The 115343-nt window shown below is 40.2% G+C and carries 106 protein-coding genes and 2 tRNA genes (2 of these 108 cut by a window edge); 51 read left to right on the top strand and 57 right to left on the bottom strand.

Features of this window, described 5'->3' with window-relative positions; translation table 11 throughout:
• The 4 genes from AB6T38_RS02130 to AB6T38_RS02115 all read right to left on the bottom strand — a co-directional run.
• Position 1: a 1-nt sliver of an EAL domain-containing protein gene (locus tag AB6T38_RS02130; protein WP_372545668.1), read on the bottom strand. 2084 nt of this gene lie to the left of the window's left edge; only 1 of the gene's 2085 nt is visible here; only part of the start codon is in view: it crosses the left edge, with 1 base visible at position 1; its stop codon lies off the left edge, out of view.
• Between the two features lie 181 nt (positions 2 to 182).
• Entirely contained in the window at positions 183 to 1955 is a 1773-nt protein-coding gene (locus AB6T38_RS02125; protein WP_372545667.1) for a glycoside hydrolase family 9 protein, read from the bottom strand.
• 227 nt (positions 1956 to 2182) lie between these two features.
• Positions 2183 to 2854, bottom strand: a complete 672-nt coding sequence (locus AB6T38_RS02120; protein WP_372545665.1) for an LrgB family protein — start codon at positions 2852 to 2854, stop codon at positions 2183 to 2185.
• Positions 2854 to 3219: a CidA/LrgA family protein gene (locus tag AB6T38_RS02115; protein WP_372545664.1), complete on the bottom strand. Its 366-nt coding sequence runs from the start codon at positions 3217 to 3219 to the stop codon at positions 2854 to 2856. Before AB6T38_RS02115 ends, AB6T38_RS02120 begins: the two co-directional genes overlap by 1 nt.
• 332 nt (positions 3220 to 3551) lie before the next feature.
• Between AB6T38_RS02115 and AB6T38_RS02110 the strand changes: the two genes are divergently transcribed.
• Entirely contained in the window at positions 3552 to 4454 is a 903-nt protein-coding gene (locus tag AB6T38_RS02110; protein WP_372545663.1) for a LysR family transcriptional regulator, read from the top strand.
• A gap of 305 nt (positions 4455 to 4759) precedes the next feature.
• Entirely contained in the window at positions 4760 to 5359 is a 600-nt protein-coding gene (locus AB6T38_RS02105) for a Yip1 family protein (RefSeq protein ID WP_372545662.1), read from the top strand.
• An 86-nt stretch (positions 5360 to 5445) separates the two neighbouring features.
• Here AB6T38_RS02105 and AB6T38_RS02100 read toward each other — a convergent pair whose 3' ends face one another.
• The gene (locus AB6T38_RS02100) at positions 5446 to 6051 is read right to left on the bottom strand and encodes a peroxiredoxin C (RefSeq protein ID WP_348493700.1); all 606 of its coding nucleotides are present in this window, start codon (positions 6049 to 6051) and stop codon (positions 5446 to 5448) included.
• A 278-nt stretch (positions 6052 to 6329) separates the two neighbouring features.
• Here AB6T38_RS02100 and AB6T38_RS02095 point away from each other — a divergent pair, with 278 nt between their 5' ends.
• Positions 6330 to 6524 carry a bacterioferritin-associated ferredoxin gene (locus AB6T38_RS02095; protein WP_348493698.1) on the top strand — a complete coding sequence of 65 codons (195 nt, stop codon included), beginning with the start codon at positions 6330 to 6332 and terminating at the stop codon, positions 6522 to 6524.
• 67 nt (positions 6525 to 6591) lie between these two features.
• On the opposite strand, the gene AB6T38_RS02090 is transcribed toward AB6T38_RS02095, so the two are convergent.
• Complete coding sequence (locus AB6T38_RS02090) at positions 6592 to 6933, bottom strand: Grx4 family monothiol glutaredoxin (RefSeq protein WP_348493696.1); 342 nt, start codon at positions 6931 to 6933, stop codon at positions 6592 to 6594.
• A gap of 338 nt (positions 6934 to 7271) precedes the next feature.
• Between AB6T38_RS02090 and AB6T38_RS02085 the strand changes: the two genes are divergently transcribed.
• Positions 7272 to 7853: a Fe-Mn family superoxide dismutase gene (locus AB6T38_RS02085; RefSeq protein WP_348493694.1), complete on the top strand. Its 582-nt coding sequence runs from the start codon at positions 7272 to 7274 to the stop codon at positions 7851 to 7853.
• A 187-nt stretch (positions 7854 to 8040) separates the two neighbouring features.
• Here the strand turns inward: AB6T38_RS02085 and AB6T38_RS02080 are convergent, their stop codons facing one another.
• Both AB6T38_RS02080 and AB6T38_RS02075 read right to left on the bottom strand, forming a co-directional pair.
• Positions 8041 to 10080 (bottom strand): FAD-dependent oxidoreductase, encoded by a 2040-nt coding sequence (locus AB6T38_RS02080; protein ID WP_372545660.1) that lies wholly within the window; start codon positions 10078 to 10080, stop codon positions 8041 to 8043.
• A 20-nt stretch (positions 10081 to 10100) separates the two neighbouring features.
• Positions 10101 to 10973 (bottom strand): crotonase/enoyl-CoA hydratase family protein, encoded by an 873-nt coding sequence (locus tag AB6T38_RS02075; protein ID WP_372545659.1) that lies wholly within the window; start codon positions 10971 to 10973, stop codon positions 10101 to 10103.
• 191 nt (positions 10974 to 11164) lie between these two features.
• Between AB6T38_RS02075 and AB6T38_RS02070 the strand changes: the two genes are divergently transcribed.
• Positions 11165 to 11791, top strand: coding sequence for a TetR/AcrR family transcriptional regulator (locus tag AB6T38_RS02070; RefSeq protein ID WP_372545658.1), 627 nt, complete (start codon positions 11165 to 11167; stop codon positions 11789 to 11791).
• A 3-nt stretch (positions 11792 to 11794) separates the two neighbouring features.
• Here the strand turns inward: AB6T38_RS02070 and AB6T38_RS02065 are convergent, their stop codons facing one another.
• On the bottom strand, positions 11795 to 13414 hold the full coding sequence (locus AB6T38_RS02065) for a GMC family oxidoreductase (protein ID WP_372545657.1): 1620 nt from the start codon (positions 13412 to 13414) through the stop codon (positions 11795 to 11797).
• 224 nt (positions 13415 to 13638) lie between these two features.
• Here AB6T38_RS02065 and AB6T38_RS02060 point away from each other — a divergent pair, with 224 nt between their 5' ends.
• The gene (locus AB6T38_RS02060; protein ID WP_372545656.1) at positions 13639 to 14364 is read left to right on the top strand and encodes a DUF1439 domain-containing protein; all 726 of its coding nucleotides are present in this window, start codon (positions 13639 to 13641) and stop codon (positions 14362 to 14364) included.
• Here AB6T38_RS02060 and AB6T38_RS02055 read toward each other — a convergent pair.
• Together AB6T38_RS02055 and AB6T38_RS02050 are read right to left on the bottom strand one after the other, a co-directional pair.
• Entirely contained in the window at positions 14361 to 15860 is a 1500-nt protein-coding gene (locus AB6T38_RS02055) for a wax ester/triacylglycerol synthase domain-containing protein (protein ID WP_372545655.1), read from the bottom strand. The two genes, AB6T38_RS02060 and AB6T38_RS02055, sit on opposite strands and share 4 nt — an antisense overlap.
• A 28-nt stretch (positions 15861 to 15888) precedes the next feature.
• On the bottom strand, positions 15889 to 16539 hold the full coding sequence (locus AB6T38_RS02050; RefSeq protein ID WP_372545653.1) for a TetR/AcrR family transcriptional regulator: 651 nt from the start codon (positions 16537 to 16539) through the stop codon (positions 15889 to 15891).
• A gap of 332 nt (positions 16540 to 16871) precedes the next feature.
• Here AB6T38_RS02050 and AB6T38_RS02045 point away from each other — a divergent pair, with 332 nt between their 5' ends.
• Positions 16872 to 17636: a ParA family protein gene (locus AB6T38_RS02045; protein ID WP_372545652.1), complete on the top strand. Its 765-nt coding sequence runs from the start codon at positions 16872 to 16874 to the stop codon at positions 17634 to 17636.
• 71 nt (positions 17637 to 17707) lie between these two features.
• Here AB6T38_RS02045 and AB6T38_RS02040 read toward each other — a convergent pair whose 3' ends face one another.
• Positions 17708 to 18910 carry a DUF445 domain-containing protein gene (locus AB6T38_RS02040; RefSeq protein ID WP_372545651.1) on the bottom strand — a complete coding sequence of 401 codons (1203 nt, stop codon included), beginning with the start codon at positions 18908 to 18910 and terminating at the stop codon, positions 17708 to 17710.
• A gap of 446 nt (positions 18911 to 19356) precedes the next feature.
• On the opposite strand from AB6T38_RS02040, the gene AB6T38_RS02035 reads away from it, so the two are divergent.
• Positions 19357 to 20844: a DUF3336 domain-containing protein gene (locus tag AB6T38_RS02035; RefSeq protein WP_372545650.1), complete on the top strand. Its 1488-nt coding sequence runs from the start codon at positions 19357 to 19359 to the stop codon at positions 20842 to 20844.
• Between the two features lie 288 nt (positions 20845 to 21132).
• Here the strand turns inward: AB6T38_RS02035 and AB6T38_RS02030 are convergent, their stop codons facing one another.
• From AB6T38_RS02030 to fadR, 3 genes are all read right to left on the bottom strand, one after another.
• Positions 21133 to 21729, bottom strand: coding sequence for a hypothetical protein (locus AB6T38_RS02030; protein WP_372545649.1), 597 nt, complete (start codon positions 21727 to 21729; stop codon positions 21133 to 21135).
• Between the two features lie 105 nt (positions 21730 to 21834).
• Positions 21835 to 22188, bottom strand: a complete 354-nt coding sequence (locus AB6T38_RS02025) for a phasin family protein (RefSeq protein ID WP_348492641.1) — start codon at positions 22186 to 22188, stop codon at positions 21835 to 21837.
• A gap of 261 nt (positions 22189 to 22449) precedes the next feature.
• Complete coding sequence (gene fadR / locus AB6T38_RS02020; protein WP_372545647.1) at positions 22450 to 23160, bottom strand: fatty acid metabolism transcriptional regulator FadR; 711 nt, start codon at positions 23158 to 23160, stop codon at positions 22450 to 22452.
• Positions 23161 to 23423: 263 nt separating this feature from the next.
• On the opposite strand from fadR, the gene nhaB reads away from it, so the two are divergent.
• Positions 23424 to 25010 (top strand): sodium/proton antiporter NhaB, encoded by a 1587-nt coding sequence (nhaB, locus tag AB6T38_RS02015; protein ID WP_372545646.1) that lies wholly within the window; start codon positions 23424 to 23426, stop codon positions 25008 to 25010.
• Between the two features lie 23 nt (positions 25011 to 25033).
• The gene (dsbB, locus tag AB6T38_RS02010) at positions 25034 to 25558 is read left to right on the top strand and encodes a disulfide bond formation protein DsbB (RefSeq protein ID WP_372545644.1); all 525 of its coding nucleotides are present in this window, start codon (positions 25034 to 25036) and stop codon (positions 25556 to 25558) included.
• 54 nt (positions 25559 to 25612) lie between these two features.
• Here dsbB and AB6T38_RS02005 read toward each other — a convergent pair whose 3' ends face one another.
• The 11 genes from AB6T38_RS02005 to AB6T38_RS01955 all read right to left on the bottom strand — a co-directional run bounded on the left by AB6T38_RS02005 (position 25613) and on the right by AB6T38_RS01955 (position 36111).
• On the bottom strand, positions 25613 to 26164 hold the full coding sequence (locus tag AB6T38_RS02005; protein WP_372545643.1) for a YcgN family cysteine cluster protein: 552 nt from the start codon (positions 26162 to 26164) through the stop codon (positions 25613 to 25615).
• A 2-nt stretch (positions 26165 to 26166) separates the two neighbouring features.
• Positions 26167 to 26835 (bottom strand): fumarylacetoacetate hydrolase family protein, encoded by a 669-nt coding sequence (locus AB6T38_RS02000; protein ID WP_372545641.1) that lies wholly within the window; start codon positions 26833 to 26835, stop codon positions 26167 to 26169.
• Positions 26836 to 27825, bottom strand: coding sequence for a lytic transglycosylase domain-containing protein (locus tag AB6T38_RS01995; protein ID WP_372545640.1), 990 nt, complete (start codon positions 27823 to 27825; stop codon positions 26836 to 26838).
• Positions 27826 to 27834: 9 nt separating this feature from the next.
• Positions 27835 to 28116 (bottom strand): YcgL domain-containing protein, encoded by a 282-nt coding sequence (locus AB6T38_RS01990; RefSeq protein WP_372545638.1) that lies wholly within the window; start codon positions 28114 to 28116, stop codon positions 27835 to 27837.
• Positions 28116 to 29264, bottom strand: coding sequence for a ribonuclease D (gene rnd, locus AB6T38_RS01985; protein ID WP_372545637.1), 1149 nt, complete (start codon positions 29262 to 29264; stop codon positions 28116 to 28118). Before rnd ends, AB6T38_RS01990 begins: the two co-directional genes overlap by 1 nt.
• Positions 29265 to 29350: 86 nt before the next feature.
• Complete coding sequence (gene fadD / locus AB6T38_RS01980; RefSeq protein ID WP_372545636.1) at positions 29351 to 31003, bottom strand: long-chain-fatty-acid--CoA ligase FadD; 1653 nt, start codon at positions 31001 to 31003, stop codon at positions 29351 to 29353.
• Positions 31004 to 31107: 104 nt separating this feature from the next.
• Positions 31108 to 31953, bottom strand: a complete 846-nt coding sequence (locus AB6T38_RS01975; RefSeq protein ID WP_372545635.1) for an alpha/beta fold hydrolase — start codon at positions 31951 to 31953, stop codon at positions 31108 to 31110.
• A 143-nt stretch (positions 31954 to 32096) separates the two neighbouring features.
• The gene (locus AB6T38_RS01970; RefSeq protein ID WP_372545634.1) at positions 32097 to 32738 is read right to left on the bottom strand and encodes a Slp family lipoprotein; all 642 of its coding nucleotides are present in this window, start codon (positions 32736 to 32738) and stop codon (positions 32097 to 32099) included.
• Between the two features lie 313 nt (positions 32739 to 33051).
• Positions 33052 to 33372 carry a hypothetical protein gene (locus tag AB6T38_RS01965; RefSeq protein ID WP_372545632.1) on the bottom strand — a complete coding sequence of 107 codons (321 nt, stop codon included), beginning with the start codon at positions 33370 to 33372 and terminating at the stop codon, positions 33052 to 33054.
• 122 nt (positions 33373 to 33494) lie between these two features.
• Positions 33495 to 34178, bottom strand: coding sequence for a tRNA (adenosine(37)-N6)-threonylcarbamoyltransferase complex dimerization subunit type 1 TsaB (tsaB, locus tag AB6T38_RS01960; protein WP_372545630.1), 684 nt, complete (start codon positions 34176 to 34178; stop codon positions 33495 to 33497).
• Between the two features lie 4 nt (positions 34179 to 34182).
• Positions 34183 to 36111 (bottom strand): ATP-dependent DNA helicase, encoded by a 1929-nt coding sequence (locus AB6T38_RS01955; protein ID WP_372545628.1) that lies wholly within the window; start codon positions 36109 to 36111, stop codon positions 34183 to 34185.
• Positions 36112 to 36556: 445 nt separating this feature from the next.
• Here AB6T38_RS01955 and AB6T38_RS01950 point away from each other — a divergent pair, with 445 nt between their 5' ends.
• Both AB6T38_RS01950 and AB6T38_RS01945 read left to right on the top strand, forming a co-directional pair.
• A complete protein-coding gene (locus tag AB6T38_RS01950; protein WP_348492656.1) occupies positions 36557 to 36730 on the top strand; it encodes a hypothetical protein in 174 nt (57 codons plus the stop codon).
• 20 nt (positions 36731 to 36750) lie between these two features.
• Positions 36751 to 37119 carry a hypothetical protein gene (locus AB6T38_RS01945; RefSeq protein WP_372545627.1) on the top strand — a complete coding sequence of 123 codons (369 nt, stop codon included), beginning with the start codon at positions 36751 to 36753 and terminating at the stop codon, positions 37117 to 37119.
• 398 nt (positions 37120 to 37517) lie between these two features.
• Here the strand turns inward: AB6T38_RS01945 and AB6T38_RS01940 are convergent, their stop codons facing one another.
• The gene (locus AB6T38_RS01940; RefSeq protein WP_372545626.1) at positions 37518 to 39071 is read right to left on the bottom strand and encodes an amidase; all 1554 of its coding nucleotides are present in this window, start codon (positions 39069 to 39071) and stop codon (positions 37518 to 37520) included.
• Between the two features lie 588 nt (positions 39072 to 39659).
• Between AB6T38_RS01940 and AB6T38_RS01935 the strand changes: the two genes are divergently transcribed.
• Both AB6T38_RS01935 and AB6T38_RS01930 read left to right on the top strand, forming a co-directional pair.
• Positions 39660 to 40559 (top strand): alpha/beta fold hydrolase, encoded by a 900-nt coding sequence (locus tag AB6T38_RS01935; RefSeq protein ID WP_372545625.1) that lies wholly within the window; start codon positions 39660 to 39662, stop codon positions 40557 to 40559.
• A gap of 2 nt (positions 40560 to 40561) precedes the next feature.
• Positions 40562 to 41698 (top strand): RNA polymerase sigma factor, encoded by a 1137-nt coding sequence (locus tag AB6T38_RS01930; RefSeq protein WP_372545624.1) that lies wholly within the window; start codon positions 40562 to 40564, stop codon positions 41696 to 41698.
• A gap of 109 nt (positions 41699 to 41807) precedes the next feature.
• Here AB6T38_RS01930 and AB6T38_RS01925 read toward each other — a convergent pair whose 3' ends face one another.
• The 4 genes from AB6T38_RS01925 to AB6T38_RS01910 are packed head-to-tail and all read right to left on the bottom strand — an operon-like array spanning position 41808 to position 44993.
• The gene (locus AB6T38_RS01925) at positions 41808 to 42239 is read right to left on the bottom strand and encodes a DUF3859 domain-containing protein (RefSeq protein WP_372545622.1); all 432 of its coding nucleotides are present in this window, start codon (positions 42237 to 42239) and stop codon (positions 41808 to 41810) included.
• A 42-nt stretch (positions 42240 to 42281) separates the two neighbouring features.
• On the bottom strand, positions 42282 to 42845 hold the full coding sequence (locus tag AB6T38_RS01920; RefSeq protein ID WP_348492662.1) for an isochorismatase family protein: 564 nt from the start codon (positions 42843 to 42845) through the stop codon (positions 42282 to 42284).
• Positions 42835 to 44133: an alpha-amylase family glycosyl hydrolase gene (locus AB6T38_RS01915; protein ID WP_372545621.1), complete on the bottom strand. Its 1299-nt coding sequence runs from the start codon at positions 44131 to 44133 to the stop codon at positions 42835 to 42837. The genes AB6T38_RS01920 and AB6T38_RS01915 overlap by 11 nt, the downstream gene beginning before the upstream one ends.
• Positions 44134 to 44165: 32 nt before the next feature.
• The gene (locus tag AB6T38_RS01910) at positions 44166 to 44993 is read right to left on the bottom strand and encodes a formate dehydrogenase accessory sulfurtransferase FdhD (RefSeq protein ID WP_372545619.1); all 828 of its coding nucleotides are present in this window, start codon (positions 44991 to 44993) and stop codon (positions 44166 to 44168) included.
• 346 nt (positions 44994 to 45339) lie between these two features.
• On the opposite strand from AB6T38_RS01910, the gene AB6T38_RS01905 reads away from it, so the two are divergent.
• Positions 45340 to 45840: a DUF2244 domain-containing protein gene (locus AB6T38_RS01905; protein ID WP_372545618.1), complete on the top strand. Its 501-nt coding sequence runs from the start codon at positions 45340 to 45342 to the stop codon at positions 45838 to 45840.
• 12 nt (positions 45841 to 45852) lie between these two features.
• Here AB6T38_RS01905 and AB6T38_RS01900 read toward each other — a convergent pair whose 3' ends face one another.
• The 7 genes from AB6T38_RS01900 to seqA form a co-directional block, all read right to left on the bottom strand.
• Positions 45853 to 46176 (bottom strand): heavy metal-binding domain-containing protein, encoded by a 324-nt coding sequence (locus AB6T38_RS01900; RefSeq protein ID WP_216050300.1) that lies wholly within the window; start codon positions 46174 to 46176, stop codon positions 45853 to 45855.
• Entirely contained in the window at positions 46170 to 46595 is a 426-nt protein-coding gene (locus AB6T38_RS01895; RefSeq protein ID WP_372545617.1) for an HIT domain-containing protein, read from the bottom strand. The genes AB6T38_RS01900 and AB6T38_RS01895 overlap by 7 nt, the downstream gene beginning before the upstream one ends.
• Before the next feature lie 9 nt (positions 46596 to 46604).
• Positions 46605 to 47630: a succinylglutamate desuccinylase gene (gene astE / locus AB6T38_RS01890; RefSeq protein WP_372545616.1), complete on the bottom strand. Its 1026-nt coding sequence runs from the start codon at positions 47628 to 47630 to the stop codon at positions 46605 to 46607.
• Positions 47631 to 47699: 69 nt separating this feature from the next.
• Positions 47700 to 49013, bottom strand: a complete 1314-nt coding sequence (locus tag AB6T38_RS01885; protein WP_372545614.1) for a putative bifunctional diguanylate cyclase/phosphodiesterase — start codon at positions 49011 to 49013, stop codon at positions 47700 to 47702.
• Positions 49014 to 49190: 177 nt separating this feature from the next.
• Positions 49191 to 51683, bottom strand: coding sequence for a glycogen/starch/alpha-glucan phosphorylase (locus AB6T38_RS01880; protein WP_372545612.1), 2493 nt, complete (start codon positions 51681 to 51683; stop codon positions 49191 to 49193).
• A 195-nt stretch (positions 51684 to 51878) separates the two neighbouring features.
• Complete coding sequence (gene pgm / locus AB6T38_RS01875) at positions 51879 to 53531, bottom strand: phosphoglucomutase (alpha-D-glucose-1,6-bisphosphate-dependent) (protein WP_372545611.1); 1653 nt, start codon at positions 53529 to 53531, stop codon at positions 51879 to 51881.
• A 29-nt stretch (positions 53532 to 53560) separates the two neighbouring features.
• On the bottom strand, positions 53561 to 54157 hold the full coding sequence (seqA, locus tag AB6T38_RS01870) for a replication initiation negative regulator SeqA (RefSeq protein ID WP_372545609.1): 597 nt from the start codon (positions 54155 to 54157) through the stop codon (positions 53561 to 53563).
• Between the two features lie 268 nt (positions 54158 to 54425).
• Between seqA and AB6T38_RS01865 the strand changes: the two genes are divergently transcribed.
• Genes AB6T38_RS01865 through AB6T38_RS01855 form a run of 3 tightly spaced genes read left to right on the top strand, consistent with a single transcriptional unit; the run spans position 54426 to position 58337 of the window.
• Positions 54426 to 55343, top strand: a complete 918-nt coding sequence (locus AB6T38_RS01865) for an AAA family ATPase (protein ID WP_372545607.1) — start codon at positions 54426 to 54428, stop codon at positions 55341 to 55343.
• A 1-nt stretch (position 55344) separates the two neighbouring features.
• Positions 55345 to 56313, top strand: a complete 969-nt coding sequence (locus AB6T38_RS01860) for a DUF58 domain-containing protein (protein ID WP_372545605.1) — start codon at positions 55345 to 55347, stop codon at positions 56311 to 56313.
• On the top strand, positions 56313 to 58337 hold the full coding sequence (locus tag AB6T38_RS01855; protein ID WP_372545603.1) for a transglutaminaseTgpA domain-containing protein: 2025 nt from the start codon (positions 56313 to 56315) through the stop codon (positions 58335 to 58337). The genes AB6T38_RS01860 and AB6T38_RS01855 overlap by 1 nt, the downstream gene beginning before the upstream one ends.
• 51 nt (positions 58338 to 58388) lie before the next feature.
• On the opposite strand, the gene rlmM is transcribed toward AB6T38_RS01855, so the two are convergent.
• The 4 genes from rlmM to AB6T38_RS01835 are packed head-to-tail and all read right to left on the bottom strand — an operon-like array spanning position 58389 to position 61344.
• Positions 58389 to 59456, bottom strand: coding sequence for a 23S rRNA (cytidine(2498)-2'-O)-methyltransferase RlmM (rlmM, locus tag AB6T38_RS01850; RefSeq protein WP_372546036.1), 1068 nt, complete (start codon positions 59454 to 59456; stop codon positions 58389 to 58391).
• Positions 59452 to 59823 carry a DUF423 domain-containing protein gene (locus tag AB6T38_RS01845; protein ID WP_348492676.1) on the bottom strand — a complete coding sequence of 124 codons (372 nt, stop codon included), beginning with the start codon at positions 59821 to 59823 and terminating at the stop codon, positions 59452 to 59454. The genes rlmM and AB6T38_RS01845 overlap by 5 nt, the downstream gene beginning before the upstream one ends.
• A complete protein-coding gene (locus tag AB6T38_RS01840) occupies positions 59820 to 60455 on the bottom strand; it encodes an alpha/beta family hydrolase (RefSeq protein ID WP_372545601.1) in 636 nt (211 codons plus the stop codon). The genes AB6T38_RS01845 and AB6T38_RS01840 overlap by 4 nt, the downstream gene beginning before the upstream one ends.
• Entirely contained in the window at positions 60439 to 61344 is a 906-nt protein-coding gene (locus tag AB6T38_RS01835) for a transcriptional regulator GcvA (protein WP_372545599.1), read from the bottom strand. The genes AB6T38_RS01840 and AB6T38_RS01835 overlap by 17 nt, the downstream gene beginning before the upstream one ends.
• 232 nt (positions 61345 to 61576) lie before the next feature.
• On the opposite strand from AB6T38_RS01835, the gene AB6T38_RS01830 reads away from it, so the two are divergent.
• A complete protein-coding gene (locus AB6T38_RS01830) occupies positions 61577 to 61855 on the top strand; it encodes a hypothetical protein (RefSeq protein ID WP_372545598.1) in 279 nt (92 codons plus the stop codon).
• 16 nt (positions 61856 to 61871) lie between these two features.
• Here AB6T38_RS01830 and kdsA read toward each other — a convergent pair whose 3' ends face one another.
• The 7 genes from kdsA to hemA all read right to left on the bottom strand — a co-directional run bounded on the left by kdsA (position 61872) and on the right by hemA (position 69579).
• Complete coding sequence (kdsA, locus tag AB6T38_RS01825; RefSeq protein WP_372545597.1) at positions 61872 to 62723, bottom strand: 3-deoxy-8-phosphooctulonate synthase; 852 nt, start codon at positions 62721 to 62723, stop codon at positions 61872 to 61874.
• Between the two features lie 208 nt (positions 62724 to 62931).
• Complete coding sequence (locus tag AB6T38_RS01820) at positions 62932 to 63747, bottom strand: SirB1 family protein (RefSeq protein ID WP_372545595.1); 816 nt, start codon at positions 63745 to 63747, stop codon at positions 62932 to 62934.
• A gap of 79 nt (positions 63748 to 63826) precedes the next feature.
• Positions 63827 to 64204, bottom strand: a complete 378-nt coding sequence (locus AB6T38_RS01815; RefSeq protein WP_372545594.1) for a SirB2 family protein — start codon at positions 64202 to 64204, stop codon at positions 63827 to 63829.
• Positions 64205 to 64387: 183 nt separating this feature from the next.
• Positions 64388 to 65941 carry a DUF3369 domain-containing protein gene (locus AB6T38_RS01810; RefSeq protein ID WP_372545593.1) on the bottom strand — a complete coding sequence of 518 codons (1554 nt, stop codon included), beginning with the start codon at positions 65939 to 65941 and terminating at the stop codon, positions 64388 to 64390.
• Positions 65942 to 66366: 425 nt separating this feature from the next.
• On the bottom strand, positions 66367 to 67209 hold the full coding sequence (gene prmC / locus AB6T38_RS01805) for a peptide chain release factor N(5)-glutamine methyltransferase (RefSeq protein WP_372545592.1): 843 nt from the start codon (positions 67207 to 67209) through the stop codon (positions 66367 to 66369).
• A gap of 7 nt (positions 67210 to 67216) precedes the next feature.
• Positions 67217 to 68305, bottom strand: a complete 1089-nt coding sequence (prfA, locus tag AB6T38_RS01800) for a peptide chain release factor 1 (RefSeq protein ID WP_372545590.1) — start codon at positions 68303 to 68305, stop codon at positions 67217 to 67219.
• A gap of 11 nt (positions 68306 to 68316) precedes the next feature.
• The gene (hemA, locus tag AB6T38_RS01795) at positions 68317 to 69579 is read right to left on the bottom strand and encodes a glutamyl-tRNA reductase (protein WP_372545589.1); all 1263 of its coding nucleotides are present in this window, start codon (positions 69577 to 69579) and stop codon (positions 68317 to 68319) included.
• Positions 69580 to 69768: 189 nt separating this feature from the next.
• On the opposite strand from hemA, the gene lolB reads away from it, so the two are divergent.
• The 4 genes from lolB (at position 69769) to AB6T38_RS01775 (ending at position 72854) form a co-directional block, all read left to right on the top strand.
• A complete protein-coding gene (gene lolB, locus AB6T38_RS01790; RefSeq protein ID WP_372545587.1) occupies positions 69769 to 70374 on the top strand; it encodes a lipoprotein insertase outer membrane protein LolB in 606 nt (201 codons plus the stop codon).
• Entirely contained in the window at positions 70374 to 71246 is an 873-nt protein-coding gene (gene ispE / locus AB6T38_RS01785) for a 4-(cytidine 5'-diphospho)-2-C-methyl-D-erythritol kinase (RefSeq protein WP_372545586.1), read from the top strand. Before lolB ends, ispE begins: the two co-directional genes overlap by 1 nt.
• Before the next feature lie 105 nt (positions 71247 to 71351).
• A complete protein-coding gene (locus AB6T38_RS01780) occupies positions 71352 to 72299 on the top strand; it encodes a ribose-phosphate pyrophosphokinase (protein ID WP_303477011.1) in 948 nt (315 codons plus the stop codon).
• Positions 72300 to 72446: 147 nt separating this feature from the next.
• A complete protein-coding gene (locus tag AB6T38_RS01775) occupies positions 72447 to 72854 on the top strand; it encodes a hypothetical protein (protein ID WP_372545584.1) in 408 nt (135 codons plus the stop codon).
• Positions 72855 to 72931: 77 nt separating this feature from the next.
• On the opposite strand, the gene AB6T38_RS01770 is transcribed toward AB6T38_RS01775, so the two are convergent.
• A complete protein-coding gene (locus AB6T38_RS01770; protein WP_372545583.1) occupies positions 72932 to 74248 on the bottom strand; it encodes an amidohydrolase family protein in 1317 nt (438 codons plus the stop codon).
• A 290-nt stretch (positions 74249 to 74538) separates the two neighbouring features.
• On the opposite strand from AB6T38_RS01770, the gene AB6T38_RS01765 reads away from it, so the two are divergent.
• Genes AB6T38_RS01765 through ychF form a run of 3 tightly spaced genes read left to right on the top strand, consistent with a single transcriptional unit; the run spans position 74539 to position 76916 of the window.
• Entirely contained in the window at positions 74539 to 75186 is a 648-nt protein-coding gene (locus AB6T38_RS01765; protein WP_372545582.1) for a 50S ribosomal protein L25/general stress protein Ctc, read from the top strand.
• Between the two features lie 5 nt (positions 75187 to 75191).
• Complete coding sequence (gene pth, locus AB6T38_RS01760) at positions 75192 to 75776, top strand: aminoacyl-tRNA hydrolase (RefSeq protein WP_372545581.1); 585 nt, start codon at positions 75192 to 75194, stop codon at positions 75774 to 75776.
• 48 nt (positions 75777 to 75824) lie between these two features.
• The gene (gene ychF / locus AB6T38_RS01755; protein WP_372545580.1) at positions 75825 to 76916 is read left to right on the top strand and encodes a redox-regulated ATPase YchF; all 1092 of its coding nucleotides are present in this window, start codon (positions 75825 to 75827) and stop codon (positions 76914 to 76916) included.
• 76 nt (positions 76917 to 76992) lie between these two features.
• On the opposite strand, the gene AB6T38_RS01750 is transcribed toward ychF, so the two are convergent.
• Positions 76993 to 77442, bottom strand: a complete 450-nt coding sequence (locus tag AB6T38_RS01750; RefSeq protein ID WP_372545579.1) for a GNAT family N-acetyltransferase — start codon at positions 77440 to 77442, stop codon at positions 76993 to 76995.
• A 160-nt stretch (positions 77443 to 77602) separates the two neighbouring features.
• On the opposite strand from AB6T38_RS01750, the gene putP reads away from it, so the two are divergent.
• The 7 genes from putP to AB6T38_RS01715 all read left to right on the top strand — a co-directional run bounded on the left by putP (position 77603) and on the right by AB6T38_RS01715 (position 86000).
• Complete coding sequence (putP, locus tag AB6T38_RS01745) at positions 77603 to 79114, top strand: sodium/proline symporter PutP (RefSeq protein ID WP_372545578.1); 1512 nt, start codon at positions 77603 to 77605, stop codon at positions 79112 to 79114.
• A gap of 185 nt (positions 79115 to 79299) precedes the next feature.
• Positions 79300 to 80214 carry a sulfate adenylyltransferase subunit CysD gene (gene cysD, locus AB6T38_RS01740; RefSeq protein ID WP_303477031.1) on the top strand — a complete coding sequence of 305 codons (915 nt, stop codon included), beginning with the start codon at positions 79300 to 79302 and terminating at the stop codon, positions 80212 to 80214.
• Positions 80214 to 80810, top strand: coding sequence for an adenylyl-sulfate kinase (cysC, locus tag AB6T38_RS01735; RefSeq protein WP_372545577.1), 597 nt, complete (start codon positions 80214 to 80216; stop codon positions 80808 to 80810). Before cysD ends, cysC begins: the two co-directional genes overlap by 1 nt.
• Positions 80810 to 81595 carry a 3'(2'),5'-bisphosphate nucleotidase CysQ gene (cysQ, locus tag AB6T38_RS01730; protein ID WP_372545576.1) on the top strand — a complete coding sequence of 262 codons (786 nt, stop codon included), beginning with the start codon at positions 80810 to 80812 and terminating at the stop codon, positions 81593 to 81595. The genes cysC and cysQ overlap by 1 nt, the downstream gene beginning before the upstream one ends.
• A gap of 3 nt (positions 81596 to 81598) precedes the next feature.
• Positions 81599 to 83008, top strand: a complete 1410-nt coding sequence (gene cysN, locus AB6T38_RS01725) for a sulfate adenylyltransferase subunit CysN (RefSeq protein WP_372545574.1) — start codon at positions 81599 to 81601, stop codon at positions 83006 to 83008.
• A gap of 18 nt (positions 83009 to 83026) precedes the next feature.
• On the top strand, positions 83027 to 84754 hold the full coding sequence (locus AB6T38_RS01720; protein ID WP_372545573.1) for an SLC13 family permease: 1728 nt from the start codon (positions 83027 to 83029) through the stop codon (positions 84752 to 84754).
• A gap of 283 nt (positions 84755 to 85037) precedes the next feature.
• Positions 85038 to 86000, top strand: coding sequence for a transposase (locus AB6T38_RS01715; protein WP_372545572.1), 963 nt, complete (start codon positions 85038 to 85040; stop codon positions 85998 to 86000).
• A 57-nt stretch (positions 86001 to 86057) separates the two neighbouring features.
• Here the strand turns inward: AB6T38_RS01715 and AB6T38_RS01710 are convergent, their stop codons facing one another.
• Both AB6T38_RS01710 and AB6T38_RS01705 read right to left on the bottom strand, forming a co-directional pair.
• Complete coding sequence (locus tag AB6T38_RS01710; RefSeq protein ID WP_372545571.1) at positions 86058 to 87251, bottom strand: ABC transporter permease; 1194 nt, start codon at positions 87249 to 87251, stop codon at positions 86058 to 86060.
• Complete coding sequence (locus AB6T38_RS01705) at positions 87251 to 88036, bottom strand: ATP-binding cassette domain-containing protein (RefSeq protein ID WP_372545569.1); 786 nt, start codon at positions 88034 to 88036, stop codon at positions 87251 to 87253. The genes AB6T38_RS01710 and AB6T38_RS01705 overlap by 1 nt, the downstream gene beginning before the upstream one ends.
• A 223-nt stretch (positions 88037 to 88259) precedes the next feature.
• Between AB6T38_RS01705 and AB6T38_RS01700 the strand changes: the two genes are divergently transcribed.
• Positions 88260 to 88964: a YIP1 family protein gene (locus AB6T38_RS01700; RefSeq protein ID WP_372545568.1), complete on the top strand. Its 705-nt coding sequence runs from the start codon at positions 88260 to 88262 to the stop codon at positions 88962 to 88964.
• 14 nt (positions 88965 to 88978) lie between these two features.
• Here AB6T38_RS01700 and AB6T38_RS01695 read toward each other — a convergent pair whose 3' ends face one another.
• Complete coding sequence (locus tag AB6T38_RS01695; RefSeq protein WP_372545567.1) at positions 88979 to 90010, bottom strand: DUF3025 domain-containing protein; 1032 nt, start codon at positions 90008 to 90010, stop codon at positions 88979 to 88981.
• 75 nt (positions 90011 to 90085) lie between these two features.
• On the opposite strand from AB6T38_RS01695, the gene AB6T38_RS01690 reads away from it, so the two are divergent.
• Complete coding sequence (locus tag AB6T38_RS01690; protein WP_372546035.1) at positions 90086 to 91711, top strand: M28 family metallopeptidase; 1626 nt, start codon at positions 90086 to 90088, stop codon at positions 91709 to 91711.
• Between the two features lie 66 nt (positions 91712 to 91777).
• Here the strand turns inward: AB6T38_RS01690 and AB6T38_RS01685 are convergent, their stop codons facing one another.
• The 3 genes from AB6T38_RS01685 to AB6T38_RS01675 form a co-directional block, all read right to left on the bottom strand.
• Positions 91778 to 92701, bottom strand: coding sequence for a LysR family transcriptional regulator (locus AB6T38_RS01685; RefSeq protein WP_372545566.1), 924 nt, complete (start codon positions 92699 to 92701; stop codon positions 91778 to 91780).
• 226 nt (positions 92702 to 92927) lie between these two features.
• The gene (gene uvrB / locus AB6T38_RS01680) at positions 92928 to 94946 is read right to left on the bottom strand and encodes an excinuclease ABC subunit UvrB (protein ID WP_372545564.1); all 2019 of its coding nucleotides are present in this window, start codon (positions 94944 to 94946) and stop codon (positions 92928 to 92930) included.
• Positions 94947 to 95003: 57 nt separating this feature from the next.
• Positions 95004 to 96368, bottom strand: a complete 1365-nt coding sequence (locus tag AB6T38_RS01675; protein WP_372546034.1) for an MATE family efflux transporter — start codon at positions 96366 to 96368, stop codon at positions 95004 to 95006.
• A gap of 1136 nt (positions 96369 to 97504) precedes the next feature.
• Here AB6T38_RS01675 and AB6T38_RS01670 point away from each other — a divergent pair.
• The 16 genes from AB6T38_RS01670 to AB6T38_RS01595 form a co-directional block, all read left to right on the top strand.
• Positions 97505 to 97581: transfer RNA gene (locus tag AB6T38_RS01670), tRNA-Asn, on the top strand.
• Between the two features lie 21 nt (positions 97582 to 97602).
• Positions 97603 to 97679 (top strand) — tRNA-Asn (locus AB6T38_RS01665).
• A gap of 151 nt (positions 97680 to 97830) precedes the next feature.
• Positions 97831 to 98412 (top strand): electron transport complex subunit RsxA, encoded by a 582-nt coding sequence (gene rsxA, locus AB6T38_RS01660; RefSeq protein WP_372545563.1) that lies wholly within the window; start codon positions 97831 to 97833, stop codon positions 98410 to 98412.
• Entirely contained in the window at positions 98412 to 98966 is a 555-nt protein-coding gene (gene rsxB, locus AB6T38_RS01655) for an electron transport complex subunit RsxB (protein ID WP_372545562.1), read from the top strand. The genes rsxA and rsxB overlap by 1 nt, the downstream gene beginning before the upstream one ends.
• Positions 98967 to 98977: 11 nt before the next feature.
• Positions 98978 to 101416 (top strand): electron transport complex subunit RsxC, encoded by a 2439-nt coding sequence (gene rsxC / locus AB6T38_RS01650; RefSeq protein WP_372545560.1) that lies wholly within the window; start codon positions 98978 to 98980, stop codon positions 101414 to 101416.
• A 6-nt stretch (positions 101417 to 101422) separates the two neighbouring features.
• Positions 101423 to 102517: an electron transport complex subunit RsxD gene (gene rsxD / locus AB6T38_RS01645; RefSeq protein ID WP_348492714.1), complete on the top strand. Its 1095-nt coding sequence runs from the start codon at positions 101423 to 101425 to the stop codon at positions 102515 to 102517.
• Positions 102518 to 102520: 3 nt separating this feature from the next.
• Positions 102521 to 103183, top strand: coding sequence for an electron transport complex subunit RsxG (gene rsxG, locus AB6T38_RS01640; protein ID WP_372545558.1), 663 nt, complete (start codon positions 102521 to 102523; stop codon positions 103181 to 103183).
• A 1-nt stretch (position 103184) separates the two neighbouring features.
• Positions 103185 to 103883, top strand: coding sequence for an electron transport complex subunit E (locus AB6T38_RS01635; RefSeq protein WP_372545557.1), 699 nt, complete (start codon positions 103185 to 103187; stop codon positions 103881 to 103883).
• A gap of 13 nt (positions 103884 to 103896) precedes the next feature.
• A complete protein-coding gene (nth, locus tag AB6T38_RS01630) occupies positions 103897 to 104529 on the top strand; it encodes an endonuclease III (RefSeq protein WP_372545556.1) in 633 nt (210 codons plus the stop codon).
• A gap of 411 nt (positions 104530 to 104940) precedes the next feature.
• On the top strand, positions 104941 to 106782 hold the full coding sequence (locus AB6T38_RS01625) for a DUF4105 domain-containing protein (protein ID WP_372545554.1): 1842 nt from the start codon (positions 104941 to 104943) through the stop codon (positions 106780 to 106782).
• Positions 106783 to 106793: 11 nt separating this feature from the next.
• On the top strand, positions 106794 to 107237 hold the full coding sequence (locus AB6T38_RS01620; protein WP_372545553.1) for a DUF3015 family protein: 444 nt from the start codon (positions 106794 to 106796) through the stop codon (positions 107235 to 107237).
• Positions 107238 to 107645: 408 nt separating this feature from the next.
• Positions 107646 to 108221 carry a hypothetical protein gene (locus tag AB6T38_RS01615; protein WP_372545552.1) on the top strand — a complete coding sequence of 192 codons (576 nt, stop codon included), beginning with the start codon at positions 107646 to 107648 and terminating at the stop codon, positions 108219 to 108221.
• A gap of 371 nt (positions 108222 to 108592) precedes the next feature.
• The gene (locus AB6T38_RS01610) at positions 108593 to 110446 is read left to right on the top strand and encodes an acyl-CoA synthetase (RefSeq protein WP_372545551.1); all 1854 of its coding nucleotides are present in this window, start codon (positions 108593 to 108595) and stop codon (positions 110444 to 110446) included.
• A gap of 488 nt (positions 110447 to 110934) precedes the next feature.
• Positions 110935 to 111987 (top strand): hypothetical protein, encoded by a 1053-nt coding sequence (locus tag AB6T38_RS01605; RefSeq protein ID WP_372545550.1) that lies wholly within the window; start codon positions 110935 to 110937, stop codon positions 111985 to 111987.
• Positions 111980 to 112996 (top strand): hypothetical protein, encoded by a 1017-nt coding sequence (locus AB6T38_RS01600; RefSeq protein WP_372545549.1) that lies wholly within the window; start codon positions 111980 to 111982, stop codon positions 112994 to 112996. Before AB6T38_RS01605 ends, AB6T38_RS01600 begins: the two co-directional genes overlap by 8 nt.
• Before the next feature lie 426 nt (positions 112997 to 113422).
• Positions 113423 to 115343, top strand: the 5' portion of a protein-coding gene (locus AB6T38_RS01595; RefSeq protein ID WP_372545547.1) for a TonB-dependent siderophore receptor. Its footprint extends 194 nt past the window's final position; the window shows 1921 of its 2115 coding nt (coding positions 1-1921); it begins with the start codon at positions 113423 to 113425; its stop codon lies off the right edge, out of view.

The raw sequence follows: 115343 nt of genomic DNA, 5'->3' as shown, positions 1-115343 counted from the left end.
TTGTTCGAATATTCCAAGTTGATTAGCTTAGATTCAAATATTGACCCTGTAATTTTTAAAAGAGACTAGTAAATACTTAATAGTAGAACTAAATAGTCAAATTAACAGTACGATATTATTGTCTTTAAGCCAAAACTTTTGATATTCAATTGTTCAAAGTTGAAAACTCCCCTTTAACCAAACTAGGGTTTGTCAGCTTGTTCCTGTGCAAGAACACTACCTAACACGTAAACCAATGGGGCATTCCAATTAATTGTTACTTCATTGGTTGAGTAGCTACACCAATCATCTAAATAACTACTTGCGGCATAGTTTTGAGCATACTTACAGTTATCTTGTTGGCCGGGTTGCGGGCCACCAACAAGCATACCAGGTAATGGTTTATCTATCTGATCACCCGCTGAAATGCGATGATGAGGGTGCTGCGGCGTGAGCTCACCGAATCCGGTCAAAAATGAATATCCTGTAGGGTTGCGTCCCAATACGAAATTCAAGTTACCTAAGGCTACCTGTCGATACTTTTCTTGCCCCGTTAAGTGAAATGCATGCAATAACATTATCGCTTTATTCAAGACAACGGCATTACTTCCCCACACGAAATCCTCTGAATTCATAGCAACACCATAACCATTGGCTTGGTATATTTGAATGCTAGCATCGGCATAGGCAATAAGTTGAGTTTGAATCTCGCTATATTCATTATCGGCTAACAATTGCTGGCCTTCTCTAATAAGGCTAAAATACCCTAGCGCTGCTACATTAGCCCAGTCGGGTTCTTTTAAAGACTGGCGGTATTGTTTGAATGGCAGCAAGTAACTGCGATCTTCTGTGGCCAAAAATAACTCAGCTCCAGCCCAAGCAAATTCATCAGAAAAATCACTGTCCCCGTATTCACCACTACTCACATCTGATGGTTGCTGGTAAACATAATTTGGATTTGCAATAGCCCAATTCCAAGCCTTTTTAGCACTCGCTAACCACGTATCCAATTGCTGGGGATTATCAGAAAATAACGGACGCAATATTCGACTAGCCGCTGCTAGGGTGGCCGCATAATCTAACGCCGCAGATGTAGATAAGCCTATAACATAACGATCGGCAGTATCAGCATCAGGCATATCTTTACCTGGCCATTGTAAGGTAGTGAGTTTATGATAAACCGCCCCGTCATCATTCTGCATGGTATGTAACCACTCTAGATTCCATATAAGCTCATCCACAATATCAGGAAGCCCATTATTGGACTCGGGAATGCCGACAGATAGGTTGCTATAAAACTCAGGATTATCCGCATAGGCCGCTAACAAGGTATATGTGGATATGCTGGCGTTTACTGTGTATTTACCGTAATCACCAGCGTCATACCACCCCTTCGGGGAACTGATGGTGCTTAGAGCAGGTTGACTAGCACTGGCCGCTGAAGGGTGGACAATAACTTGAGTATCAGGATGCCCAGCTGGGCGCTTAAATTTACCAGCATAGGCTTCTGTTAGGGCCATACCTGCACGATTGAAATAGTAATATTTTAGCGCCGCTTTATGAGCGCGCCGATTTGCATCGCTATCAATATATATCGGGCCAGACTTCCCTATTCCTTCAACCGTTAATACATAGTTACCAGGAACAGTAAACGCTGAAAAGTCAGCAAATTTAAATTCATTCGGACCTTGGGCTGGCCAACCTCGACTTTCACTCAATGTACCTTCAAACACGGTCTCACCGGCACTATTTTGCAAACGGAAAGCCGTTTCTTTTGTAGCAGGGATAATTGCGCCTTTTTCGCCAGTGGCAAAATAACCTAATTGATTGATGTGAATAGTCTGCTTAGCTGGTTGCGAAACAGTAAGGTTGGTTGACTCAGTATTGATGTTGGCGCCATTACACCCCATTAAAACGCAAGTTGTAACACCATAGAATAAACTGGACAAGTAGACTTTTCGATATTGATTAAACATTTAGACACCTTATAAATGGGCTTTTGAACACATTCACAATGAAGATAAATATCATCGGAATCGTTTCAATATATAAAACAAAAGGAAAGCCTAAACCTAAATCAATATTATCCTAGCTTCCCGTAAACACGCCCTAAAGGATGCAGTATTAACATCATTTTAACCAGCGTACTTTTTTATTTTTTCATCTTTTGGGATTTCGAAAATCCGTTTTTATAAACAAAAAATTACAACCAGATAAAAAATTGATACGCCAAGGGCGCAAGCAATGATGAAAATATCGCCGCAATGATTAATGCTACCGAACTAAATGCAGTATCTTGAGAAGAGTGCTTTACTGTAGCCGAAGTGCCAATGGCATGAGAAAGGCTACCCACGATAATGCCGCGATGGACAGCGTCATGCACACCTAAAAGTTTAAAGATTGGGTAAAACAAAATTGCTCCGGTTAATCCAGCAAACAAGCCTAGCACAATCACGATGGAGGTTTGACCGTTTAAACTGCCGCTGATCTCTAGGGCGATGGGAGTTGTGATCGATTTAACTAAAAGAGATGCCAATAGTGGAGCGGGTGCATTTAACAACCAAGCCACCAAACCTGTGAATAAAATGGCCAGAGAACAACTTGCCAAACATGACAGCAAAATTAATTTCATGTTGCTGCGAATTTGCGGCAATTGCTCGTACAACGGATAAGCAAATGCTACCACTGCGGCCTGCATAAAGTAATTTATCCATTTGGTTTGAGCGTAATAGGTTTCAAAGGGAACATCCAACAATAAAAGAATGCCGATGATGGTAAACATACCGACTATTAAGGAATTTAGAAAAGGGATCTTGATTCGACTGAGTAAATACACCGCAAGTAAATAAACCACTAAGGTCAGCGCTATCCACATTATTGCTGTTCCTTTGCCTTGAGTTGTTTAAACACTAAACTCAATATTACTGCGACTACAATATTTGAAAGTATTGTGCCAGCCAAAAACAATGCCATTTGTTGATACATCAAATCAAAGTAGTTCATAAAACCGACTGCGATAGGAATAAAAAATAACAGCATATGTCTAAGCATTAGTTTTGCTCCATCTTCCATCAATCGGGTCGGAATAATGCCCGCAGATAAACAGAGAAATAACAACAACATGCCAATGATACTGCCTGGCAGTGGGATGCCCGACAAAGTCTGGATAGTTATGCCTGTCCACAAAAACGAAAAGATGATTGCGATGGAAAAGGAAATCTTGATAATCGTACGTAACACGCTGACTTCATGCCATTTACTAGTAGGTTTATCAATAATACCAGATAGTCAGCTCAATTAAGCGGTTAAGAGCTAAATTTAATGCGACTGAAATACCCTAAAAAAGATACTCATAGTTAAGTTAGCAAAATTAATTCAAATAAGTTCTCTATAAATGGTAATTGGCAAACGTTTACATTGCCTAAAGTTCGCCAAGACTCGCAGCCTATAACCTTTCCAAAACGTTTTTTAGCATTTCAAATACATGAATAAAAGTGCTAAATTACCCTAATTTTATGAATTATATTCACCTTAATTTTTATAGAACTCAATTATAAGAGTAAAGCCAAAATATGTTAGACCGTAGCCACCTCACTATTATCAAAGCGGTATCAGAGACTGGAACTGTTACCCGGGCTGCCGAGCAACTTTGTTTAACTCAGTCGGCTCTTAGCCATGCTATCAAAAAAATTGAGCTCCATTATCAAGTGCAAATTTGGCAAAAAGAAGGACGTAAACTTCGTCTCACTCAAGCCGGACACCAGATGCTTAATTTAGCCAACCGACTGCTACCCCAATTTGACTACGCTGAACAGCAACTGCAACAGATATCTCAAGGCAAAAAAGGCATATTACGGATTGGTATGGAGTGCCACCCTTGTTATCAATGGCTATTGAAAACCGTCAAACCATTTCTGGCCCAATGTGAGGGAGTGGATGTAGATGTAAGGCAAAAATTTCAGTTTGGAGGTTTAAGCGCTTTATTAGGTTATGAAATAGATTTATTGATCACACCTGACCCTTTATTTCACCAAAATGTGCTCTATACACCGGTGTTTGATTACGAACATGCGCTAGTGGTTTCCGGACAGTCTCCCCTAGCTAAATTGAAACACCTTAGCCCCAATGATTTAAGCGAACAAACTTTAATTACCTATCCGGTGGAAGCTAGCCGTTTAGATATTTTTAGCCACTTTTTAACCCCTGCGGGTGCAAGCGTTAAACAACATAAAATTATTGAGAATACTGAGATTATGCTGCAGATGGTTGCTGCAAACCGCGGAGTGGCAGCACTACCACGCTGGTTGATTGAAGAGTACCAACAGCAAATGGATATAAAACCGATATCATTAGTTAACCCAACCGCCCCAAATGGTATTCAAAAATCCATTCACTTAGGCATACGAGAAAATGAAACAGCACCAGACTACCTCAATACATTTATGGCGTTATCTAAACAAGTTAAAGTGGCCTAGTAGCTAAATTGACGCCATGTTAAGTATTTATAAATAGTCGTTGCACTAATCCGCTGGGATTTGCACAACCTTACCTATAGAAACCTGATTAACTCCCTTCCGCTTTTGAAGATCTAGTCCATTTTTAAACCCGTAGCTCTTAAATATTCCTGTCTAAAAACCATGGAAATCGATTATTTGCAGTAAAAGTAAACAAATAAGTTGACGAAAAATCGTTTGTAAAAGAAACTACCGTTAACAAGTTGTTACTTATTAGTTACTTTAAAATTAACAGCAGTTCAAAAAGCCATCAAAGGAGTCATATCTTGGTACTAAATCACTTATGGGGTATTTATACTCACCCAAAAGAAGAATGGCATGCTATTGACGAAAAACATGAAAGCTATTTCTACAGTTTTAGTCACATCTGCATCATTTCACTTATTCCCGCTATTTTAAGTTATTACTCTTCCTACCATTTAGGTTGGAGTATTGGTGTTGGAGAAGTTATTAAACTAGATCAAATGTCAGCAGCATCTTTAGGTATAGGCATGTATTTCGGTTTAATTGCGGGCGTTATTGCTCTTGCGATTATTATTTATGAACTTGCTAAAGTATTCGATTCAAACCCGAGTTATACGCAATCGTTAGAATTAGCGGCCTATACAGCTACCCCCTTATTTATGTGTGGTTTTGCTGCATTTTACCCTGCACTTTGGTTTGTAATGGTAGTGGCCTTTGTTGGCATTTCTTACTCTATTTACCTATTGTACTCAGGTGTGCCCATTATGTTGCACATTCCTGAAGATAAAGGCTTTATATATTCAAGTGCCGTTGTTACGGGCGGTCTTATTCTATTAGTGGTGCTTATGGTTAGTTCAGTTCTGCTATGGAGTGTCATCGGTGATCCGGTATTCACTCATTAGGGTTTAAAGAACTCAAAAAAAACCGCGCCACTTTGCAAGTGACGCGGTTTTTTATTTTTTGTTGCTTACACAACGACTAGCGTTAATTAAAGGCCGTCAGAGTTCTCTGACAAATACTTAGCAACACCTTCTGGTGACGCATCCATACCTTTCTCACCTTCTTGCCAACCAGCAGGACAAACTTCACCATGCTCTTCGTGGAAGTTCAATGCATCAACCATACGCAACATTTCATCAACGTTACGCCCTAGTGGTAAATCGTTAACTACTTGGTGACGTACGTTACCTTCAGCATCGATTAAGAAAGAACCACGGAAAGCTACGCCTGCATCAGGATGTTCAACATCATATGCTTGGCAAATTTCGTGCTTAGTATCAGCAACCAAAGTATATTTAACTGGACCAATACCACCTTCATTTACTGGGGTATTACGCCATGCGTTGTGGCTGAATTGTGAATCAATTGAAACACCAATGACTTCAACACCACGCTTAGTAAACTCTTCATAACGTTTATCAAACGCAATCAACTCAGACGGGCATACAAAAGTGAAATCTAAAGGATAGAAAAAGATAACTGCTTTTTTACCTTTAATATTTTCGCTAAGGGTAAAACTATCAACAATCTCTCCGCTTCCAAGAACTGCTGCTGCAGTGAAATCTGGTGCTGGACGACCAACTAGTACACTCATTTTTTTCTCCATTTATTAGTAAAAGCATTTATAAACGCAAATGCATCTTCGTTTAACGATTTAAAAAAGCTGATAAGCTCAATATAAGACTAGAATAATAAAACCCAAGGAAAACGAACAACTTTTTTTACTTAAATTTGCAAAAAAGTACATTCCCTATCAAATCACAGTTTAAGACTTTAAATTAAAGACAATGTACAACAAATAATCAAAAAAGCACTTGTAAATGATACAAATAACAACTATTATCATTTGCATAAAGATTGAGGTGTGATTTTATGTACGTTTGTTTATGCCACGGCATCACTGATAAAGCTATTGCAAAAGCTGTCCGCGAAGATGGTGTTGGTAGCACTCGCGAATTGCGCACCAAGTTAGGTGTGGGTAGTCAATGTGGACGTTGTATTCAAATGGCTCAGGATATTATCGACACCACAATCATCGACGAAAGTTTATTTAAAGAAGTTAGTTAAGTTAGCTAATTTCATTTACAAAAAAAGGAGCATATTGCTCCTTTTTTGTTTCTAAGAAGCGAAAACCTTAGTCTTCTTTACCTTCTTCAGCATTTTTTTCTGCAGTTTCTTTAATCAACGGCTGTAACTCACCCTGTTGAAACATTTCCATGATGATGTCACATCCACCAACTAACTCACCGTCAACCCATAACTGTGGGAATGTTGGCCAATCTGCATATTTAGGTAATTCAGCACGGATATCTGGATTTTGCAGAATATCAACATACGCAAATTGCTCACCACAAGACATTAGAGCTTGAGATGCTTGTGAAGAAAAACCGCAACTTGGCAGTTTAGGTGACCCTTTCATATACAATAAAATTGGGTTTTCATTAATTTGTTGTTTGATTTTCTCTACAGTGTCCATTTTACCACTCTCTACATATAAGTTAGTTTGAATATGGGTGTTAGTTTACCTGTTTCAAGCTCTCCTTTCCAAAAGGTTTGCTAATTTATAAAGATTTGTCACAATCATCAGTAATACTTGCATAAGTGCAAATTCATAAATAATCTAACGACTTCGTAAAAAGTATTTGTATTTCGGGTTGATAATTAGCATCTTATCCCCAGATCATTATTTATAAATCATATAATTATAATAGAGTGCTGAGCTTTTATTGAAGCTTTACATTCTAGAAATTCACGCTAGCATTTAGCCTGGCAGTAATTTAATAAACGCTAAGCTCACAATATTGGAGAATTTACATGGCTTTTGAACTACCCCCGTTACCTTATGAAAGAAACGCTCTAGAACCGCATATTTCCTCTGAAACCCTTGATTACCACTATGGTAAGCACCACGCGACTTACGTAACTAAGTTGAATGGTTTAGTTGAAGGTACAGCAATGGCTGATATGTCTTTGGAAGATGTGGTTAAGCAATCAGACGGCGGTGTATTTAACAATGCTGCGCAAATCTGGAACCACACTTTTTACTGGAACAGCCTAAGTCCAAATGGCGGCGGCGAACCAACTGGTGCACTAGCTGATGCAATTACTGCTAAATGGGGCTCCTTTGACGACTTCAAAGCAGCGTTCAATGATAAAGCAGTTAATAACTTCGGTTCTAGCTGGACATGGTTAGTGAAAACTGCTGATGGCAGCCTAGATATTGTCAATACTAGCAACGCAGGTACGCCAATCACTGAAGAAGGTGTAACACCGCTAATCACTGTAGATTTGTGGGAACACGCTTACTACATCGATTACCGTAACGTACGTCCTAACTACCTAGGTGGTTTTTGGGCATTAGTTAACTGGGATTTCGCGGCATCTAATTTCGCTTAATTCGACGTTAAAACGTTAATACAAAAAAACCAGTCATTTGACTGGTTTTTTTGTATATGCCGATAATTTCCGCGGGGCTAAAGCACCCGCCTATGAATGACAATCAAGCTCCCCCTGTAGCATGGCCTTTAGGCCATGGACACACAAGGTAAATCCCCAACGATTTCCGCGGGGCTAAAGCACCCGCCTACAAAGTGGCAGCTAATCGGGTACCTTGGTCGATTGCGCGTTTTGCGTCTAACTCGGCCGCGACATCTGCACCGCCAATTAGGTGATAAGGTTTATTCAGACCATCAGCCAATTCACGCAAGGGATCTTGGCCGGCACAAATAATCACGTTATCCACATCTAAAACTTGCACTTCATCGTTTACTTTGATGTGTAAACCCTGGTCGTCAATCTTCAGGTATTCTACACCAGCAACCATTTTTACGCCTTTGGCTAATAGCCCAGCACGATGAGCCCACCCTGTGGTTTTGCCTAAATTAGCGCCAACTTTGGTAGTCTTACGTTGCAACAAGTAGATTTCTCTGCCAGAGGCGCTAGGCTGAGGTTTTACACCTTCAACACCGGCTCGTGCACTTAGGGTCATATCAATCCCCCACTCTTTCATAAAGGCAGGGATATTTAGGCTAGTAGACTCACCTTCATGGGCTAAATACTCAGAGACATCAAAACCGATACCACCTGCACCAATCACCGCCACTGAATGTCCCACAGGCTTTTTATCGCGGATTACATCTAAGTAACTTAATACTTTGGGATGCTCAACTCCCGGAATTGCCGGAGTTCTTGGTTTAATGCCAGTGGCAATAAGTACTTCGTCAAAATCCCCACTGTTAAGCAATTGGGCATCAACTCGTGTGTTAAGTTTCACATCTACATGATGCAGTTCTAACTGTTTTGCAAAATAACGAAGAGTTTCAAAGAACTCTTCTTTGCCTGGAATTTGTTTAGCAATATTAAATTGCCCACCAATTTCACAAGCACTATCAAACAAGGTCACTTTATGACCTCGCTGGGCAAGGGAAACGGCAGCTGCCAAACCTGCTGGACCAGCGCCAACCACAGCCATTTTCTTAATGACGTCGGCAGCTTCAATATTGAGTTCAGTTTCGTGACAAGCTCTGGGGTTAACTAAACAACTCGTATCTTTACCCTCAAACACATGATCTAAACAGGCTTGGTTACAGCCAATACAAGTATTAATTTCATCGGCGCGATCCTCCATGGCTTTGACTACGAATTCGGCATCAGCAAGGAAAGGTCTAGCCATGGACACCATATCCGCATCGCCACGAGCCAACACCTCTTCAGCAACCTCTGGGGTATTAATTCGATTTGAGGTGATCACCGGAATATTCAACGCTTTTCGGAATTTAGCCGTCACCCAGGTAAAGGCTGCACGAGGAACTTTGGTGGCAATAGTAGGAATACGCGCTTCATGCCAGCCAATCCCTGTGTTAATGATGGTTGCACCGGCTTTTTCAACCTCAAGACCCAATTCCACCACTTCATTGTAAGTTGAACCACCTTCCACTAGGTCAAGCATGGATAAACGGTAAATAATAATAAAGTGCTCACCCACCGCTTCTCTCACACGTCGAACGACTTCAATGGGAAGACGAATTCGGTTCTGATACTCCCCCCCCCATTTATCATCACGCTTATTGGTGCGACTGGCGATAAACTGATTTAAGAAATACCCTTCAGAGCCCATGATTTCAACACCGTCATAACCGGCTTTTTGTGCTTGTTTGGCTGTAAATACAAAATCGTCGATTTGCTGTTGAATCCCCTCTTCATCCAGAGGCTTAGGTTTGAAGGGGTTTATTGGCGCTTGAATGGCTGAAGGCGCTACCAACTTAGGATTATAGGCGTAGCGACCAGTATGCAAAATTTGCATGCATATCTTACCGCCTTCTGCATGCACAGCATCTGTTATGAATTTGTGCTCAGCGATACGTTGCTCACTATCGAGCAAATTCGTTTTTGCATGGGTTGCACCGACTTCATTAGGTCCAAAACCACCGGTAACAATCAGACCAACGCCACCTTTGGCGCGCTCTTTGAAAAACGCGGCCATACGCAAATGGCCATTCTCAACCTCTTCGAGGCCCGTATGCATTGACCCCATGATGACTCGGTTACGAATAGAAGTGAAACCTAAATCAAGTGGGCGAAACAAATTTGGATAGGGTGTACTAACTTTTAAATCTGCAGTCATTCTTTTGGTCCTGTTTACAATTATTTGTTGGTCATCATCGAGCTTTTATCCAATAACTCAGCATATTGTGGCATCCGCTTTTCGGTTTGTGCCGCCATCGCCTCTTGGACATCAGGCATTTGAAACATGCCAGATTGCCAGGTCGCCATATAAGTAAGGCTATCTTGCACACTATGATCTCGCGTGTAATTGATCATTTCTTTACATCCCGCCACAGCCATAGGGGAATTTAAGGCAATTTTTTTGGCAATCTTCATCACTGCCGCTAACATCGCTTCCTGATCTTCAAACACACTATTCACAAAACCTTGAGCCAAGGCTTCCTGGGCACTCCAATTTCTGCCGGTATAGGCCAACTCTCGCACTAAGCCTTGGGGAATTAAATTAGGTAGTCGTTGCAGTGTGCCCACATCGGCGGTCATACCGATTTCCGTTTCCTTAATGGTAAAAAACGTATCTTGCGTACAATAACGACAATCTGCTGCACAAATCATGTCGACTGCTCCACCTATTACCCCACCATGGGTTGCCACTAATACCGGCATTCTGACTTGTTCAAGGGCATTAAAAGAATCTTGTAATTCCAACACTGAACGTCTCAATCGTTCTGCTCTGCGTGCAGGCTCGCCTTTAAAGTCTTTTGCCATTTGCGCAAACACTGACAAGTCCATACCTGCACTAAAATGTTTTCCTTGGGCTGAAATAACAATCACTCGCGCAGCCGATTCATGGTCTATTTGTCGAACAGTTTCCGGCAACTCATGCCAAAACACCGGGATCATGCTGTTAAGTTCTTCGGGGCGAGATAGCTGAATATGGGCAATATGATTTTCTATTGATACCGTTAATGTGGTTAATTTCGAAAAATCTAAATTTGTATTTGCGGTTTCCAAAACGATTTTCTCCAAGTTAGTACACTGATGATAAGTAAAACACGCCTACAAAATTATGGCTGTTTAGTTAGCTTATGCGCACCTATAAATTGGATGAATTCTTGGCTGGAGCGCGTAAACCCTGCCCATCTAGACAATGTCAAGATAAGGTAATATGTTGACGCTGTCAAGATCTATGATAAAGTGCCGGAATGAAAGATAAAAAATCCCCAAAAGCCCGTTACCATCACGGTGACTTGCGAACTAGCCTGATATTAACGGCTTCCTCCATGCTTAAAGACAATGGTGTAGAGAACCTATCTTTGCGTAAGCTCGCTGATCAGGTCGGTGTATCACGCACTGCCCCATACCATCATTTCAAAGATAAAAATGAGCTTTTGTGCGCTATAGCAGAACAAGGGTTTTCCCATTGGAAACGGCAATTGGAGGGGATATATGAAAATCCAGATTTGAATGAAGAACAGAAATTTAGGGCTTTTATCCACGGTTACATCAGTTACGCAGCTCAGAACCCGGAAATGTATGATCTTATGTTCGGACGAACAATTTGGAAACAAAATAGCGCAACAGATTCATTGAAAGACATCGCCTACCCCACCTTTCAATTTCAAGTCAAAATGACTCGAGATTGGCAACATAACGGTTTGTTGCCTGCTAGTTTAGATACACTGCGGTTATCTCAAGTTACTTGGGGAACAATTCACGGTATTGCGCGTTTATTGATAGATGGTATTTATGCAGATGCCAGTCATATTGATGAGATGTGTGAAACAGCGTTAAGAGTATTCGTATTAAATCGTCTAGAAGTAGATAAATAACAACTAAAGCCCATGCTGTTGCTTGATCATGTCAGCGGCTTTTTCAGCAATCATGATAGTTGGAGCATTAGTATTGCCTCCGACCAAACTGGGCATTACTGATGCATCTATCACCCTTAAGCCTGTTAGCCCTTTCACGTTTAACTGGCTATCTACTACAGCCATAGGATCTTCGACACTGCCCATTTTACAAGTGCCAATTGGATGATAAATAGTTTCCGCTCGTTTACGTAAATAAGTCAAAATCTCTTCATCGGATTGAGCTGCAATACCAGGGCCTATTTCTCGAGCTCCATACTGAGCAAACTCGCTAGTAGCCAATATATCGCGTGCTTTACGCACGCCATCTATCATCACGGCTATATCATCTGGATGGGTTAAATAGTTGGGATCGATAACGGCTGGTTCCAATGGATCTGATGATGCTAATCTGATTTCACCGACACTTTTTGGGTATAAACAACAAACGTGTACCCCATAACCGTAACCAAAGGCGGTACTGCGACCGTGGTTTAATAATATTGCCGGTAAAAAGTGATATTGCAGATCAGGGCGGTCTGTGGCTAATTTTGATTTTGCAAATCCGCCCGCTTCGGCAATATTGGATGTCATCAATCCTTGGCGTCCAAATACATATTGGAAAACAGATTTAATATACCTAGGCAATGATGGCAATGCCACGGCATAACTTTCTTTGGCTTCACATCGCTGCTGCACAATAGCATCTAAATGATCTTGCAAATTTTGCCCTACACCCGGCAGATCAACCAGAGTTTCTATGCCATGTTCGGCTAAATGGGCTTTAGGGCCAATGCCAGATAACATTAATATTTGCGGACTATTAATCGCGCCGCTACTAAGGAGTACTTCTCGTTTGGCTTTAAGATGAATAGATTGACCTTTGTGATGTAACTTCACACCAGTGGCAAGATTATCTTCAATGACAATCTGTTCAACTTGTGCGTGAGTAAGCACGGTTAAATTAGGACGGTCTAACGCGGGCTTTAAATAACCTTTTGCACTAGAACATCGTTGCCCGTTAACTTGAGTGACCTGATAAAAACCTAAACCTTCCCGTTCTTTTAGGTTGAAGTCTTCTAAAATAGGCATACCCACTTGTTGTGCGCTTTTAACAAACGAACGAGACAACTTGTTGGTATGACGTAAATCATTGACATGCAACAAGCCCTGATCACCATGGTTATCACTGGCACCATGTTGTTGACGTTCAGACTTAATAAAGTAGGGTTTAACAGACTGCCAATCCCATCCCTGTGCCCCTTGGGCTTGCCAGTCATCATAGTCTTTTTGATCACCACGTATGTAACACATGGCGTTGATTGAACTAGAACCGCCTAAGGTTTTACCTCTGGGCCAATATAACTTTCGATTATCTAGGTTTGCTTGTGCTGCGGTATTGTAATTCCAGCCGACATTTTTAATTCGTGAAAGCAATGACAGACCAAAGGGAATATGAATTAAGGGATTACTGTCTTTTCCGCCCGCTTCAAGTAAACACACCTGAACATGAGGATTTTCAGTTAAACGAGAAGCCAATGCCGAACCTGCCGACCCTGCACCAATAATAATAAAATCAAATTGGGTTTGTGTTAATTCTTGCATGTTGGCTTCTACTTCACAGTTATTAATGGATACAGAAAAATACGTAATTTAGTTAACAGGTCAGCGTAACTGATCTGATGTCTTACCAGTTAGTTTACCAAAAAATAAATCCAGTTGTTACTTTAATGTACAATATGACATAAATAAATAACGTCTAACTTGACATTAAAAGCCCCACACACTCACACTTAGCAATGGACTAGGATAAATAAGTTAATAACTAAGTGGCAGAAACTCTTCGCAAACGATTTTCATTAGGCTTCCATAAATGGATGGCTAAGTGGATGATAAAGTTAGGTAAAATACGCCATGTGGATTATACCATTGAAGAGCTAAATGCTTTGGCAAGGCCGCATTTTCCGCAAACTTTCGACGTAGAAGTACCAGTAGGTAAAGGCAGATTTACTATTCTTGATGCCGAAGTAGATATTCCCCGCAATAGCGACACAATAAAAGTACAACTCTATTCAAGTCTCGATATTGATGCCGTCGGCAGTCCTCTCTACCGTGCCCATTTGCTGATTATTTTAGATGTCATTCCAAAATATAATGTTGAAAACAAGACTGTGGTTATTGATTCATTGAAATTAGATTCAATCAGGCTGGTGAATGACGAATATGCATTACTTAACGATTCTAAGCAGTTACTCGCCTTAGTCTTTCCCAAAAGCGTGCAAAACTTAATATCTGGTACCTTCAAGTCAGCGTTAGGTTTAATGACTGCTGGCAGCTCAGATATTGCCGCTGACTATCTACACTTATATTTATCGGGAAGCAAACAACGGGTACTGGATTACCATAAACCTCAGATTATAAAGTTATTAGATGAAACCAAACAGAACCCCGAGTTCGTTTACAAACTGGACGAGAATGATTGGCAGGAAGCCTTATTCATTCAACTCGGCCAGTTCGTTTGTGTTGAGCAGCGCTGCATTAGATTTAAATTCTAAGCAGATTTTTTTGTTGCTTCATCCGTATCCAAATGCTCATGATCAGCATCATCCACATAGACTTCATCATCGACAATAGACAGATCGGTTTGTCGCACTCTTTCGCCTATATCATCAATATTCAACGAAGGATCATCGATACATTTTTCAAGCATTTCAAACGCTTCGGTGAAATAAACCGATAAAGTTTCCAACGACTTTACGTTCTTATCACAGCACACAATACCCACATTAGCCGTACCAGCATAGGTAATTAACGTGATGTTTACCCCGCCCCCAGGTGTCATGGTTGAAATCGGATAACAAGCTAACAACTTACTGTCTTTTAAATAACGCACATCTGTGGGACCAGGTACGTTAGAAATCAGAATATTGGCTATAGGACGAACAAAGTCAGATAACTTTAACATTTCAAATATTAGCGAATAAGACTGTATCAGCACAGTGTAGTAGCTAAAGGCTAAAGGTCTAGAGCGTTTTGCTGCCCGTTTCACAATGCGGTGATTCTCAATAATCTGGCGTAAGCGTAAGTATGGATCATTTTTACCATGGGCCAAACGCACGGGTACTATGGCAATTTTGTTGCCTGCGGCTTGGTCTCCCGGTTTACGCAAATTAATTGGCATATTGGTGTATAGGGCTTTTTTAAAAGTATGACCTCTATCCATTAAAAACCGATGAACACCAATGTCAAAACAGCAGAGTAAAATTTCATTTGCAGATGCCCTAGCACGCTTACTTAAGCCCCTTACCCGAGCAAAATTTAAATCTACAGTTGAAACAACCCTACCTTTTTTAACTTGGCCTGTTAATAAAGTTTTGGTGCCTGAAAAAGGCAAAGGCATATAGGTTGAATTGATTCGAGTCAACTTCATCAGTAAACGCAACACAATATAAAGTAAGTCAAAAACCACCATAAATAACTCAAAGGCCCCTCCAAAAATTAAGGTTAATATTCCTAATTTTCTGCGTTTTCGACTGCGTCTCTTAGCAGCCCATACGGGTATAAAGGCATCTGTATTTTTCTCTGGTAAATAGCCTGCTTGGAACCAGCGAATTAACGTTGCCCCATCACCGTAAAGGTGATGCACCTTGGCATAGATGGCATACACGTTACTGTGATTGTCAGTAATAAAATGGTACTGCCAAAGTGGTTTATCGCGATCCAACCACTGTTCATGGAGTTTGGCGACAAACTTGTGTAAGGCTTCTTTGTCATTTACATCGTCAACTACATGATATTTAACATGGTAATCCATATCTAAAGTTTCAATTTCATTTAGACCAATGGGAAAGCCCATGAAACTTTTGACGGTGCCGTTGAAAGGACTAACGCCTTTATCGAATTGCTTCACCTCTGTACATAGGTCTTCAACATAGCTAGGGGAAGCATCTTCTGGCATTTCCAAAAGCTGCAAACTTGCAACATGTTTTGGGTTATCTTCAGACTCAGTAATCCAAAATGTTTTGTCGAGAAATGATAGTTTTTTACTCAATCTCAATATTCCTTAAACGTACGGATTTTTAGGAAACGCCTAACGCGCTAACCAAAGTTTGAGTTGCGATTGCGTCTTGCAAATGATGCAGCTCCCCGGGCGGTAGATTAATATATGGTAATACCGCAAATAGAATCGTAGCTAAGCCTTTATACAAGTGAGTTTCATCGCTGATATTTTGACCTTTTAAAGCATAATAGTTCGCTGATTGTGTAAACACTAGACCAACCAGCTCAACAATCTGTATCCCTTGATGAAAACTGGCCTTTAAACTGCCATTTTGAATGAAAAACATGATTAATTTTTCAATGCTTTTTTCTTGTGAGAGTATCAGCAACTTAAACTTTTTAGCCACCAAGGGATAGTTCTCAGCCAGATTGGCCTGATTATGAAATAGGAATTGGAAATGATGGCCTTTTTCTAAAATAACGTACAAAAAATAAAAAAACTCTTCGATACTCAAGTCTTTGTTAACAGCTGAATTAAACGCTGTATCTATCTGATTTTTATACAAATCAAAAAGTGCTGCCACTATGACTTCTTTGCCTTTGAAGTGATAGTAGAGATTACCGGGACTAATATCTAACTCAACTGCAATATCAACACTACTGACATTACTCTCCCCGTGTTGGTTAAATAAATCCAACGAAGTGACTAGTATTTTCTCTGCCGTTTTCATAGTGAACAACCAAAGTTAGTCGAAAATTTTCTTACATTGCCAATTAAAACATCAACCCTTTACAGGGAAATAGGTAGCGGTTGCGCTTTAGGCCAATAATATTTTTTACCTATCATTCCATAAATTATTAACAACATACAAGTGCTACAAATAAATTATTAGGTTATTCATTTGAATCATAATTGCGGTAAATTATGTTTACTTTCTGTTCATTAACCTTATTATTTAATTACAAGATAGCAAATATTCAAAATGTGTAATTGCAAAGGTCGCACCCTTGTAGAAGCAAACAAATCATTTTTCCAGCAACCTAAAACCCAGAGGCAATCCCATTGATTAGAGTGCTATTTAACAAAAAAGGTGGCGTAGGCAAATCGAGTTTAACCGTTAACTTGGCGGCAATTTCAGCGCACCATGGCCTAAAAACCCTATTGGTCGATTTGGATACCCAATGCAATAGCACAGCCTACCTTGACGCCATTAAAAAGGATGATGATTGCACTATTGCTAACCTATTTGAACAAACCATTACGTTTCATTTGCATCGCAAACCACCAAAAGCGTTTTGCCAGCCGACTAAAATAGAAAACTTGGATATTATTGCTGGTTCAGAGCGTTTGTCCGAATTAGAAAGTGAGTTAGATAGTAGGCATAAAATATATAAACTAAAAGAAGCACTAGAAGCCCTTGAACAGGATTATGACCGTATTTACATTGATACAGCGCCTGCCCTCAATTTCTATAGCTTATCAGCTCTTATTGCCGCTTCTCGTTGTTTAATTCCTATTGATTGTGATGATTTTGCCAGACAAGGTTTATACAGTCTGCAACAGAAAATAGCCGAAATTAAAGAAGATCATAATCCGAATTTAAGCATTGAAGGTATTATTGCCAATCAGTTTATGAGCAATGCAAACCTTCCCAAACAAATTATCAATGAACTATTAGACGAAGAATATCCGGTTTTATCAGAATATGTGGCTCAATCAGTAAAAATGCGAGAGTCCCATCAAGCCAAACAACCATTGATCAAACTCGCTCCTAAACATAAATTGACATTATCCTTAGTCGGCATTTTTAATCTGATTGAAAAGTAAGGTGAGTAAACAGACCCTAGCGTATGAACACAGAGACGAAAAATTAGCGGCACTAAATACCGCTAAATATCTTAAATCAAATAGAGTTGCATAAAGCCGGCTATCATCCCAAGAATTGCACCAACCACAATCAATTTCCACTCATCGGCTTGATAAGCTGGCCGCAACACGCCTTCGAACTCTTCAGGGGTAAGTAATTGCATTCGAGCGCACAAATCATCCCCAACTCTTAGGGCATCATTGGCATATTCGTGGGCATATTGCAGATATTTATCAGAGCTATCGAAAATCATTGTTACCGCAAGTTCTTTCATTCGATAGTATTTTTCGGAACCGACCCCCAATGCAAAGTATGGTTGAGCGATTGCCACATAACGCTCGATAGCATCATTAACGTGCAGTTCAATTAATTCCAAAAGTTGCTCTGAGCCTGAGCCGTGCAACACAATGTCGGTAATATTTTTGGAATTGATTAACTTTTTCTCAATGATTTCCGAATACACCTCAGAGACTTCTTTTTGACGTTTTAAAAACATACCTTGAAAGGTGAACCCACAAAAACGAATGGGCTTTTTAGGCTCAAAAATGATTTTAATTGCAATCCAGTTAGTGGCATATCCAACAATTAAACCACCTAGAGGCAAAATCCACCAACTTTGGAACCAGTACCAGAAAGCCATGGTGGGTAAACCAAACAGGAAACCAAAATACAAACCAGAGCGTTCAATAAACGGAAATTCTTTTTCACCCGACCTCAAGAAGATTTCATTAATAAGCTCGGGGTCATTAACTAAATGTTCTACCACCAATTCTTTGATATCCAGTATTTCATCCACATTGTGTTTGAAATCATCTACCATTTTGGCAACGACATTGGGAATATCAGCTTCAACTCGTTTGTATACCAAGTTTTTCGCCTGCACAGGCATGGACGCCCACATCTGCGGTGCTGACTCCTGCATAACTTGATTGACTATTTTTCTTAATACTTGCTTAAGGCGACGTTGAATGGATGCGGTTAATTTGTCTGCTTCAATTCTATCAGCGAGTTCTTGGACACTAAGTAACTTTCCTAAAACCAGTTCTACTTCTATTTCGGCCATTTCCTTGCGTTTCATTGGAATCAGCCCTTGCCAACCAAAAAATGGACGAACACCAATAAATTCTATTGGATAAAACATCATTTTAACTGCAAGAAAGTTAGTTGCCCAACCAACTATTCCACTGGTGATAGGGATCAGCAACAACAGGTAATTTTCTAAAATCCATTGCATAAGTAGCGTGGATGCCTTTATTTAGTTAACCAGAAATGAAAAACAAACTCGATAGATAGCTAAGTAGTAGAGTCTGCTGCTTAATAAATCAACGCCTCTAAGTTTACCCTAAGCTAGTTCCTTAGGTCAGGCTAAACTTTGCCATTACAATGGTCAATCAAATTTATGCTATTGATTATAAATACTATAATAATGGAGCAGGTGAAAATGCATGAAATCTTATCATTTCATGCAAATTGGGTAGCCTTTTCTAATTTATTGTTTTATTAATAAAGCATACTAATTGCTAATGTTTATTTAGCTTGTGTAATGTTAGCTTTTAAGATCCAAAGCTAAATATATCGTTTCAAATATCTAAATTTATTGATTCAATAATCAGATTTGAAACCTCTTAATTTGATAGTCCTGGTACGAAAACGTTTACTGGGTTAAATAGGTTGAACCATATGGCTTACTCGGATTCCCTTAGGGAATTAAATGCTGCAATCAAACATGCAGAAAGTTATGAAGAGTACAAGGAAGCCTGCCAGGAACATGATGAAATATCTGGCGCTGAAGAATGGAAAAGTAAAGATGCTTGCAAAGAGTATGACTACCGTCTTATTCGTAAACGAGTGCAACGCATAAAATTAGCTCGCTCTCGAGGTGATGCATTAGGATTGATGTCGATACTGCATGAAGGTATCCACGGAAATTTAGGTAATATAGCCAACTCTGCGATTAAAAATCACAGCAAAATTGGCACTAAATACCTGATTCAAGAATTTATCGACCAAGTATGTGAGTCTTTAGATTTTATATACCATGCAGATGAATCTGAAATTGATTTTTACGAGAAGCTATCTTTCTTTGATGAAACTGCCCATGCATTTGGACAGAGTTGTCTAATGTTAAGTGGCGGCGCCGGTTTAGGTTTTTTTCATGGTGGCGTAGTTAAGTCCTTAAGTGAGCATGATTTACTTCCAGATGTCGTTTCTGGGGCTAGTGCAGGCTCAATTATCGCAAGTTTGATTGCTACCCGCACTAATGAAGAGTTAAAAGAGGCGCTAGAACCTCAGAATATTTACGAAAAATTCAGCAATTGGCGAATTTGGCAGGGCTTTGGTCGAAATAGCCTAATGGACAGCTCTAACCTCGAAAATGCATTAATAGAATTATTCGATTTAATGACTTTTGAAGAAGCCTTTAAAAAAACAGGTCGCCATGTGACTGTAACGGTCTCACCGTCAGATTTACATCAATATTCTCGTCTACTTAATGCCAAAACCTCTCCTAACGCAATTATTACGCAAGCAGTGCGAGCGTCATGCGCAATTCCTTTGGTGTTTAGTCCTGTACAATTAAAAGCCAAACAAGCAAATGGTAAAATAGTACCTTACATTCCAAATCGCCGCTTCGCGGATGGCTCTTTAATGGCTGATATGCCATTTAAACAGTTGGCCCGTCTATATGGTGTTAACCATAGTATTGTGAGCCAAACTAACCCTATTGCCGTGCCCTTTTTATCCCGAGATAAAAAAGACACAAGAGGCATTGCAGCTTTGACTTGGCGGCACATTGCAAATATTACCAAGATGAATAGCATCTATGCATTTGATGTTCTAGAAGGTGTAACTTCACACAAAGGCGCAAAGTTGGGTATTCACAAGTTACGCTCCATCATTGATCAACAATATGTGGGAGATATTAATATTTTACCGGAACGAGGCTTCGCAAGTTTAAAACATATATTAGCGAACCCCTCTTTGCGCAGCATTGAAAAATTAATATCAGGTGCAGAACGAGCAACTTGGCCGCAAATTGATCGCATCAAGCGAGATACTCAAATTAGTAAAACCTTCAGTAAGTATCTTAAAAAGCTAAAGAGCAGAGAAGAAAGAGTTTTAACTCAGCACAATGGGCTGCGCTTAGTAGACTCACCAAAGTCTGCTTAATAGATGTCAATCGAAGGCAGAAAATATGATGTTAGGGGCTATTTTGAAAATTTAACTAAGGTCTGGAACTGTCAGATTTAGCCCGTTGATATCTTTTGATGAATATGAATAGTCTGCTCAATTAGCAGTGAAAACTAAAAAATCCTCAGTGTTAACTGGGGATTTTTTTAATTGTAAGGCTGACTAGTTGTGTCTCATTTGACTGGATTATGCTTTTCAATACACTCAAATAAAAGTGCTTTGTTTAAAATACCAACCTAAACACATACTTAATGCCTAAATTAAAAACTACTCTTTATCAGCAGAACTTTTGGTCGCTGGGGCTTTTTTCGCAGCAGGTTTGCGCGTAGTACCAGTAGTTGTTTTTGTAGCAGTTGTTTTTGCTGTACTAGTTGATTTACTTGCAGCCGTCGACTTGGTCGCAGTGGTTTTCTTTGCTGCTGGCTTGCGGGTACTGGCAGGCTTAGCTGCAGTGGTTGAAGCTTTAGCGGCTGCCGGCTTAGTTGTAGATTTCGCAGCAGCTTGTTCAGCGGCTTTTTGCTGCGCAAGTTTAGCGACAACATCGATCAAATTATCAACTTTATTGGAGAGTATTTCTAATTGAATCTCGCGACTGTGACTTTGCATGCCCATTTTACTTTTGAACATTGCAATTTTGCTTTTTAACATCGACTTCCCCTTAAATATTGAGCTGTGTTCTAGTTTAGCTTTAAGATCCGCTTCCACTGATTCACCGCGTACAATCAGGTCTTGTACTAAAGCATTGCCATCTGTATACAATTTGTCCAGTGCATCTGTAGATTTATTTAAACTTTCTCCATAAGCACCAACACTTGCTAACCAGGATTTACGCCCGCTTTCTTCAACAGATTTTATCGCTTTCATAACTCCCCCGACGTTTTTCGTACTTCTCAACACATTTATCAGTTCAGGCGTTGTAAACCTCAATCCTATAGATTAAAGCCTACAAAACGCCTGAGCTTAGTTACATTACTTAGCTGCTAATTTAGCAACAGCGTCAGTCAATGCATCAATTTTTGCAGAAAGCTCTTCTACTTTATCTTCTGAACTTGAAGCGTCTAAACCAAGCTTTTTACGTACCTCAGAAACACGTTCTTCAACATTAGTTTTAGCTTTGATTTTAGCTTTGGCTTCAGTTTCTAATACTTCACCTTTTTCAACTAGCTCTTCAAAGACTTTACCTGCTTCGGTAGTCAACTTTTCATATTGACCTTGAGCTTCATCAAAACTCTTACCATAAGCACCTAAACCAGCTAACCAGATTTTACGTGCAAAATCTTCAGCGTCTGAAACTTTACTTTTGATTGCGTCTAAATTTGTCATGATTATTTCCTCGATTTGTTGACTGTGATTAAGATTAACGATCAAAATTAGAAAGCGCATACTAAAGTCTCAAAATAATCTAAATTAATTTGAGACTTTAGGGCAAGGTGTTGAAAAATATTGATATTTTAATTTTAAAATTAAAAAGTAGTTGAATAGTGCTTAAAGGATTTTCGATATTGGTTTTTCTATCCCTTAATTTAAGGTCAAAACACGGTTGCATATTCTTGGTTCAAAACAAACGAATATACAACAGTGGGTTTAATCGACAAGGTCGTTGGGCATTTCTGCGCGGATCTCGTGCCAGATTTTACCTGACTCAATTCCGTACTCACGAACAACAGAAGCAACTTTATCAAATTCACCAGTATCCGCTAGCTCCATTAACTTTTGGTAATAGTTACGTGATAACTCCCGTGATTTAGGGCAAGAAAAATAGTATCCACCAATTCTGGAGTACAATCCTCTGAACCCATTCATCATTAATACATAGACTTTGTTTCCTGATGCAAACGCCATGTCATGGTTAATTCGATAATCATACATTGCAAAAGCAGCGCCCTCTTCAGGGATATCTTTATATCCTTTAAGGATTTCCTTAACTCGTCGCGCATCATTTTTGATTGCTCCACGGATGAAAACAGCGCTTAAGTTTGTTCTAGCAGCTAACAAATGATCCACTAATTCGGAAATTCCTTCTTGATCTAGACGAGCGAGTGTCTCAAGGATATTCAAGCCCGACGTTTCCCAAAAGTTATTCACTTTGGTGGGTTTACCATGCTGAATTGTTAGCCAACCATCTCGAGCAAGTCTTTGCAATACCTCACGGAGAGTTGTGCGCGTTACGCCTATGAGTTCTGATAACTCACGCTCTGCGGGTAAAATCGTACCTGGAGGGAAACGTCCACTCCATATTGACTCAACAATATATTCTTCTGCAAATCCTGCTGGACTTTGTGCCTTGTAAATCATGCAACGGCTCTCTTATTATCATTTAAGTGTCATGTTATAACTGATTGTACCAGATGAATTTTGTATGGAACAACGAAACTTTAACAGCATGTTAAATATTTAATAGACTTTATCGGTCGCAAAGGTGTGCAATATCTGTTCAAATAGTATCAATTCACTGATTAACAACAGAATTACCTTGCATTTTTTGCACTTACCTTTTAAAAATGAAGGGATAAATAATTGCGATTGCACTTCAAATCGATGAGTAAAAGGACACACCTATGCAAGTTTCTATGACTCAAGCTATTTACAAGAACTTTTTAGGCCATGCACCGGATTGGTATAAACAAGTTATTGTCGGATTTTTGATCTTAAACCCCATTCTGTTTTATTTCGTTAGCACCTATGTAGCAGGCTGGGTATTGGTGTTGGAGTTTATCTTCACCCTAGCAATGGCGTTAAAGTGTTATCCATTACAACCGGGGGGATTACTACTCATTGAGGCCCTCTTTATTGGGATGACATCTCCTTCTCACATGTACCACGAAATAACCGTTAATATTAGTGTGGTGTTACTACTAGTCTTTATGGTTGCTGGCATATACTTCATGAAAGATTTGCTAATGTACTTGTTTACTAAGCTATTGATTAAAATAGAAAATAAACGAGCATTATCTTTAGCGTTTATTATTGCTTCGGCCTTTTTATCCGCTTTCTTAGATGCATTGACAGTCATTGCGGTGATTATTGCGGTGGGGTTAGGGTTTTATAGTATTTACCATAAAGTTGCCTCAGGAAAAGATTTTAACATAGATCATGACCACTCCAGTGACGATGAGATAGCCCAGCCAAGTCGTGACGACTTAGAAAATTTCCGAGCATTTCTACGCAACCTTATGATGCATGCTGCCATAGGAACCGCTTTAGGCGGTGTAATGACAATGGTTGGTGAGCCGCAAAACTTAATCATTGCCGATAAAGCATCTTGGGGATTTGGCGAGTTCTTTATTCGTATGTCGCCGATTACTCTACCTGTATTTATATCTGGGTTGTTAACGGCTTATTTAGTTGAAAAAATGGGTTGGTTTGGCTACGGCGCTAAGTTGCCTCCAGTTGTCCGTGGGATTTTAAGTGACTACAACACGCAAATGGATAAACAACGCACTAAATTAGATACCGCTAGACTATTTACCCAAGCTTTAATCGGTATTTGGTTAATTATAGGCTTAGCACTGCATTTAGCCGAAGTTGGTCTAATTGGTTTATCTGTAATTGTTTTAGCGACTACCATGTGTGGCGTTATTGAAGAGCACTCCATTGGTAAAGCATTTGAAGAAGCTTTACCTTTTACCGCGCTGCTTTGTATATTTTTCGGTGTTGTTGCTGTGATTATCGATCAGGGCTTATTTACACCCGTTATTAACTACGTATTGACCTTCGAAGGTAAAACTCAACTGGTGATGTTCTATTTAGCCAATGGTGTGCTATCCATGGTCAGTGACAATGTGTTTGTAGGTTCAGTTTACATAACCGAAGTTACGACTGCGCTGCATAATGGCCAAATCACTCGCGATCAGTTTGATATGTTAGCCGTTGCTATTAACACTGGTACAAACTTACCCAGTGTAGCCACACCGAATGGTCAAGCTGCTTTCTTGTTCTTGTTAACCTCCGCTATTGCGCCGTTATTACGCTTGTCTTACGGTACTATGGTTTATATGGCATTTCCGTTTACCATTGTATTAACCCTAGTTGGCTTGGCGGCAACTTACTTTGGTTTACAGGAACTAACAGATGTTTTATATAACCTGAACTGGATTAACCACCATGTTCCAGGTGAAGCAGCGGGCGCAGCAAGTGCCCATTAAGTATTAGGATAAGAATCATCAATATGAATATATTTGTATTCTTAGGTAGTTTAGCGTCAACACGATGGGCCTGGTTGACGCTAATGCTATCTGCTTTGGCATTAATTGTGACCGCGCTGTTTTTTCAATACGGTTTAGATCTCAAGCCATGCATTATGTGTATCTATCAACGGACAGCGGTGTTTGGCTTGCTGTTCGCAGGCTTGCTCCCTACCCTTAAAAACAATCTGATCACACGCTTTATCGGCTTTGTGACTTGGGGTGTTTCGGCAATATGGGGGATGTTTACTGCTATTGAACATGTGGGGATCCAAAACGAATCAAATCCTTTTTTCGTATCCTGTGAAATTGTGCCTAACTTCCCGTCATTTCTTCCCCTGCATAATTGGTTACCCAATATGTTTGCTGCCACTGGTGATTGCGGCAATATTGATTGGGAATTTATGAATATGAGTATGCCTGAGTGGATGATTTTTGTATTTGCAATTTATACGGCAGTGTTTTCCATTGTATTGTTTAGCCGTCTTTTTATCCGCCGTAGCTTTTAACTATTATTTCATCTAAAACGAAAAGTTAAATGTAGAAATCGATTAACGCTTAAGTTAATCGATTTCGTTTAATGGCCAAATTACGATGTGATCTTCAAAGTCTCTTTCATCTACATCTCGGTCAAACACGGTTTTGCCCCTTACAGACATACCTGCTTTGTGCATCTCAGATTTTTTGTTCTTATGCAGCAAAGGATGCCAACTTGGGAGACCTTTGCCCTCGTTAAGCCTCCGGTAACTGCAACTGGGCGGCATATAAGCAAGCTGATGAAGATTATCCTGTGAAAGAGTGACACACTCTGGCACCAGTTCATCACGGTCTGCATATTGAGTACAAGCGCATGTTTTGGTATTTAAATAACTACACACAACATTGGTGAAATGTAACTCTTCAGCTTTAGCCTGTTGCGGTGCGTGTTGAGCATCCTCTTGTGATGAGGTGCTGTCATTCGATTCACCAGCATTAGAAAGGCTAACGTCAGAGGCATCTTCATCAATGATTTTGTGTAAACAGCATTTTGCGCAACCGTCACAAACCGCTTCCCATTCTTCACGGTTCATTTGTTTTAATGTTTTATGCTGCCAAAAGTTTGCTTCTAAGCCCATTCTTACCCCAGCACTCTACTGTTCAAACTAAAATGATCATGTAAATGCAAACTCAATTCGTCATCTGCATATAAGGGACCAACACCTTTTGGCGTCCCTGTTAACACTATATCGCCAGGCAACAAGGTGAAAATCTCACTGATTTGTGACAACAATGACGCCACATCCCAGATCATTAAAGACGTGTACCCATGTTGTCTGAGTTGTTGATTGATCTCCAAACTAAACTCTAGACTTTGCAGGTCGGGAATGTTTCCTATTTGAAGAAAACCCGACACCGGACAGGCTCCATCAAAAGCTTTCGCCCGCTCCCAAGGCAACCCCTTAGATTTTAGTTTAGTCTGCAAATCTCGCAGGGTTAAGTCCAGCGCCAATCCCACGCCATAGATGGCAGCTAGACATTCGTTTTGAGACGCACCTTTTAGCGGAGAGTGAATTAGAATAGCCACTTCAAGCTCGTTATGACAACTTCCTAAGGTGCCTGAGGGCAATGAAATGGGGTCATTGACATCACATAAACTGGTAGCAGGTTTCATAAATAATAGCGGATTATCAGGAACTTCATTTCCTAATTCTTTGACGTGATCCACATAGTTGCGTCCAACGCACACGACTTTGCCAACCGGTAACTGAATGGCCTGGCCACTAATACTTTTATGCAAATATGTCATTTAAGACCCCTTTTTAATTCGATCAGCTAGATAACTCACCGCACTGCCAAAATAGGTAGAGCGATTCCAGCGCATAAGTGTATGAAAGTTTGAGTAAACTAAATAAATTCGGCCATTTTCATCATCGGGCATAATTAATGAGGCTTGCAAATCAACATTGGGCAAATCAGAGCCGTCATAGCGTCTCACACCTAATCCTTGCCATGCACTCAAGGGCTGCATTTTTGACTTAGCTAAACCGGCTAGGCTCAAATCAAAGTCTGCAGGAATACGAACTTGTCGTCCCCAGGTAATACTGTCATCCCAACCTTCTTTGCTTAAATAATTCGCAATGGATGCAAATACATCTTCGGGATTACTCCAGATATCTTTTTTACCGTCGTTATCATAATCAACAGCGTAGGTTAGAAAGGAAGTGGGCATGAACTGACTTTGTCCCATAGCCCCAGCCCAAGAGCCGAGAAACTGTGGTTTTTGAATGTGACCTTGTTCTAAAATGGTTAGAGCGGCAAACAACTGTTTTTTAAAAAAAGCCTCTCGACGACCTTCATAGGCTAAGGTGGATAATGCAGAGACGATGGAATAATTTCCCATGATCTTGCCGAAATTGCTCTCGTTCCCCCATAACGCAACGATAAAACGAGGTTGCACGCCATATTCGGCACCAATTTTATCTAACACTTGCTGATGTTGATGATACAAATCGACGGCTTGCTTGACTTTCCAATCTGGTACCCGAGTGTGTAAGTATTTGTCTAAGGTAATTTTAGATTCAGGCTGATTCTTATCTGCCTTAATCGCGCGTTTATAGAATGTGATATCGGCAAAAGCCTGTTCGACAAATTCTGCCTCAAAACCTTCGACTATCGCTTCACTCTTAAGCTGCTCAACATAAACACCGTAACCTTCCTCTGATTTTTGAGCATGTAAGGGCAAACTCAACAACAGAGTTGAAAATAGAACCCAATGCGCTTTCACTCGTTTGATCATTTCGCTTGTTTAACCTTTATTTTTTATTTGAGACTGTTTATGTGCTTTTAGCAAATCTTCATCAGGTGGCGGAAGTTGCAAATAAAAACCGTTTGAATTTAATTCAGTAGTCAACTTATCAATGTCCACTTGTGCTAACTTTTGCCGTTTTTGCAGAGCTAAAATCATCACAAATGTAGGCGTTCCAAAGGTTTGCATAAGGGGTTTTGGCACATCTTCAAAGTTGTCTTTTTGCAAAACATAAAGGTACGTTTGCTGCTTTTTACTACTTTTATAAACATAAACCAGCATTATCTTATCTTCCCGTATTTGCCTACTATTTCAAGAGCTTCATCACCTAACAACTCCCCTCTCCAGCCTTTAATTAAATCAGGCTTTAATCCCATTTCGCGTAATTCATCTTGTTGATGCCAATGGTATTTCAACAATTGTTGAATTTGTTTTTTTGATCCTAAGACTTCAACGGGTATCTCAAGTTGATCCGCTTTTACTTGACACAAGGCTCTGATTTCCGCCGAAGCTTTTTTAAAGCCTTTATGGGTCATCAACCTTTCTACCGGTGGAGGGTATACTTCAATAGGCGCAACCTTGGCTTCTTCAACCAGACTTAGTAAGGCATCTGAGTGGATTCGAGCTTCCTGAGGCGTCATACCATCAATGGCAAAAATAGCGCCTTTGTGGCTAGGTAAAGTACGAGCGACCTCAACCAAGTTAGATTCACGCACAACGAAATTTAAAGCCAAGTCACGTATTCGAGCTTGTTCTATTCGCCACTTAGCTAAGATTTTTAGTAAATACAATGAAATACCTGACAACTTCCAATTGTTTTTAATATTTAAATAAGCTAGATCTGAGGGTAGGTTTATGGATTTCTTCAACGCTAATTGATGCATTTCTTGATAAATCCATTCGGTTCTCCCTAATGCCGCAATTTGCTCGCTCAATTGAGGATAAATTTGCAACAAGTAAAGTACATCATTGGCCGCATATTGACATTGTTCTTTACTTAACGGGCGAGCAATCCAATCTGTTCGCGACTCTCCTTTATCGAGTTTGATATCTAGCATCAGCTCAATAAGGTTGGCGTAGCCAAGTGTCGCCCCTTTATTCAGTAAACACGCAGCAAACTGGCTGTCAAATATAGGGGTTGGGATCACTTTTAAACTATGCCAAAAAGTTTCTAAGTCTTCTGAGCACGAATGCAAGACTTTCACTACATCTGGATTGGCTAACAGATCTACTAAAGGTGATAAATCCTCAATTTTTAGCGGATCTACAAGCACCAACGAAGTCCCATCAAAAATTTGGATTAAACCCAATTTAGGATACAGCGTTCGAGTTCGAACGAACTCTGTATCAACGGCAATAGCAGAAGCGTTACTGGCCTGTTCACAAAAGGACTGTAAAGCGTCGAAAGTAGTTATAAGGGTATATTGCATATGAAAAGATGGACACCTAGAAAATAAAAAACCGACATGAGTCGGCTTTTTTGAATTAAATGAAATACGAGAAGATTTCGTTTAAGTTAATCGCGCAACTCTTTGCGGAGTATCTTACCAACATTTGTCTTGGGAAGCTCGTCTCTAAATTCAACAAATTTTGGCACTTTGTATCCAGTTAAATTTTTACGGCAATGAGCGATCAGTGCTTTTTCAGTCAATTCGTCTGAATTACGTACAACAAAGAGTTTAACTGCTTCACCAGATGACTCACTTGGCACACCAACTGCCGCGACTTCCACCACTTGCTCGTGCATAGCCGCAACTTCTTCAATCTCATTTGGGAATACGTTAAACCCGGACACTAGAATCATATCTTTCTTTCTATCGACGATATAAAAGTAACCTTGCTCGTCAACAGTCGCAATATCACCTGTTAATAGCCAGCCATCTTTAATAACGTCTTCGGTTGCCTCAGGACGGTTTAAATAACCTTTCATTACTTGTGGACCTTTGACGTACATCTCTCCTGGTTGGCCCATAGGTACTTCGTTGCCATCATCGTCACATAATTTTATATCGGTGGAAGAAACAGGCATGCCGATAGACCCCTTGTAACTCTTGAGTTGTGGAGGGTTAACACTCACCACTGGGCTACATTCGGTTAAACCATACCCTTCTAGCAGGACTTTGCCGGTTACTTTTTCCCATTTTTCAGCTACGGGACGTTGCACCGCCATACCGCCACCTAAAGCAAATTTTAAGCCTGAAAAATCGAGATCATTAAACTCTGGTGTATTGAGCAGTCCATTAAATAAGGTATTCACACCAGTAATCACCGTCCAGTGATGTTCTGACATTTCTTTTACAAAGCCTTTCATGTCTCGAGGGTTGGTTATCAACAAACTTGGGCAACCAAACTTTACGAAGGTCAGACAATTGGCTTGCAACGCAAAGATATGGTAGAGCGGTAAAGCAGTGACCACCAACTCTTTTCCTGGTTCGATTACCGTTTCTAGCACAGACGAAATTTGCTCTAAATTGGCCACCATATTGCGATGCGTCAGCATAGCTCCTTTTGATACACCTGTGGTACCACCGGTGTATTGTAAAAAAGCAATGTCATCATTGTTTATTTCAGGTCTGGTATAGGTTAAAGAAGCGCCTTTTTTAATTGCAGAAGTGAAGTTTTCAGTATTGGCAATGGAGAACTTTGGCACCATCTTTTTAATGTACTTTACTGCAAAATTCATTACCCAACGCTTGGGTGCTGGGAACATATCAGCGACTTGCGTCAGCAATACTTTTTGAACATTCGTTTGCTCAATGACTTGCGCTAACGTAGATGCAAAGTTTTCAATAATAACAATGGCTTTAGTATTGGAGTCGTTTAATTGGTGTTGTAACTCTCGAGCGGTATATAGAGGATTTACATTGACCACTGTCAATCCTGCTCGCAATATGCCGAACAATGCCACTGGGTATTGAATAATATTCGGCATCATAATGGCAACGGGGTCACCTTTTTGTAATCCTTGTCCTTGCAGATAAGCAGCAAATTGAGCAGATAACTTATCTAGCTCTGCAAACGTAATACTATGACCCATATTGATGAACGCAGTTTTTTTAGCGTAAGTCGAGACAGACTGTTCAAATATATCGACTATTGAAGAATAACGCTCTGGGTCTATTTCTGCAGGAATTTTAGGGTCGTAGTGCTCTAACCAAATTTTGTCCATTGTGCCTCCAGGGCTTATGCTTCTCGATACAATTACATGATCTTAACGAATGAACATTAAAATTAATACAGGTAAGACCTGATTGTTGCCTAATTTTATTGATTTTATGGATTAGACGCTAAAAAGTTAAGCAGTTTTGTGGCTATCTCCTCCGGATAGTCCATATGTAAGTGGTGTCCCCCTTCACAAGTCACATGACTAAGGTTCGCCACCCATTCAAGTCTCTCTTGCACTTTTTCACGCATAACTTCATATCCTGAGGTTCCCATAATTGCCAGTGTGGGGGCTTGAATATTTTGCATAAAGTGCTTGGCTTGTTCATCCGTCAAGCGAACAGAGGAGAGTGTACGAAGTCGTCTATCGGTGCGAAAACGAAGCTCACCATTTTGTTCCAGTAAATTTCGATTCACTAATAGGGTCGCGGCCTCTTCCGTTAGATCTCCTGCTAAAGCTCTAGCTTTCACGACAGAATCATAACTTTTCGGATGTTTTGCTTCCCTAGCTTGCAGTTCCATACGACTCTCTATGGCTTCACGCATTTGCAATGGACTAGTTTGCGCATCTTTTGACATGGGACCAAAAGATTCAATGGTAATAAAGTGAGACACAAATTCAGGAAAACTACTGGCATACATAGAACCGACAATTCCGCCCATTGAGTGCCCCAGCAAAATAAAATTCTTATACCCTTGGCTCAATACAAACTCGTGTAAGTCATGAACAAAATCAATTTGATGATAATGAGCATCAGCACTGCGGTGACTGGATAGCCCATGGCCAGCAAAATCAATAGCAACCAAGTGGTAATCATGCAAATATTTAGATAAAGGGATGAAACTCGCCGCGTTATCTAACCAACCATGTAAAGCAATAATTAAGGGTTTATCGGTGTGTCCATTTGCGAGTCCTGCTAACTCAAGATTAGGCAAAGAAAACCTGAAATCATGCATTTTAGTGTCCTATTAAGCATTTCGTGAAAAACAAAAAAGCGGCAATTACATGCCGCTTTTTAACACTTTATTGCCAAGACCGGAAATTATCCGCCGTGATACACCGTTATCTTTATTACTTATAATTAGAATAAAATCAGAATTTAAGGCTCTTTATCTGTAGTTCTGCCCCTGTTATTTCGCAACCGTGGTGTGCTATTTGGTTGTATCGTCCTACTTGGCGTTGAAGCACCGCCAGAAGGACTATCACTGGTGCGACGGATAATAACCCGTTGGTGATAAGGTCGATATGGCCATCCCCAGTAGTTCCCATAGGGCCACATGCTTATGCTATTCACATTTACCTGTTCTAACTCTTTCCAAAGATGGTATCCACTTGATTGAATAGTAGGAAACATAAATTTATGTTCACCCACCATACCTTCTTCTGACCCCATAACTGTTCCTGTAAAGGTGATTGAACGACCTTTTTCAAACACGACAGGATCGATAAAACCGTCGATATAAACTCTGAAACGACCCATACTTTGATTTGAGATAGAAGGTCGACCATAGGAGCGCAATGGAAAGTCCACCACTTCAACCATAGTAGCATCCGGTAAGTTAGACACTTCAGCAATAACTCCTCCCCAACGAACTAGTTTTCCAATATTGCTTTCGGGGTTGTTGGTAACTTGCTGGTATTCGAGTAAAGTCGCCCCCTCTTCTACCTGAATACTTTCAGGTATGATAGAACAACCCGCCATCAGTACAACTGAAAGAAACACCGTGATTTTCGCTAACATGAGAATCCCCTTTACCGCTTGATTTAGCTTACTTAATTTAATATATACGGGCGTGAATAGATTCTGGATTTATGATCTACTCGAGTTTAAACCACAAAAACAATGGCTCTTACACTCCATCCCATAATCAAATAGATAGATGTTTATAGTAACATCGAATTATAGTAACACCCCATTCTCGCAATTCGTTTAAAATTTGGATGAATCAACGTTATTTCAGGATATAAAAGCCCTAAACATTACCAATCACCATAACAAATCAGCGAAAAATATTACACCGAATATTGTTTTGATGGGGTTCAAAAGTTAGAAATTAAACGAAGGTATCAATACCTAAGAGTGATTGAATTTCACTACGTTGATTTTCTTTGGCCAGCGATTGGTAGGCATCGATGGCCTGGCGAGCACTAAAATCTTGAGGTTGTGATGAACCACTTTTTTGTTGACTAAAACTTTCAGCTTGGGCAAATGCTTCGGGGGAATTTTGACGCGCAACAACCTGCTGACGTGGCAACTCAGTGTCACGTCTTTGCTGTTTCTGCTCTTGTGCTTCCGCTTGTTTTTGCGGTTCACGGGCAGTGGGTGTTATGGTCAGTTGGTTTTGCGCAGCAACCAACGAAGATTTAATTTCCACTTAGTTAAACTCTTGCATCCTTTTTATCTGTCAAACCATTTTAAACTGCAATTATCATGCACAAGAGGCGTCCTTATTCAAAAAAAGAAAAAGGGCTCTTTAAACCAATCTAGTTAATATAACTATTCCCTACCCGGCAGCTTTTTCCATGTGACTTTGTCTCGCAAATAAACCGGTTGAATATTCTCTACGTCACTCACATTGTCTTGCCCAATTGCCTCTATCGCTAACGGTATCATAGCTGCACTACTTGGATATAAAATGGATGGCTGTCCAGCTTGTGCTACAACGTTTTCGAATGCCTTATAAGCAGTCCAACCTGTTCCGCATAAAACGTCCGGTTTATCCGTTAGTAGCTCAAGCACCGCATCAGGTCCAAGTACTTGCTCTTCCCCAAGCAAACAGGCCAGATTATTCTCATTACGATAAAGCGCGAAATATACTTCATCCATTCGCGCATCTATGGCGACTGCAATTAAAGTCGCCTGAGTCTCATCAATTGCTTGCTGTGCCATGGTGGCTAAGGTAGAAATCCCAACGACAGGCTTTTCAGTGCCCAATGCCAAACCTTGAATAATCCCTGTCGAAATGCGCACGCCTGTGAAACTGCCAGGACCACGTCCAAACACCAGATAATCAATTGTGGCCAGGGTTTGCTCGTTGCGCTCTAGTAGCTGTTCAACCATGGGCAATAGTTTTTGACTATGTTGTTGCGGACACACTTCAAATATTGAATCCGTTTTTTGTTCTACAGAAATCGCCGCCGAACAGGCTTCAGTGGCTGTATCTATCGCAAGTATTTTCATTAATTCAAAGGCCTTCAGAGGAATTTAATTCAGTTAAAAAATCTACCGCTACCGACAGGTCTCGGGTACGCTTCATGGGCGGTAAACTAGCTAAAAATGTTTTCGCATAATCTTTGGTTATTAGTCGATTATCGCAGATCACCAACACCCCTTTGTCTTCTTCATCACGAATGAGTCGCCCCGCTCCTTGCTTAAGGGAAATAACCGCTTGAGGTATCTGTATTTGAGCGAACGGGTTCGCTCCAGATTTTCGACAATCTTCAATACGCGCTTGCAAAAGTGGATCATCTGGTGCGGCGAACGGGAGTTTATCGATCATTACGCAGGTTAAATCATCACCACGGACGTCAACCCCTTCCCAAAATGCCCCAGTGCCTAATAACGCCGCTTGTTTATTGCTGACATATTCATCCAATAACGCACGTTTAGTGGTCGTGCCTTGCACTAGAATTGGGTTATCAATATGTTCGGGTAAACTTTCGGCAATAATTTTCAGCATTGCATGGGATGTAAACAGCAAGAAACAGCGTCCCTTACTTGCCTTAATAAGCGTAATGGCAACTTCCAGTAAATGCTGTCGCATTTCCCAACTGCTAGGTTCAGGTAAATAGCGAGGTACACATAATACCGCTTGCTGTTGATAATCGAAGGGACTATCCAAGGCCAATGTTTTGGCAGTATCTAAACCCATTAAACGCTGGAAATGAGCAAAGCCGCCATCAACCATCAAGGTAGCAGAGGTAAAAATCCAACTTCGTTTTGGTTCTTCAATAAAGGCAGCAAAACGTTTAGCAATGCTCAGCGGCGTTAAATGCAAAACAATGTGCTTCGGCGTTGTTTCGTACCACAAACTCACACCTTTTTGATTAACATCGTTTAAAACCGCCAGCTTCGCTTTGGCGTGTGTCACCCTTTCGAAAAGAGTATCCAGTTCTTTCTCTCGACCTAAGTGGATTTTTATGACTTCATAAAGCACCGTTAGCGACTCGTCTAACTTACTAATTTGAACTTCAACCTCAGGCCGTTTCAGCATTTGTCGCCAATTGCCTCGTTCAGGGGTAACCGGGAATAAAATCCGCAAGTCAGCAGCAATCAAACGACATTTTTCAGCAACTTTTACCAATTGTTCAGCGTCTTTGAGTTGCGTTCGTTTTATGATTTCAATGTCTCGGGCTAAGTCATGTATTTGTCGACTGGAAAGAGCTTCACCAAAATATTCACTAGCGATATCAGGTATTTGATGGGCTTCATCGAACACCACCACATCGGCTTCAGGAATAAGTTCTCCAAAGCCTGTGTCTTTGAGTGCCATATCAGCAAAAAATAAATGATGATTCACCACCACTATGTCCGCATCCATTGCTTTGTTGCGGGCTTTAACTAAATAACAATCTTCATAATCAGGACAATCTCGACCTAGACAATTATCAACGGTAGATGTAACTAGCGGTAAAACTCTGGCATTTTCTGCCAAAGACTTTAGCTCTCCCATATCCCCTGTGTTAGTAGTTGAGGCCCATTGCCTCACTTGGGTCAATTCGTCTAAGGTTGCCCGCTCTAAAAGCGTGCTATTACCACCATGTTGGCCTAATCGATGTAAACAAAGGTAATTTGAACGACCTTTAAGCAGCGCGGCTTGCCGATTACTGGCTAAGGCTTTTTTGAGTAAGGGTAAATCTCGATGAAATAACTGCTCTTGCAGGTTTTTTGTGCCTGTTGAGATTATGGCTTTTTTATTACTTATCATCGCTGGAGCCAAGTAAGCAAAGGTTTTACCCGTGCCTGTACCTGCCTCAACAATGAGTGGCACTTGATCGTCAATGCATTGCTCAATGGCTTCAGACATGGCAATTTGTGATGCGCGGGGACTAAATCCGGCAATTGCGGTAGACAATACCCCGTCTTCGGCAAACAACTCTGACGTTTTACTCATGCACTGTTTGCCTGTCTGTTACTGTCACAAATTAGTATCACTATTGTTATCCATTTATCGAAAATTACTCTCCAGCCTATGAGCGGGAGAAATTGGCGGTGAGTATGCCAAAAAAATCGAAATAATGTTAGCGGAAGATAATCTTTGCCGATGCTTTATGCAGCTCAATGGTTTAAAAAATTGCCCCAAAAAAGACAGTTCGCACCAAAGGTGTATTAAAAAACAGACAAATTTATGAAGCATAATTTACAGGACCATATAGAAACACAAAAATAGCGCTATAAAACAAACAGTTATAGTTTTGGCACAGAATAAGCAATGCTTAGAATATTATTTTATTCATCATAAAACAGTAAGATTTACTTGCTACCTTTCTGTTTTTATTGATGGAAACGACAGGTTTAAAACCAGTTGTTTCAAGTGGCACTTAGAAAGGAGTTCGATTATGTTATTCTGGTTAATCTTAGCGACTGTTGTCACCTTGATGGCAATTTTCAAACCTGCCGGCTTATCTGGTATGTTAATGTCAGCTATAATCTCTACGATATGCTACGTTGGTATCTTTTTATTTGTGACATTAACCTTTGCTCGATCACTTAAAAAAGAAACTGCACTTTAAAATGGACTAAAGGAAACACAATGAAAACAATCAATCAGAAAATTGTATTATCACTATTTATAGCTAGCTTAGGTCTTGCAGGCTGCTCAGAAGCCCAAAAAGAATCTACCAGCGAAACCAAAGCTGAAATGACTGAAGAAATGGAAGATATTAAGGAAGAAACTTCAGATTACTTGGATGACGCTAAAGATGAAGCCTCAGATATGATGGATGACGCTAGCGAAAAAGCTTCTGAGATGAAAGATGCTGCACAAGAAAAAGCCTCAGAAATGATGGAAGATGCCAGCGATGAAGTAGAAGAAATGAAAGAAGCAGGCGCTGATAAAATGAAAGAAGCGTGCATCAAAATGAAAGAAAAGACTGGTGGTGACGTTTCTGATTGTAACTAATTACAATTAGGTGTCTTTAAAATGAGACACTTTATGTCATTCTTAAAAAAGAGCGATTTATCGCTCTTTTTTATTTCCTAAATGTCACTAGTTTTTGCACAACATTAGGTTATCCCAAAGCCTTAGCTAATTTCACAGTGCGCCGTTATTCAATTCCGCCCCACTTCTCTGGCCAAGTTGAACAAATAGGAAATCACCCCTTCCTTGGTATTTTTGATTTTATGAACCATTAAAGCTTAACAAAATTATTCGAGTCGCTAATTTTAACCAGTTAAATGCGAACAACTCTAAAAAGATTTACCGTTTAAGTAGTTACCAAATGCACCTAACAACTGAACTGCAGAGTTTAGCGTTAATGATTAGTCAACGCTGCACATCAAATCATACAAAACGGCCGCTTAGTTCAACTCTGCGGGTTTTCTATGTAAAGTTCCCTGTTCATAGGCATAAATGAGCTTAATAAGCCTAGGTTCATCATACATTCGGCCGATAAATTGTAGCCCTGCGGGTAAGTTTTCCGAAGTGAATCCCATAGGTACGGTGAACGCTGGTTGGCCCGTGTGCGGGCTAATAACTTGACTATTATCACCTTTGTAATCTTCTTCAAAACGACGAATTAGGGCGGGTTTGTTATTCCAGGTTGGATAGATAAGCGCATCAAGTTTGTTTTGCTCCATCACCTCTTCAACGCCATGTCTAAATGCAATTCTACGGGCATCGTGATATGCATCTGAACACTCAATAGAGGGTGCACCATAACGCCCACTTATTCCAAGGTTAGCTTCCAGTCGCCCTTTAGCAAACTCCGATTTTGAGCCAACAGCAATGATATCTTCAAGGGTTTGCATCTTTTCATTTTTCACATAGGTAGCTAAAAACGCTTCCACATCATGCTGGAATTCCGCACACCATTGATTGGTTTTTAAATTGTCAAAGTTTGGGATATTAATGGGATTGATCACAGTGGCCCCAAGCGTTGTTAGATCTTCAATAGACTGTTGAAATAAAGTAGAAATTTCCGGATCAGGATGGTTATCGCTGAGCTGATTTAAGACACCGATACGAGCCCCTTTTAATCCATCTTCAACTAAATATGACAGATAAGATTTTGGAATTTTACCTTCAGCGTTAGCCGTGATGGGATCATTTTCATCGTAGCCAGCAATCACATCCAAAACCCGAACGGCATCTTCGGTTGTTCTTGCCATCGGCCCAACCACATCATTGCGTAAAAACAAAGGCACTATGGCACTGCGTGACACTAAGCCTATAGTGGTTCTTAGCCCCACCAGCGCAGCATGGGAAGAAGGCCCGCGAATTGAGTTTCCGGTATCTGTACCTAGGCCTACAGTTGCAAAGTTCGCGGCGATGGCCGAGCTTGTTCCACCGCTGGAGCCCGCGGGGACATAATCTTGATTATAGGCATTACGAGTGATGCCTAGGGTGGAGCTCTCCGTGTGTTTGGGGCTGAAAGCCCATTCTGCCATATTGGTTTTAGCCAAAATTATCGCTCCTGCATCAACCAGTTTTTGAATAACAAAGGCGTTCTGTTCCGGAATGTAATCGGCTAATGCTAAAGAGCCTGCTGTGGTCGGTAAATTAGCCGTGTTGATATTATCTTTCACCAAAATGGGGATACCATGCAAAGGACGCAATTTTCCGGTTTCAGCAAACTCCTTATCTAATTTACTGGCAACCTCAAGGGCATTCTGATTGATCACACTGATAGCATTAACTCTATGATTATACTGTCCAATGCGCTTTAGGTAGGCCTTCACCAAGTCTTGGCTATTGTATTGATTCGTTTGGTAAGCAGTGTGAATTTTCGCAATGCTAAGCTCTGTAACATCAATATCTTTGGCTTGCTCTTGTTCTGGCTGACAGCCCTGTAAAATCGAAATGAAGGTGATTAGAACAATAAGTTTAGGGGTTGAAACAAATAATTTGATCATTCAATAGCCAATCAGTAAGAGTGGAATAGGTTGCCAATTTTATGTTTCAGAGAATGTTCGCTTTATGTTGAATCGCCAGTAAACGATGCATTTAATACCAACATATCTGAACATTCGAAGCCTAGGAACTAGACACGTCAAAAAGCATAAAGCACAACTTAACGCAATTCAATAGTGATAAAATATCCGGCAATCTAGCGCCACTTCCATAACAGCAAAAAATAATAATGTGGACAGGCACCTTTCAAAAAAACAATCTAGACAGTCACCATTCACTAGCTAATGACTTGAGTGCTCATAAAAAGAGACCCGCTTTCTCTTTGGCAAAATAATAAATAACCACACTGGTGTGAGTTAACCATGCTCATATTAAAAAAAGCTAATGCATGCCTGTCCATGATAAAAAATGTAAAAAGTCTTAGGGAATTCGTTTTCCTTTGGTGTCATAAATACGATTTCTGGAAGCCTAAGCAAAATTATTCCAATTAATTTAAAAAAGTTGTCACACTTTTCAAGCTCACCGTTACTTAGGTATGAAAAGCATAAAATATTTTATTTTTAATATGATTAATACAGGCTGAAATACTTATGACAACAAAAAATTTGGTTCGCTCAAAACGCCACTCAATGACAATAATCGCAGCGTTATTATGCTTATTGTGTTGCTCTAAATTACATGCATCAGAACACAATACGTTTAATGTAGAAGTAAAGGGACAAGGACAAGAGATCATTCTAATTCCTGGATTAATGTCCAACGCTAGTGTTTTTGATAGTGTCGTTAATGCCCTCTTACCTCAATATGAAGTTCACCTAATTTCAATAAAGGGGTTTGCAAACACTCCAGCAAGCGGCAATTTTAGCATCGCCAATTTAGTACAAGACTTAGTAAGCTATATTGATGAGAACGATTTACAAAAGCCAGATGTTATAGGTCACAGTTTGGGAGGATTAACAGGTTTTGTGCTTGCTAGTTATCATCAGGACAAAATAGGTAAACTGGTTTCAATAGATGGGTTACCATTTATAGGGCCTATTTTTACTCGTAACTCGTCAACAACTGCTGATATGATGCTAGCCCAAGCTAAAAATATCAAAACAATGTATGCCAACATGACCAGTGAACAATTAGCTGCGCAAACACAACAAGGGGTTTTTATACAAGCCACCTCATCTCAAGATCAAAACAGAATTGTCGAAATGGCTAAACAGTCAAATCCTGAGATAGTAGGCAATACCATGTATGATGTTTTGACCACCGATATGCGACAACCTCTAGCCCAGTCCAATACCAATATACTTATGCTTGGGGCCTCCGGGGGCTATTCTCAGCAAGCCCAGCAAAAAATGGTTAGTTCACTATACTCCCAACAATTTGAAAATGTAAAAAATGCAACCGGTGTAATGAATACAACCACACGCCACTTCATGTTTTTTGACGACGCCACTTGGGTCAATCAGCAAATTACACAGTTTTTAGGGGAATAGTGATGGAAAATTCAATTGCACAGTCAATGCCCTTAGCTCAAGAAGTATTACTTGCTCAAAAAGGAGATATGCAAGCATATGAACGCCTTATCAAGCAATATCAAAACTTAGTTACTTCTATTGCACTGGCCATCGTAAAAGATATAGATGACAGTGAAGAAATTGCCCAACAAGTGTTTGTGTCCCTGTGGCAAAATCTTAACCAGTTAAAAAACCCAAATAGCTTCTTGCCCTGGATAAGACAAAGTACAAGGTTTACTGCATATAACTTTCTGCGCGATAACAAAGTGAAAGAAAAAGTTGATTCAGCTCAAGCCAACCTTATTCTTGAACAGCTGGTTGATCCTAAAGAAGAAAGCGAAGAACAACTTTATCTTAATAATCAAAAATATGTTTTACGTCAGTTTATTGAAGAGCTCGCTTCTGATGAGCGTGAAATAGTGCTGCTTTATTATCGAGAAGAGCAGTCGAGTAAGCAGGTAGCCTCGTTACTCAACTTGAGTGAGGCTAATGTGCGTAAAAAACTTTCACGGGTTCGCCAAACATTAAAAACCAAGCTATTGAAAAATGCGAGTGCTTATATCTATAGTTCTGCCCCTGCATTAGGCTTTAGTGGATTAATATTATCGATGCTTGTTCCTTCAGCCCCCGCAGCAGCTGCAACGTTAACAACTACAGTAGGCTCGACGAGTAAAGCTGGCTCCAGCTTTTTCATGAAGTTATTCATGATTATAGGTGGCTCTTTACTAGGTGCTTTTTTAGCCGTCTTCAGCATAATTTGGTCATCTAATATAGCCATAAAAAGACTTGAAACACTACCACAGAAAGCAGTGTTTAAGCGCTATCGTAATGAAACCATTGCATGGGTAATTGCGTGGGGTTTTATCATTACGGCAGGATACGAGTTTACATCAGGATGGATGGGGCCGGTATTTACTTACCTCGGATTTTCAGTAGGTCTAGTTTTGTTGGTGATACGCAGTATGACATTGATGCATACACACGCCACAAATGCTTCTGGTAAAAAAGCCAATAAAGCAACAATGCTTATAAACTACTCTTGTTTGTTACTAGGTGTGGTGATTGGATTTTCTGGCTTGGTGATTGGATTGATTAACAATGGCCGTCTAGTAATATAATCTAATCCCTAGATAAGGATGTCAGGGTAAGCGTCTATATAGCACTATTGTGCGAGTAATCTATACACTTACCCTGATGGCCTATCTATAGAGTGAAATCAAAATAAAATCAATAACCTCGGTTTTTCCAGAATTGGATCTCGCCATCGGCGTACTCTTCCAAAACGGTGAAGGTTTTTTCCGCTACTATTTTGCCGTCACATTCGATTACCATGCGCCAGTCTCCTACTTTATCGTGGATGGGCGCCCACAAGGTATCCCCTAAGTAGAACTCCCAGTTGTTATTTCGAACATACACATCACCACTGAAGGGCTCCAAAACATTGCCCTTTTTATCCGGAATATTGGGGTGGTAAATAGTGTAATCTAACTTCAGCCCTTTGCCCTTTTTGACCTCTAAAATAAACCCGAACTCAACGTCTAAAGTCGCAGGAATTTTGGTGGTAAAGTTGCGAATCGAAGGCAATTCTTTACTTTTGCTATCCCACCCTTCATAAAGGCCAAAACTGGTCATTTCGAATTGCGCTTTAGATTTTGCCATTACTGCTAATCTCTTTCCTTCTATGGATGGGTTGCATATAAATTAGTGAGCTTTAAGCAAATTACTGACAGCTTTAAAATGCTCATGTTTAGCATCTTTTAACCACCCAAAAACCAGCATTTCCACCGATAGTAAATGACAACCGGCGGCGATTAATTGCTGTTTTGCTAATTCTCGATCAGATTCATAACGGGAAGCTGTTGCATCCCACGCAATGGTAACCTGATAGTTGGCGGCAAGGGCGTCAATTGCGGTTTGATATAAGCACACGTGGGATTCGGCACCTAATAACAACAAGTTTGGCTTAGCGGTGTCCGTTCTTATTTGATCTAGGTGACTCACAAGTTCAGCTTCGGCAAAAGCAGAGAATGCGGTTTTAGTAAAGTTACGTTGAACATAAGGCTGCAATAACTCGTGGGTTTCACCCAAGCCTTTAGGATACTGCTCTACCCCTGTTATTGGCATTTCAAATAATTGTGCAGTCTCCAACAATGTAATACAGCGGCGCAGCATAGCTTGGTTGTTGTGCATTGTAGAAAACAATTTTTGCTGTATATCGACCATTAATACTTGCGTTGTCTGTGGTTTGATATGTTCAATTAACATAAATTTGATACCCCCATGGTGTCATAGTTAGTTCCGAATCTGGTTTGATTTCTAAGCTTTTATTTTCGAAAAAAGAATCGTAATCACCTAAGCATAAACTGCCCTTAAGCGTCACTTGCAATGGCTGGTTGGAAAAATTAATAACCACCAAAACTTTACTGTTTTTATCTGATCTAACAAAACTAAATACTTGTTCAGGCGCAGAATTTGGTACCTGAATCATTCTTGCCCCCCATTGTGCGTTATACAAGGCTGAATGTGTTTTTTTAAGTTGGATTAAGCTTTGATATAAATCACCAATATGATGCTGCTGCCAATCAATTGGATCTTTTTCAAAGAACGCCAATCGTTTTGTTTCTCCAGCTTCTTGTCCATTGTGGATCAGTGGCATGCCCTCGCCAATCACCGACAACACAATAGCGGCTTCAAGGCCCTGTTGAAATTGCTCTAATTGAGTGCCGTCCCAAGCATTTTTATCGTGGTTACTCACAAATGTCATTCGATGGGCTTCAAAAGGATAGGATTTTTCATTCCACGAATAATATTTAAATAATTTACTAATGGGTAAACCATGACAAGTAATACCATGCAGGGTTTCATTCCAACTCCACGCATAGGTCATGTCAAAGGCATTTTGATGAAGATCTTTTGATTCCCATTCCGCCAACATGAATATGGGTTTGATACTGTCTAGATCTGCCCGTACATTTGCCCAAAAATCGTTAGGAATAAAACCCGCCACATCACATCTAAAGCCGTCAATATCTGCCACTTCAACCCAATAACGCATTGCTTTAGCAATATAGTTGCGCAACTCGGTATTGCTGTAATCAAAATCGATAACATCATCCCAGTCCCACCAAGGAGTCGGGGTAAAGTCGCCTTTGTAGTCCCGTGCATACCAGTCGGGATGATCTTCAACAAGGTGATTATCCCAAGCTGAATGGTTGCAAACCCAATCAATAATAACTTTAAAGCCAAATGAGTGAGCCGTTTTTACGAAGTCTTGAAAAGAGGCTAAATCACCAAATTCTGGATTCACCCCATAATAATCTTTCACCGCATAAGGGCTTCCCAATGAGCCTTTACGGTTTTTTTCGCCAATAGGATGTATTGGCATAATCCATAAAATATCGACACCTAAGGATTTTAAACGAGGAAAATGGGATTGAGCCGCATTGAAGGTGCCTAGCGAGGTGAATTGACGGATATTTACTTCGTATATGACCGCATTTTTCACCCATTCGGGAGTGTCGATTTGCACATAGCTTTTTGGAGTATGATCCATAAAATGAAATCCTTTCTACTTGACTAAACCCTTTAAATTAACTGACGTTCTCCATGATAGAGATTAAATTGAGAGTCTCTAATAAAGCCGATTAAAGCAATATCTAATTCCTTACACAAATCTATGGCTAAACTAGTAGGTGCGCCTACGGCAATAATCATACTAAAACCCGCTCTAGCCGATTTTTGTACCATCTCAAAACTTACCCTGCCACTTAGCAAAACAGCATATTGACCAGGTAATTGGGGCAAATATTTACCAATCAACTTATCCAGCGCATTATGTCTGCCAATATCTTCACTTGTAGCAACGACATCCCCGTATTGGTCTAGCAACCCAGCGCCATGAACGCCACCAGTTTTATCAAAAACAGTTTGTTGCTGACGTAATTTATTCGGTAATTCACAGATTAACTTTGCTGGAAAAGACACTCTATTTAGTTCTGCAATAGGAGACAAATTTTCGAGTAAACTTTCGATATTTTGTTGTCCGCATACACCGCAACTGGAAACAGATAATTGGTTAGCCTTGTATTTCGATAGATCAACCTGGGAGCCCGGTTTTACGGTTATTACAATTCGATTACTGTTATTTTGTTGCAGCTTTCCCTTGCCGGTATGCGCAATGCTGAATATATCGCTGACCGAGAGTAAATCAACGGAATGTAACCAGCCTTTAACCAAATTAATATCGTCACCGGGAGTACGCATGGTCGAGTGCAAATACAACATATCCGTTTGATTAGGAGATTTGTAATATTTAAGCCAAATTTCCAATGGCTGCTCATAGGCAATCCAATCAACGTTTTTGGTCGCTGAGTCTTGATAGCGGACTATATTATATTGAACCGATTTTTCCATAGCGCACTTTTGTTAGAGAACCTAATTACCAGAAAACCCATGTATAAATAATTGAGTTGATGCTACGAAAATATAACATCAGTTGGTTTAGCAATATACCACGATTGAGTGCCCTACCCCCAGCAACTAAAACCAAACTTTGCTATTTATCAGTTATCTACACCTTGGAAAAACACACATATTAGGCTAAAACATAATAAGACAATGACAGGCCTTACCAACGATAATAACTTGCAACTTAGCGGGGTCTAAAGATGTATTTTAGCGCAGTCTGTTGCGTTTCAAACAAGACGATGAAACAACTTTGTGTAATATCTCAGTTGCCATTGCCCGTTGTTGATTAGCTATGGTCAAACATTTCACAGATACCAACCATACCAGGATTACCCTAAGTCCGAATCGCTCAGTCAGTTGGGCTGAGGTCAAATTAGTTGTGTTTTGTATAGCTGTATTTGTCTTACTCATTGCCGCTATTTGGGCATTTCTAGGGGTTTGGCTAGTACTGCCTTTTGCTGGATTTGAAGTCGCCTTACTTGCTTTTTTAATGCATAAAGTCAATCGCCAATGTTGCACTAAGCAAGTCATTACAATTAACCCACAAAGGGTTGTGATTGAATGTGGTATCCAACAGCCGGTATTCAAATGGCAGTTTAATCGGCAAACAACACACCTGTCGGTCATAGAGGCTGAAAGTGCATTTGACCGACTACAAATGATATTAACTGATGATACTATCAGCATTAAGTTAGGCGAATTTCTAAATCAACAAGATTGCCTTATTGCCTGCGACTTGCTGACCCGTAATGGCATTATGACTGTGAGTAACAAATGGTGGAAACCTCGCTAGTTAAGAGGCAATTTAATCCACATATTTAACCGCTGTACCACAAATGCTAACCATTAACATACTGCCATTTTGACCAATTACTTCATAATCAATATCAACCGCAATCACTGCGTTAGCCCCCATCATTCGCGCTTCTTCGGTTAATTCGGTAAAGGCGATTTTACGGGCTTTTGTCAATTCTTGTTCATAGGAGCCAGAACGCCCACCAACGATGTCTCGTATCGAAGCAAATATGTCTTTGAGTATATTTGCCCCCATAATTGCTTCGCCCACAACCACACCATAATAATGCTCAATCTTTTTGCCATCTAAATTGTTTGTTGTAGTGACTAACATATTTTATCTCCTAATAATGTGGCTACCTTTTCAATCAAATTAGTTGAATCAGAAATTTCGTAATGTTTAGCAGCTGCAACCCCCCACACTGGCTTTGGCCAAGCGACATCATTTTGGAAACGGCCAATATGATGAATATGTAATTGTGACACCATATTCCCTAAGGCTGCTATATTCAATTTATAAGGTTGGAAAAGGTGTTTAATGGACTCGCTAAGAATTTTAGACTCATACCAAAGCTGGCTTTGTTGTGCTTCATTTAGATCAATTATTTCAGTGACGTCATTAACCCGAGGCACCTGGATAAACCACGGGTATTGATAGTCGTTTAATAATAAAACTTTACTTAAGGGTAAGTCACATACCTCAAAGCAGTCTTTGGCTAATTGTGGATCAAGTTGGAAATCAGCATTATGCATGCTTTCTCCTTATATTTTTGTTGCGACTACTGTTAACAGTGCCCGTTGTCCAATTGCCACATTTTCATTTGGAAAAACAATGGCTTCATTATCAAACTCACAGCGATATTGAGCTCCCGTTTCAGAGGCCAACAAATGCCCTTTTTCGAAGTCCGTAAAATTGGGGGTATCGCTATCGAAGTGTAATTTGAAATCTGCTTGATGCTTATTAATTACCTGATTGACCCGATAAATAAAGCACTTCTGGGGTGAAAATTCAGGTAATTTTAATTCTTTGTTGGCGATAAGCGCGGTTAAGGTTTCTTTAACGGCAACGAATTTCGACATATCATTTTCGCCGAAACGTTGAACTTTGCCTAACTCAACAGTAAATGCATGGGCGCCAAATTGACGAGAAGAATAATAACTAAAAGTGGTGGTGGGACTTTCAGAAAGTAAAAAAGTATTCACCCCACAGGCATATAAAAATGCCAGTTGTTCCAAGCTGTGTTGTTTACCGTGTAAAAATGGATAAACCGCAAATTTATCATTTTTAGAGGCACGAATTGCCGTGTGCAAGTCGTAATGTAAACGCTGGGCTGATTCGTTCCCTTGGGTATAGAAATTCGCGACGGCTTGCTCCAACTCTTTCGCCCGTTGGCGCTCTAAATTTTGCTCGCTAGCGGAGGAAAAATGGGCACCACTAAACAAGCGATTTAGGTTTTCTTCAACAAAGCGCTTTTCAATATCCATCGACGGTAAATTGGCGAATATAACCAGCAGTCGATGTTGTGGGCTAAGTTCTAAACGGAGGATTTGTGACACTAGATCGTCGCAGATCTCAATGGGTGCGGTTTCGTTACCATGCACGCCACAAGATAACACAATGTCCTTTAGTGAGGTGCTCGCTGGGGTAAACTGAATGACACCCGGACTGCTTATGTTGACAGTGACACCATTGGCTAAAACAAACTCAATGGGCTGATTAAATAATTGAGGTTCGAATCTGGACAGTGCCAGAAATTGACCCGATAGAGTAAGTCTCTCAACTAACATATAACCTCTTAACGTTTAAATAATAGCAGTGTATAGCCAATTATCGTAATGCAAAGTATACGAACGGCTTTACGCTGGCCTGGACATAAATGACTGTGACGTCCCCACCATCAAATCTGTATGGTATAGCTGTATAAAGTCCATGCGAGGAATCGCTTTTGAAAACAGAAACCCCTGGCCGCACTCAATACCAATTTCCCGTAGCATATGCATCTGTTCAATGGTTTCAATGCCTTCTGCAACTATGTCACACTTCAGTGCCCGCCCAATTACTTTAGCAGCTTCAATAATGGCTAGATTCACGGGATTTTCTTCTAGTCTTAAAACAAAAGTCTTATCTATTTTTATGGCATCTAACGACAGTTCACGAATATAGGCTAAATTCGAGTAACCCTTACCAAAATCATCGACCGATACTCTCATTCCTAATGCCCGGGCTTCTGATAACTGACGTTTAACCATCAATGAATTGGATAATGCCACATCTTCTGTTAATTCAAGTTCTAAGCAGTTTAAATCGATATCGTATAGCTTCTGCAATTCTCGTAATTTAGGAATGAATTTAAAGTCGTAAAGTTGGGTGGGGGACATATTTACCGACAACACAATATCGATGCCCAGTTGTTTAAACTGCAAGGCACTTTGGAAAGCCTTTTCTAGCGTCCAGTTTCCCAATTCATTCATCATATTATAGGATTCAGCTGCTTCGATTAACGCCCCTGGAAATAAGACTCCGTCTAAGGGATGGTTCCACCTAAGTAGACACTCGGCACCCACTATTTTTAGGGTGTTTAAATTAACTTTGGGTTGGAAATAAATTTCTAACTCATCATTTTGAAAAGCCCGTTTTAAATCAGCTTTTAACGCTAAAGAACGCCCACTTTGGCCTTTTTGACTCATATTTAGAATATGTAAATTCTCGTATTTATTTTCTTTAGCTTGTTTTAACGCAGACTCTGCCGCTGCCAAAAGCTTGATTGTGTCTTGATTATCTGGCTCATTGGCCACTGCCCCCACATTGAAGTCAGCAATAAACGCATGACCATCAAAATTAATTGGGGTTTTGAAGTGTTCAACTAAATGATTAAAGTGGTAACGAAGCTGTCTATCACCATGTCGACCGGGGATCACAATGCCAAAAATATCCCCACTCATTCTACCGAACAGGATTTCTCGTCCAAATAAATACTTAATACGATTAGCAATAGCCAGCAAAATAATATCGCCAACTTGATAACCAAGAGAACTACTTACATCTGAAAAGCGCACAACATCGATTAACATTAAGGATAACTTGTTATCGTGTGTCACCGCTTCGTCGATACGGTCTAAAAATGCATATCGATTTGGAATGGTTGCTAACGTTTTATGAGCTTGACCCATTTTATTTTTCTTATTAGGCGCACTGCTAGGCAATTAATAAGATTCTATACGTATCTGGGTGCAAAAGAAAAGGCACAATTAAATAATTGAGCCTTTTCATAAGTTATTCGCTGATTTGTTCGTCAAACCACGAATTTGCCTGAGTTTAACCTGCGCTTCTAAGCCAATTTATTAGCTTCAGAAATCTTGCTCTACTTCACACGCATCCAACTTCCAGATTCGGTCTACGTAATTTTGTATGGAGCGATCAGAGGTAAATTTCCCCATTCTCGCGCAATTCAGAATGGCCATACGCGCCCACTCTTTACTGTCTCGATAGGCTTTATCTACTTCTTTTTGCGCATTTGAATAAGCTTCAAAATCTGCCAACACATAATAGGGATCACCACCATCTAGTAAACTATGCTTCAATGAAGATAAAGCACCGGGTTTCCCAGGAGTAAAGTAGTCGGTTTCTAACCAATCTAAAATAGCTTTAAGTTCGGCGTTTTGATAATAATAATCGTAAGGGTTGTAACCTTGAACCCGCAGTTCCTCGACTTCTTCGACGGTTAAACCAAAGATGAAAATATTTTCATCTCCTACTTCTTCAGCAATTTCTATATTTGCGCCATCCATAGTACCGATAGTCAGAGCCCCATTTAATGAAAGCTTCATGTTGCCTGTGCCTGATGCTTCTTTACCGGCTGTTGAAATTTGCTCAGACAAGTCAGCTGCAGGGATCATTTTTTCCGCCAAGCTCACACGGTAATTGGGTAAAAACACCACTTTTAACTTCTTATTCACCCTTTCATCATTATTAATACGTTCAGCAACCATATTAATGGCGTAAATAATGTCTTTGGCTAGTTTATAACCAGGGGCAGCTTTTGCGCCAAACAGAAAGACTCTAGGATGCATATCATAGTCAGGGTTTTCCAATAATCTGCGATATAACGCCATAATGTGCAGTAAATTAAGATGTTGTCGCTTATATTCGTGTAATCGTTTGATTTGTATATCAAAAATGGCTTTCGGATCTATCTCAATACCAGTTAGATTTTTCACCTCACTGGCTAAAGCAACTTTATTGTTAAGCTTAATTTTCATAAAGTCTTTTTGGAACTTTGCTTCGCCAGCAAACTTCTCAAGATCTTTCAACTTGTCCAACTGCAAAGGCCAATCAGTACCGATTTTTTTATCAATTAATGCCGATAATTTGGGATTACAGGCTTTTAGCCAACGACGAGGAGTAATGCCATTGGTAACATTAGTTAGCTTGCCAGGCCACATTTGATCAAACTCTGGAAACAGGTTGCTTTTAACTAACTTAGAATGAATTTCAGCCACGCCATTGACCGCAAATGAACCTATCACCGATAGATTACCCATTCGCACCATTTTATCGTTGCCCTCTTCAATGATAGACAACTTTTGTTTGATCTTATTATCCCCAGGCCACTTTTTTTCCACTTCGGCTAAAAAGCGTGAATTAATTTCGTAAATAATTTCCAAATGGCGAGGTAGTATTTTTTCAATCATTCTCGCAGGCCACTTTTCTAGCGCCTCCGGCAATAAAGTATGATTTGTATAAGCGAAGGTTTGATGACAAATTTTCCATGCATCATCCCAATCCAATTCAGCTCTGTCGACCAAGATACGCATTAACTCGGGGATCGCGATGGCTGGGTGGGTGTCATTTAATTGGATAACAACCTGTTGAGAAAAGCGGCTCCAATCGTCTCCATGGGCACGCTTGTAGCGTCGAATAATATCTTTGAGTGAACAGGCACAGAAGAAGTACTGCTGTATTAAGCGCAGCTCTTTACCGGCTTCAGTTTCATCGTTTGGATATAACACTTTGGAAATGGTTTCTGCTTGCACATTTTCAGATTGTGCATCTACATAACCACCAGCATTGAACACGTCCCAATTAAAATAACTTGAAGCTTGGCTTTGCCATAGGCGTAAAACATTGACTGTTTTGCCGCCAAACCCCACCACCGGAATATCCCACGGAATCCCCTTTACAATAGAACCAGGGTGCCACTCTTTAAGGATGCGGCCGTTTTTACCATATTTAGTTTCTACATAGCCAAATAAAGGCACTTCTTGAATTGACTCAGGACGGCATATTTCCCAGGGGTTACCATAATCACGCCAACTATCAGGTCGTTCAATTTGTGCGCCATTTTTAATTTCTTGGCGGAACAAACCATTCTCATAATGAATACCATATCCCACTGCAGGTAAATCCATCGTCGCCAAAGAGTCTATAAAACAGGCAGCCAAACGCCCTAAACCACCATTACCGAGGGCCATATCTGGCTCTTCTTCCATCACATCGGTCAAACTAACCCCTAACTCTTGAAGGGCTTGTTCTGTTACTTCAAATAAGCCCAAATTATGCAGGTTATTGGACATCAACCGGCCCATTAAGAACTCAGCGGAAAAATAATGTACTGCTCGGGTATCGTTTAAATAATGGGATTTTTGTGTGCGGCGTAAACGCTCAAGGACTTGTTCTTGTACAGCAGCACATGCTGCTTTCCACCATGCGTGGTTATTAGCTTTATTTTCGTCTGTTCCTAGAGAACAATGAAGGTGACGAACAATTGAATCTTTAATATCACTTTTACTGAGCTTTTCGGGCTCATCTAAAGTTTTGCTTCTAAGATTAACTTTTGGCATGACGGAACTTCCCACAATGACGGATCACAATTTAGTTTAAAAGTGTAATAAAATTACAGTTTTCATTATGACCGTAGTTGTAGCAGGAAATTCCATCCAGTTCTGTTAAAAAGTTGTTAAATTATGACTTTTTTTTGACTTTTTTATAAAAAAATTGATTTTATTAACAAATTTAAAACCCAATAAACACGTTTATTAAACGTTTTTTGATTTAAATACCCCATCTACTAAATTTTGAGCTTCATTTAGCAGACTATCTAGATGTGATTCACCATTAAAACTCTCTGCATAAATTTTGTAAACGTTCTCGGTACCCGAAGGACGCGCAGCAAACCACCCATTTTCGGTACTTACTTTCACTCCGCCTATAGCTGCATTATTGCCAGGTGCATGAGTTTGAATATTGTTGATTTTCTCTCCCGCTAATTCGGTAGAGGTAATAACCGACTTATCCATCTTGCTTAACACTTGTTTTTGCTCATGGCTGGCTGCAACATCAATGCGCTTATAACTTGGCGAACCAAATTGCTCAGTTAACTTTTGATAATGCTCACCTGGATCAATGCCAGTCACAGCCATGATTTCTGCGGCCAACAAACAAAGAATAATCCCGTCTTTGTCCGTCGCCCAAGGCTGTCCATTTCTGCGTAAGAAAATACCACCGGCGCTTTCTTCTCCAGAAAAACCAAATTCGCTGTTGAGCATACCTTGCACGAACCACTTAAAGCCCACCGGCATTTCAGATAACTCTCGACCGAGAGAGTTGGCTACACGGTCAATCATACTGCTTGAAACTAAGGTTTTACCAATCTTCAAATTACTCGGCCAATCACTACGGTGCTGGTAAAGATAATTAATTGCCACAGCAAGGTAATGATTAGGATTCATTAGCCCAGCGGTTTTGGTGACGATGCCGTGACGATCGAAATCTGGGTCATTACCAAAGGCCACATCAAAATCTTGGCGAAGTTCAATGAGTCCCGCCATAGCATAGGGAGAAGAACAGTCCATCCGAATTTTGCCGTCTTTATCACGGTGCATAAATCCAAATTGTTGATCAACTTTGTTGTTCACCACTTTAATATTTAAGTTGTAACGGTCGGCAATTTTATCCCAATAACCTAAACCCGCTCCACCTAGAGGATCCGTCCCTAAGCTCAAGCCAGCTTCAGATATTGCTTTCATGTCTACGACTTGATCAAGCTCATTAACGTATTGCTGGCACAAATCAACTTCTTGAACAAACTCAGATTTCATTGCTGAATCAAAGTCCATTCGTTTTATTTCACTGCATCCAGCGGCAATAATACGATTTGCTCTATCTTGAATCCAATTTGTGGCATCGCCGTCTGCAGGACCACCATGAGTAGGATTATATTTAAACCCACCGTCTTCAGGTGGATTGTGGGAAGGCGTAATGACCACACCGTCAGCCAAACCTGATTGTTTACCACTGTTGTAATTAAGAATCGCGTGAGATACCACGGGAGTAGGTGTATATCCTCGGGCTTCTTGAACAATCATATTGACCTGATTTGCACCTAACACTTCAACCGCAGTAATAAATGCAGGCTCTGACAGCGCATGGGTGTCCATACCAATATACATTGGACCTGTGGTATTTTGAACACTACGATATTCAGCTAATGCCTGACATATAGCCGCAATGTGCACATCGGTAAATGTATTTAAAAAAGCACTACCACGATGACCAGATGTTCCAAACGACACAGCTTGCGTTGGGTCGTCTAAATTTGGTTTATTGGAATAATAAGCGCTGACTAAACGCGCTACGTTGACTAGTTGTTCTGGAGCTGCCGGCTGACCTGCCTGTGGATGAATTGCCATAGTAATCCTAGTAGTGAGTTTAAGTGAAGTTACGCTTTAAATATTTTACCTAATCGTTCTACGTTACTTTTAGAATACCCCAATATAGTGGCGGTATTGGTTAGCATAGTACATTTTTTATCGGTATTGTTATTTGTTACTACCCAATATTCAGAACCGGGTATTTGTTTTGGATTGGTACTACTACCTGTTTTTAATAATGTATTTTTGTCTGTCGCAAAATAAAGTCGACCTTTACCTTTTATTTCTAATACAGCATTAAAACGGTCTGGATGTGTTTGATGCAATGCACCCAGCATCTTTAAAAAGCGTTCAACTTTGCTCATAGGCTGATCAAACGTCTCTTGATTCAACAAATCAAACAAGGAAGTGGCATTCACTACCTCGTCGCTAGTTTGCTGTTCTTTAGTTTGCATTTCTCGGGATTTTTTAATTTTATTTATATCTTTGACTTCTTTATTTACTTCTGCAGGCTTAGACACGTCGACATTCGGGTTTTCCCCTGCTTCTAATCCTAATTCGTCAATCAAAATTCGGCGCAAGATGTCTGAAGCACTTTCACCGATATGCTTAGTTTGAGAGGCAATAAATCCATATAATTTGTCGTCGATGGTAATCGTTTTCATTTTTCTAATAACGGCTATTTAAAAGTGACTCTATTATAAGACTAATGACATTTTTTTTTCAGTAAAAAATTTACTTCTCTTTTTCTAGCTACCTGTATTCAATACTAAATAGTTACCATTACTGTTATTTTTAACGCCTAGACAAAATACAGGATTTATACGTGAGTATTAACCCCAAGGGTTACAGTGTTCACCCCATAGTCTAAAATTGAATTAACTGAGTATTTAAGTTTCAGACACTAAAAAATAAAACAAGGTACCGCTGACTATGCACCCACAATTGCAACATGCCATGAACCAAGTTTCAGAACAGGTTATTGGCAAACATCAACAAATTAAATTAGCTTTTACCTGTTTGCTGGCTAATGGGCACCTACTCATTGAAGATTTACCGGGCATGGGCAAAACAACGCTTTCTCATGCACTTGCGGGGGTTTTTGGCCTGGATTTTTCTCGGATTCAATTTACTTCTGACCTATTACCCGCCGATATGCTCGGATTAAATATTTTTGATAGCACAAAACAATCGTTTCAATTTCACCCAGGTCCCATTTTTAATCAATTAATTTTAGCTGATGAAATTAATCGTGCGAGCCCAAAAACCCAAAGTGCTCTGTTGGAGGCGATGGAAGAAAAGCAAGTAAGTTTAGACGGTGAAACTCGCCCCCTTCCCTCTCCATTTTTTGTTATTGGGACGCAAAACCCCATGCATCAATCAGGCACCTACCCATTACCTGAATCCCAACTAGATCGTTTTTTAATGCGTATTCAATTAGGTTACCCAGATTGGCAAGCTGAGAAAACCATGCTGTTAGCACAAGATTTTAGCGGCAAACAAACACCGAAGCAGAGCTTAACCATCGCCGAGTTTACGCAGATGCAAAGTCAAATAATAAAGATCAACGTATCTGACGCGATATTAGAGTACATACTAAAATTGGTCACCCATAGTCGCGAGAATGACGGTTTTCCGAATCCCTTATCGCCAAGAGCAAGCAAAGCCCTTATGCAAGCATCTAAAGCGTGGGCATTTTTACACGGTAGAGACTATGTAATACCTGAAGATATCCAAGCCGTATTACCTTCAGTTGCCGAGCACCGTATGCGTGCCGCCATATCAGACTTTAACGGACAAACCAGTTTGAGCGATCGGCTATTGGACGCTATTGATCCCCTGGCCGCTTAATATGTTTGGATGGCAAACTGCGGCACAGAACTGGCTAAATAAACGTATTCCCCAAGCCAGTAAATACCAATTGAATTACCGCAGTATTTTTATTTTTCCCTCGCGTTTCGGCGGTCTATTTCTGCTCTTATGTTTTGGTTTGTTTATTTTAGGCACCAATTACCAAAATAATCTAATGATATTGTTGTGCTATTTTTTAGTTTCACTATTCCTATTAAATCTATTTAGTGCTTATCTCAATTTTGCCAAACTAGAAATCCAATTAGGCAAAATTCAACATGGATTTGCCGGAGAAAAGCTGCAAATTCCGGTTTGGTTCAACAATAATAAACGGGTTTCTCATGGACTTCTCAAACTCAACTTTTGGAAATCCAAAAATAGCGTCACTGTTGACTTAGACGAATCAAGCAACCCTGTCTATTTACCAATGGATTGTGTCACAAGAGGTAAATTAACATTACCTCGGGTGACACTGACTAGCACTTTCCCATTAGGTCTAATCAGTTGTTGGACCCATTTAGCATTCACCTCAGAAATTTTGGTTTATCCTAAACCTATAGGAAGTAAAGTTAAGCTGTTCAATAAACATGATTCTGCACAGTTGAATGAGGCCGACACGACGATTAAAGGTCATGATGACTTTGATAGCTTAGCCCCCTACAAACAAGGGGAACCCCTTTACCACGTTGCATGGAAACAAGTTGCTAAAGGTCAAGGCATGATCTCTAAGCAATTTTCAAATCAATCCGGCGCAACAGGTTGGTTAATTTTAGCTTCACTTCACTCCCCAGATATAGAAACCAAGCTTAGCGAGCTGTGTTTTCAAGTAATTGAATTAACCAGAAACAACAGCATATTTGGATTGGACTTAGGAAAAGTTAAGATTGAACCTAACAGTGGACTGGAACATCAAAATGCATGCTTGAAAGCCTTAGCTCTTCACTCGCCTTATATAAAGGGGGTTGAATAATGATATCTTCTGCAAAAAACCATGCTCATATTATTCTTACCCTTGTATTCCTGTGCATCAGTGTAAGTTTGCTCGAACCTATTATGGGCTGGATTTTAATATTGGTAGTATGTGCAGTTGTTATGCGTAGCGCCCTGTATTTAGATTTACACAAACATGCGCCCTCGGTGCGAACCCTGAACCTTCTTGCCCTTTTAAGTGCAATAGTCTTGGCCTATTTTAGCTTCCAGTTAGGTGTACTTCTAGGGATGATAAACTTATTAGTGTTAGCTTGCTCCTTGAAGTTGATGCAGTTGCGTAGTATCAAAGACTATTACCAATTAATTACCTGCTGTGGTTTTTTAATTGGTTGCGGTTTTATCTTTCAAGATAGCATTGGATTTAGCGTTTTTTATTTGCTCCTGACATTACTACTGCTACTTTCTCTAGCATGCCATATCAGCCCTAGTCTTGGACTTAACAAAAACTTTAAAAGCATCGCTGTTATGGGAGGACAAGCCTTACCCATAGCCCTGCTATTGTTTATTGTATTACCTAAAATTGGGCCATTGTGGCAAATGCCTACTTCTAAATCTCATCAAACAGGATTAGCAGAACAAGTTACTCCTGGAGACATAGCACAACTATCTCAAAGTGCAGAACTGGCATTTAGAGCCACATTTAAAGGCGCTATACCTACTCCACAAGAGCGTTATTGGCGAACCTTAGTGATGGAGGAGTTTGACGGTAAAACATGGCGAGTTTCTTCTGAGCGTAAAGCTATCAAGGTTCAATATAAGCAGTACAATCAGGAATTCAAGCCGACACTTAAAGGACGCTACTTTAGCTATGATGTGATTGCTGAACCTACCCATCAAAACTGGTTATATAGCATCGATATAGGTGTACCTGATGGTCCGCAAAATAGTAGCAAAATTTGGCAAAGTCACGAATACCAATTGAGTAGCAACGGACCACTGGTGAGTAACTTCCAATATTCACTGCGCTCATACCCTGATACCTCACTAAATCAAACATTGTATAGTGTTGACCGTCGTATTAACTTACAGAAACCCAATAAAGGAAACCCGAAAACCCAAGCTTGGGTAAATAAATTGCAGCAACAATATCCTAATGATCAGGATTTCATAAACCAAGTTCTGGCTTTTTTTGCCGAGCAACCATTCGTGTACACTTTGCAGCCACCATTGATGCAAACCAATGCAATAGATACGTTTTTATTTGAACAGCAACAGGGATTTTGTTCCCATTATGCATCCGCAATGGCGTATATATTGCGCCTAGCGGACATTCCAGCGCGCTTAGTAACGGGTTATCAAGGTGGCGAAATGCGCGAACAAGATTATATGAGTGTGTATCAATATGATGCCCATGCATGGATTGAAGCTTGGCATTCTGATAAAGGATGGCAACGGTATGACCCCACAGCAATTGTTGCTCCCAATAGAGTAGAATTTGGATTAAAAACTGCCATAGAAGATGCTGCAGAGCTAATTGACTCACCATTTTCGTTGAACCGCTTTAGCTCCATTACCTGGTTAAACGATTTTAGGTTGTTGTTACACGATATCGATTTTGTTTGGACTAAATGGATATTAGGATTCGATAGGCGTTCTCAAGAGGACCTGATTAAATCGCTCATAGGCGAGTTAACTCCGAAAAAATTAGCACTATTTGGCCTCAGTGTCTTCGCACTTATTGGACTATTACTGGCATTTTTCTTTTTGCCATCGTTACACCGAAGGAAAGTTGATTGTATTACTCAGTATTATCAAAAATCAGAAAAGCTACTAGCCAAGTTACACATCTATCGTCCAATATCTCAAGGACCTATTGATTTTGCTTACAGCGTTCAACGCAAGCTTCCCAGTTCATTGCATCAGCCTTTTAACCAAGCCACCAAAATTTACGTGCAACATCAGTATACAAAAACCAATGAGCAGCAAGACTCCAAGAATAAAGCACGTATAAAGCAACAGTGGCAGGTGTTAAAGAAAGCAGTAAATCGACAGTTAAAACACTAAACCTAGCACAACAGCAAAATGGCAGCGTCAGGTTAACGCTGCAATTTGAAGTCATAAGTTGGTTTTAATGTGAACCGTGACTTCTTCTCGGTCATGATATAAATGTTTTGCTTGCCACTCATAGCTAACACCATGTTTTGCCATTATCTCATGTACCAGTAGCTTTGCCTGTATAACTGATTCGTACCTTTGTTTCATGGGTAGCTTTAGATTAAAAATAGCTTCCTTACACCACTCTTTCACTAACCAATTGGCCATTAATTTTGCAACACGTTGGGGCTGCTCAATCATATCGCACACTAACCATTGGACATTTTTTTTTCTTGGCTCAAATTTAAAACCATCTTCAGGGAAGTAGCTAACTTGCCCTGTTTCCATTAAGTTTTCGTCCATTGCGCCATTATCAACTGCTTGCACGAAGAGGCCTCGTTGCACTAATTGATAAGTCCAGCCACCAGGACAAGCACCTAAATCAACCGCATGCATACCCGGCTCAAATCGCTGCGCCATTTCAGCTTTAGAAATGAACGACTGAATTGCTTCATCCAATTTGAGGGTTGAGCGACTTGGTGCTGATGATGGAAAGCGTAAACGTAAAATACCCAAGGGATAAGCACTGTGCTTTTTAGGGTTCGAGTAACCAAGAATCACGTCAGTACCAGTAACAAAAAACACGAACAAACAAGGTTTGTTACTCTGTTCTTTTGCCGTCAACAAATTATTTTTACGCAGCTGTTGTCGTAAAGGCACTGATAGTTTTCGACATAACTTAGAAAGTTCTCGGCCATCGGTTGTATCAGCATGTTCAACCCGCAATTCACCAAAGATGCTTTGTTCCTGCAATTGTTCAAGTATCGGTGATATGCGATCAGAGGTATCCGTTAATTCTAGAGGCTCTGAACCGGCAAACATTTGTCGAGCAAACACAAGCTCCTTCACCGCTAGTTGCTGAATTACCTTGTCAGCATCGCCATCTTGATGGCAAATAAATTGAACGAAACCAGATTTTTTTGTAAACCTTGGATAACCGTAAACACCCAATTGACTCAATTTTTCTTGCAGCTCAGAACATAAATCAGCTTCAAAGCCTGCACGACAATAAAACAGTAGAGAATTAATTCTCATATTCGTAAGCTGCCACTAATAAACACACCCAACCAGCCACAAAACACAACCCACCTAAAGGGGTGATGGGACCGACCCACTTTAAATTAGTGGTTGCCAAAATATATAAGCTACCGCTGAAAAATAATATCCCGAAAGCAAAGGATCGCGCCCCCCAGATTAACCATTCATTTTTCCAATAAGCGTAAAAAACTAAAAACGTTATCATGGCTAGACTGTGGATCATTTGATATTGCACCGCAGTTTGGAAGTAACCTAACGAACTTTCAGTCAACATATCTTTTAAAGCATGTGCACCAAAAGCACCTAACAATACCGATAGTGCTGCGCTACAAGCAGCAAACATTAATAAAAACTTCATATTTGTTCCTTCATAAATTTTATCATTCGATGAACAGCCGAGCGAATATGCTCATCTGGCCCAACTCCACTAGATTTAAGCGGTACAAAACTATGATCTGCTGCCGCTAAAAATTGAATATCTATATTGTTAGGAAGTTGGTAAGACTCCACCTGACTACGATTACCAAATGTATCCCGCTCTCCCTGAATTATCAGTATAGGTAACCTTGCATCATATAAATGCGCAGTCCGCAGTTTTTCCGGTTTACCCGGCGGATGAAAAGGATAACCTAAACAGATGACACCTTTTATTGCCTCAACGCCTTTGCCTTCGCTGTCGGATTCAAGCATTGATGCCATTCTTCCACCCATGGATTTACCACCAACAAACAATGGTAGCTTTGTATCGGCACCATCTACCATCTCTGTAAAATCTTGCAATAATATATTAGCTCTGTCTGGTGGTTGCCGTTTATTTTTTTCAGCTGCTCGCAGCATATATGGAAAATCAAAGCGCACAACTTCAACCCCGCCCTGACACAGTAAAACAGCAATTTGCTGCATAAAATCACTGTGTTTATTTGCACCAGCGCCATGGGCAAAAATGAAACGTGCGAATGGCTTTTCGGGGCTATCAATTAAGTGCTTCATCTTGATCCTCTTTAACCTGCTCCAACAGCCAATGCCTAAAGGTTGCAATTTTTCCTAACTCAGCTTGGGATTCGTGACAAACCAGATAGTAACTGCTCTTACTCACTAAACGTTCCTCGAATGGACAAATTAGACGACCAGAGGCTAATTCCGGACTGGCTAACACGCTATTGGCAAGAGCAATCCCTTGGCCAAGAGCCGCAGCTTGAAGCACCATCATGGTATGACTGAAGATGGGACCTTGTTCTACTTTCACGCCGTTGACATGAAATTGTCTTATAAACGTCTTCCAGCTTTCGCGGGTACTGTCGTGCAATAAACGATGGTGTTTAAGGTCTTTCAAACTTTCTAACGGCTTAGTCCCGTTAAACAACATTGGGGAACAAACCGGTGTCAAATATTCAGTATGTAATTTGTCTACTTTTAATCCAGACCATTTACCGCGACCATAATAAATGGCCACATCAACGTCGTCCTCCAAGAAACCATCATCAGAATCTATTGCTTTGATTCTAACGTCTATATCGGGATACTGCTGACTAAACTGATTAACTCTTGGCACCAACCATTGAATCGCGAAGCTTGGAGGCATAGCCACAGTTAGAGCACCTTTAGCCCCTGCAGCTAATAGTCTTTCCGTGGCTAAATATAAAGATTCAAACAGCTCTTTTAATTCAAGATAGTAACCTTGCCCTTGTTCAGTGAGCAGCAAGGAACGATTCTTTCTCAAGAATAATTTGATCGAGAGAAACTCTTCTAGACTTTTAATTTGATGACTAACTGCTGCTTGTGTAACAAAGAGCTCATCTGCCGCTTTAGTAAAGCTCAAATGTCTTGCAGCGGCTTCAAATGCTCTCAAGGCATTCAACGGGGGCAATCTGCGATTCATGACAAATCTTATTTTTGGTGGATTACCCTAAGGATAAACCAGAAACGCCTTATATTCATTAGTTTTTCTAATGCTTATCCATACTAAATGTCATTTTTAAGCTTCTAATTAATTGTATAAAATAGCTCCAAGTTAAAATTTTATATAAATAAAACATTAACTTAATCGAGTGTTTTTGTTAAATAAATATGACAAAAATGATAATTTTAAATGAAAATAATTTAGAGAAAAAATGAAAAACTTAAAATATATTACCGTCGCAATCGCATTAACCGCTAGTGTCTGTGGTTTTGCCAATGCAAATGATACCGCTGATATGGGCATGTCATTAGCCACTACCATTGATGCTTTACTTAAACAAAACTTAGATGATCTTCAACCATTGAATGCAATTGAAGCTTCTCAACTTTCAGTAGTATCTATAGCTGCAAAGAAAGAGCTACAACAATTTGTAGTTGAAATTGAAGAAACATCAAGTGCAATCAACAACACGGCGAAACTAACTGAATAAGTTCGCCGTTAGGCTATTAGTTAGCGCTAGTGTCTAAAGGTGCAAAGCTTTTGACCAATTCGTCTAACTGTTTCATTTGTAGCAAATAAGGTTCTAATTTATCTAGCTTTAACGCACAAGGCCCATCACATTTCGCTTGATTTGGTTCAGGGTGAGCTTCAATAAACAATCCCGCAAGACCCAATGACATACCACTGCGAGCTAATTGAGCCGCTTGAGCTCTACGACCATCAGCAGAATCAGAACGCCCTCCTGGCTTTTGTAAAGCATGTGTAGCATCAAATATTACTGGAGCATAATCTTTCATTTCATCCATGCCAAGCATGTCAACAACTAGATTGTTATAGCCGTAACAAGAACCTCGCTCACACAAAATAACTTTGTCGTTACCCGCTTCCAAAAATTTATTAATAATGTGACGCATTTCATGGGCAGCTAAAAATTGGGGTTTTTTAACGTTAATGACAGCGTTGGTTTGTGCCATTGCCACTACCAGATCTGTTTGGCGGGCTAAAAACGCAGGTAACTGAATAACATCAACAATTTCAGCCACTGGTTGTGCTTGATGCGGCTCATGTACATCTGTAATAAGTGGTACATCAAAGGTGTTTTTAATTTCTTCAAAAATTTTTAAACCTTCTTCCATTCCAGGGCCACGATAAGAATGAACCGATGAACGATTAGCTTTATCAAAAGAAGCTTTAAATACATATGGGATATTTAGTCGCGTAGTAACCTCTTTGTAATGTTCAGCAATGCGCATTGCCAAATCACGGGACTCAAGTACATTCATACCACCAAACAAAACAAAAGGTTTGTCATTAGCAACATCTACATTGCCGACGGAAATAGTGTGTTGATTATTCACTGAAATTAATTCTCTTGGTTAAAGTCATCATAATAATGACAGGCATAGTAGGAATATTACAGCAGGGAGTAAAGTAAATTTGTTACTTCAACGTATCAGTTGTTTATGATTTATCACCGGACGGAGGTTTTGAGTTGAACAAACTTGCTTAACCCAAGACAAGTTAAGCAAACTATCACCTAGCTATTATTCTTACGCGGCGTTGTTACTAATGTAAAACGATATTACCTACACTATCCCAATTGTGCATTTGCAGCTTTAATATTTGCGCAGAAGGATCTTGAGGACAATGTTCTATGAAAAATTGATAATCCGCTTTAGCCACCTGAGGACATTCTAATTGATAAAGTAAAAAACCTCGGTCACGGCGCTCGTAAGGATCAGCAGGACAAAACTCAATCAATAACTCCACAGCTATAAGGGCCATTTGATAGTTTTCTTCTCGAATATAGGAGGCCTTCAAGTTATGTAGTAGCCTCACTAAAATTTCTTCGGTAGAGGCAATGTTAAGGGCATCGGAAGGCATTTCTTCATCTTCTGTTTCCCCAACAATACTGAAATATAAGGCCTCTAACTCTTGCCATTTTATTGTATTGCCATTAAGTGGGTCGATAAAACGCAATCGTTTTTCCCGAGTTTGTAGACGAATCAAAAAGTGACCAGGAAAATTAACCCCTGCTACGTTAAAATCTAATTGATTAGCAATGGCAGAAAAAACAATGGATATTGTGACAGGAATCCCAGTGTGATAGTCGATTACTTTATCAATTAAACTATATCTAGAATTAAAGAAATCGTTTTCATCTCCGCTAAACGCCAACTCAGTGTAAAAGCCATCAATTAGCTGCTGAAACCTTACCAACTCAGATGCGTTAACGTCTATCTGCTTTGCGACTTTTTTAGCGAGAATATCAATTTGATCAATATATTTTAAAATATCAATATCATTTTCAAATTGCTGAGTTAACAATAAACTCGCTAATAAAGAATTATTTTCGTTGATAGCATGATTAAGCGCTTTCACATTACCCTCAGACAACTTTGCATTATGTATAGTTATCGGGCTGAAAAAATTAAACTTAACCGCAATCGTTCTCTATTTTTTAGAGCCCAATAAGTGCTTGTTTAGTAACCGCTAAATTAGCTGCCAGTGCTAGACAGGCGATAGCAAGAGAAAAGCCTCCCCATTGTTTTAAGGTCGAATTAGCAGACTTCAGGACGTAAAATCCTAAACCAATATAGGCAATAACTAAGATTATTTTTTGCCACAACCAAGGGTGTTGCATAGGATTAAAAGGTACTATAAAACATAGTGTTATGGCAGAAAGCAGTAAAATAGTATCAACGATGTGCGGGACTATTTTCACCCATTTTTTATGTAACAAAGTGGAATTACGTTGTAACCATACAAAACGTAAGATAAACAAAATTATGCTAAGTGCCACAGCTGTGAGATGAAGATGTTTGGCCATCATGTACATAAAACGCCCTTTTTTAATTTTTATATTTCAATTGGTAAAATTTGAGCCTCAATATAAAGGAAGATAGATAAAGCGACCAGTATTTTATAGTAAGTATCTGACCAAACAGAAGGGCTAGTGGAAGGTGTTAGTTAGACTAAGGTACTTGCCGTTTGCTTCGCCTAGCTTTGTTAATATTGGGTTCTATTGAACAGGTTCAGGATATTGTCGCTGGATAGTTTCGAATTTTTCGATATTAGCAAATAACATATCAACCAGTTTAGGTTCAAATTGTTTACCACGCGCTTGTGCGAAAGTGTCGAGAACTTTATCCAATGACCAAGCTTCTTTGTAGTTTAATGTACTGCGCAGAGCATCGTAAACATCGGCAACAGCGGTAATTCGACTATAAAGATGTATTTCTTCGCCTTTTAAACCTCTAGGGTAACCATTACCATCCCAGTGTTCATGGTGGTCACGAGCAATTTCCGCAGCTGATTGAATAATTTGACGACGAGAACCTTTTAACAAATCATAACCAATTTGTGCGTGCTCCTTGGCACTAGCTTTTTCTTGCTCATTAAGAGGGCCTGACTTACTTAATATATGTTTGGGAACACTTAACTTTCCGACATCATAAAGCGGTAATGCCAAACTAAAAGTTTCAATTTGAGTTTCACTAAGACCGTACTCGACTGACAAGACTTTACACATCTCTACAATTCGCTGAATGCGCTTTCCAACGCAAAAATCTTTGTTAATAACCGTACCTAAGCGCTCAATTATTTCACGTTGTGAATCTTCAATATCTTTTGTAAGCAGCACATTATCAAAGGCAATTTGCACATTCTCGCTGAATATACTAAGAAGATTTTTGTCATAGAGATTCATTTTTCTGGGGATCCCTGATAGATATAATAACGCCCCGTTAGTATGTTTACCCTGACAGTATGCCGCGACATATTCTTCGCCATAAACAAGCGACTTTTCTTCTAAAGCTTTTTTACACGCTATGAGCCCCTCTCCGGAGACGACCTCCTCTAACAGTGCACCTTCTTGGCCTTGATATTCACCTTTCCCAGTAAATAGATAAAAATTTTCAGGCTCTAAAATATCAATTGGATTAGGCGCAGCAACGGCAGAGGTAATATAGGCCGCATCTTTAGTTCCGCCAAGTAACGAAGATAGTTGCTGAATAATTCCTTCGATAAAATTTTCTAAAGAACGGATAGTAAACAAATTTGCAGAGGCAGAGATGATTTTCTCTAAACCTTTTCGATTTTCTTCGATTACCATTATATCTCGATAAGAACGAAGAGAAGCGATAACGACGGTAAATAACTTTTGAGCAGTTAATTCAGTTTTCGATTTATAGTCATTAATATCATAGTTTAAGATAACATCACGCTCAGGCGCTTGGCCAGGTTGACCGGTTCTTAAAATAATACGCGTAAAGTTGTTGTGAAGCTCATTGCGAATATATTGTGCTACGTCTAATCCGGCCTCATCTGTCTCCATAACAACATCCAACAAAACAACTGCGATGTCATTGTGCTTTTGGAATAGTTCTTTAGCTTCAGCACCGCTATGAGCACTAATAAAACTCAGTCCTTTTTCCTGAAAAATAAAATCATTCAACGCAAGCCTAGTAACCGCATGAACTTCAGGTTCATCATCAACTATGAGGACTTTCCATACACCTTTCTGAACTTCAATTTCTTCATCTGTATCTTCAGCAAACAGAAACATATCAGACATAGTAAAACCCCATAGAAAATTATCCGAGATAATCTAACACTTAGAATCTTCCTGAGCCATAGAAATTTGAAATCCAATCAAGTAACTCAATACCCTAAGCATTTTACTTACCTCCAAAAGAAATACAGAACTTCTTATCCAATATTAATCACCGCTTTAACATGCGCTTTAATCTGGACACCCACCAGCTTTAACGTGGACACCCATCGTAATAAAGCTTTAACGTGGACACCCACCGATTAACCAAACAGGATTGAGCTGATTGAATGATGGGTGTCTATGTTATTACGATGGGTGTCCATGTTATTAACTTACCCGATTACGGTGGGTGTCCAGGTTATTGCGAAGGCTGCATTGGTTATTGCTTGACTAAACAAAACGTTGATTAGGAAAGTAGGCGAAAGGGTTGATAATTGCTGATTGGATTACGGCTTTTGAGCTGCACTAATACGTGGTTGATCGTTCAAGTCTTTTTTGTGAAAAATATGGGTATATTGATATTGCATGAATAACTTAGCAAGATCTTCTGATTGATTGTATCCATGTTCAATCATCAACCATCCTCCGCTTTCTAAATGCTTCAGCGATTGCTCAATGATAATCTTAATATCATCTAAACCATCCTTGCCGGAAGTTAACGCAGATGCAGGTTCAAATCGCACATCCCCTTCCAAAAGGTAATGACTGTCACTTTCCACATAAGGCGGGTTGCTTACTATTAAATCAAAGGTTCTAGCATTCAAGTTGTCAAACCAACTACTTTGCAGAAATTCAACATCTGGTAGCAGATTGGCAATCCCATTACGTTTTGCCAGTGCCACCGCACTTTCAATAACATCTACTCCTGTTACTTGCCAATCAGGCTTTTCTTGAGCTAATGACAATGCTATTGCGCCTGTTCCGGTGCCTAAATCCAGTACTTTTGCTGTTTGATCTATAGGTAAATGCAAGGCTTGTTCAACCAGTAATTCGGTTTCAGGTCGTGGGATAAGGGTATCTGGGGATACCTCAAGACTTAGTGTCCAGAAATCCCGTGTACCTATTAAATGGGCCACAGGGTGTCCGATTTTGCGTTTTGTTACCAATTTTTGAAAATGAGATTGGATATCCTCATCAACAATTTTGTCTGGCCAAGTCATCAGGTAAGTAGTTGACTGGCCCATGCAATGTGCAAGTATAAATCTAGCGTCTGTTTTTGGGCTCTCGCCTGCCGATAACTGCTGATAAGCCCAATTCAATAGCTCTGAAATGCTCGAACCAGCGGTCAAACTTAAATTAGCTCCCATCAGACAAGGAAGCTAGCAGATCAGCTTGGTGTTCTTGCCTAATAGGTTCTAGCAACGCATTTACATCCCCAGCAATGACATCATCTAATTTATATAAGGTTAAATTGATTCGATGATCCGTTACCCGTCCTTGTGGGAAGTTATAGGTACGTATGCGTTCTGAGCGATCTCCGCTTCCAACCAAGTTTCGGCGTGTGGAAGCCTCTTCAGCTGCACGTTTATCTTCTTCAATTTGAGTCAATCTAGATTGCAATACCGACATAGCTTTAGCACGGTTTTTATGCTGTGAACGTTCATCCTGACATTCCACTACAACGCCTGTGGGAATGTGAGTTAAACGAATAGCAGAGTCGGTTTTGTTGACGTGCTGTCCACCAGCCCCAGATGCTCTAAAGGTATCCACTCTTAAATCAGCTGGGTTGATTTCGATGGCTTCTGATTCTGGGATTTCAGGTAACACAGCTACGGTACAAGCAGAGGTGTGAATTCGGCCCTGAGACTCAGTTTCAGGCACCCGCTGTACGCGGTGTCCACCTGACTCAAATTTCATAATGCCGTAAACACCGTCGCCAATAATATTTGCCACCACTTCTTTATAACCACCGTGCTCGCCTTCGTTGGCATTGATAAGCTCCAAACGCCAACCTTGTGTCTCAGCGTAACGGCTATACATTCTGAATAAATCACCCGCAAAAATTGCGGCTTCATCACCACCGGCTCCGGCTCTAATTTCTAAGAAACAGTTGCTATCGTCGTTGGGATCTCGTGGCAACAGCAATATCTGTAATTCATTTTCTAAGCTTTCAATTTTCGACTTGGCTTCTTTAAGCTCTTCTTGCGCCATCTCACGCATTTCTGCGTCATCTTCTTGCATCATTTCTTGCGCAGATTCTATGTCTTCCTGCGCTTGCTGATACTGTTTAAAGGCTTTCACCACACCTTCTAATTGGGAATATTCTTTTGACAATGCACGGAACTTGTCTTGATCCGCAATAATTTCAGCGTTACTTAATAACGCCTGAACTTCTTCGAATCGTTCGATAAGAGTTTCTAATTTACTGACTACTGAATCTTTCATGGTTTTCCTGTTTATTCTTTTTCGACATCCAGACCCAATGTTTGCCGAAGCAATGACAATGTGTTTTGGTCTTGTTCTGATGCAGCGCGGCTCAGCGCTTTAGTTGGCGCATGAAGTAACGCATTGGTCAGCTTATTTGATAATTCTATCACGACTTCTTGCGGATCTTTGCCTTCGGCTAACTGGCCTAAAGCACGCTGTTGTAATTTAACTTTAACGTCATTATTTTGCTGCCGAAATAGCTTTAAAGAATCAATCGACTGTAACGAGTTTTGCCAATTACTAAATACTTGTGCTTGTTCTCGGATAATCAACTCAGCTTCATCTGCCGCTTGCTGACGACTAGCTAAATTCTGCTCGACAATATGTTGTAAATCATCGACTGAATATAAATATGCATCATCCAGATCTGCCACTTCCGTCTCGATATCTCTTGGTACTGCAAGATCTACGAAAAAGATAGGTTTATGTTTACGATCCTTTAATGCACTTTCCACCATCCCTTTACCAATGATGGGTAAGGTACTGGCAGTGGAGCTGATCACAATATCGGCTTCATGTAATACTTTAGGTATTTGCGCTAGAGTAATAACATTGGCGTTGATTTGTTCTGCTAAATCTTTACCGCGACTTAAAGTACGGTTGGCAACCGTTATCGTATTTACACCACTATTCGTTAGATGCTTAGCAACTAACTCAATGGTTTCACCCGCGCCAATTAACAAAACTTTAGTTTTCGATAAAGATGAAAATATCTGTTTAGACAATTGTACAGCGGCAAAGGCAACCGAGACAGCATTTGCACCAATATCTGTTTCGGTTCGCACTTTTTTCGCCACTGAAAATGTATGTTGAAATAATTTTTCAAATTGGCTATTTACTGCCCCATAATTCTTGGCATTAATATAGGCTTGTTTGACTTGGCCTAATATTTGTGGTTCTCCCAATACTAAAGAATCTAAACCACTGGCGACGCGCATTACGTGGCGAATTGCCTCATCTTCTTCTAGCATGTAACTGTGACAAATCAATTCATTGGTATCTAAATTATGAAATGTGGCGAGCCACTGGACTAATTTATCAGCTAAAGAATGCTTAGTTGACACATAAATTTCAGTACGATTGCAGGTAGACAGAATAACCGACTCATCAGCTCCTAATTGCTCTCTCAAAGATGCAAGCGCTTCCACCATGGACTCCACGGGAAAGGCTACTTTCTCCCGTAAAACAACGGGGGCAGTTTTGTGATTAATTCCTACAGCAATCAGTGTCATTGAGAAATGCGAGTCAACCATGCAACATTATTGGGAGCGGCATTGTACGCAAAAGCCAAAACTATTGAAAGTAGTGGAGCTTCTGTGTTCCCATATATACTAATATTTCAACTCAATTTTAGCTGTTTTTTTATCTTAAGCTTTGATAAACGAATAAAATATCAACTAAATTTCAACTTGGCATTTTGCATGAAACCGATTTTTGTCATATCAGCCTGCTTACTCTTACTGATTTTATCCGGTTGCGTCACATCAACTAAAATTAATCAAAGTATCGACAGCAAACGCCATCAACAGCAACTTTCAGATTTAACCCACTGGAAAATCAAAGGCCGTTTAGCGTTTAAAAGTGAAGAAGAAAAAGTCAGTGCCTATATGAATTGGCAACAGCATGAAAATCAATTTGATTTACAATTAAATACGTTTATTGGTACCAATATTTTAAAAATGCACAGCGATGATAATTTTGCAAAGTTAGAAGTTGACGATAAAACCTTCACCGATTCTGATCCCAACAGTTTAATTTTAAAGGTGACGGGTTGGAATATTCCGGTGGAAAAACTCGGGCTTTGGGTAAAAGGACAGCATACCGCCAAGGATAATGTTATTTACGACGAATATGGTTTAGTAAGTCAGTTAGAAGCTAAGTGCAAAAAGTGTGTACCTTGGACATTAACCTATTCAAATTACAAAAAAGTCGAACAGTTGTGGTTACCCCACGCTTTACAACTAACGAACACCCAAAACATCGCAAACCAAATTAAAATTAAAATATCTTCTTGGCAGAAATTGTAATGACACAAAGCGAAAAACCTAAGCAATGGTGGCCCAGCCCTGCAAAATTGAACCTTTTTTTACATATCACCGGACAAAACGAAAAGGGTTATCATTTATTACAAAGCCTATTTCAATTGGTGGATATTGGTGACCAACTCGCATTCGAGACCACTGATGACGGCATTATTTCCTTAAAGACGCCATTAGATGGTGTCGCCGAGCAGGATAATTTAATTTACAAAGCCGCTGAAAAATTGCAGCAACACTCCAGCAGCCCGTTGGGATGTAATATTTGGTTGGATAAAAGGCTACCTATGGGTGGCGGCATTGGAGGCGGCTCTTCTAATGCTGCAACCACCTTAGTGGCGCTTAATGCTCTATGGAATACACAATTATCGTTATCTGAATTGGCGGAGATTGGCTTGACCCTAGGTGCCGATGTACCCATTTTTATCCATGGCAAAACCGCCTTTGCAGAAGGTGTGGGTGAAAAAATCACACCAACAGAGCTACCCTCACCTTTTTATTTGATTGTTTTTCCCAATTGTCATGTTTCCACCGCAGAAATATTTGCCGCGGATGATTTAATCCGAAATTCAGCTAAAATACAGTGGCAGGACTACGAATTTACAAAAACTCGCAATGATTGCCAAAAATTAGTCTGTGATCGCTATCCTAAAGTTGCAAATTTATTACGTCAGTTGTTAGAATACGCGCCGTCGAGAATGACGGGAACAGGAGCATGCTTATTTTCTGTTTTTGACACTTTCGAACAAGCTGAGCAGGTTAAACGTATCTTGCCTGAAGATTGTCAGGCGTTTGTCGCAAAAGGTATTAATACATCACCCTTACATGAGTATTTAGCTAAAATGCAATTAACCTCGGCTTAACTGCTGACAAACGCAATCTAGACTAAGCTCGCGGCAAGCCTGAAACGCGATGAATCAATGTAATCATTGGTTACCCTTAACACTTTCGCACTGAGGAAATTTCTTGTGCCGGACATGAAGCTTTTCGCTGGTAATGCAGTACCAGAACTCGCCCAAAAAGTAGCAGATAGACTTTATACTAAACTTGGCCACGCTAGTGTGGGCCGCTTCAGTGATGGTGAAATTAGCGTCGAAATACATGAAAATGTACGTGGTTCTGACGTTTTTATCATTCAATCTACCTGTGCCCCTACCAATGATAACTTAATGGAATTGATCGTAATGATCGATGCACTTCGTCGCGCATCTGCGGGTCGTATCACTGCTGTAATTCCTTATTTTGGTTATGCTCGTCAAGATCGACGAGTTCGCTCAGCACGTGTTCCTATTACCGCTAAGGTTGTTGCTGATTTCTTATCGAATGTAGGCGTTGACCGGGTTTTGACCATCGACTTGCACGCAGAACAAATTCAAGGTTTCTTCGATGTGCCGGTAGACAACGCATTTGGTACGCCAATACTATTAGACGATATGCGCCAACGTGATTTTCATAATCCAGTGGTTGTGTCTCCAGATATCGGTGGCGTAGTGCGAGCCAGAGCCATGGCAAAACTCTTGAATGACACCGATTTAGCAATTATCGATAAACGTCGTCCTAAAGCTAATGTGGCGCAAGTGATGCACATTATTGGTGACGTAAATGATCGTGATTGCATCATTGTTGATGACATGATTGACACCGGTGGTACTTTAGGTAAGGCTGCTGAGGCGTTAAAAGCGCACGGTGCTCGAAATGTTTACGCCTATGCGACTCATGCTATTTTCTCTGGAAATGCAGTAGAAAATATTCAAAATTCAGTGATTGATGAAATTATCATCACTGATAGTATTCCTCTTGCAGATGACATCAAAGCATTAAGCCGAGTAAAACAACTAACCTTGTCTAACATGCTAGCTGAAGCGATTCGTCGTGTAAGTAATGAAGAATCAATTTCTGCGATGTTTGAGTATTAAGCCTTAAACACGTCAGTAAAATTGTAAGAAAGCCGTTTGATTTAATAATCCAACGGCTTTTTTTGTGCACTTTTATAAAATGTAATTGTCAAACTATCGTGTTATACATATTTGTATATTGTTCAAAATAATATTGATGGGATAAAAATGAATAGGTTACTTTGTCTATTTTCCATAGTCTTTTTTGCGGGCTGTTCTGGCAATGACACTACCGATGCCAACTCCCCTGCAGAACTCGAAGTTCAATCCAATATAGAATTGAAAAAAGCCAACACCAGCAAAACGTCACAAGAGGAACCAGAAATGCTTACCATTACCGGCACTATTGTATACAAAGGCATGGAAGGTGGTTTTTTTGGTTTAGACGCAAATGATGGTAAAAAGTACATGCCCAGAGGTATGAACAAAGAAATGCTGAAAAATGGCATGATAGTGCAAGTAAAAGGTTACATATTAACTGACGTATTAACCTTTCAGCAGTATGGTCAAGTTCTAAAAGTGGTAGAAGCCACGGAGATAGGTCGCAGTGAAATGGGTCAAGAAGACTTTAAATAAGTTTAGTGTACGCCAAAAACAAATGAGCCCGAAACAAGTCGAGCTCCTGGGTAACCTTAATCAACAGTAAAGGTAGATTAGTTTAAGTTGGCCTCCACCGGTTGGCCGTCTGATTTATACACCACCCCGCCTTTCATCACAAAATCCACTCGTTGTAATAAGTTGATGTAGCGCAAAACATCACCATGAACAGCAATAATATCCGCCGCTTTGCCTGCCGAAACAGTTCCGGTTTTATCATGGACACCCATCATAACAGCCGGCCAATAAGTTGCCGCTCGAATAGTATCCATTGCACTTATATTCATTTCATCTACCCATACGGCCATTTCATTCCAAGTACTTTGACAATGAAATTTAGCCGGAATGCCACTATCAGTTCCAACCAGAAATACCACGCCGGCGTCTTTTAATTGACCTATTTTGCGTTTCAATGTGGGCTTACGCAGCGGAGTAAGCTGCATGTAGTCCAGTTGACCAACATTTTCTAACGAGCCTTTAATATCAGCAATAGTGTCTGCTTTTAATCCACGTTTCCAACATTGACTGTCCAATTTTTCAGGATTGGCAACGGTGGTAGGATAGTTCCATAAACCTTCAACGGTGGGTGTCCAAAATAAAGGACCGCCTGCGACACGGCCAGTAGCAGTACGCTCCTTTAGCATTGTTATTATATCTTCTGGGTATTCTGGTGAAGTGGTTAGTCCCGTATGTTCAAAGTTATCAACACCAATTTCAAGGCCTCGTCTAATTTCATTGGGCCGGTGCGAATGGGCAACAACTTTTAAACCTCTTTTATGGGCCTGATCGACGATTGCTTGAGCTTCTTCTAAAGCCATTTTATCTTGATCAATTAATTTAATAATATCCATGCCCGCATCAGCCAATTTATCAACTTTGCGTTTTGCATCTCGCACCCCGTCGATTCCCCAGCGAAAGCGCTCTGTTCCTGGATAGGCTTGGTGTTGTAGAAAAGGCCCAGACACATATAAGTTAGGTCCTGGTATAGAGCTATCTTCAATGCGTTTTTTAACACTAATGGTATCTTCTAGAGGGGCGCCTAAATCTCTAGCGCTGGTGATCCCTGCCAGTAATAGTTGAACTGCACTTGCTGGCATAATTTCATCTGATAAACGATTGATATAAGCTTTATCCCAATGCACATAATCCGAATGTCCATTGAGCATCAAATGGGCATGGTTCTCCCATAGGCCAGGCAACACATCCATCCCTTCTGTAGAAACGATTTTATACCCCTTAGGAACCGGCAAGGTATCTACTGTGCCAACGTCCTGAATAATGCCATCTTTAACTAGGATGACACTATTAGCGATGGGCTGGTGTCCAAACCCATCAATTAAGCGGCCACCTACTAAAGCTGTTTGTTCAGCCAAAACCTTAAAATTCGCAAAACATACACATATTATTATTAAAGACTTAAGATAAATCACTTAAACTACTTCCTATTATTAGCGCTATGTAAACGGTGAACCTACCCTAGTTTTGCTACGGATACAAAATCTTACTATGTAACTGAAATAACGCCTCAAATGCTTGTTAAGTATGCAGTCTAGTGGTAGACTTCGGCGCCCGTTTTCAATGGGTCGCAAGCATATGCTTGTATTTAAGTTGTTTCTGGTCGCAAGAAACAACAAAATTTAATTTTTTAATTTGGAGTTCCAAAATGTCTGATGCAATTTTCAACTTGGATGCAGAAGTTCGTACTGACTTGGGGAAAGGTGCGAGCCGCCGCCTACGTCGTGAAGACAAAGTTCCTGCTATCCTTTATGGTGCTGGTAAAGACCCAGTATCTCTTACTTTAGCGCACAATAAAGTAATTCAAGCTCAAGAATTCGAAGCTTTTTATAGCCATGTTCTTACCCTTGATATCGCTGGTGAAAAAGTAGATGCTCTTGTAAAAGATATGCAACGTCACCCTTACAAGCCTAAAGTTACACACATTGATTTCTTGCGTGTTGACAAAAATAAAGAAGTAACTACAAATATACCTCTTCATTTCATCAACGAAGACAAAGCTGAATCAATTAAAACTGAAGGCGGTCACGCAGAACATCACATGAACGATGTTGAAGTAACCTGTTTACCTGGCGTACTTCCAGAGTTCATCGAAGTTAACTTAGAACCTGTTGGCCTAGGTGAAACTGTTCACTTGTCAGACCTAGTGCTTCCTGAAGGTGTTGTTTTAGTTGAACTTTCTAAAGGTGAGTCACATGACTTAGCTGTAGCAACTATTAAGACTGCTAAAGGACCTAGTGCAGACGAAGAAGAATCAGAAGCTGGCGATTCTGAAGAAGCTGCACCTGAGGAATAAGTTGCTTGTCTGACATTCAACTTATTGTGGGCCTGGGAAATCCAGGCCCCGAATATAAAAACACACGCCACAATGCCGGTACATGGTTTGTAGAAGCATTGGCAAGACAATTTGGGTGCACGCTCAAATTAGAAAACAAATTTTTTGGATATACTGGCCGCATTACTTGTGCTGGACAGGATATTAGATTACTTATTCCTACCACTTATATGAACAAAAGTGGTCAGGCAGTTTCCGCCCTAAGCGGGTTTTATCGAATCCCCCCTGAGAATATGCTTGTTGCTTTTGATGAGCTTGATTTACCTCCCGGTATTGCAAAGTTCAAAATAGGTGGTAGTTCCAGTCAAAATGGGATTAGAGATATCGTATCAAAACTAGGAAACTTTAAAGACTTTTTAAGACTACGCATTGGTATCGGTCATCCTGGTGATAAATCTCGAGTTACCGGCCATGTGCTAGGAAAAGCGTCACAACAAGATCAAGAAAAAATCGATGCCGCAATAGATGAAGCATTGCGTTGTACCGAAATTTTGTTAAAAGATGATGTGAAAAAGGCTATGAATCGCCTTCACTCATTCAAAGTAGAATAACAGCATACGCCGGATTATCTGAGCGCAAAATAGTTTAAGGAACACCAAATGGGTTTTAAATGTGGAATCGTTGGTTTGCCCAACGTCGGAAAATCAACGTTGTTCAATGCATTAACCAAAGCAGGCATCGAAGCGGCTAACTTTCCGTTTTGTACAATTGAACCCAATACAGGTGTAGTCCCTGTGCCTGATGAGAGATTGACAGCATTAGCTGAAATCGTAGAGCCCAAACGCACTATTCCAACAACAATGGAATTTGTAGATATTGCCGGATTAGTCGCTGGAGCATCTAAAGGTGAAGGACTAGGAAACAAATTCCTTGCTAATATTCGCGAAACTGATGCCATCGGACACGTAGTCCGTTGTTTCGAAAATGACAACATCGTGCATGTAGCCGGTAAAGTAAATCCTCAAGACGATATTGATGTCATTAACACCGAGCTAGCCTTAGCTGATCTTGAAAGCGTAGAAAAAGCACTTATCAGAGTTGGCAAAAAAGCTAAAAGTGGTGACGCTGACGCCAAATTCGAAATGAAAGTTTTAGAAAAAATTAAACCTGCGTTAGATGAAGGTACTTTACTACGCGGTGTCGAACTAGAAAAAGAAGAATTAGCAGCCATTAGTTATATGAATTTGCTAACGCTTAAGCCAACTATGTATGTGGCAAATGTTAACGAAGACGGATTCGAAAACAATCCCTATTTAGACAAAGTTCGTGCTATCGCAGAACAAGAAAATGCTGTAGTTGTTGCTGTTTGTGCGGAAATTGAATCTGAAATTGCAGAATTAGATGATGAAGAAAAAGCAGAGTTTATGGAAGAGCTAGGCTTAACCGAACCTGGTTTGAATCGTGTGATTCGTGCAGGTTACAGCTTATTGACTTTACAAACTTATTTCACCGCTGGAGTACAAGAGGTTAGAGCTTGGACTTTCCCTGAAGGCTCAACTGCACCGCAAGCAGCAGGTAAAATACATACAGACTTTGAAAAAGGCTTTATTCGCGCAGAAATCATCGGTTACGACAACTTCGTAGAATTTAAAGGTGAGCAAGGTGCCAAAGACGCGGGTAAATGGCGCTTGGAAGGTAAAGATTACATTGTTAAAGACGGTGATGTAATTCACTTCCGCTTTAACGTCTAATTTCTCGCAAGGTTATTCAGATACTCAAAAGGCCCACAAAATGGGCCTTTTTGTTATACCAAACTAAGACAGTTTTCTAGGTAAAGAACAGAACCATATCTACATGTTCAATGCCACCGTCGTCATAGCTATCTCCTTTGATGGCAAATCCCCACTTTTTATAGAAATCAATTACCTCAACCTGAGCGGATAACAAAACACTTTCAATGCCCTGCTGTTGCTGAAAATAGGCAATAATTTCATTCATCATCTGAGCTGCTAGTCCAAGGCCTCGAGCATGGCTGTCTACTACAACTCGTTCTATTTTACCCATCGAAGATGACTCACCTACTATCCGTAAACGTGAGTAAGCCTGTAACTGTTGAGTGTCAGAATAAACACAAAGGTGTTTAGCTTCTTGATCGAGATTATCGATATCGTCATAGAAGCTTTTTTGCTCTAAAACAAAAACGTTCTGGCGTAAGCGTAAAATTTGATAAAGCTGAATAGTGGTTAATTGTGCAAATGTATAAAAACAATAATTCATAAAACTAAGAGCTCATTTTGCCTAAATATTGAACTTTAAAGAAACTCGACTGTAATAATATTTTTACGGCGGATCAGGGTGCCCCTAGTATGCCACCGCTATGCTTGTTAGCATAGATCAACGAATATAGAGATAAATATTAAAAAACAAAGGATTTTCAATGGAATTAGGTACAGTCATATCACTAACTGTGTATTTTATCGTGATGCTAGGAATAGGTCTTTACGCCTTTAAAGAGTCTACTTCCGACATGACAGAATACATGCTCGGTGGTAGGACATTGAGCCCTAAAGTAACGGCTTTATCGGCAGGTGCATCAGACATGAGTGGTTGGATGTTAATGGGCGTGCCAGGAGCAATGTATGTATCTGGTTTATCTAGCATCTGGATCGCAGCAGGATTAACCATAGGTGCATTTCTTAATTATATTTTAGTGGCACCACGTCTAAGGGTTTATACCGAAGTAGCAAATAATTCTATTACCCTACCCGATTATTTTGAAAACCGATTCGAAGATAAAAGTCGTTTACTCCGTGTGATTTCATCAGTGGTAATCATCGTATTTTTTACTCTTTACACGTCAAGCGGCGTAGTAGCAGGCGGCAAACTCTTCGAATCTTCTTTTGGCTTAACCTATGAAACCGGTCTGTATGTGACTGCTGGTGTTGTAGTTGCCTATACCTTGTTTGGTGGTTTTTTGGCGGTAAGCATGACCGATTTTGTACAAGGCTGCATCATGTTTGTTTCCCTAATCATGGTTCCTGCTGTGGTGCTATTCGAAGTGGGCGGCATAGGTGAAGTGACTCAGCAAATATCTAGCGTAAGCGAGAATATGATGAGTCTATGGGTTAATGCTTCAACAGGACAGGCACTATCTGCTATCGGCATAATCTCATTGTTAGCTTGGGGACTGGGTTATTTTGGACAGCCACACATAATTGTTCGATTTATGGCAATTCGCCATGTTAAAGACATGAAAGTAGCTAGACGTATTGGCATGAGTTGGATGATAGTGTCCTTGGCCGGTGCCGTTGCTACAGGATTGTTTGGTCTAGCTTATATGAGTAAGACACAAGCTAATATTGAAGATCCTGAAACCATTTTTATCGTCTTATCCCAACTTTTATTTAATCCATTTGTGGGTGGCTTTTTACTGGCTGCAATTTTAGCGGCAATCATGAGCACAATTTCTTCGCAATTATTGGTTACCTCAAGTTCCTTAACGGGTGATTTTTACCAAGCATTTTTGCGTCGTGGTGCCAGTCAAAAAGAACTCGTTCTGGTAGGCCGTATCTCAGTGGCCCTAGTTGCATTTGTAGCGGTATTACTTGCATACGACCGCGATAGCACAGTACTGACCCTTGTGAGTAATGCGTGGGCTGGCTTCGGTGCCGCATTTGGCCCCTTAGTTATTATCAGCTTATATTGGAAACGAATGACTTTTGCTGGCGCGTTAGCTGGAATGATCACAGGTGCAATAACTGTACTTATTTGGATTTTTGCCGACCTAACAATAGATGGACAGGCATTAAGCGATGTTATTTACGAAATTGTCCCTGGTTTTATAGTCAGTTGTGTTTTCACCGTGGTGGTTAGTTTATTAACAGCGAAACCAAACAAAACCATCAATGAGACATTCGATGCTGTTGATCGCGAATTAAAGAATTTATAAAACAATTAACACATAAAAATTACATTTAGCGATCAGTTTATTTACAAGCGGTTCGCTTTTTGTTTTTTTAAACCATTTTGTTGCTAAATATAGTAAATGGTCATACCTATAATGCCGTTATCTATGTTATGGTTCTATGCATATAAGTATTTTGTCTAACGCTTGAATTTACGTGGAAATTAAACATGACTAACTCTATTCCGTCAGTGACTCATTTGAAACAGCTTGAGGCTGAAAGTATTCATATTTTCAGAGAGGTTGCTGCAGAATTCGATAACCCAGTAATGCTCTACTCGGTAGGTAAAGACTCTTCAGTCCTATTACATCTTGCCCGCAAAGCTTTTGCGCCTGGTAAAATTCCTTTTCCTTTGTTACACGTTGATACCACTTGGAAATTTCATGAAATGATAGAGTTTCGTGACAAGATGGCTAAGAAACATGATCTTGATTTATTAGTACATATTAATCAGGAAGGTATTGATATGGGTGTAGGTCCATTCACCCATGGTAGTGCAAAGCATACCGACATCATGAAAACCGCTGGATTAAAACAAGCATTAAACAAATATAAATTTGATGCTGCTTTTGGTGGTGCACGTCGTGATGAAGAAAAATCCCGTGCAAAAGAAAGAGTCTATTCTTTCCGTGATGATAACCATCGTTGGGATCCGAAAAACCAACGCCCAGAGTTGTGGAATATCTATAATTCACAAATCAATAAAGGCGAAAGCATTCGTGTGTTCCCTATGTCGAATTGGACCGAATTAGATATATGGCAATATATTTATCTAGAGAATATTGAAATTCCATCATTGTACTTAGCTAAACCACGACCTGTGGTTGAAAGAGACGGTGTATTGTTTATGGTGGATGACGACCGTATGCCTTTGGAAGAAGGTGAAGTGCCTGAAATGCGCTCGGTCAGATTTAGAACGTTAGGGTGTTACCCATTAACTGGGGCGGTGGAATCTGAAGCTGATACCCTACCTGAAGTTATCCAAGAAATGTTATTGACGAAAACTTCTGAACGCCAAGGAAGAGTGATTGATCACGACTCTTCAGGATCTATGGAGAAGAAAAAGATGGAAGGATATTTCTAATGGCTACTAACATCGTATGGCACCAACATGAAGTAGACAAGAAACGCAGAGCCGAGGCCAAAGCACAAAAACCTTCAGTCATTTGGCTAACGGGGTTAAGCGGATCTGGAAAGTCTACGATTGCCAATTTATTGGAAAAGAAACTTGCAGAAGCAAGTAAACATACTTATTTGCTTGATGGCGATAATGTGCGCCATGGTTTGTGTGGCGACTTAGGTTTTAGCGACTCAGATAGAGTGGAAAACATTCGTCGAATCAGTGAAGTAGCAAAATTATTTGTGGATTCTGGCCTAATTGTACTAACCGCTTTTATCTCTCCATTTAAAGCAGACCGTGATTTTTGCCGCGGTTTATTGTCTGAAGGTGAATTTATTGAAGTTTTTGTGGATACACCCTTAGAGATCTGTGAACAACGAGATCCTAAAGGTCTTTACCAGAAAGCTCGCCAAGGTGATATTAAAGACTTTACCGGCATCGACTCCACCTATGAAACACCTGAGAATCCAGAAATTCACCTAACATTTTCAGGACAAACTGCAGAAGAGTCTGCGGAGTTGTTATTTAAAATGCTGCAAGAAAAAGGATTTTTAGACTAATGTTTGATCATGCTTTGGCAACTCAAGTAGCTGAAATAACCCATAAAGCTGGGGCAGCCATACTTGAAATTTATAAAAGAGATTTTGCGATTTACGAAAAGTCTGATGAAAGCCCTCTGACAGAAGCAGATTTAGCTGCTCATCACATCATTATTGATGGTCTTAGGGAAATTTCTGAGTTACCTATCTTATCAGAAGAGTCTGCCAGTATTGACTGGAAAACCAGACAAACTTGGGATGACTACTGGCTGGTTGATCCATTGGATGGCACCAAAGAATTCGTAAAGAAAAATGGTGAATTCACCGTTAACATTGCTTTAATTAGTGATGGCAAACCCGTTTTAGGCGTTGTTTACGCACCAGTGTTAAATGCCACCTACGTGGGTGTAGAAGGACTAGGCGCTTATAAAATTGATGGCGGAGAAATTAACGATATTAAAGTTAGTCCTCATCAAGACGGTGAAACATGGCAAGTGGTTGGCAGTCGTTCGCACCAAAGCCCTGAGATTGCATCTCTGCTGGAATCTTTGCCTGGTGAGACTGAGCTAGTGGCAATGGGAAGTTCCCTCAAACTATGCTTGGTTGCTGAGGGTAAGGCGCATTTATATCCTCGTTTGGGCCCAACCTCTGAATGGGACACGGGCGCTGCACAAGCTGTAGTTGAAGCTGCAGGCGGTAAAGTTACCGTTATCACTGCAGACAACCCGTTGGCCCCCGATACACCAGCATTACGTTACAATCAAAAAGATTCTGTATTAAACCCTTATTTTTTGGTGAGTTGCTAAAATATGAATAGCGAAAACACATTACTACAACAAGATATATTGTCATACTTAGATCAACATGAGAAAAAAGATCTTCTTCGATTTTTAACCTGCGGAAGTGTAGATGACGGTAAGAGTACTCTTATTGGACGTTTGTTACACGACTCTAAAATGATCTACGAAGATCAACTTGCAGCTATCACCAAAGACAGTAAAAAAGTTGGAACTACAGGTGAAAAAGTCGACCTAGCGTTATTAGTTGATGGTCTGCAATCTGAGCGTGAGCAAGGTATCACTATCGACGTTGCTTATCGTTATTTCTCTACCGATAAACGTAAGTTTATTATTGCAGACACCCCAGGACATGAACAATATACCCGTAACATGGTAACAGGTGCATCAACCTGTCAAATGGCGATTATATTAGTAGATGCTCGTGCTGGCGTGAAAACTCAAACTCGTCGTCATTCATTTTTGGTTTCTTTGTTGGGGATCAAACACGTTATCGTGGCCATTAACAAAATGGACTTGATGGATTACAGTCAGACTGTTTTTGAAGAGATCAAACAAGACTATTTGGAATTTTCAAAACAACTGGATATTCCTGATATTAGCTTTATCCCATTATCGGCACTTGATGGTGATAACGTAGTTAATAAGAGTGAACATACACCTTGGTATACAGGCGATACCTTGATGACCGCGTTGGAAAATATAGAAATTGATAAAGATTTAAATTTAGATGATTTCAGATTCCCAGTGCAGTATGTCAACCGTCCTCACCTTAACTTCCGCGGCTTTGCGGGTACTGTGGTATCCGGTCAAATCGCAGTTGGCGATAAAGTGACAACTCTCCCCTCTGGTAAACAATCGACCGTAAAATCAATTGTTAACTTCGAAGGTGAGCAGGAAGTAGCCCATGCTCCCTTGACAACAACCTTAACCCTCGAAGATGAAATAGACATTTCTCGTGGTGATATGATTGTTAAATCGGATAATTTGCCACTGCATGGAAGTACCTTCAAGACTCATTTAGTCTGGATGGATGAAGAAGCACTAATTCCAAACAAACAATATGGTTTTAAATTCGCGACTAAGTTTGTACCTGGTTCAGTTACTGGTATCAATTATTTGATTGACGTAAACACCATGGAAAAGAAAGATGCCGTGCATTTGAATCTAAACGAAATTGCGGTAGCAAATATCAAGCTTACCCAAATGGTAGCCTGTGACCCTTATACTGATAATCGTGCTACTGGTGCGTTTATTATTATCGATAGGGTGACTAATGGCACTGTAGGTGCGGGTATGATAATAGAGCAAACCCAGGCTACTACTGCTGCTAATCAGTTCTCAGAATTTGAAATTGAGTTTAATACGTTAGTTAGAAAACACTTCCCACACTGGAATGCCACTGACATAACTAAATTATAATCACTCGAATTTCCAACTGTGGATATTAATCAAATTGCTGTTATAGCAATTTTTTTCGCGACCATTGCGGCGCTTATCATCACTGATAAGCGCCCTTCTTCTGTGTTTGCTGGTTCAACATTAGCGTTGATGCTAAGTGGCCAAATTACCTTTACAGAAGTTGCACATAACCTTACCAACGAAGGTTTACTCACCCTTATAATTCTATTACTGGTGAGTACTGCTGTTGATAAGACATCCATGATTAAGAGTTTGGGAAGAAAGTTGATTACAGCTAGTTTCAAAGCTAGTTATTGGCGATTATTTGGACTCACTTTCGCCTCATCTGCGCTACTCAATAACACAGCCGTTGTTGCTAGTATGATTGCCCCCATCAGTCAAAACCAGCATCATCCCGCATCCAAATTACTTATACCTCTGTCATACTCCGCTATTTTAGGCGGGACAGTCACCCTTATCGGGACATCCACTAACCTAATTGTGGATAGCTTTCTAATTGAGCAAGGACATCCAGGCTTTCAGTTCTGGGATTTCACCTTTTATGGTTTGATTGCAGGTTTGAGTTGTGGCTTATTAATGTTTTTATTAACACCATTGCTGCCTAACATTGAGACACGCAAAGGGAGTTTTCAATATTACTTTATCGAAGCTGAGGTAATTGCAGAGTCGGAATTAATTGGTAAAACCGTAGAGCAGAACCACCTCCGAAATTTACCTGAGTTGTTTTTAGTTGAGATTGTCCGCGATGGGCAACTAATTAGTCCGGTAGCTCCTGACCTAATGATCTTAGAAAACGACAAATTAATTTTTTCTGGCAACATCAAGAACGTGGACAGCCTTTCACATATTAAAGGCTTAGTATTGTTCGCTGAGGCAGATGGGCTATTACGAGACAACTTAACGGAAGTAATCATTTCAAATCGCGCGCAAATCATTGGCAAGACACTTAAAGCTGTTGGATTTAGAGCTTTATTTGATGCCGCTGTAGTTGCTATTAGAAGAGATGGTGAGCAACTATCCGGAAAGTTAGGGGAAATTAAATTACAAGCTGGAGATTTTCTGCTGCTTGCAACAGGTCAAGACTTTGTAAATAGACACAATTTAAGTAAAAACTTTTTCATTATCTCCGAGCAAAAAATTTCTACCCGTTTGAATAAACCTCAAGAATATCTAACCATAGGTGGCTTTTTACTAACCATTTTATTAGCCGCGACCTCAGTAGTAAGTTTGTCATCTGGCCTATTATTTTTTATGGCCGCACTCATTCTTTCAGGGGTAATTAATAACTCAGAATTGAAGCGGAATATTCCAATTAACTTAGTGATTGTTATTGTAGGCGCATTAAGCTTAGCAACAGCATTGTCATCTTCTGGCGTAATTGCTCTGTTAACTGGCTCGTTAAAACCCTTTATTAATAGTGGTAGTCCATTTTTAGCATTACTTGTTGTTTATGGATTAACGCTACTTTTAACCGAATTGGTAACCAACAATGCAGCTGCAGCCCTTATGTTTCCTTTTGCATATGGTATAGTTGAAGTCCTCGAAGTTCCACTGATGCCGTTCGCATTAGCAGTAGCATTCGCTGCCAGTGCTAGCTTTTTATCGCCTTATGGTTACCAAACCAATTTGTTAGCATTCAATGCTGCAAATTATAAATTTAAGCACTTCATCAACTTCGGCTGGCCGGTATCTTTGCTCTATTCAGGTATCGTTTTACTGCTATTGAAATACTCTTACGGCTTCTAAGATTACGGCGCTGTATTTTAACCTGGACAGGCATCTTATGATATTTTAACTTGGACAGGCATCTCATGAACTATTTTAACCTGGAAAGCCACTTTATAGACGTTCAACCATGTCATAGGTTGACAACGGCTTTAACTTTGACAGCCACAATAACTTCCGGCTCTAACCTAGACAGCCATAATAATTTTCACTCCAAACTAGACTTCAATTTGGCTTGAACTAGACTTCTCCTCTTAAAAATACGACTACGCTAAAGAAACCTATAGTAACAATAGAGAAAACAATGCCTTTAGCACGCAAGCATCAAATTAGCCTGGTTGATACTCCTTACTATCACTGTGTGTCCAGATGCGTTCGCCGTGCTTATCTTTGCGGTAGAGATACATACAGTGGTAAAAGTTATGAGCATCGTCGCCAATGGGTTGAAGATAGAATATTGTTGCTTACATCAGTTTTTTGTATTGATGTATGTGCATATGCTGTCATGAGCAACCATATACATGTGGTCCTTCATGTAAACAAAAGTAAAGCACTAGAGTTATCTGATAAAGATGTAATAGCAAGTTGGCGAAAATTGCACAAGCCAACTCAATTAGCTCTGCAGTTTCTTCAAAACAAACAGAACGAGTTGAATGAAGTACAACTTCAAACCTTAAATCAAACCATCAAAATATATCGGCAACGACTTTTTGACATAAGTTGGTTCATGCGTGAGTTAAATGAGCCAATAGCGAGACGAGCAAATCGAGAAGATCAATGCACCGGTCACTTTTGGGAGGGCCGATTTAAATCCCAAGCATTATTAGATGAAAAAGCATTGACCGCTTGTATGGTATATGTCGATTTAAACCCTATTAGGGCAAAAACAGCATCTACCCCTGAGAGCTCAAACCATACCAGTATCAAACGGCGTATTATGGCATTTGAAAGAGGGGTTCAACCACCTGAATTGATGCCGTTTTCAAATAATAATAAAGATTTTTGTCTACCATTGAATTTAGCCGATTATATTACATTGGTAAGGACCACCGCTAGGGCTCCGACTCCGACAAACAGAGCTTTATCTCCTCCCAACTTTCCTCAAATCCTTAAAAAGCTAAATTTGATTGAATCTAGTTGGTATGCCCTTAGCCATCAATTTGAATCCATATATAGTATTGCAGCAGGTAGTTATAAAAGTCGGAAAAAATTCAAGGAACACACGAATAGGAAACGCATAGCTAGCGTTGCAGACAATTATTATTAAAGAAAAGGCATTACAATAAATGCCTACAACACAAAATTTAAGCTAACTAAGGTTGGGTTATCGGAACAGTACTTTTTCTTTATTGAACCAATTGACGCAAAATGCAAGTAAACCTGCTGCAATCAAAGCGGTAGAGCCAAAAATTGCAATCAATTGAAAATAATCCATTGTACCTTTAATCAACTCTTTAATCGCCAATGCAACGTTGGTTAACGGTACCCAAGCCCAAACACCTTTAAGCTCAACGCCTGGTGCCATAGCTAAGAAAATAGGGATAAAAAGCAACATCATCAGGGTTCCCATGTAACTTTGCGCTTCTTTATAACTCTTAGCGTAAATAGACAGGCTTAGTAATATAGATGCAAAAATAGCAACAACGGGAATTAACATTAAAAACATTAAAATAAAGTCAACAGCGCCAATAGAAGACATAAATGCCACCACGAACTCAATTGCTAGACCTTGGCTAAGTATCAATCCCCACAATGCCATGCTAGAAACGGTAATAAGCGCAGAAGTTAATCCTGCCAGGGCAATGGTTAGAAACTTACCTAACACAAGCTTATAGCGCTCTATGGGCGAAATTAACAAGGTTTCTAACGTGCCTCTTTCTTTTTCCCCCGCGCCTAAATCTGCTGCTGGAAACATTGCACCTTGAAGGCACAATATAAAAATAAAGTATGGAATGAGGCCACCTATTTTTTCTCCCCAGTTTTCTCGCGTATCCGCGGTATTCACTTTCTCTAAGATAATCGGCTCTAAGACTGCAACTTGCTGCTTTTCAGATAGCTTCAGCTTATTAAAAGCGGTTTCTCTTAACTTCTGAACCTGCTCATCAACAATTTCATTTACACGATAAAAAACCCTGTTAAGTCCAGAATCATTTAGGTGGAGCTTTAGTGATGCCTGTCCACTTTGTAAGATATCATTAGAATAGTTTGAGGGAATTTCCAACACAAAATCGACTGTATTGGCTTGAATTAACTTTTTGTAATCCGTTTGCTGGTTAATATCAACACGATTAAAACCATCAATCTGCAATAATTTAGTCTCAATTTCTGGCGCGTACTGGCCACCTATCAAAGCATAATTTAGTACTTTATTTTGAGCTTCAGTCGCTGCATTTTGAGCAAAATATATAGCTATCCCAGCAAATGCTGGCATAACAAGAATTGGAACAGCAATCATAAAAAATAACGTTTTTTTATCTCTTACAAGTTCTTTTAATTCTTTAAATAACACTAACCACATTACTGCTCTCCTTGTTGAATAGTGGCTAAGAAAGCGGCATGTAGATTTTTATTTGGTGCCTGTCCTCTGAATTCGTCGAGGCTACCATTAAATTGACTAACGCCATTGTCGATAATTGTGACTCGGTCGCATAATTCCTCCACTTCACTCAAATGATGGGTAGAGAAAATGACTGGAATATTTTTCTTTTTCAAACTTCGAATAAAATCTAATACTGTCTGGGTCGCCATGATATCTAAACCCGTTGTAGGCTCATCTAAAATAACAACTTCAGGACTATGAATAACGGCTCTAGCAATTGAAGTTTTCTGTTTCATACCTGTTGAGAAGTTTTCACTTCGGCGATCTAAAAAAGTGTCCATTTCCAAAAGAGCCGACAATTCCGCGATTTGGCTTTCAATCTGATGTTTATTCATACCGTGAAGTTGCCCAAAGTATTCGATATTTTCACGACCAGTTAAACGGCCATACAAGCCTGTGGAACCAGATAGAAAACCAATTTTCTGGCGGGCAACCAAAGGGTCTTTTAATACATTAACATCATTAATATATACGCTGCCTTGATTAGGCTGTAATGCGGTGGACAACATTCTTAACGTAGTAGTTTTGCCAGCACCGTTAGGACCGAGTAAACCAAGTACTTGGCCTCTATCGACGTTGAAGGTTACATCTAATACGGAATGAAAGTATCGCCCTTTGAGCCGAGGATCTTTCTTTTCTTGTTCACTCAGTTTTTTGGGGTTCTCAATCTCGAACTTCTTACCTAAATTCTTAATTTCTATCATTACTTTTCCCTGATTATATCTGAGCTAGGTAAACTCATTCGTTTAACTAAATCGTTTTTTTAAGAACAAATTTTGATAAATCGCTCTCTCTTGTTCAATAGTGTATAACTTACTGGATTTATTACATATAATTGAGAACACTTAAACTCGATATTTATGGCTCCCCTTTTAATTCACTTTTATTGAGCCTCGAAAACTATAACTCAACGAGAGCACTTTTGTTATGCAACCGAAAAACCCTTTGCAAGCTTCTTTACAAATTTTCACAAAGCCAAATGGTGTTTTTGAGGCTGTAAACAACAACGACAATTGGTCTTGGATACCCTTTGTTTTAGTTATGAGCTTTGTCTTACTACCATTATATTTATACTATAACTTTGTCGATTTCGAATGGTATAGGGATTATATCGTTAATAGCACAGCGGGTAATCTTAGTCCTGCTGAACAAAATAATATTAGAGCGCAAATTAGACCTGATTTTTTAGTTGTTGGCATCCTAATAGTTGCTTTTTTATTCCAAGTAATCGTTAATTTAGTACTTGCCGCCTATCTTAATTTAGTAGCTAAAACAGATGAAGAGTGCATTAATGGATTTACTGACTGGTATGGTTTTACGTGGTGGATCTCTTTACCTTCAGTTATTAGTTTTATAACGGCAATACTAGTTTTGGCTTTAGCCGGAAACAATCAAATGCCAATCAGTGAGTTGAATCCTTTAGCATTATCTTATTGGTTAGGCTTAGGCGAGGACTCTAAGTGGTTTGGTTTAGCAAACTTGGTTAAGCCAGAGCTGTTTTTTAGTATTTACCTCATAGCAGTAGGATTGAGTCATTGGACTAAATTCAACAGAGCCAAAATTTACACCGTAGCCATTGCACCATTTGCCATTGTAATTACACTTTGGTTCTTATTAATTGTAATAAATTAATCGAAATAGAATAACTAGCTACGCGCCGGTCTAAAATAGTCTTGATTCAAATAAAACTCTCTACTTTGGTTTTGGGAATACCAACCAGGTATCCCCAACAAAGGGATTGGCGATAGCTTACCTGAATCTGAAAGTGAGTTTTTACAACATAAAAGATCATATAGAGATGAATCTAAAGTGCTTAGCTGACGGGTATGATTCTCAGCAAAAAAGCGGTCATCCACTTTGATCGGTAGCCACTTCCCAGTTAGCCCAATGAATGGATTCAAAAGCATTTCATAATTTGCGTGCCCAAAAACGAATGCTTTTATTTGCGGCTTATGTTCATGACTATTAACATGGCAGTCCATGTTAAAAACGGCGTTTATCTCATCATTGAACATTGCATCTTGGTTATCCCACTTATGCCTGTCTTCGATAAAAACCTTTTGCCACTGATGATTGGCTAAGTGTTCACAGACCCTTGAATCAGATACAGCTAAAACGATACCGCACTCATCAAATAAGGTAATTTGATTTCTACGGTGTGTACGAGGTGTTAACCCATATGATTGAATATCTTCAACGTGCCATCGATTTAAAAGGGTTTTAGTTTTAGGGAAATTGAGCCAAACCAGTCCATTAAATAAGTCATGCCATGAATTTGGGCGAGTAGGAATGACTCTATCTTTAAAAATGATAGTTTCATAATAATCTCCTGTCTCAGGCATTGAATCTTGACACTTAAACGTAAATTCAAAACCATCTTTAGATGCCTGTCCACGTTGAGAAGTTTTTAGAGGTACCCCAGAAACATCGTGCGATGCCTGTCCACGTTGAGAAATTTTTAGAGGTACCCAAGAAACATCGTGCGATGCCTGTCCACGTAAGGAACCTTCAATGGTGGGAAGCTCACTTTTTAAGACGTTAAGCGTGTCTGCATGCAATAAATTGTCGAATTTGGTTAAGCTGTAACGCTGTTCGAGTTCAGTAAAAGGCGGTCTTTTTACGATGCCTGTCCACAATTCGTGGCACTCACGGGGCGATGGTTGGTTAACGGATGTCATTGGTTACTAGAGTCTTGTTGATGGATTTCTTATACTGGGGACAAATGTAATTATAAGAGTAACAATATGCAATCAATGCGTTTTATTTTTCCAGTAATATTATCGATTTTAGCGGTTGCGGGGTGTAACCAACTGCCAAACAGCAAAAGTCCGCAAAGTAACTTCCAGCAAGTGTATGACAACATCAGTGAACAAGAGTTGAGACAACACGTCAAAATTATATCTTCTGATGAGTATGAAGGCAGAGCCCCAACCTCCCATGGCGAAACCAAAACCCTTGAGTATCTAGTCGAGAATTTCAAGACCCTCGGATATCAGCCTGGTAATGGTAATAGCTATCTACAAGCAGTGGAGTTGATGGAAATCACTGCCGATCCAAACATGCAGTTGCACATGGGCGAAAACACTTTTGAATATCAAAAAAATATGGTTGCCTCGTCAAAGCGGGAAACACCGCAAGTTAATCTAATCGATTCTGAAATTGTGTTTGTTGGGTATGGGGTAAATGCACCAGAATACGAATGGAATGATTATGAAGGTTTAGATGTTAAAGGTAAAACCGTAGTCATTTTAGTTAATGATCCTGGTTTCGAAAACCCAGAAAGTGGCAAGTTTCAAGGTAAAACAATGACCTACTACGGTCGCTGGACATATAAATATGAAGAAGCCAGCCGCCAAGGAGCCGAAGCTGCTATTATTGTCCATGAAACCGCCCCCGCTTCCTATGGCTGGTCTGTAGTCTCCAACAGTTGGAGTGGTCCTCAATACAGTCTAGTTTCCAAAAATGGAAATGCCGACAGAGTGGCCGTAGAAGGTTGGATTAGTCTCGAAGCAGCCAATAAAGTGTTCACTGAAGCAGGACTTGACTTTAGTGCAGAAAAAGCCAAAGCCATGCAAGGCCCTTACTCTAAAACCTTGGGTACAAAAGCATCAATTAGCATAAACAGTAAATTGAAAAAGTCAGTTAGTAATAATGTGATTGCCACTTTACCAGGCAGCGTAGCTGCTGATGAGCACATAATATACACCGCTCATTGGGACCATCTAGGCATGGACACCAGTTTAAAAGGCGATCAAATCTATAATGGCGCCCACGATAACGCCACAGGTGTCGCTGCTAGTTTAACCATGGCCAAAGCATTTTCAGAACTTTCCATTCGACCGGCTCGTTCCATAACCTTTTTAATAGTGACAGCTGAAGAACAAGGGTTACTGGGCTCTAAATATTATTCCGAACATCCCATTATTCCCCTAGAAAAAACCGTGGCCAACTTGAATATGGATGCCCTCAACGTTTTAGGCAGAACCAAGAACGTTGCAGTGGTAGGTATGGGCAAATCGGATCTGGAGAAATACCTGGAATCTGCAGTAACTAAACAAAAGCGCTACCTGACTCAAGAAGACAGACCCGAAGCCGGCTCGTACTACCGTTCAGATCATTTCAGCTTCGCCAAAAAAGGTGTTCCAGCACTTTATGCCAAAGGCGGCAATGAACCAATAGACGAAGCGACTGCCAAGTATCGTAAACGCGCCAGCGTTGTCGTTAAAGGATGTTACCATCAGGTGTGTGATCAATTTAGAGAAAAATGGGACTTTGGCGGCATCCAAGAAGATACCCAAATGTTATTCGACGTAGGTTATAACATTGCTAATTCAAACGATTGGCCAAATTGGAGTAAAACCAGCGAGTTTCAACGTTAACATACGCAGCATTAAATAAGAAATGCCAGCAAAATTGCTGGCATTTCTTATCGTTTGAACCTAACTTTATTTCTGACTTTCTTTTATGAAGTAACTCAGCTCTTTGATGCAGTGGCGCAACACTGGGTTCAATCGAGTATTTTTCCCATTCATCACAAATAGCTCATGTTCGAATTCAAACATTTTACCGCCACCTACAGGCACTAAGCCCAAACCAGCACCTTGCTCTTTGGTCATATAATCAGGCAATAAACCAACATATTCACCCGTCATAATAGCCGACATACAGCCATCAAAAGAGTCTGAAAACGTTTGAATCAGCAAACGACTTTCATCTTGAATATAGTTAGCTGATGATAATCCGGAAATTCCTATGGCGGGATAATCTTCTATTTTTAAATTATCGGGTAAGGCTTCTTTATACTTAGCTAAAGGATGAGATGGTGCACAATACAATCGTCCGTGACAAATATGATCCACTGGATGGAAAGTCACCGATTCCGGCTTCACCATGTCATAAGTAGAGATAACTAAATGACATTCTCCAGATAAAGCAACATGCTCTACTTCATTATATAGTCGGGTTTGAATGTTAACGTGAATATCATCAAACTTCTTCATGGTACTTTTAACAGCCTTACTCACCGCTAAATGCATAGAAAGAGGCAAACCCGCCATTAAGACTAAAGTAATATGCCCAGAATAATCGTCATGCAGACTTTTCAGATTGAAGACAAAATTATCGAACGCATTAAAGATGCGCTTGGTTTCCTGAAAAACAACTTCACCTTCTTTTGTCATTTGAAAGCCACCTCGACCACGATGACAGAGTACTAAATCCAATCTTTCTTCAAGCTTTTTGATGGCAGCACTGATATTTGGACGTTGCATTCTCAAGACAGGCTCAGCAGCAGTAAAGCCATTGCATGATGCTACAGCGTAGAAAACGCGTAACAATTTAATATCTGATTCTTGTAAACGGTTTAACATAAATACACCAATGTAAGGTATGTAAATAGATACTCTAATTGCTATATTAGGCAAGCCGCATCCGTATTACAATCATTAATTACAGTTTATTCTATAGCGGTATTAGCTATTTAGAATCTTAGCGTCGTTAATTAAACCTTATCTAAACTCATACCTTAATAAGGCTGAATACACACATCACAAACACAGATACCCCAGCCTAGGTAACAACATTTAGAACATTTACCTAAGACAACTTTACACTTTGTTCGCGCAATAGCTCTACTTCATCTCGCAGACTTGCCGCCTTTTCAAACTCTAATTCTCGAGCCGCAGTAAACATTTGTTTCTCTAATTCAGCAATTTTTGTCATTAATTCAGTAGCAGTCATTGCCTTATAAGTTTTGTTAGCTTCTGCAATTTTCCGCAACTTAACTTTGCCACCCACATCAACGGAATTCCCCTCACCTAAATCCATAATGTCGGTAATAGGTTTGTTTAACTGGGTAGGTTGAATACCGTTGTCTAAATTATGTTGATGTTGCTTTTCACGGCGACGCTCGGTTTCTTTCATTGCCCTTTCCATCGAACCGGTAATGCGGTCAGCGTAAAGTATGGCTTTACCGTTTACATTTCGTGCAGCCCTTCCCATAGACTGAATTAGCGAGCGATCAGAACGTAAAAAACCTTCTTTATCGGCATCTAAAATAGCCACTAAAGACACTTCTGGCATATCTAAACCTTCACGAAGCAGGTTAATTCCAACCAAAACATCAAACTTACCCAATCGCAAATCACGGATAATCTCAATCCGCTCAACGGTATCGATGTCTGAATGCAGATAACGCACTCGAATACCATGTTCATCCAAATAATCGGTGAGATCTTCAGCCATACGTTTAGTCAAGGTAGTGACTAACACTCTTTCGTTTTTCGCCACACGTAAATTTATTTCCGACATTACATCATCAACTTGAGTGGCAACGGGCCTCACTTCAACTTCAGGGTCAAGCAAACCTGTCGGTCTGACAACTTGTTCAATTATATCCTCACCGGATTTCTCTAATTCATATTTACCCGGTGTCGCAGACACGTAAATGGTTTGTGGCGAAATCTGTTCAAACTCGTCAAATTTTAATGGTCGATTATCCAGTGCTGAGGGCAGCCTAAAACCAAATTCAACTAAAGTTTCTTTACGTGAACGATCGCCTTTATACATAGCGCCTATTTGTGAAACCGTGACGTGAGATTCGTCCACAAACAACAATCCGTCAGCAGGGAAATAGTCCAACAATGTTGGTGGTGGCTCACCAGGTGCTCTGCCTGATAAATAGCGAGAGTAGTTTTCAATTCCAGAGCAATACCCTAGCTCTTGCATCATTTCCATATCAAACTGAGTACGTTGCACAATGCGCTGTTCTTCCACTAATTTGTGAACAGATTTAAGCTGTTCTCTGCGCTCTTTCAGCTCATCTTTGATATGACCAATTGCTTCTAGAATCTTTTCTCTGGGCGTAACGTAATGAGTTTTTGGAAATACCGTGGCTCGGGTAACCGTTTGCTCAACACTCCCGGTTAAAGGGTCGAATAACCGAATGGCATCAATTTCTTCGTCAAACAGCTCAACTCTGATGCCTTGCTTCTCAGAGTCGGCAGGAAAAATATCAATAACATCCCCACGTACTCGGAAAGTACCGCGTTCGAAAGAAACATCATTACGGCTATATTGTAACTCTGCTAAACGTCGCAAAATTGCCCTTTGATCCATCAGATCCCCTTGGCGCAAATGCAGTAACATTTTCATGTACGACTCAGGATCACCTAAACCATATATAGCCGAGACACTTGAAACAATAATAACATCACGACGCTCCATCAAAGATTTGGTAGCCGACAAACGCATTTGTTCAATATGATCATTTATGGAAGAGTCTTTTTCGATGAAAGTATCAGTGCTGGGCACATACGCCTCGGGCTGATAATAGTCATAATAAGATACAAAGTACTCAACTGCATTGTTAGGGAAAAACTCTTTCATTTCCCCATACAATTGAGCTGCAAGGGTTTTGTTATGAGCAAGTATTAAAGTCGGTCTTTGTACTTGTGAAACAATATTCGCCATTGTAAAGGTTTTGCCTGAGCCCGTTACCCCTAACAATGTTTGATTTGCTAATCCGCTTTCTAAACCATCCACTAACTTTTCAATAGCTTGAGGCTGGTCACCAGCTGGTTGATAGTGTGAGGATAAATCAAATGGTCGACTCAATTTCTTTTCCTTACTTAATAAGATGCAAATTGGCAATTGTCCTTAATAATAAAATACTTATCCTGGTTGATGCTGAATATTTGTGCTTTTTTTAAACCAAATATAAGCCACTATCGCAGTACAAAGGTTTGCCACTATGATCCCAAAAAACATACCATGAATATCCAGCAACCTACTTCCCACGTAAGCCAAAGGCACAAAAAACAAAAATAAACGGACCACGCTCAAGAGCAAGGCTGAGATTGGCTGATGCATCGCATTAAATGAAGAGTTTGTAAGTATAACCACTCCTTGCAATCCATAACCAAGTGGAACTATATATAAAAATAAAACAATCAGATCTGCAACTTGCTGCTCTTCTGCAAACAACGATGCTATATAAGGCGCAACGGCACACAATATCAGGTAAACAATGAACTGAATAATTAGTACCGATTTCACTGAAAGCGCGTAACTAGTTGCAACTCGAGTGAGTTTATTAGCCCCTAAATTTTGACTGATAAATGGTGGCAACGCCATGGAAAGGGCTAAAACTAAAATACTGGCGATCGACTCTAAACGACTACCAACTCCCCACGCTGCAACTGCACCCGCCCCATAAACCGAAACAATTTTAATGATCACACCTCCGGCAATGGGCGTTAACATATTGGCTCCAGCGGCGGGCAAGCCTATTCGCAAAATTCCGCCACTGGTAAGCCTTAATTCGTCAAACGTTAGCAAACGAGGAAGCATTAACTTTCGTTTTATCGCCAGCAAATACAATATATAAAGAAGCCCTATTCCCCAAGAAATAGCAGTGGCTAGCGCTGCGCCTTTAATACCTAAGGCAGGAACGGCTCCCCAACCAAAAATTAAAATAGGATCTAAAATAACGTTAATTATGCCCCCTACAGTCATAACAATACTGGGGGTTTTGGTATCGCCAGCCGCCCTCAAGACACTATTTCCCACCATAGGAACAGCTAAAAAAATTGCTGCTGCGTACCACAACACCATGTAGTCATGGATAAAAGGGAGCAGTTCGTCAGTGGCGCCCATTGAACGAAAGATTGGATCAATCGCTAAATACCCAACAAAAGCTAAAATGCCGACTAAAATAAAAGACAGCATCAATGCGCCAGTAGCAAACTCTTTTGCTAAATGAGTTTCACCTGACCCCAAGGAGCGACCAATTATGGCTGAAGTCCCAATACCTAAACCAATATTCAAACTAATAATGGTAAAAGTAACTGGGAAAGTGAAACTAATTGCGGCCAGTTCTGTAGTGCCTAACATACTAACAAAAAATGTATCAGCTAAACCAAATGTCATTAGCATAATCATTGCTAAAATCATCGGCATTGTCATTTTTTGAAGAGTTTCGAAAATAGGGCCATTTAGCAAATCATTATTACGGCTTGTTGCTTTGGGCTCGTTCACTGTACTTGTACTCATTAAGGCTAATCGGCAAATTAAAAGACACAGCAATAATTAACTATGCCACCTGTATATTGAATTATGTTTGGAATGTATTTACGCCGCGAGAACAGCCGATCAATTATATGACAGACAGATTTCCGAATATATGCCTATTTAAAATATTTTAACTATTTATCTCGCCTTTCAGCGATTAAAACGAATTTTCGACAAGTATTTTGGTCTTTATTAACCCCTTTAAAATGTTAACTAAATGTTAACATCCAACATCTTAGTAAACAGTTTTAATTTGGCCAACAAAAATACACACAGGGAAACAAAGATCAGGTAACTTTATGTTCCATTTTGGTGCAACTCACAATCAAAAAGTTGTAAGGATATGATTTTTATAAATAATTATTTTTTTTGAAAAAATATCAAATGCTATATTGACTTCTATAAACAAATTATGATCTGTAATCTTTAACTGTTATACACAAACTTATCCACAGGAATAGTGGATAACTGTACTCACACCAATAAAGTCGCCATGTTACAGTAATGTGACTAAAATTTAGGTAAGTCAACACTAACCTGAGGGACTGTAATTTTATGTTTCAGAATTATTAAATACTGTTCTAAAATACAGTGATCAACCAAATCTTTATAACAAAAAAGAATAGTAAGTTGTGTTTATCGTAATTAGTACACAAACAAACGTTGGCACTTTTATTGCGGATTTATTATTCACTGGATGCTCACTTTGAATTTTCACCTGTTTAATAAATAGACAGAATAGTTTCTATTTTGTTACGTCTTCTTGGGCCTCTTTGAAATAGCCAAAATAACTTTCGGTAGAATGAGTTAACTAATATAAGCAAAATAAAGAACCAGAAATAAGTTTGTCAGCACTCAATTTCTCCTTGTTATTTGTAACAGTTTCACTTCCTTATGCTAATAAAAATTGTTTTTTAAAATCTTTTCATTTTTTCGAAAATCGAGTTTGAAATAATTAAATTCCGTCAATTAATAAAAATTAGGCGTTTTTCCATCAAAAATAGCTGCTTATTCAACCAATTTGAATTAAAGCCTAAAAAACTAAGATATTGTATTGACAGAACGGTTGATGCTCATTAATATTCGCCTCCGTTGAAATCAGGTCCCCCTTAGCTCAGTTGGTTAGAGCGACGGACTGTTAATCCGCAGGTCCCCCGTTCGAGTCGGGGAGGGGGAGCCAAATTCAACAATACAATTTGATTCCCCCTTAGCTCAGTTGGTTAGAGCGACGGACTGTTAATCCGCAGGTCCCCCGTTCGAGTCGGGGAGGGGGAGCCAAATCTCCTAGCTCTATCTCTCAGTGTCATTTTAAGTAGCAAATAGGCTAAATTTTAGCCAACACAACCTTATAAATATCAAGTTGTTAATCGGTCTGTAAACAGAGATAATAGACGCCGTTTGCATCATCGTTAGGCGATACACATATCAAATGAGTGAATTTTTAGTTTTATTAGTAGGTACAGTACTGGTAAATAACTTCGTATTGGTCCAATTTTTGGGGCTATGCCCGTTTATGGGTGTGTCTAATCGTTTAGAAACCGCGATCGGCATGTCTATGGCAACAACCTTTGTCCTCACTCTAGCCTCATTAACCAGTTATTTAGTCGAACATTACGTCTTGCAACCGCTAGGCATGGGTTACTTACGTACCCTAAGTTTTATTCTAGTCATTGCCGTAGTCGTGCAATTCACCGAAATGGTTGTGCATAAAACCAGCCCCACGTTATATCGTTTGCTCGGTATCTTCTTACCCCTAATTACCACCAATTGTGCAGTGTTAGGTGTAGCACTATTAAACGTCAATCAAGATCATAACTTTGTTGAGTCAGTTATTTATGGTTTTGGGGCTGCTGTTGGTTTTTCTTTAGTATTGATTCTCTTTTCAGCCATGCGAGAGCGCTTAGCTGCTGCGAATGTCCCCTTTCCTTTTAAAGGGGCTTCTATTGCCATGATTACCGCAGGCTTAATGTCAATGGCATTTATGGGCTTTACCGGATTGGTGAAGTTTTAATGACCCTAATAATTGCACTTGTCGTAATCGGGATCATGGCACTAATTTTTGGTGCCATCTTAGGTTACGCTGCCATTCGTTTTCGGGTAGAAAGCGATCCCTTAGTAGAACAAATCGACGCCCTGCTACCACAGACCCAGTGCGGTCAATGTGGTTTCCCCGGCTGCCGCCCTTATGCAGAGTCCATTGCCAATGGTGACGACATTAATAAATGTCCGCCAGGCGGTGACGCAACGATCAAACAGTTGGCAGAGTTAATGGGAGTAGAAGCTAAACCTTTAGATGCAGCCCACGGACAAGAAGACGTTAAAAAAGTCGCCTTTATTCGCGAAGATGAATGCATTGGTTGCACTAAGTGCATCCAAGCCTGCCCAGTCGATGCGATCATTGGTGCGGCAAAGCAAATGCACACGGTTATCCAAGACGAATGTACTGGCTGTGATTTATGTGTCGATCCCTGCCCTGTTGATTGTATCGACATGATTCCCATAGAACAGAATACTTCTTCGTGGCGATGGCAGCTCGATGCTATTCCCGTAAAACAAGTCAATTGAGGAAGTCGAAATTGTATTCTGACTATGACCACATTTTACAACGATTAAATCAAGGCCGATTATGGGACTTCCATGGTGGCGTGCATCCACCACAACTCAAGTCGCTTTCAAATAAAAAAGCCATTGAAACTATCACCATGCCTAAAACCCTACATGTTATGGTGAAACAGCATATAGGGGTAGAAGGAAGCTTATTAGTCAAAGAAGGTGACAGAGTCCTCAAAGGGCAGCCCTTAACTCACAGCACCAACCCCTTTTCTGTGCCCGTACATGCGCCTACATCAGGTTATGTGCGTCATATTGGACCTCATGTATCAGCTCACCCTTCTGGCTTGCCAGAGCTTGCCATAGAAATCAGCACAGATGAATTCGAAACTTGGGCCCCCTTAGAGCCTATTTTAGATTATCAACAAAAGCCCAAGTCAAAAATTGTTGAAGCAATTTGTAATGCTGGCATTAGCGGTATGGGCGGCGCAGGCTTTCCAACTCACATAAAATCTTCGCCAAAGAAGAATGTGGAGTTTTTGATTATCAATGGTGTGGAGTGTGAACCTTATATCACCTCTGACGATCGTCTAATGCGCGAACATGCTTGGCAAATTCGCCAAGGTATCGATATTTTGGTGCATTTGTTATCTCCCAAACTGGTGATTATTGCCGTAGAAGACAACAAACCAGAAGCCATTGAGGCCATGCAAGTTGCCTGTCAGGAAAATGCAAAGTATAGAGTTGTTTCCATTCCCACTAAATATCCTGCTGGCGGTGAAAAACAACTGATTCAAATTTTAACTAATCGTGAAGTGCCCGGAAATGGATTACCCATCGACGTGGGAGTTATTATGCAAAACGTCGGCACCTGTTTTGCCATTGCCGACGCCATTTTCACCGGCACCCCCCTTATTCGACGAGTAGTAACCCTAACCGGTCAAGCATTTAAACGGCCACAGAACGTTTGGGCCCCCATAGGCACTCCCCTTTCACACTTATTGGAAGTGGGACATTACAAAGCCCATAAACAACGGGATAGAAAACTCATCATGGGTGGCCCTATGATGGGCTTTGAAACCATCAATGATGACGTACCTGTAGTTAAAATAACCAATTGCATATTGGCCCCATCTGCCAGTGAAATTCAAGCGCCTAGTGCTGAACAACCGTGTATTCGTTGCAGTGCCTGTGCTGATGCGTGCCCAGCTAGTTTGCTGCCACAACAGTTGTTCTGGCACAGCCAAGCTAAAGAATATGAAAAGGCCCAGGAGCAAAACCTGTTTGATTGTATTGAATGTGGCGCATGTGCTTATGTTTGCCCTAGTGAGATTCCGCTGGTCCACTATTATCGTGTTGCCAAAGCCGATATCCACACTCAAGAGCAGGAAAAAGCGCAAGCAGATAAAGCAAGATTACGATTCGAAGCACGCAAAGAACGTCTAGAAAGAGAACAAAAAGAGCGCGAAGAAAAACACGCTAAAGCGGCAGCAGCGCGCAAAAAAGCCATGAGCGAAAAAGGCAATGATGCCAAAGATAAAATAGCCGCTGCCTTGGCACGAGCCAAAGCTAAAAAACAAGGGAATACGCCTGCACCTGCCTCACAAGAGTCTGCACAACCATCAAATGCAAGTATTGATTCCTCTCAAGCGCAACAAATAAGCAGTGACAATAAGCAGACAGAGACGAGCAAACACGACAAAGTCGCTGCAGCAATTGCCCGTGCTAAAGCCAAACGGGCCGCGGCCAAAGAAGCTGCAACAAAAGAGACTAGCGAAACCGCTAAACCTGAGCAGGCTGCAGCTACGGCAACCTCTAAAACAGATAACAACGCTGTCGATGATAAATCCGACTCTGATAAGTCTAACTCTGATAAGACTGCCACTGAAACACCACCAGCAAAGGTACAGTCAAGCAAACAAGAAAAAGTATCTATTGCCATAGCAAAAGCGAAAGCTAAGCGGGAAGCTATTAAAAAGGCGCAACAGAGCCAATCCGCTGACTCCGAAAATGTTGAAAATGCACAAACAGATAAGCCGCAAGTTGATACTCAGCCAAGTGAAAGTCAGCCAGGTGAAAAGCAGCCCGTTGACAGTAAACAAGAGCGACTACAAACAGACGAGTCATCTGAAGAAAAACCAGCTCCCACGGCAAAACAAAAAGCCATAGCCGCGGCAATTGCCAAAGCAAAGGCGAAAAAGTTAGCTAAAGCCAATGCCAGCGAAAATGAAGCGGCGAAAACCCAGTCTTCAACAGAGCAAGATACCAAAGCTCCTGAAACGGCTAGCAAAAAAGCGTCAACGGGTCAGCAAGGTGAGAAATTAACCGCTGCACAAATTCGCAAACAAAAAGTAGAAGCAGCAGTGGCAAAAGCACGCGAACAAAATCGTATTGCAAAATTAAAGCGTGCCGAAAAAGCCGCCAAAAAATCGTCTAGCTCCGCAGCAGACAAGGATGAAAATTAATCAGCCATGAGTTTTAAATTCGCCAGCTCGCCCCATCAAAGAGTGAAACGTACTACTGGTCAGGTAATGCGACTTGTTATGTATGCAGGAATTCCTGGTTTGGCAGTACAAACTTGGTTTTTCGGTTGGGGTGCATTGATTCATTTTTTGATCGCCAGCATTACCATCATTGTCACTGAAGCAGCCATTCTTGAAATGCGCAAAAAGAATTTTGAAGTGGCGATTAAAGATTGCAGTGCATTGGTTACCGCTTTTTTAATTGCTGTGAGTATTCCGCCATTCGCGCCATGGTGGATCACCGTGATCGGCAGTATTTTTGCCATCGCCATTGTCAAACAATTATACGGCGGCTTAGGGTTCAATTTATTTAACCCTGCAATGGCCGCTTATGTGATGCTGCTCATTTCATTTCCAGTGCAAATGTCGACATGGGCAATCCCACAAGCATTAAGCCAGTTTCCCCAATCATTTAGCGATTCATTTAGTATTATTTTTAGCGGCTTTAGCGCCGACGGTTACAGTATTGAGCAACTGCGAACCCATGTAGATGGTTATACTATGGCCACTCCCCTTGATGCGTTGAAAACATCAATATCCCAGGGCTTAACCGTACAAGAAAGTATGCAAACCTCGGTATTTAATAATGGCTTAGGCGTTGGCTGGTTTTGGGTGAACTTTGCTTATCTGTTGGGCGGGTTATTGTTGTTAAAGCTAAACGTGATTAAATGGCATATTCCCGTTGGCATGATTGCTGGCATTAGCATTTTATCTCTGATGATGTACTTGGTGGATGACGGGATTTACGCCAGCCCCATGTTTCACCTCTTTAGTGGTGGTTTTATGTTGGGTGTGTTCTTTATTGCCACCGACCCAGTATCTGCTACCACCACGAACAAAGGACGAATTATTTTTGGTTTAGGCATAGGCGCTTGGGTGTATATTATCCGAACCTGGGGTGGGTATCCCGATGCAATCGCATTTGCCGTGTTAATTATGAACATGGGTGTACCACTGATAGATTATTACACTAGACCACGGACTTACGGCCATCGCACAGAACACAAAAATGTAATTAAAGTGAAACAGATTGATGAGGACTAGTTAATGAAACAAAGTATCGTTAGCAATGGTCTCAAACTTACCGCTTTTGCTATTGTAACAACGGCGATCATAGCCATTACCTTTGCAATGACTGAAGATCAAATTTCCGAGCAAAAAATACAGAAACGCTTGTCTATTTTGAACGCCATTATTCCGCAATCGTTGTATGACAATGATATTCAGCATGATTGTACACAGGTCGTGGATACCGAATACCTAGGCTCAAAAGATCCTCACACTGTATATCTTGCCAGAATCAATAATCAGCCTTCGGCAGTGGCAATTGAAACAACAGCGCCCGATGGCTACAGCGGTAAAATTGAGTTAATAGTGGGCATTAATATGCAATCGGAAGTCACTGGTGTGCGTGTTTTAGATCACAAAGAAACCCCAGGTTTAGGTGATAAAATCGATATGCGTATTACCGACTGGATAACGTCATTCACAGGCAAATCGGTGACCGAAAATAATCAAAAAGATTGGCAGGTTAAGAAAGATGGCGGTCAGTTTGATCAGTTTACTGGCGCAACTATCACCCCAAGAGCGGTGGTTAAAAGCGTAAAAAATACCGTGCTATATTTTCAACAGCATCAACAGACTCTTTTTAACGCAGCAAACAGCTGTGAGGTTGAAAATGAGCAGTCAAACCGTGCTGAGGTAGAATAAGATGAATCAATTTAAAGAACTCAGTTGGCAGGGTTTATGGAAAAACAATCCAGCCATAGTGCAACTGCTAGGGTTATGTCCGCTGCTAGCGGTGACCATGACAGTCATCAATGGATTAGGTTTGGGTCTGGCCACAACTTTGGTGTTAATAGGTTCAAATTGCACGGTGTCCTTAGTACGTAATCTAGTCCCAAATGAAATACGGATCCCTGTTTTTGTCATGGTAATTGCCGGTTTCGTGACCGTGGTACAATTGTTAATGAATGCTTATACATTCCGACTTTATGAAGCCCTAGGCATCTTTATTCCGTTAATAGTAACCAACTGCGCCATTATTGGTCGTGCTGAGGCTTATGCATCGAAAAACCCCGTAGGTCATGCCGCTTTTGATGGTTTGATGATGGGACTTGGTTTCACCCTAGTGTTACTGATTTTAGGGGGAATGCGGGAACTTTTAGGGTATGGGACCCTATTCTCTGGGGCAAATCTACTCTTTGGTGAATGGGCAAGCGTATTAAAAATAACGGTCTTTGAAACGGATAGCCCTTTCTTGTTAGCAATACTGCCCCCTGGCGCGTTCTTGGGCATGGGACTGCTTATCGCCGTTAAAAATGCGTTAGATAAACGAGTAGAATCTTGGGTGGTGACACCAGAACAGGATAAAGTGGTACAGCGCGCCAGAGTAACGGCGGAAAGTTAAGGTAGTAGCTCTAATGAATAATCAAAAACGTCGAGAAATATTGACACGATTACGGGCAGAAAATCCCGAACCCACTACAGAATTAAATTACTCCACCCCCTTCGAATTATTGATAGCCGTATTATTATCGGCTCAAGCCACAGATGTGGGTGTCAATAAAGCCACAGCCAAACTTTACCCTGTGGCCAATACACCACAAGCCATATTAGATTTAGGCTTAGACGGACTTAAATCTTATATCAAAACCATAGGCTTGTTTAATACCAAAGCCGTCAACACCATGAAAACCTGCAAAATGTTGGTGGACTTACACGGCGGAGAAGTGCCCGAAAACCGTGAAGCCTTAGAAGCCCTACCCGGCGTTGGACGCAAAACCGCTAACGTGGTACTCAACACTGCCTTCGGCTGGCCCACCATTGCCGTAGACACCCATATATTTCGCGTTTCCAACCGCACTAAGCTCGCCATGGGTAAAAATGTCGATCAAGTTGAGCAGAAACTGCTTAAAGTAGTACCGGCTGAATTTAAAGTGGATGTGCACCATTGGTTGATATTACATGGCAGATACATCTGTGTAGCACGCAAACCTCGCTGTGGAGCTTGTGTTATTCAAGACTTATGTGAGTTTAAAGATAAGACGGATTAGCCTTAATTCTAGTCTTAGCACTCTGTAAGCTATCAGTTAAACTTCTCAAAAATCAAGTCGCTTATAATAGGTCCAGCCTGATATAGAGATGGCTGTTTTTTGACATAAACACTTCGCTTATTTCACACGCAAAAACCATCTATACAAAATACTAAAAAATAAATTCAGACGAAAAACTAGCTGTAACCAGTGGTTATGAAAAGTGTTAATTTGACCAATACTCAAACTCCTTGGTGAAAGCAACAATCTCACAGATTGAGGAATTAGCTAACATGATAAAATGTATCGACATTTAATATGCCTGAATCACTCTTTTAGATGATTTTTTTGCCCAGTGCTTTATTAAAGTGTATTCTACTGAGAAAGATTGGAGAGGACTTTCAGTCACATTACCCCCAAGGCATGGATTCGGTGTTCAGATTAGTTGTTGTAGTATTATTTTTAGCTCCGTTAGCTTGCAAAGCATCTGTTTTAGTCAATGACCAACCATTAGTAACGGCTGTCAGTAAAAGTGCTGTTTGGCACAAGCTCTTACATTTTGAGGCTGGCTATTTTCATGGAGCAAGAAGCGGCGTTAACACTTCAGACTTTTTTTTATCGCCCGATGGAAGAAAAGACGCTAAAGCCGAATTAATCGCGACGATCAATACTTTGACTAAAGTTGCACACGCTCAATGTCAGTTTCCGGCACGTGCAATTTTCATCATCAAAAACTTTCCAAATTTCACCCTCCCAAAAACCCAATGCAAAAGCTACAAAGCATATTTGGATGCCTTTCAAACTCAAAGTATGAGTCTCATATATGCAAGTGGATATTTAGGTAATCCAGCTTCAATGTATGGACACGTGTTTTTAAAATTTAACGGTGAAGTTGAGCATGACTTGCTCGATAATACGTTTTCTTATGGCGCCAAGGTACCTGAAAATGAATCTCCGTTAGTTTATATAGCGAAAGGTATTTTTGGAGGTTACGAAGGTAAGTTTTCCAACCAGAAATATCATCACCAACATTTGACTTATAATGAGTCAGAACTTAGGGACCTATGGGAATATAAGCTCAATGTTGGCGAAGATGATATTTTATTTTTACTTGCCCATTTATATGAGTTAGAAAATACAAAAATGAAGTATTACTTTTTTAAGCAAAATTGCGCATTCCAGCTCGCAAAATTGCTTGAACTTGTCATAGATGTCCCGATAATTGCGCCTAATAAACCATGGGTAATGCCATATGACCTGATTATGATGCTCAATAGACACGCCGCTGAGCATCATCTTATTGTTGATGTCGTTTATCGAGGGTCTCGACAAGAAGCCTTGCACGCTAAGTGGAATCAACTCAGCAAGCAAGAAAAGAAAAGTCTTGTGGAAATCATAGGCGCACCTTCAATCAAAGTAAGTTCAATATTAGCCAACCTCACAACACAATCGGCCAAAAAAGTTATAGACACGCTATATGACTATTATGCATTCATAGAGGTAAAAGAAGGTAAGTTAGATAAAGAACAGGCTGCGAAAAAGAAGGTGCTTTTATTAGCGCGCTTTGCGCTACCTAAAGGTAAAACACAATGGATTACTCCAACCAAAAACCCGCCACATATGGCGCAAGACACGACTTTGCTTCAGGTCAGCACAGTGCACAATGAAAAATTTGGAGAGGCATTAGAACTGCGATTTAGAGCAAATTACTATGATTTACTAAGCGTCAATGCTGCGCGTATTCCGTTTTCAGAGCTAAGTACCTTTGATTTAAGGTTATTGTATTCTCAGGATAACTCATCTCTGGAGATGCGAGAATTGACATTACTACGCATTATAAATCTTAACGCTTCTAATACTGACTTACCCTTTGACAGCGAATATGCGTGGAAGGTCGCAGTAGGCTACAAACCACAATCGTTATCCTGTAGTCATTGCTCTAACGCATACGTTGATGGCTTTATAGGTAAAGCATGGTCACGTTCAGAAAATTGGGCGGCTTACGGAGCTCTTTCTGTGAGTGCAACAGGATCTAACGAGTTTGGTGGATATTTTTCTGCCGGACCCGAGATAGGCGGTGTGTTTAACATCACACCACAATACGCTGTGTCCCTAGCAATAGGGTATCGGTCATACTTAAATGATCTGACTCAAGATCGTAAATATTTGGCATTCGAACAGCGTTTTTTGGAACACCGTTCATATGACATACGTACATCGATTAACTATGATGAATCGTTTGAATATGCCATTAATTTTTCTTTGTATTATTAAGGACAACAATTATGAAAAAAACTTCACTTGCTATTGCTTTAGTTGCAGCTTGTTTATCTACTTCTGCAACGGCGCAAGAAAAGAAAGTTAACCCGTGGAAGCAATGTGGTATTGGCGCAATGATTTTTGATGATAATGGAACTGCAGCTGCGATTTCTAACGTTATTTGGGATCTTGGTACAACAGCCGTTTCTTCAAACGTTTCTTCACAAGATAGCTGTAACGGTATCGAAGTTACCGCAGGCCTTTTTATTCAACAAAACTTTGATTTAGTTGTTGAACAAATCAGCCAAGGTGAAGGCGACCACTTAAACGCAATGCTCGATATTCTAGAAGTTGAAAGTGATGCGCGTGCAGACGTTATTGCAAGTGTCCGTAGCAATGCTGCCAATGCAATTGCAGCTGATTCAGCCACGCCTGAAAGTGTTTATAACATCATTGTTGCCAGCATCTAGGTGCGAAATTAGGTCCGTTGGCCTACCGTAAAAAATTATTGCCAGTGAACCGTAGCACGGGTCACTGGTTTTTGATATTTTACCTCTTACTTTTCGTAAACGCATAGACAAACGCTGCAACCATAGCGCCCATCAAAGCGTATTATGGTAAAGGACTAGCACAATAATTACTTGGGCAAATTACTTGTCGAGATTCCACATCACAAGCAAAAAACGCTCTACTTCGTCTCATCAATAATATGTTTATTTAAGCTTTTACTTACTAAAATATAACTTCCTCATATCTACTTTCCATATATTTCGCGTTTCCAACCATACTAAGCTCGCCATGGGCAAAACAGCCTCCCTCAGAGATGTTGAGAAGCGATTGAAAAATGGCGAGAATAGTCTAAAACTTTAGAGTCGTTTATGGTTAATCCAATTGATACAAATAAAGTCGATGATGCCGACTATGTTAACAGCATTATAGAGTCAGGAAACATACAGAAAATCATCCATTTACTTTCATCCGTCGAGCACTTCTCAAATAGTGTTATTGCGGAAATGACTTGTGAGAAGTTTTTCGAACACCCCGCTCCCTCCGTGCGTCTGGCTACTGTATCTGCCCTTATCAATATAGCTGAGAGTAACGTACTGGCTTTTGAAATGTCAGCTAAAAACTTTTTTGACCAAGAGTTAATTAAAACCAGCAATAACAGCATTTTGAGCATAAATGAAAAGGAAGTTTTAGAATTATATCGGCGCATGGAGATAGCGATGGAATGGTCGTTTAGTCATCCAAAGCTAAAAAAAGTAAATTGCGGCGAGTTAACCCCCTGGGCTTATCTTTTACGAGATGAATTGGACACCTGTACGTCAGAAAGATTATATGATCTTTCTCAGTCTGATTGGGATTATTCAAAGCCTGAAAAATGCGGACAAAGTGTAGATAATGTCGATGGTATGGTAACGATTTACTGCTGTCCAAATTGCCAAACATCCTAACTTCGCCATGGAAAAACATTCTATTCTAGTGGTGCAAAATCCACTTAAAATAATAATTTCAAAATAAAAGATGTGAAAATGGAATTGTATGGATTTACAACTAACACAGCGTCCATATCTACACTAAATCCCCTAGCTGTAACTCTGTTTGTTCGTTTCTTCACTAATGCAAATAATGTTGACATAAAAATTTCCGGTATTGGAACAAACTTGCCATATACATTTAGTATTGCTTTGCACAATAGTCGGGGAACGAGATACTTGCTTTGGATGTCAATTATGTGAAAATACTAGGGTTAATATAAGGTTATGTTTATGTTAACATTACGAAAAATATAACAATTACTCTGTACTTATTTAAGGATATCGTAATGACCGATTGGTTAGAATCCCCCCTAGTGACATTATCAGACGTAGAAAGGTTCGAGAATGAAATGCCACTTCGTGATCGTCTTGCTGGCGACAGTGTGTACGACGTATTCGTCCGATCCGCTGAGGTATATGGTAAACGAACCGCACTGACACAACTTATGACTTGTGATGCCGATGAGCAGCCCCGCAAAGTAAGTTACGCCGAGTTACTTAAACTTGTTAACCAGACAGCTAATCTTTTCAGGAGTCTTGGGGGCGAGCGACCAGGAGTCGCGTTCATGTTGCCGACGCTTATCGAAACACATGCAGTTCTGTGGGGGGCGGAAACAGCCGGTTACGCAGTGCCGATTAATTTCCTGCTTCAACCGGAGCACATTCGTGGCCTGATTGAAGCCTCAGGTGCGAAAATTCTAGTCACATTCGGACCACATCCTCAGCTCGACATATGGGAAAAGTCACTCGAACTTAAACAACAGATGCCTGACCTAATCATAGTAAGGATAGCTGAGTCAAGCACTCCCTCTGTTAATGGAGTCATTGATTTTTACGATGCAATTTCTGAACAACCGAACGATCGTTTGACTTTCGGGTCCGCTGGCCGCGGACTTGATGTCGCTGCATACTTCCATACCGGCGGCACAACAGGAATGCCGAAACTTGCTGCCCATACTCATGAAGGCCAGCTTACTGCCGCTTACGGCTGTGCCGCGTTAATGAACCTCGAGCCTGACGACGTTGTGACTGGCACGCTTCCAATGTTTCATGTCGCGGGTACGATTCTTATCGGTATCAGCACATTCATCGCTGGAACAGAGGTGATTATCATGTCACCATCTGGTCTGCGAAACCCAACGATGGTAGATAATTTCTGGCGGATTTGTGAACGATATGGCGTCACGATTGCTGGTGGCGTACCAACGTCAATCGGTGCAATCATCCAAGTTCCTGTTGATGGGGCAGACATCAGCTCAATACGGTGCGGACTCACCGGAGCATCATTGCTTCCCGTTTCAGTACGCGAAAAATTTGAAGCGATCACAGGTATACAATTGAAAGAGATCCTTGGTATGACCGAAGCATCAGGCCTCATCTCCTGCAATCCCTTCGCTAGCCAAGGCGGAGCAGGTTCAGTGGGATTACGCCTGCCGTACACTATGGTATCAGTTTGTCGCCTTGAAGACGATGGCTCCCTCGGCGAGGAATGCGAAGCCGGAGAAATCGGCGTGTTGACCATTTCCGGACCAACGGTCTCACCTGGATACCGGAACACCGAACAAAACGAAGGAGCCTTAGTTGATGGCACACTTAACAGTGGCGACCTCGCCTACACCGACTCAGAGGGCAGAATTTACATCGCTGGTCGGTCCAAGGATCTAATTATACGCAGTGGTCACAACATTGATCCGCTGATGATCGAAAACACCCTTCAGCGCCATCCCGCAGTGGCGGTCGCAGCGGCCGTGGGGATGCCCGACGTGTACGCCGGCGAACTGCCGATCTGTTACGTTCAGCTTACCCCGAATACGACCGTCACCGAAGATGAACTTCGAACCTTCGCCCAAAACAATATCAGCGAAAGACCTGCATGGCCGAAATATATTCATATTGTCGATTCGATTCCAGTCACGGCGGTTGGAAAGATTTTTAAACCGACGCTCCGTCGTGACGCCGTCAAGCGCATCGTTGAATCCATCCTCATTCAGAACAAACTTACCGGTGACGTCGATGTTACTATCGGTGGTCCACGAGGCATGCGAGTATACGTCAAACTCTCCGACAAACAGCAAAGAAACATAACTCAACTTCAAGACCAGTTGGGTGCTTATTTATTTGAAGCGATAGTTAGCAACTAGGCTTTATAGTCACTATGCTAATCATCTCCCGTGTGAGTTTAAAGTGGGCGCTCATCATTCTGTAAAGTATGCAAGCCCCACTTTAGCAACTGTATTATTGAAGATTTTTGTGAGTTTACGAACGAGAAAGGAAACTTAGTGAAAAGTAATACTTATTATCGCTAATATGAGCACATTTCAAGAGAGTTAATTTTTCCTAGATAGAATCTTGATTATTGAAGTGGTTAGTTTCTTGTTTATTCATCAAAGAGCAATCCAATATTTTCCTTTGGGTAGTTATCGATTTTAATAAAATCGTCAGATTTCACTTAGGCACACCTTATTCAGTATTGTTTATTTTTCACACTAAACTTATAGTTAGCTACGTATGTAAAATGGATTGAAAATGCATTGCTAGGATAGCTCCTTTCTGTTTCTAATCCTTTGATTTTGGCGAGATTGCCAAACCTTCTTTATTTTAACATTGACGTTAATCGTTGGAGAAAGAAATGTCTAAACCCATACTCATTTTGATGCATGGAGTCGGTGTGCATACATCAGCCTCATTCAAAAAAAGTCTAGTCAAGGCTGCCAATAAAGCGCTACACCGTTATCCTTCCTATGAAAATCTAGAATTTGAAGAACAATTTGAAGGTATCCATAGCATCAGCTATGACCACAAGTTCGAGGAAATGCGAAAAATAATATCCGATAATGGTTCAACTGTTGAAGCGTACATTAAACAACACCTCGGCGGGCTTGAACTACCCAATTTAGCCACTCAATTAATTGGAATCGATTCAAGTTTAGGTGAAGATAAATTTATTAATACCCATGGACTTGATGTCTTACTTTATCTGTCTTTATTTGGTGAAAGTGTACGTGGCTATGTGAACACAAAGCTCTTAACTATCATTAAACAGTACCCTATCGGCACGCCCATTCATTTTATTAGTCATTCATTAGGAACAGCGGTTCTGCATGATTCATTAAATAAGCTTTTCACTTTTGATGAACCTAATGACACGCAACTTTCGGCACACAACTATCGTTTAAACTCATATTGGTCATTTGCCAATGTCAGTGATTTAGTTACTTCAGTTTCAGGCCTAACCTCACCATATGAGTCAAAAGTAAAACCAGGCATAGAAGGTATAATTAGTGAGTTTTACAATATCTATCATGAACTAGATCCAATTTGTTTTGATATATTTAAACGCTTCGATCCTGCAGATGATGGTACGTGGCTACCCAGCGACATATTCAATTCATCCTACCTAAAAATTGTAAATACTAAGGTAAGCAGAAAAGACACCCACTCAATAGAAGGCTATATTGAAGACCCCAATGTATCTTATCTACTTCTCTACAACTTAATTAGTAACTTTGATCCTTCAAGTGAAGAGCGCGATATTGCAAATTCTAAATTTGTACATCTAGAAGCCCTAGTCGATGAAATAAGGGATTACCAAATAACTAACAATTACTCTAGCGATTTAAAAGGATTAGTTGAAGCAATTGAAAAGTTAGAAGAGTTCATTGAAGGAGATAATAATGAGTAAGGTACTAATAACACTGATGATATTAATTGGTTTTACCCATTCAACTGCTGCCCAAGAGTCGGCATGTGAAATTGGTACTGCGAAAAAGCAAGACGTTTTTGAAAATATGTACTCTGGTATCAATGGGTTTTCTAAAAAACTGTGCGATTCGATGATTGATGGCTCGGGTTTTGATGAGCAAATGACAATGTACCTTCAAGATTGGAAAAACAAACTAACGCTAAACCTAGAGGCGTTAGATGCATTAAAATTCGATAAAGATTACCTTGTGACCTCATCGACTAACGCTTTATTGTCATTTAAACAACCTACACAATTAAAGGTAACCAATGTGCGTAATGGTCCGGTTGCTGACCTACAACTAGGGGGGAAGTCTATTGCCAAATTAAACAAAGTCGATTGTAAAAAGTACTTTCAAAAAAAGAACTGTAAACAGCTATTTGATGACATTAACCAGGCAATTATTTCACCATTTGATGCTATTCAAAAGAACACATTGGCGAAAAGAATAAGTGCTCATGAATTTAAAAACAAAGCCTGGACTAATTATTTTACGAATTCACGTTCTCAGACCTCTTTAGATATTTTTGTGAATACACTTTATTACCGCAATGAACTAAAAAAAGAAACCTATGTTGGCCCACCTGATAAGCAATATTTCTTCATACATCCATCTCTCATTATGCACTACAGCAAAAACGCTGCAAAAGGCGAACGAATGCAAGAAGCCCTTGCAATTGAATGGTTCGGTGTTAATTACTGGAATCGTCCTACGCCTATTGGTTGGTCGATAATTTCCACTTACGCTGACAGAGCCTCAGTTAAATCGGTTTCTCACGGTATAATGGTTCATGTAAATAACAACTACTCTTTTGGGTTTACAACTAATAGTGATAAAGAGCATGGTATCTTCGTCACCTTTGATTTACTCAAACTATTTGAGGATACCAAGTCCAACTACAAAAGTTATGTTAGCTCAGCTAAAGATTACCTCATACAAAGCGATTGACATTATTCAGAATCAATTAGTGCAATGATACTTCTGGTTACGACATTCTTCTAAAAAGGATGTCGGATCACACCATTCACGCAACACAGCAAAAACTAACACGCCATCTTCATCATTGCGGATCAGAATAATGAGGCTCTTAATTAAGTGAACCTTTAGGTTTAACGCATATTAAATCGCACTTTATCTGCCAACGTTTATCAGGTTCTACAGAAATTATGTAACGTCGATGTCTATTATTTGGGCTTTGCTGCTTGCTAACCAAGAACCATGAAAACTGTATAGGCTTAATGGCAATAGATATTGTTCCAACCGAGTTAAAATTAGATTGAAATATCTTGCCTGCATGAAAAATAGTGTTATTCTACCGACCCACAAAAGGTTATAATATATCATATCAACTTCATACAAATCGAGTTAAAGCACATGAAAAAGCCGTTCTTATTTTCACTATTTGTTATTTCTAATGGTGTTTTAGCACAGAGTGACAATGAGCAATCGTTAGCTGCGACTGACGAAATTGAACACATCGAAGTTAAACGATTGTGGCAGCCATACCGAGGTAATGTGCCACTAGCTAAAACGCCTCAGGCTGTAGATCAAATCGGGGCTGATTTAATTGAGGATGAAGGAATAACTCGTATTATCGATGCACTCAGCCTATCACCTAGTATTGTTAGACAAAATAACTCTGGCGGTATGTTTGATAGTTTCGCTATTCGCGGGTTTTCAGGCGATGAAAACAACCCTACTGGTTACTTAGTTAATGGCTTTAATTCTCGCGGTTATAATGGTAATCGAAGTACAGCGAATATTGAAACCATCGAAGTAATGAAAGGGCCAGGCTCGGCTTTATATGGGCAAGGAGAGCCTGGTGGTACTGTTAATATCATTACTAAAAAGCCGCAATTTGAACAGCAAGGTTACATCCAAGGAACCATAGGTAATTACAATAGAAAGCAAATTGAATTTGATTACACAAATGGACTCAACGATGATGTGGCGTATCGATTAAACGGCTCTTATGAAGACTCAGACACTTATCAAGATCATGTTTACCTTAAAAGTTTACACCTCAGCCCTTCGGTGTTGTGGAATATTTCCGAAACGACAAGTTTAAGCTATGAAGCGGAAATTCTTGACCAGAAAAAACCATTAGATCGCGGAATTTATGTTTTAGATAATGACTTTGGTGCGACGGAACCCGAGACATTTTATGGTGATATTAGAGATGGAGCCCATGAGGTTGAAGCACTTGGTCATCAATTACTTTTAAATCATAAGGTTAATGAGAAATGGCACTTACTTGCGGGACTTGCATACAGAGATTCTTCATTTAAAGGAAAATCGTCAGACACCGAACTTTCTGCCGGTCGACAGCTAATTTATAGCGACCCAAATATCTTATCAAGACAAAGAAGAGAGCGTGATTACCAAGCGCAAGATTTGTCTGCTCGTTTTGAATTAAGTGGTGATTTTGAACTTGCCGGTTTAAAGAATAATCTATTGTTTGGTATCGATTATTTTAACTTTGACCTAGATACAGATTACAAAGTTTGGCGAACAGCGTGGGGATCAGGTGATCAAACCTATAGCATAGATCCTAATAACCCTGATTACACTCAGCCACAACCCGAAACCTCACCTACGACCTTCACAAGTGAAGAGCAACAAGGGCTTGGTTTATATGCACAAGACTTTATTGAATTAACTGAAAAGTCAAAGTTATTGCTAGGATTCAGAGTTGATAAGTTTTCTCAAGATATACTGAATAAGCTCAGTGACGACACTCAAAGTAAAGACCAAACTGAGATCACTCCACGTATGGGTTTTGTGTACGAATTAGATAACAACATTAATTTATACACCAGTTATGCCGAAGGATTTAGACCTAACCCTGGGCTCGACGTAAATAGAAATGCATTTGAGCCAGAGGAAACTAAATCCTTTGAAATTGGTGCTAAGTGGCAAAATATCGCTGATGTTTTCTCTGGAAGTATCGCTATTTACGATGCCGAGAAAACCAACATGTTAACTTCTGAGCCAGACACTGGCCTTTCTGCAACCTTAGGGGAAGTTGAAAGTCAGGGTATCGATTTTCAGTTGATAGCTGCGATAACCAATCATACAATTCTTGAATTAGCGTATGCTTACACCGATGCAAAAACCGCTAATGATGTCATTAACTCTGACTGGGGTGTACCAATTCCCAAGGGCTCTCGCTTAATTAACATAGCTGAGCATGTTGGTCATGTATCTTTGAAGCACTATACAAATGTCATGGGGAAAGAAGTAAACTTAGGTACAACAGTCCATTACGTGGGCGATCGACTAGGTGAAACCACTG

Source organism: Aliiglaciecola sp. SL4 (assembly GCF_041538045.1).
In the GTDB taxonomy this organism is placed as follows: domain Bacteria; phylum Pseudomonadota; class Gammaproteobacteria; order Enterobacterales; family Alteromonadaceae; genus Aliiglaciecola.
Note: the sequence above shows the minus strand (reverse complement) of the source record. Positions and strands in the feature narration are given on the sequence as shown.

Bases quoted from the DNA above. Each gene is read 5' to 3' on its own strand.
- putP (WP_372545578.1), top strand. From the start codon at position 77,603: ATGGAATTAGGTACAGTCATATCACTAACTGTGTATTTTATCGTGATG.
- AB6T38_RS01635 (WP_372545557.1), top strand. From the start codon at position 103,185: ATGAATCAATTTAAAGAACTCAGTTGGCAGGGTTTATGGAAAAACAAT.
- AB6T38_RS02070 (WP_372545658.1), top strand. From the start codon at position 11,165: ATGAAAGATAAAAAATCCCCAAAAGCCCGTTACCATCACGGTGACTTG.
- AB6T38_RS01620 (WP_372545553.1), top strand. From the start codon at position 106,794: ATGAAAAAAACTTCACTTGCTATTGCTTTAGTTGCAGCTTGTTTATCT.
- ychF (WP_372545580.1), top strand. From the start codon at position 75,825: ATGGGTTTTAAATGTGGAATCGTTGGTTTGCCCAACGTCGGAAAATCA.
- AB6T38_RS01855 (WP_372545603.1), top strand. From the start codon at position 56,313: ATGATATCTTCTGCAAAAAACCATGCTCATATTATTCTTACCCTTGTA.
- AB6T38_RS01895 (WP_372545617.1), bottom strand. From the start codon at position 46,595: ATGCATAATGCTGATTTCCAACTTGATCCACAATTAGCCAAAGACTGC.
- AB6T38_RS02065 (WP_372545657.1), bottom strand. From the start codon at position 13,414: ATGCAAGAATTAACACAAACCCAATTTGATTTTATTATTATTGGTGCA.
- hemA (WP_372545589.1), bottom strand. From the start codon at position 69,579: ATGACACTGATTGCTGTAGGAATTAATCACAAAACTGCCCCCGTTGTT.
- AB6T38_RS02005 (WP_372545643.1), bottom strand. From the start codon at position 26,164: ATGGGCTTAGAAGCAAACTTTTGGCAGCATAAAACATTAAAACAAATG.
- rsxB (WP_372545562.1), top strand. From the start codon at position 98,412: ATGACCCTAATAATTGCACTTGTCGTAATCGGGATCATGGCACTAATT.
- AB6T38_RS01925 (WP_372545622.1), bottom strand. From the start codon at position 42,239: ATGGCAAAATCTAAAGCGCAATTCGAAATGACCAGTTTTGGCCTTTAT.
- AB6T38_RS01815 (WP_372545594.1), bottom strand. From the start codon at position 64,204: ATGTACATGATGGCCAAACATCTTCATCTCACAGCTGTGGCACTTAGC.
- rnd (WP_372545637.1), bottom strand. From the start codon at position 29,264: ATGCAATATACCCTTATAACTACTTTCGACGCTTTACAGTCCTTTTGT.
- AB6T38_RS02100 (WP_348493700.1), bottom strand. From the start codon at position 6,051: ATGAGTGTACTAGTTGGTCGTCCAGCACCAGATTTCACTGCAGCAGCA.
- rsxA (WP_372545563.1), top strand. From the start codon at position 97,831: ATGAGTGAATTTTTAGTTTTATTAGTAGGTACAGTACTGGTAAATAAC.
- AB6T38_RS02050 (WP_372545653.1), bottom strand. From the start codon at position 16,539: ATGAAAACGGCAGAGAAAATACTAGTCACTTCGTTGGATTTATTTAAC.
- AB6T38_RS02090 (WP_348493696.1), bottom strand. From the start codon at position 6,933: ATGGACACTGTAGAGAAAATCAAACAACAAATTAATGAAAACCCAATT.
- AB6T38_RS02120 (WP_372545665.1), bottom strand. From the start codon at position 2,854: ATGTGGATAGCGCTGACCTTAGTGGTTTATTTACTTGCGGTGTATTTA.
- AB6T38_RS01905 (WP_372545618.1), top strand. From the start codon at position 45,340: ATGGTCAAACATTTCACAGATACCAACCATACCAGGATTACCCTAAGT.
- AB6T38_RS02085 (WP_348493694.1), top strand. From the start codon at position 7,272: ATGGCTTTTGAACTACCCCCGTTACCTTATGAAAGAAACGCTCTAGAA.
- AB6T38_RS01840 (WP_372545601.1), bottom strand. From the start codon at position 60,455: ATGAAGCACTTAATTGATAGCCCCGAAAAGCCATTCGCACGTTTCATT.
- AB6T38_RS01690 (WP_372546035.1), top strand. From the start codon at position 90,086: ATGCGTTTTATTTTTCCAGTAATATTATCGATTTTAGCGGTTGCGGGG.
- AB6T38_RS02125 (WP_372545667.1), bottom strand. From the start codon at position 1,955: ATGTTTAATCAATATCGAAAAGTCTACTTGTCCAGTTTATTCTATGGT.
- cysD (WP_303477031.1), top strand. From the start codon at position 79,300: ATGACTAACTCTATTCCGTCAGTGACTCATTTGAAACAGCTTGAGGCT.
- lolB (WP_372545587.1), top strand. From the start codon at position 69,769: ATGAAACCGATTTTTGTCATATCAGCCTGCTTACTCTTACTGATTTTA.
- AB6T38_RS01830 (WP_372545598.1), top strand. From the start codon at position 61,577: ATGAAAAACTTAAAATATATTACCGTCGCAATCGCATTAACCGCTAGT.
- cysC (WP_372545577.1), top strand. From the start codon at position 80,214: ATGGCTACTAACATCGTATGGCACCAACATGAAGTAGACAAGAAACGC.
- AB6T38_RS01880 (WP_372545612.1), bottom strand. From the start codon at position 51,683: ATGCCAAAAGTTAATCTTAGAAGCAAAACTTTAGATGAGCCCGAAAAG.
- AB6T38_RS01600 (WP_372545549.1), top strand. From the start codon at position 111,980: ATGAGTAAGGTACTAATAACACTGATGATATTAATTGGTTTTACCCAT.
- astE (WP_372545616.1), bottom strand. From the start codon at position 47,630: ATGTTAGTTGAGAGACTTACTCTATCGGGTCAATTTCTGGCACTGTCC.
- seqA (WP_372545609.1), bottom strand. From the start codon at position 54,157: ATGAAAACGATTACCATCGACGACAAATTATATGGATTTATTGCCTCT.
- AB6T38_RS02095 (WP_348493698.1), top strand. From the start codon at position 6,330: ATGTACGTTTGTTTATGCCACGGCATCACTGATAAAGCTATTGCAAAA.
- AB6T38_RS01915 (WP_372545621.1), bottom strand. From the start codon at position 44,133: ATGGATCATACTCCAAAAAGCTATGTGCAAATCGACACTCCCGAATGG.
- AB6T38_RS01705 (WP_372545569.1), bottom strand. From the start codon at position 88,036: ATGATAGAAATTAAGAATTTAGGTAAGAAGTTCGAGATTGAGAACCCC.
- AB6T38_RS01835 (WP_372545599.1), bottom strand. From the start codon at position 61,344: ATGAATCGCAGATTGCCCCCGTTGAATGCCTTGAGAGCATTTGAAGCC.
- AB6T38_RS01990 (WP_372545638.1), bottom strand. From the start codon at position 28,116: ATGCTGGTTTATGTTTATAAAAGTAGTAAAAAGCAGCAAACGTACCTT.
- fadD (WP_372545636.1), bottom strand. From the start codon at position 31,003: ATGGACAAAATTTGGTTAGAGCACTACGACCCTAAAATTCCTGCAGAA.
- ispE (WP_372545586.1), top strand. From the start codon at position 70,374: ATGACACAAAGCGAAAAACCTAAGCAATGGTGGCCCAGCCCTGCAAAA.
- AB6T38_RS01715 (WP_372545572.1), top strand. From the start codon at position 85,038: ATGCCTTTAGCACGCAAGCATCAAATTAGCCTGGTTGATACTCCTTAC.
- AB6T38_RS01710 (WP_372545571.1), bottom strand. From the start codon at position 87,251: ATGTGGTTAGTGTTATTTAAAGAATTAAAAGAACTTGTAAGAGATAAA.
- AB6T38_RS01910 (WP_372545619.1), bottom strand. From the start codon at position 44,993: ATGGAAAAATCGGTTCAATATAATATAGTCCGCTATCAAGACTCAGCG.
- rsxG (WP_372545558.1), top strand. From the start codon at position 102,521: ATGAAACAAAGTATCGTTAGCAATGGTCTCAAACTTACCGCTTTTGCT.
- AB6T38_RS01995 (WP_372545640.1), bottom strand. From the start codon at position 27,825: ATGATCAAACGAGTGAAAGCGCATTGGGTTCTATTTTCAACTCTGTTG.
- AB6T38_RS02030 (WP_372545649.1), bottom strand. From the start codon at position 21,729: ATGAAAGCGATAAAATCTGTTGAAGAAAGCGGGCGTAAATCCTGGTTA.
- AB6T38_RS02110 (WP_372545663.1), top strand. From the start codon at position 3,552: ATGTTAGACCGTAGCCACCTCACTATTATCAAAGCGGTATCAGAGACT.
- AB6T38_RS01865 (WP_372545607.1), top strand. From the start codon at position 54,426: ATGCACCCACAATTGCAACATGCCATGAACCAAGTTTCAGAACAGGTT.
- AB6T38_RS01775 (WP_372545584.1), top strand. From the start codon at position 72,447: ATGAATAGGTTACTTTGTCTATTTTCCATAGTCTTTTTTGCGGGCTGT.
- AB6T38_RS01955 (WP_372545628.1), bottom strand. From the start codon at position 36,111: ATGAGTAAAACGTCAGAGTTGTTTGCCGAAGACGGGGTATTGTCTACC.
- AB6T38_RS01750 (WP_372545579.1), bottom strand. From the start codon at position 77,442: ATGAATTATTGTTTTTATACATTTGCACAATTAACCACTATTCAGCTT.
- AB6T38_RS02080 (WP_372545660.1), bottom strand. From the start codon at position 10,080: ATGACTGCAGATTTAAAAGTTAGTACACCCTATCCAAATTTGTTTCGC.
- nth (WP_372545556.1), top strand. From the start codon at position 103,897: ATGAATAATCAAAAACGTCGAGAAATATTGACACGATTACGGGCAGAA.
- AB6T38_RS01860 (WP_372545605.1), top strand. From the start codon at position 55,345: ATGTTTGGATGGCAAACTGCGGCACAGAACTGGCTAAATAAACGTATT.
- AB6T38_RS01605 (WP_372545550.1), top strand. From the start codon at position 110,935: ATGTCTAAACCCATACTCATTTTGATGCATGGAGTCGGTGTGCATACA.
- nhaB (WP_372545646.1), top strand. From the start codon at position 23,424: ATGCAAGTTTCTATGACTCAAGCTATTTACAAGAACTTTTTAGGCCAT.
- AB6T38_RS01945 (WP_372545627.1), top strand. From the start codon at position 36,751: ATGAAAACAATCAATCAGAAAATTGTATTATCACTATTTATAGCTAGC.
- AB6T38_RS01685 (WP_372545566.1), bottom strand. From the start codon at position 92,701: ATGTTAAACCGTTTACAAGAATCAGATATTAAATTGTTACGCGTTTTC.
- AB6T38_RS01810 (WP_372545593.1), bottom strand. From the start codon at position 65,941: ATGTCTGATATGTTTCTGTTTGCTGAAGATACAGATGAAGAAATTGAA.
- AB6T38_RS01900 (WP_216050300.1), bottom strand. From the start codon at position 46,176: ATGTTAGTCACTACAACAAACAATTTAGATGGCAAAAAGATTGAGCAT.
- tsaB (WP_372545630.1), bottom strand. From the start codon at position 34,178: ATGAAAATACTTGCGATAGATACAGCCACTGAAGCCTGTTCGGCGGCG.
- prfA (WP_372545590.1), bottom strand. From the start codon at position 68,305: ATGAAAGATTCAGTAGTCAGTAAATTAGAAACTCTTATCGAACGATTC.
- AB6T38_RS01610 (WP_372545551.1), top strand. From the start codon at position 108,593: ATGACCGATTGGTTAGAATCCCCCCTAGTGACATTATCAGACGTAGAA.
- AB6T38_RS01765 (WP_372545582.1), top strand. From the start codon at position 74,539: ATGTCTGATGCAATTTTCAACTTGGATGCAGAAGTTCGTACTGACTTG.
- rsxD (WP_348492714.1), top strand. From the start codon at position 101,423: ATGAGTTTTAAATTCGCCAGCTCGCCCCATCAAAGAGTGAAACGTACT.
- cysN (WP_372545574.1), top strand. From the start codon at position 81,599: ATGAATAGCGAAAACACATTACTACAACAAGATATATTGTCATACTTA.
- AB6T38_RS01930 (WP_372545624.1), top strand. From the start codon at position 40,562: ATGGAAAATTCAATTGCACAGTCAATGCCCTTAGCTCAAGAAGTATTA.
- AB6T38_RS01940 (WP_372545626.1), bottom strand. From the start codon at position 39,071: ATGATCAAATTATTTGTTTCAACCCCTAAACTTATTGTTCTAATCACC.
- cysQ (WP_372545576.1), top strand. From the start codon at position 80,810: ATGTTTGATCATGCTTTGGCAACTCAAGTAGCTGAAATAACCCATAAA.
- AB6T38_RS02035 (WP_372545650.1), top strand. From the start codon at position 19,357: ATGGCTTACTCGGATTCCCTTAGGGAATTAAATGCTGCAATCAAACAT.
- AB6T38_RS02025 (WP_348492641.1), bottom strand. From the start codon at position 22,188: ATGACAAATTTAGACGCAATCAAAAGTAAAGTTTCAGACGCTGAAGAT.
- AB6T38_RS01975 (WP_372545635.1), bottom strand. From the start codon at position 31,953: ATGCATGATTTCAGGTTTTCTTTGCCTAATCTTGAGTTAGCAGGACTC.
- AB6T38_RS01935 (WP_372545625.1), top strand. From the start codon at position 39,660: ATGACAACAAAAAATTTGGTTCGCTCAAAACGCCACTCAATGACAATA.
- dsbB (WP_372545644.1), top strand. From the start codon at position 25,034: ATGAATATATTTGTATTCTTAGGTAGTTTAGCGTCAACACGATGGGCC.
- AB6T38_RS02000 (WP_372545641.1), bottom strand. From the start codon at position 26,835: ATGACATATTTGCATAAAAGTATTAGTGGCCAGGCCATTCAGTTACCG.
- AB6T38_RS01615 (WP_372545552.1), top strand. From the start codon at position 107,646: ATGGTTAATCCAATTGATACAAATAAAGTCGATGATGCCGACTATGTT.
- AB6T38_RS01700 (WP_372545568.1), top strand. From the start codon at position 88,260: ATGCAACCGAAAAACCCTTTGCAAGCTTCTTTACAAATTTTCACAAAG.
- pgm (WP_372545611.1), bottom strand. From the start codon at position 53,531: ATGGCAATTCATCCACAGGCAGGTCAGCCGGCAGCTCCAGAACAACTA.
- AB6T38_RS01845 (WP_348492676.1), bottom strand. From the start codon at position 59,823: ATGAAGTTTTTATTAATGTTTGCTGCTTGTAGCGCAGCACTATCGGTA.
- AB6T38_RS01695 (WP_372545567.1), bottom strand. From the start codon at position 90,010: ATGACATCCGTTAACCAACCATCGCCCCGTGAGTGCCACGAATTGTGG.
- AB6T38_RS01950 (WP_348492656.1), top strand. From the start codon at position 36,557: ATGTTATTCTGGTTAATCTTAGCGACTGTTGTCACCTTGATGGCAATT.
- AB6T38_RS02040 (WP_372545651.1), bottom strand. From the start codon at position 18,910: ATGCAATGGATTTTAGAAAATTACCTGTTGTTGCTGATCCCTATCACC.
- AB6T38_RS01970 (WP_372545634.1), bottom strand. From the start codon at position 32,738: ATGTTAGCGAAAATCACGGTGTTTCTTTCAGTTGTACTGATGGCGGGT.
- fadR (WP_372545647.1), bottom strand. From the start codon at position 23,160: ATGATTTACAAGGCACAAAGTCCAGCAGGATTTGCAGAAGAATATATT.
- AB6T38_RS01885 (WP_372545614.1), bottom strand. From the start codon at position 49,013: ATGGGTCAAGCTCATAAAACGTTAGCAACCATTCCAAATCGATATGCA.
- AB6T38_RS01920 (WP_348492662.1), bottom strand. From the start codon at position 42,845: ATGTTAATTGAACATATCAAACCACAGACAACGCAAGTATTAATGGTC.